This window comes from Nocardia sp. NPDC004711, from assembly GCF_053601595.1.
Genome location: NZ_JBSGCB010000019.1, coordinates 1 through 113,224 on the forward strand (window position 1 = coordinate 1; position 113,224 = coordinate 113,224).

Annotated in this window: 103 protein-coding genes, 1 pseudogene and 1 riboswitch; of the genes and pseudogenes, 59 read left to right on the plus strand and 45 right to left on the minus strand. The window is 69.2% G+C overall.

The window, feature by feature from the left end; all coding sequences use genetic code 11:
- Nucleotides 1-158: 158 nt before the first annotated feature.
- The 6 genes and pseudogenes from ACWEKS_RS20435 to ACWEKS_RS20460 form a co-directional block, all read right to left on the minus strand.
- A pseudogene (locus tag ACWEKS_RS20435) lies at nt 159-428 on the minus strand (NRDE family protein); the annotation flags it as partial.
- Nucleotides 429-594: 166 nt separating this feature from the next.
- Complete coding sequence (locus ACWEKS_RS20440) at nt 595-1,941, minus strand: S1 family peptidase (RefSeq protein WP_452341548.1); 1,347 nt, start codon at nt 1,939-1,941, stop codon at nt 595-597.
- A 150-nt stretch (nt 1,942-2,091) separates the two neighbouring features.
- On the minus strand, nt 2,092-3,444 hold the full coding sequence (locus ACWEKS_RS20445) for a S1 family peptidase (protein WP_452341549.1): 1,353 nt from the start codon (nt 3,442-3,444) through the stop codon (nt 2,092-2,094).
- 117 nt (nt 3,445-3,561) lie between these two features.
- Nucleotides 3,562-4,695, minus strand: coding sequence for a hypothetical protein (locus ACWEKS_RS20450; protein ID WP_452341550.1), 1,134 nt, complete (start codon nt 4,693-4,695; stop codon nt 3,562-3,564).
- Between the two features lie 46 nt (nt 4,696-4,741).
- Entirely contained in the window at nt 4,742-7,615 is a 2,874-nt protein-coding gene (locus tag ACWEKS_RS20455) for a LuxR C-terminal-related transcriptional regulator (protein ID WP_452341551.1), read from the minus strand.
- A gap of 22 nt (nt 7,616-7,637) precedes the next feature.
- Complete coding sequence (locus ACWEKS_RS20460; RefSeq protein ID WP_452341552.1) at nt 7,638-9,434, minus strand: Hsp70 family protein; 1,797 nt, start codon at nt 9,432-9,434, stop codon at nt 7,638-7,640.
- Nucleotides 9,435-9,747: 313 nt separating this feature from the next.
- Between ACWEKS_RS20460 and ACWEKS_RS20465 the strand changes: the two genes are divergently transcribed.
- The 3 genes from ACWEKS_RS20465 to ACWEKS_RS20475 all read left to right on the plus strand — a co-directional run bounded on the left by ACWEKS_RS20465 (nt 9,748) and on the right by ACWEKS_RS20475 (nt 15,779).
- Entirely contained in the window at nt 9,748-11,814 is a 2,067-nt protein-coding gene (locus ACWEKS_RS20465) for an IniB N-terminal domain-containing protein (protein ID WP_452341553.1), read from the plus strand.
- An 85-nt stretch (nt 11,815-11,899) separates the two neighbouring features.
- Nucleotides 11,900-13,750 carry a dynamin family protein gene (locus ACWEKS_RS20470; protein ID WP_452341680.1) on the plus strand — a complete coding sequence of 617 codons (1,851 nt, stop codon included), beginning with the start codon at nt 11,900-11,902 and terminating at the stop codon, nt 13,748-13,750.
- A 427-nt stretch (nt 13,751-14,177) separates the two neighbouring features.
- Entirely contained in the window at nt 14,178-15,779 is a 1,602-nt protein-coding gene (locus tag ACWEKS_RS20475) for a dynamin family protein (RefSeq protein WP_452341554.1), read from the plus strand.
- Between the two features lie 10 nt (nt 15,780-15,789).
- On the opposite strand, the gene ACWEKS_RS20480 is transcribed toward ACWEKS_RS20475, so the two are convergent.
- Together ACWEKS_RS20480 and ACWEKS_RS20485 are read right to left on the minus strand one after the other, a co-directional pair.
- Nucleotides 15,790-16,950 (minus strand): zinc-binding dehydrogenase, encoded by a 1,161-nt coding sequence (locus tag ACWEKS_RS20480; RefSeq protein WP_452341555.1) that lies wholly within the window; start codon nt 16,948-16,950, stop codon nt 15,790-15,792.
- Nucleotides 16,951-17,074: 124 nt separating this feature from the next.
- On the minus strand, nt 17,075-18,757 hold the full coding sequence (locus tag ACWEKS_RS20485; protein ID WP_452341556.1) for an MFS transporter: 1,683 nt from the start codon (nt 18,755-18,757) through the stop codon (nt 17,075-17,077).
- A gap of 113 nt (nt 18,758-18,870) precedes the next feature.
- On the opposite strand from ACWEKS_RS20485, the gene ACWEKS_RS20490 reads away from it, so the two are divergent.
- The 3 genes from ACWEKS_RS20490 (at nt 18,871) to ACWEKS_RS20500 (ending at nt 21,283) form a co-directional block, all read left to right on the plus strand.
- Complete coding sequence (locus ACWEKS_RS20490; protein WP_354843282.1) at nt 18,871-19,386, plus strand: MarR family winged helix-turn-helix transcriptional regulator; 516 nt, start codon at nt 18,871-18,873, stop codon at nt 19,384-19,386.
- 69 nt (nt 19,387-19,455) lie between these two features.
- Nucleotides 19,456-20,328 (plus strand): haloalkane dehalogenase, encoded by an 873-nt coding sequence (locus ACWEKS_RS20495; protein WP_452341557.1) that lies wholly within the window; start codon nt 19,456-19,458, stop codon nt 20,326-20,328.
- Between the two features lie 109 nt (nt 20,329-20,437).
- Nucleotides 20,438-21,283 (plus strand): RNA polymerase sigma factor, encoded by an 846-nt coding sequence (locus tag ACWEKS_RS20500; protein ID WP_452341558.1) that lies wholly within the window; start codon nt 20,438-20,440, stop codon nt 21,281-21,283.
- Here the strand turns inward: ACWEKS_RS20500 and ACWEKS_RS20505 are convergent.
- Nucleotides 21,272-21,754, minus strand: a complete 483-nt coding sequence (locus ACWEKS_RS20505) for a winged helix-turn-helix transcriptional regulator (protein WP_452341559.1) — start codon at nt 21,752-21,754, stop codon at nt 21,272-21,274. The genes ACWEKS_RS20500 and ACWEKS_RS20505 overlap by 12 nt on opposite strands.
- A gap of 124 nt (nt 21,755-21,878) precedes the next feature.
- On the opposite strand from ACWEKS_RS20505, the gene ACWEKS_RS20510 reads away from it, so the two are divergent.
- Nucleotides 21,879-22,364: an SRPBCC family protein gene (locus ACWEKS_RS20510; RefSeq protein WP_452341560.1), complete on the plus strand. Its 486-nt coding sequence runs from the start codon at nt 21,879-21,881 to the stop codon at nt 22,362-22,364.
- A 40-nt stretch (nt 22,365-22,404) separates the two neighbouring features.
- Here ACWEKS_RS20510 and ACWEKS_RS20515 read toward each other — a convergent pair whose 3' ends face one another.
- The gene (locus tag ACWEKS_RS20515) at nt 22,405-23,298 is read right to left on the minus strand and encodes an LLM class flavin-dependent oxidoreductase (RefSeq protein WP_379401224.1); all 894 of its coding nucleotides are present in this window, start codon (nt 23,296-23,298) and stop codon (nt 22,405-22,407) included.
- A gap of 163 nt (nt 23,299-23,461) precedes the next feature.
- Here ACWEKS_RS20515 and ACWEKS_RS20520 point away from each other — a divergent pair, with 163 nt between their 5' ends.
- The 7 genes from ACWEKS_RS20520 to ACWEKS_RS20550 all read left to right on the plus strand — a co-directional run bounded on the left by ACWEKS_RS20520 (nt 23,462) and on the right by ACWEKS_RS20550 (nt 31,390).
- Complete coding sequence (locus tag ACWEKS_RS20520) at nt 23,462-24,532, plus strand: DUF1707 SHOCT-like domain-containing protein (protein ID WP_452341561.1); 1,071 nt, start codon at nt 23,462-23,464, stop codon at nt 24,530-24,532.
- A gap of 9 nt (nt 24,533-24,541) precedes the next feature.
- Entirely contained in the window at nt 24,542-25,312 is a 771-nt protein-coding gene (locus ACWEKS_RS20525; RefSeq protein WP_452341562.1) for a DUF1707 SHOCT-like domain-containing protein, read from the plus strand.
- Between the two features lie 294 nt (nt 25,313-25,606).
- Entirely contained in the window at nt 25,607-27,445 is a 1,839-nt protein-coding gene (gene dnaK, locus ACWEKS_RS20530; protein WP_364619978.1) for a molecular chaperone DnaK, read from the plus strand.
- A 20-nt stretch (nt 27,446-27,465) separates the two neighbouring features.
- On the plus strand, nt 27,466-28,050 hold the full coding sequence (grpE, locus tag ACWEKS_RS20535; RefSeq protein ID WP_379401329.1) for a nucleotide exchange factor GrpE: 585 nt from the start codon (nt 27,466-27,468) through the stop codon (nt 28,048-28,050).
- Nucleotides 28,051-28,104: 54 nt separating this feature from the next.
- Nucleotides 28,105-29,283 (plus strand): molecular chaperone DnaJ, encoded by a 1,179-nt coding sequence (dnaJ, locus tag ACWEKS_RS20540; protein ID WP_364619972.1) that lies wholly within the window; start codon nt 28,105-28,107, stop codon nt 29,281-29,283.
- Nucleotides 29,283-29,678: a heat shock protein transcriptional repressor HspR gene (locus tag ACWEKS_RS20545; RefSeq protein WP_452341563.1), complete on the plus strand. Its 396-nt coding sequence runs from the start codon at nt 29,283-29,285 to the stop codon at nt 29,676-29,678. The genes dnaJ and ACWEKS_RS20545 overlap by 1 nt, the downstream gene beginning before the upstream one ends.
- A gap of 542 nt (nt 29,679-30,220) precedes the next feature.
- Nucleotides 30,221-31,390, plus strand: coding sequence for a globin domain-containing protein (locus ACWEKS_RS20550; RefSeq protein WP_452341564.1), 1,170 nt, complete (start codon nt 30,221-30,223; stop codon nt 31,388-31,390).
- A gap of 14 nt (nt 31,391-31,404) precedes the next feature.
- On the opposite strand, the gene ACWEKS_RS20555 is transcribed toward ACWEKS_RS20550, so the two are convergent.
- The 3 genes from ACWEKS_RS20555 to ACWEKS_RS20565 form a co-directional block, all read right to left on the minus strand.
- A complete protein-coding gene (locus ACWEKS_RS20555) occupies nt 31,405-32,190 on the minus strand; it encodes an FAD-binding oxidoreductase (RefSeq protein WP_452341565.1) in 786 nt (261 codons plus the stop codon).
- A 31-nt stretch (nt 32,191-32,221) separates the two neighbouring features.
- Nucleotides 32,222-33,382: an FAD-binding oxidoreductase gene (locus tag ACWEKS_RS20560; protein ID WP_354843320.1), complete on the minus strand. Its 1,161-nt coding sequence runs from the start codon at nt 33,380-33,382 to the stop codon at nt 32,222-32,224.
- 134 nt (nt 33,383-33,516) lie between these two features.
- Nucleotides 33,517-34,494 carry an NADP-dependent oxidoreductase gene (locus ACWEKS_RS20565; RefSeq protein WP_452341566.1) on the minus strand — a complete coding sequence of 326 codons (978 nt, stop codon included), beginning with the start codon at nt 34,492-34,494 and terminating at the stop codon, nt 33,517-33,519.
- A 190-nt stretch (nt 34,495-34,684) separates the two neighbouring features.
- On the opposite strand from ACWEKS_RS20565, the gene clpB reads away from it, so the two are divergent.
- The 7 genes from clpB to ACWEKS_RS20600 all read left to right on the plus strand — a co-directional run bounded on the left by clpB (nt 34,685) and on the right by ACWEKS_RS20600 (nt 43,001).
- Nucleotides 34,685-37,240 (plus strand): ATP-dependent chaperone ClpB, encoded by a 2,556-nt coding sequence (clpB, locus tag ACWEKS_RS20570; RefSeq protein ID WP_354843326.1) that lies wholly within the window; start codon nt 34,685-34,687, stop codon nt 37,238-37,240.
- A 161-nt stretch (nt 37,241-37,401) separates the two neighbouring features.
- Nucleotides 37,402-38,277: a DUF5666 domain-containing protein gene (locus ACWEKS_RS20575; protein ID WP_452341567.1), complete on the plus strand. Its 876-nt coding sequence runs from the start codon at nt 37,402-37,404 to the stop codon at nt 38,275-38,277.
- A 199-nt stretch (nt 38,278-38,476) separates the two neighbouring features.
- Nucleotides 38,477-39,604, plus strand: a complete 1,128-nt coding sequence (locus ACWEKS_RS20580; protein WP_452341568.1) for a hypothetical protein — start codon at nt 38,477-38,479, stop codon at nt 39,602-39,604.
- Between the two features lie 148 nt (nt 39,605-39,752).
- Entirely contained in the window at nt 39,753-40,580 is an 828-nt protein-coding gene (locus ACWEKS_RS20585; RefSeq protein ID WP_452341569.1) for an SDR family NAD(P)-dependent oxidoreductase, read from the plus strand.
- 8 nt (nt 40,581-40,588) lie between these two features.
- Nucleotides 40,589-41,134 carry an orotate phosphoribosyltransferase gene (gene pyrE / locus ACWEKS_RS20590; protein WP_354843337.1) on the plus strand — a complete coding sequence of 182 codons (546 nt, stop codon included), beginning with the start codon at nt 40,589-40,591 and terminating at the stop codon, nt 41,132-41,134.
- A 122-nt stretch (nt 41,135-41,256) separates the two neighbouring features.
- Entirely contained in the window at nt 41,257-42,315 is a 1,059-nt protein-coding gene (locus ACWEKS_RS20595) for a beta-ketoacyl-ACP synthase 3 (protein WP_379401235.1), read from the plus strand.
- Entirely contained in the window at nt 42,315-43,001 is a 687-nt protein-coding gene (locus ACWEKS_RS20600) for a lysoplasmalogenase (protein WP_452341570.1), read from the plus strand. Before ACWEKS_RS20595 ends, ACWEKS_RS20600 begins: the two co-directional genes overlap by 1 nt.
- A 263-nt stretch (nt 43,002-43,264) precedes the next feature.
- On the opposite strand, the gene ACWEKS_RS20605 is transcribed toward ACWEKS_RS20600, so the two are convergent.
- From ACWEKS_RS20605 to ACWEKS_RS20630, 6 genes are all read right to left on the minus strand, one after another.
- Entirely contained in the window at nt 43,265-44,377 is a 1,113-nt protein-coding gene (locus ACWEKS_RS20605; RefSeq protein WP_452341571.1) for a phosphotransferase enzyme family protein, read from the minus strand.
- A complete protein-coding gene (locus tag ACWEKS_RS20610; RefSeq protein ID WP_452341572.1) occupies nt 44,374-45,699 on the minus strand; it encodes a purine-cytosine permease family protein in 1,326 nt (441 codons plus the stop codon). The genes ACWEKS_RS20605 and ACWEKS_RS20610 overlap by 4 nt, the downstream gene beginning before the upstream one ends.
- A 54-nt stretch (nt 45,700-45,753) precedes the next feature.
- Entirely contained in the window at nt 45,754-46,164 is a 411-nt protein-coding gene (locus ACWEKS_RS20615) for a hypothetical protein (protein WP_452341573.1), read from the minus strand.
- 128 nt (nt 46,165-46,292) lie between these two features.
- The gene (locus ACWEKS_RS20620; protein WP_452341574.1) at nt 46,293-46,904 is read right to left on the minus strand and encodes a Uma2 family endonuclease; all 612 of its coding nucleotides are present in this window, start codon (nt 46,902-46,904) and stop codon (nt 46,293-46,295) included.
- A 40-nt stretch (nt 46,905-46,944) separates the two neighbouring features.
- Nucleotides 46,945-47,586: a response regulator transcription factor gene (locus ACWEKS_RS20625; protein WP_452341681.1), complete on the minus strand. Its 642-nt coding sequence runs from the start codon at nt 47,584-47,586 to the stop codon at nt 46,945-46,947.
- 53 nt (nt 47,587-47,639) lie between these two features.
- A complete protein-coding gene (locus ACWEKS_RS20630; protein WP_452341575.1) occupies nt 47,640-49,031 on the minus strand; it encodes a sensor histidine kinase in 1,392 nt (463 codons plus the stop codon).
- 91 nt (nt 49,032-49,122) lie between these two features.
- On the opposite strand from ACWEKS_RS20630, the gene ACWEKS_RS20635 reads away from it, so the two are divergent.
- From ACWEKS_RS20635 to ACWEKS_RS20645, 3 genes are all read left to right on the plus strand, one after another.
- Nucleotides 49,123-49,530, plus strand: coding sequence for a DUF4190 domain-containing protein (locus tag ACWEKS_RS20635; RefSeq protein WP_452341576.1), 408 nt, complete (start codon nt 49,123-49,125; stop codon nt 49,528-49,530).
- An 18-nt stretch (nt 49,531-49,548) separates the two neighbouring features.
- The gene (locus ACWEKS_RS20640) at nt 49,549-50,232 is read left to right on the plus strand and encodes a TrmH family RNA methyltransferase (protein ID WP_452341577.1); all 684 of its coding nucleotides are present in this window, start codon (nt 49,549-49,551) and stop codon (nt 50,230-50,232) included.
- A 63-nt stretch (nt 50,233-50,295) separates the two neighbouring features.
- A complete protein-coding gene (locus ACWEKS_RS20645; protein ID WP_452341578.1) occupies nt 50,296-51,438 on the plus strand; it encodes a glycoside hydrolase family 76 protein in 1,143 nt (380 codons plus the stop codon).
- Nucleotides 51,439-51,442: 4 nt separating this feature from the next.
- On the opposite strand, the gene ACWEKS_RS20650 is transcribed toward ACWEKS_RS20645, so the two are convergent.
- Nucleotides 51,443-52,087: a DedA family protein gene (locus tag ACWEKS_RS20650; protein ID WP_402773579.1), complete on the minus strand. Its 645-nt coding sequence runs from the start codon at nt 52,085-52,087 to the stop codon at nt 51,443-51,445.
- 125 nt (nt 52,088-52,212) lie between these two features.
- Entirely contained in the window at nt 52,213-52,866 is a 654-nt protein-coding gene (locus ACWEKS_RS20655; protein WP_452341682.1) for a DedA family protein, read from the minus strand.
- Nucleotides 52,867-53,093: 227 nt separating this feature from the next.
- On the opposite strand from ACWEKS_RS20655, the gene fbaA reads away from it, so the two are divergent.
- The 3 genes from fbaA to ACWEKS_RS20670 all read left to right on the plus strand — a co-directional run bounded on the left by fbaA (nt 53,094) and on the right by ACWEKS_RS20670 (nt 56,981).
- Entirely contained in the window at nt 53,094-54,131 is a 1,038-nt protein-coding gene (fbaA, locus tag ACWEKS_RS20660; protein ID WP_354843373.1) for a class II fructose-bisphosphate aldolase, read from the plus strand.
- 90 nt (nt 54,132-54,221) lie between these two features.
- A complete protein-coding gene (locus ACWEKS_RS20665; protein WP_452341579.1) occupies nt 54,222-55,340 on the plus strand; it encodes a BTAD domain-containing putative transcriptional regulator in 1,119 nt (372 codons plus the stop codon).
- Between the two features lie 174 nt (nt 55,341-55,514).
- Nucleotides 55,515-56,981, plus strand: coding sequence for a DUF4185 domain-containing protein (locus ACWEKS_RS20670; RefSeq protein ID WP_452341580.1), 1,467 nt, complete (start codon nt 55,515-55,517; stop codon nt 56,979-56,981).
- A gap of 204 nt (nt 56,982-57,185) precedes the next feature.
- Here ACWEKS_RS20670 and ACWEKS_RS20675 read toward each other — a convergent pair whose 3' ends face one another.
- Both ACWEKS_RS20675 and ACWEKS_RS20680 read right to left on the minus strand, forming a co-directional pair.
- Nucleotides 57,186-58,262 (minus strand): fused (3R)-hydroxyacyl-ACP dehydratase subunits HadA/HadB, encoded by a 1,077-nt coding sequence (locus ACWEKS_RS20675; protein WP_452341581.1) that lies wholly within the window; start codon nt 58,260-58,262, stop codon nt 57,186-57,188.
- 238 nt (nt 58,263-58,500) lie between these two features.
- On the minus strand, nt 58,501-60,720 hold the full coding sequence (locus ACWEKS_RS20680) for an Rv0361 family membrane protein (RefSeq protein WP_452341582.1): 2,220 nt from the start codon (nt 60,718-60,720) through the stop codon (nt 58,501-58,503).
- An 83-nt stretch (nt 60,721-60,803) separates the two neighbouring features.
- Between ACWEKS_RS20680 and ACWEKS_RS20685 the strand changes: the two genes are divergently transcribed.
- The gene (locus ACWEKS_RS20685) at nt 60,804-61,247 is read left to right on the plus strand and encodes a DUF3151 domain-containing protein (RefSeq protein WP_452341583.1); all 444 of its coding nucleotides are present in this window, start codon (nt 60,804-60,806) and stop codon (nt 61,245-61,247) included.
- 58 nt (nt 61,248-61,305) lie between these two features.
- Complete coding sequence (locus tag ACWEKS_RS20690; RefSeq protein ID WP_452341683.1) at nt 61,306-62,400, plus strand: FUSC family protein; 1,095 nt, start codon at nt 61,306-61,308, stop codon at nt 62,398-62,400.
- A gap of 261 nt (nt 62,401-62,661) precedes the next feature.
- Here the strand turns inward: ACWEKS_RS20690 and ACWEKS_RS20695 are convergent, their stop codons facing one another.
- Together ACWEKS_RS20695 and ACWEKS_RS20700 are read right to left on the minus strand one after the other, a co-directional pair.
- Entirely contained in the window at nt 62,662-63,444 is a 783-nt protein-coding gene (locus ACWEKS_RS20695; protein WP_379443250.1) for a site-2 protease family protein, read from the minus strand.
- 56 nt (nt 63,445-63,500) lie between these two features.
- Nucleotides 63,501-64,160, minus strand: a complete 660-nt coding sequence (locus ACWEKS_RS20700) for a hypothetical protein (RefSeq protein ID WP_379401254.1) — start codon at nt 64,158-64,160, stop codon at nt 63,501-63,503.
- 421 nt (nt 64,161-64,581) lie between these two features.
- Here ACWEKS_RS20700 and ACWEKS_RS20705 point away from each other — a divergent pair, with 421 nt between their 5' ends.
- Nucleotides 64,582-65,883 (plus strand): adenylosuccinate synthase, encoded by a 1,302-nt coding sequence (locus ACWEKS_RS20705; RefSeq protein ID WP_364619895.1) that lies wholly within the window; start codon nt 64,582-64,584, stop codon nt 65,881-65,883.
- A gap of 210 nt (nt 65,884-66,093) precedes the next feature.
- Here ACWEKS_RS20705 and yczR read toward each other — a convergent pair whose 3' ends face one another.
- Nucleotides 66,094-67,587, minus strand: coding sequence for a MocR-like transcription factor YczR (yczR, locus tag ACWEKS_RS20710; RefSeq protein WP_452341584.1), 1,494 nt, complete (start codon nt 67,585-67,587; stop codon nt 66,094-66,096).
- A 62-nt stretch (nt 67,588-67,649) separates the two neighbouring features.
- Here yczR and ACWEKS_RS20715 point away from each other — a divergent pair, with 62 nt between their 5' ends.
- Complete coding sequence (locus ACWEKS_RS20715) at nt 67,650-67,952, plus strand: hypothetical protein (RefSeq protein WP_452341585.1); 303 nt, start codon at nt 67,650-67,652, stop codon at nt 67,950-67,952.
- Nucleotides 67,953-68,004: 52 nt separating this feature from the next.
- Nucleotides 68,005-68,565 carry a methylated-DNA--[protein]-cysteine S-methyltransferase gene (locus tag ACWEKS_RS20720; protein WP_452341586.1) on the plus strand — a complete coding sequence of 187 codons (561 nt, stop codon included), beginning with the start codon at nt 68,005-68,007 and terminating at the stop codon, nt 68,563-68,565.
- A gap of 72 nt (nt 68,566-68,637) precedes the next feature.
- Here ACWEKS_RS20720 and ACWEKS_RS20725 read toward each other — a convergent pair whose 3' ends face one another.
- From ACWEKS_RS20725 to ACWEKS_RS20735, 3 genes are all read right to left on the minus strand, one after another.
- Nucleotides 68,638-69,666 carry a hypothetical protein gene (locus ACWEKS_RS20725; protein WP_452341587.1) on the minus strand — a complete coding sequence of 343 codons (1,029 nt, stop codon included), beginning with the start codon at nt 69,664-69,666 and terminating at the stop codon, nt 68,638-68,640.
- Nucleotides 69,667-69,980: 314 nt separating this feature from the next.
- Complete coding sequence (locus ACWEKS_RS20730; RefSeq protein ID WP_452341588.1) at nt 69,981-72,602, minus strand: LuxR C-terminal-related transcriptional regulator; 2,622 nt, start codon at nt 72,600-72,602, stop codon at nt 69,981-69,983.
- A 64-nt stretch (nt 72,603-72,666) separates the two neighbouring features.
- The gene (locus ACWEKS_RS20735) at nt 72,667-73,488 is read right to left on the minus strand and encodes an MmyB family transcriptional regulator (protein WP_452341589.1); all 822 of its coding nucleotides are present in this window, start codon (nt 73,486-73,488) and stop codon (nt 72,667-72,669) included.
- Nucleotides 73,489-73,591: 103 nt separating this feature from the next.
- On the opposite strand from ACWEKS_RS20735, the gene ACWEKS_RS20740 reads away from it, so the two are divergent.
- Nucleotides 73,592-74,128 carry a YceI family protein gene (locus ACWEKS_RS20740; RefSeq protein WP_452341590.1) on the plus strand — a complete coding sequence of 179 codons (537 nt, stop codon included), beginning with the start codon at nt 73,592-73,594 and terminating at the stop codon, nt 74,126-74,128.
- 81 nt (nt 74,129-74,209) lie between these two features.
- Here ACWEKS_RS20740 and ACWEKS_RS20745 read toward each other — a convergent pair whose 3' ends face one another.
- From ACWEKS_RS20745 to ACWEKS_RS20755, 3 genes are all read right to left on the minus strand, one after another.
- On the minus strand, nt 74,210-75,307 hold the full coding sequence (locus tag ACWEKS_RS20745) for a CaiB/BaiF CoA transferase family protein (protein ID WP_452341591.1): 1,098 nt from the start codon (nt 75,305-75,307) through the stop codon (nt 74,210-74,212).
- Between the two features lie 108 nt (nt 75,308-75,415).
- A complete protein-coding gene (locus ACWEKS_RS20750) occupies nt 75,416-76,288 on the minus strand; it encodes an amidohydrolase family protein (RefSeq protein ID WP_452341592.1) in 873 nt (290 codons plus the stop codon).
- 67 nt (nt 76,289-76,355) lie between these two features.
- Nucleotides 76,356-77,747, minus strand: coding sequence for an FAD-dependent oxidoreductase (locus ACWEKS_RS20755; RefSeq protein ID WP_452341593.1), 1,392 nt, complete (start codon nt 77,745-77,747; stop codon nt 76,356-76,358).
- 287 nt (nt 77,748-78,034) lie between these two features.
- Here ACWEKS_RS20755 and ACWEKS_RS20760 point away from each other — a divergent pair, with 287 nt between their 5' ends.
- The 5 genes from ACWEKS_RS20760 (at nt 78,035) to ACWEKS_RS20780 (ending at nt 81,587) form a co-directional block, all read left to right on the plus strand.
- On the plus strand, nt 78,035-78,481 hold the full coding sequence (locus tag ACWEKS_RS20760) for an Rv0361 family membrane protein (protein ID WP_452341594.1): 447 nt from the start codon (nt 78,035-78,037) through the stop codon (nt 78,479-78,481).
- A 62-nt stretch (nt 78,482-78,543) separates the two neighbouring features.
- A riboswitch (SAM riboswitch) is annotated at nt 78,544-78,659 on the plus strand.
- Nucleotides 78,660-78,673: 14 nt separating this feature from the next.
- Nucleotides 78,674-79,096, plus strand: coding sequence for a rhodanese-like domain-containing protein (locus ACWEKS_RS20765; protein ID WP_452341595.1), 423 nt, complete (start codon nt 78,674-78,676; stop codon nt 79,094-79,096).
- Nucleotides 79,097-79,130: 34 nt separating this feature from the next.
- Nucleotides 79,131-80,345: an O-succinylhomoserine sulfhydrylase gene (locus ACWEKS_RS20770; RefSeq protein WP_452341596.1), complete on the plus strand. Its 1,215-nt coding sequence runs from the start codon at nt 79,131-79,133 to the stop codon at nt 80,343-80,345.
- Nucleotides 80,346-80,490: 145 nt separating this feature from the next.
- Nucleotides 80,491-81,129 carry a type 1 glutamine amidotransferase family protein gene (locus ACWEKS_RS20775; protein ID WP_452341684.1) on the plus strand — a complete coding sequence of 213 codons (639 nt, stop codon included), beginning with the start codon at nt 80,491-80,493 and terminating at the stop codon, nt 81,127-81,129.
- Nucleotides 81,126-81,587 carry a MarR family winged helix-turn-helix transcriptional regulator gene (locus ACWEKS_RS20780; protein WP_452341597.1) on the plus strand — a complete coding sequence of 154 codons (462 nt, stop codon included), beginning with the start codon at nt 81,126-81,128 and terminating at the stop codon, nt 81,585-81,587. Before ACWEKS_RS20775 ends, ACWEKS_RS20780 begins: the two co-directional genes overlap by 4 nt.
- On the opposite strand, the gene ACWEKS_RS20785 is transcribed toward ACWEKS_RS20780, so the two are convergent.
- The gene (locus ACWEKS_RS20785; protein WP_379429045.1) at nt 81,588-82,346 is read right to left on the minus strand and encodes an HAD-IIA family hydrolase; all 759 of its coding nucleotides are present in this window, start codon (nt 82,344-82,346) and stop codon (nt 81,588-81,590) included.
- Between the two features lie 298 nt (nt 82,347-82,644).
- Between ACWEKS_RS20785 and fgd the strand changes: the two genes are divergently transcribed.
- The 3 genes from fgd (at nt 82,645) to ACWEKS_RS20800 (ending at nt 87,050) form a co-directional block, all read left to right on the plus strand.
- Nucleotides 82,645-83,652 (plus strand): glucose-6-phosphate dehydrogenase (coenzyme-F420), encoded by a 1,008-nt coding sequence (gene fgd, locus ACWEKS_RS20790; RefSeq protein WP_452341598.1) that lies wholly within the window; start codon nt 82,645-82,647, stop codon nt 83,650-83,652.
- A gap of 123 nt (nt 83,653-83,775) precedes the next feature.
- Complete coding sequence (pta, locus tag ACWEKS_RS20795; RefSeq protein WP_452341599.1) at nt 83,776-85,854, plus strand: phosphate acetyltransferase; 2,079 nt, start codon at nt 83,776-83,778, stop codon at nt 85,852-85,854.
- Nucleotides 85,854-87,050 (plus strand): acetate kinase, encoded by a 1,197-nt coding sequence (locus tag ACWEKS_RS20800; protein WP_452341600.1) that lies wholly within the window; start codon nt 85,854-85,856, stop codon nt 87,048-87,050. Before pta ends, ACWEKS_RS20800 begins: the two co-directional genes overlap by 1 nt.
- Nucleotides 87,051-87,259: 209 nt before the next feature.
- On the opposite strand, the gene ACWEKS_RS20805 is transcribed toward ACWEKS_RS20800, so the two are convergent.
- Genes ACWEKS_RS20805 through ACWEKS_RS20815 form a run of 3 tightly spaced genes read right to left on the minus strand, consistent with a single transcriptional unit; the run spans nt 87,260 to nt 91,997 of the window.
- Nucleotides 87,260-89,680: a tetratricopeptide repeat protein gene (locus tag ACWEKS_RS20805; RefSeq protein ID WP_452341601.1), complete on the minus strand. Its 2,421-nt coding sequence runs from the start codon at nt 89,678-89,680 to the stop codon at nt 87,260-87,262.
- Between the two features lie 2 nt (nt 89,681-89,682).
- Nucleotides 89,683-90,669, minus strand: coding sequence for a glutamate ABC transporter substrate-binding protein (locus ACWEKS_RS20810; protein WP_452341602.1), 987 nt, complete (start codon nt 90,667-90,669; stop codon nt 89,683-89,685).
- Entirely contained in the window at nt 90,666-91,997 is a 1,332-nt protein-coding gene (locus tag ACWEKS_RS20815; RefSeq protein ID WP_452341603.1) for a hypothetical protein, read from the minus strand. The genes ACWEKS_RS20810 and ACWEKS_RS20815 overlap by 4 nt, the downstream gene beginning before the upstream one ends.
- A 156-nt stretch (nt 91,998-92,153) precedes the next feature.
- Here ACWEKS_RS20815 and ACWEKS_RS20820 point away from each other — a divergent pair, with 156 nt between their 5' ends.
- Both ACWEKS_RS20820 and ACWEKS_RS20825 read left to right on the plus strand, forming a co-directional pair.
- On the plus strand, nt 92,154-92,828 hold the full coding sequence (locus tag ACWEKS_RS20820; protein WP_452341604.1) for an NUDIX domain-containing protein: 675 nt from the start codon (nt 92,154-92,156) through the stop codon (nt 92,826-92,828).
- Between the two features lie 3 nt (nt 92,829-92,831).
- Nucleotides 92,832-95,015, plus strand: a complete 2,184-nt coding sequence (locus ACWEKS_RS20825) for a molybdopterin-containing oxidoreductase family protein (RefSeq protein WP_452341605.1) — start codon at nt 92,832-92,834, stop codon at nt 95,013-95,015.
- Here ACWEKS_RS20825 and thiE read toward each other — a convergent pair whose 3' ends face one another.
- Nucleotides 95,016-95,717 (minus strand): thiamine phosphate synthase, encoded by a 702-nt coding sequence (thiE, locus tag ACWEKS_RS20830; RefSeq protein ID WP_452341606.1) that lies wholly within the window; start codon nt 95,715-95,717, stop codon nt 95,016-95,018.
- A gap of 153 nt (nt 95,718-95,870) precedes the next feature.
- Here thiE and thiO point away from each other — a divergent pair, with 153 nt between their 5' ends.
- From thiO to thiG, 3 genes are read left to right on the plus strand one after another with little or no spacing between them, the layout of a single operon-like run.
- Nucleotides 95,871-96,956 carry a glycine oxidase ThiO gene (gene thiO / locus ACWEKS_RS20835; protein WP_452341607.1) on the plus strand — a complete coding sequence of 362 codons (1,086 nt, stop codon included), beginning with the start codon at nt 95,871-95,873 and terminating at the stop codon, nt 96,954-96,956.
- Complete coding sequence (gene thiS, locus ACWEKS_RS20840; RefSeq protein WP_354843470.1) at nt 96,953-97,165, plus strand: sulfur carrier protein ThiS; 213 nt, start codon at nt 96,953-96,955, stop codon at nt 97,163-97,165. The genes thiO and thiS overlap by 4 nt, the downstream gene beginning before the upstream one ends.
- Nucleotides 97,158-97,922, plus strand: a complete 765-nt coding sequence (gene thiG, locus ACWEKS_RS20845) for a thiazole synthase (RefSeq protein WP_452341608.1) — start codon at nt 97,158-97,160, stop codon at nt 97,920-97,922. Before thiS ends, thiG begins: the two co-directional genes overlap by 8 nt.
- A gap of 165 nt (nt 97,923-98,087) precedes the next feature.
- Here the strand turns inward: thiG and ACWEKS_RS20850 are convergent, their stop codons facing one another.
- On the minus strand, nt 98,088-99,410 hold the full coding sequence (locus ACWEKS_RS20850) for a tyrosine-type recombinase/integrase (RefSeq protein ID WP_452341609.1): 1,323 nt from the start codon (nt 99,408-99,410) through the stop codon (nt 98,088-98,090).
- Nucleotides 99,400-99,987 carry a helix-turn-helix domain-containing protein gene (locus ACWEKS_RS20855; protein WP_452341610.1) on the minus strand — a complete coding sequence of 196 codons (588 nt, stop codon included), beginning with the start codon at nt 99,985-99,987 and terminating at the stop codon, nt 99,400-99,402. The genes ACWEKS_RS20850 and ACWEKS_RS20855 overlap by 11 nt, the downstream gene beginning before the upstream one ends.
- Before the next feature lie 55 nt (nt 99,988-100,042).
- Between ACWEKS_RS20855 and ACWEKS_RS20860 the strand changes: the two genes are divergently transcribed.
- A complete protein-coding gene (locus ACWEKS_RS20860) occupies nt 100,043-100,342 on the plus strand; it encodes a helix-turn-helix transcriptional regulator (RefSeq protein WP_452341611.1) in 300 nt (99 codons plus the stop codon).
- Between the two features lie 331 nt (nt 100,343-100,673).
- On the plus strand, nt 100,674-100,925 hold the full coding sequence (locus ACWEKS_RS20865) for a hypothetical protein (RefSeq protein WP_452341612.1): 252 nt from the start codon (nt 100,674-100,676) through the stop codon (nt 100,923-100,925).
- 80 nt (nt 100,926-101,005) lie between these two features.
- On the opposite strand, the gene ACWEKS_RS20870 is transcribed toward ACWEKS_RS20865, so the two are convergent.
- On the minus strand, nt 101,006-101,170 hold the full coding sequence (locus tag ACWEKS_RS20870) for a hypothetical protein (RefSeq protein ID WP_452341613.1): 165 nt from the start codon (nt 101,168-101,170) through the stop codon (nt 101,006-101,008).
- Between the two features lie 314 nt (nt 101,171-101,484).
- On the opposite strand from ACWEKS_RS20870, the gene ACWEKS_RS20875 reads away from it, so the two are divergent.
- The 5 genes from ACWEKS_RS20875 (at nt 101,485) to ACWEKS_RS20895 (ending at nt 104,582) form a co-directional block, all read left to right on the plus strand.
- Nucleotides 101,485-102,459, plus strand: a complete 975-nt coding sequence (locus ACWEKS_RS20875; RefSeq protein ID WP_452341614.1) for an AAA family ATPase — start codon at nt 101,485-101,487, stop codon at nt 102,457-102,459.
- Nucleotides 102,460-102,864: 405 nt separating this feature from the next.
- The gene (locus tag ACWEKS_RS20880; RefSeq protein WP_452341615.1) at nt 102,865-103,206 is read left to right on the plus strand and encodes a restriction endonuclease; all 342 of its coding nucleotides are present in this window, start codon (nt 102,865-102,867) and stop codon (nt 103,204-103,206) included.
- The gene (locus ACWEKS_RS20885) at nt 103,203-103,439 is read left to right on the plus strand and encodes a hypothetical protein (protein WP_452341616.1); all 237 of its coding nucleotides are present in this window, start codon (nt 103,203-103,205) and stop codon (nt 103,437-103,439) included. The genes ACWEKS_RS20880 and ACWEKS_RS20885 overlap by 4 nt, the downstream gene beginning before the upstream one ends.
- Nucleotides 103,436-104,023 carry a hypothetical protein gene (locus ACWEKS_RS20890; RefSeq protein WP_452341617.1) on the plus strand — a complete coding sequence of 196 codons (588 nt, stop codon included), beginning with the start codon at nt 103,436-103,438 and terminating at the stop codon, nt 104,021-104,023. The genes ACWEKS_RS20885 and ACWEKS_RS20890 overlap by 4 nt, the downstream gene beginning before the upstream one ends.
- Before the next feature lie 28 nt (nt 104,024-104,051).
- Nucleotides 104,052-104,582, plus strand: coding sequence for a hypothetical protein (locus ACWEKS_RS20895; RefSeq protein WP_452341618.1), 531 nt, complete (start codon nt 104,052-104,054; stop codon nt 104,580-104,582).
- Nucleotides 104,583-104,680: 98 nt separating this feature from the next.
- Here ACWEKS_RS20895 and ACWEKS_RS20900 read toward each other — a convergent pair whose 3' ends face one another.
- Complete coding sequence (locus ACWEKS_RS20900; protein ID WP_452341619.1) at nt 104,681-105,742, minus strand: hypothetical protein; 1,062 nt, start codon at nt 105,740-105,742, stop codon at nt 104,681-104,683.
- A 314-nt stretch (nt 105,743-106,056) separates the two neighbouring features.
- Here ACWEKS_RS20900 and ACWEKS_RS20905 point away from each other — a divergent pair, with 314 nt between their 5' ends.
- Entirely contained in the window at nt 106,057-106,677 is a 621-nt protein-coding gene (locus ACWEKS_RS20905) for a recombinase family protein (RefSeq protein ID WP_452341620.1), read from the plus strand.
- A 209-nt stretch (nt 106,678-106,886) separates the two neighbouring features.
- Nucleotides 106,887-107,105 carry a hypothetical protein gene (locus tag ACWEKS_RS20910; RefSeq protein WP_452341621.1) on the plus strand — a complete coding sequence of 73 codons (219 nt, stop codon included), beginning with the start codon at nt 106,887-106,889 and terminating at the stop codon, nt 107,103-107,105.
- Nucleotides 107,106-107,285: 180 nt separating this feature from the next.
- Here ACWEKS_RS20910 and ACWEKS_RS20915 read toward each other — a convergent pair whose 3' ends face one another.
- Together ACWEKS_RS20915 and ACWEKS_RS20920 are read right to left on the minus strand one after the other, a co-directional pair.
- The gene (locus ACWEKS_RS20915) at nt 107,286-107,519 is read right to left on the minus strand and encodes a DUF397 domain-containing protein (protein WP_452341622.1); all 234 of its coding nucleotides are present in this window, start codon (nt 107,517-107,519) and stop codon (nt 107,286-107,288) included.
- A gap of 43 nt (nt 107,520-107,562) precedes the next feature.
- Nucleotides 107,563-107,901, minus strand: coding sequence for a hypothetical protein (locus ACWEKS_RS20920; RefSeq protein ID WP_452341623.1), 339 nt, complete (start codon nt 107,899-107,901; stop codon nt 107,563-107,565).
- Nucleotides 107,902-108,094: 193 nt separating this feature from the next.
- On the opposite strand from ACWEKS_RS20920, the gene ACWEKS_RS20925 reads away from it, so the two are divergent.
- Nucleotides 108,095-109,276 (plus strand): helix-turn-helix domain-containing protein, encoded by a 1,182-nt coding sequence (locus tag ACWEKS_RS20925; protein ID WP_452341624.1) that lies wholly within the window; start codon nt 108,095-108,097, stop codon nt 109,274-109,276.
- 3 nt (nt 109,277-109,279) lie between these two features.
- On the opposite strand, the gene ACWEKS_RS20930 is transcribed toward ACWEKS_RS20925, so the two are convergent.
- Complete coding sequence (locus ACWEKS_RS20930) at nt 109,280-109,588, minus strand: putative quinol monooxygenase (RefSeq protein WP_452341625.1); 309 nt, start codon at nt 109,586-109,588, stop codon at nt 109,280-109,282.
- Between the two features lie 306 nt (nt 109,589-109,894).
- Between ACWEKS_RS20930 and ACWEKS_RS20935 the strand changes: the two genes are divergently transcribed.
- The 3 genes from ACWEKS_RS20935 to ACWEKS_RS20945 all read left to right on the plus strand — a co-directional run bounded on the left by ACWEKS_RS20935 (nt 109,895) and on the right by ACWEKS_RS20945 (nt 112,990).
- On the plus strand, nt 109,895-110,863 hold the full coding sequence (locus ACWEKS_RS20935; RefSeq protein WP_452341626.1) for an ABC transporter ATP-binding protein: 969 nt from the start codon (nt 109,895-109,897) through the stop codon (nt 110,861-110,863).
- Nucleotides 110,863-111,681, plus strand: coding sequence for an ABC transporter permease (locus ACWEKS_RS20940; protein ID WP_452341627.1), 819 nt, complete (start codon nt 110,863-110,865; stop codon nt 111,679-111,681). The genes ACWEKS_RS20935 and ACWEKS_RS20940 overlap by 1 nt, the downstream gene beginning before the upstream one ends.
- 304 nt (nt 111,682-111,985) lie before the next feature.
- Nucleotides 111,986-112,990, plus strand: a complete 1,005-nt coding sequence (locus ACWEKS_RS20945) for an adenylate/guanylate cyclase domain-containing protein (RefSeq protein ID WP_452341628.1) — start codon at nt 111,986-111,988, stop codon at nt 112,988-112,990.
- Between the two features lie 19 nt (nt 112,991-113,009).
- Here ACWEKS_RS20945 and ACWEKS_RS20950 read toward each other — a convergent pair whose 3' ends face one another.
- Entirely contained in the window at nt 113,010-113,168 is a 159-nt protein-coding gene (locus ACWEKS_RS20950) for a hypothetical protein (RefSeq protein ID WP_354843480.1), read from the minus strand.
- Nucleotides 113,169-113,224 lie beyond the last annotated feature (56 nt).

The window sequence follows — 113,224 nt, forward strand, 5'->3', positions numbered from 1 at the left end:
TACCGGTCGCCGGATCGAGGCTCTCCCGCACCGAGATGGCGAAGATGATCAGCAGCATGGCCCCGCCGAGCAGCGGGAACAGCAGCTTGAACAGGCGCGGCCGCGAGGCCGCGCACGAACTTCTCCGGCACCGGATCGCCGCGCAGGAAATCCATCAGCAGTGCGCCCCGGGAGCGGGCATCGGGGCGGAAGTCGCCGGGCCGGCGCACATTGGTGACCGTTGCGAAGCGGTGCCGATCGGACAGCAGACCCAGCCAGGTGCCCGGCACCGGGCCCGCCGCACCCAGATCCCGGCCCGCCAGCAGCCCGGGCACCTCGTCCCAGGGCCGTAGCGATTCCGTTGGGCGGGTGAAGAATTCGTCCCGATTGGCGGCCACGATCAACCGGTACTCCGGATGCGCCCGCCAGCCGACCAACACCAAACACATAACCCCAGCATGCCCGACCGGGGCTCGCCGCGACCATGCCCGATCGCTCCCCGCCCGCTGCCGCCCGCCGCCCCTGCGCTGCCACCCGGGGGGCACACCCCGGGTACCCCGGAATGTGAAAAGGCCGGTAGCGGTTGGGCTACCGGCCTTTTCGAGGGTGCTGTGATCAGAGGGTGCGCACGCGCAGGCCCGGGTTGTCGGAGAGCACGGTGCTCACCGGCTGCGCGAACAGCTGCGGGGTGTTGCCGGTGATGAGACCGATCAGGTTCGGGATCTCGCAGACCGGGTAGTCGGCGACCGAGGAGGCGCTGGAGATGCCCAGGGCCAGGGTGCCGGTCACCAGCGGGCCGCCCGAATCACCGGGCAGGGCGCAGATATTGGCGGAGAACGACTGGGTGAGCATGCGGTCGCCGACCTGGACGGTCTGGTCGACGGCGTTCACCACGCCGCAGCTGAAGCCGGTGCGTGCACCCGACTTGCAGACCGGGGCGCCGACCACCGGCACGGCCACGCCGGTGATGTTGACCGGGGCCGCGCCCGGGACGTTCACCAGCGGGTTGGAGAAGGCGTCCCGGTACTGGTCGCTGATCCCGATGATCGAGTAGTCCTGGTTGCCCAGCACCGACTTCTGGAACACGCCGACCTGCGGGCCCAGGCTCTCGCCGCCGACCATCTGGTAGACGCCCGGCGAGTTGGCACCGGGGGTGGCCGAGATGTTGGGGTTGCAGTGGCCGGCGGTGATGTTCACGACATTGCCGTTGCCGTCGGTGCCGTTGAAGCCGAGCGAGCAGCGCAGCGACATGCGACCGGCCACCGAGGCGTAGGCCTGGCCGGCGGCCATGGTCTGCGGGCCGGCACCGGCGATGTCGGAGGCCTTCGGGACGTCCTGGCCCTCGCCGCCGACCGGCGGGGCGGTCATGACGATGACACGGGCCGGGTCCACGAAGCCGGGCAGCGGCAGGTCGGGCTTGTCCACCCGCACCGCGATGCTGTTGTTCAGGGTGTCGATGGCCACGCCCCGGATGGCCTTGGACACGGACTCCGGCTGGTCCTTGAGCCACTGCTGGAAGGCGTTCTTCTCACCGCGCAGCGTGGTCTCGCTCTTGGCGACGTCCTTGGCGGTGAAGCCGGCGTCCGCCACGGCCTTGCGGGCCTGGTCCAGGGTGTCGCCGGGGGCCAGCGCCACGATGGCCTTGCCGGTCTCGTCCAGCCAGGCGCCACCGAAGACGCCCGGGAACTGCCGCTGGGCGGTGGTGGCGAAGGTGGCCACCTTCTGCGCGGTGTCGGCGCGCTGCAGGTAGTCCTGCGGGGAGATCTTCAGGTCGCGGGTGATGGCGGTGACCAGCTCGGCCGGCAGATCCTGCGTCGCGGGGGTCGCGGGCTCCGCGTGCGCACTCGCCGCCAGGGGTCCGGCGACGAGCACAGTGGTGGCCGCGATCGCCGCAGTACGGACAAGGGACCGTGGGCGGCGGCCCACGGCAGGCATGGAGAAGCGCATACGTGGCAGGAGCATGGCCCCGACTATATGGTGTCGGGCCGGTTATGCCTACTTATTGTGAGATGACGTTTCGGTATTCGGCGGGCAAACAGCGGGCGTGCCTCGAGCACGCGCAATGAGAGAGGCGTCCGATTTTCGCGGCCCGCCGGAACGGGCCGCGAATCATCACGCGTTGGAACGCGTCCGGACCTGAATTCCGCTGCCGACGCCGCCGTCGGAATTGGCGTCGATTTCGGTGAGGATCGCGCGCACCGGAATGCCCAGCGACGCGGTACCACCGTACTGCGCCAGCGCGGTATTGGCCTCGTTGCAGTTCGGTGCGTCGGCCGCATTCGAGCCGCTGGTGATGCCCAGCGCCAGCGTGCCGGTCACGATCGCGCCGCCGCTGTCACCACCGAGGGTGCAGGCGCTGGAGGCGAAGCCGCGCACCGTCTTGGACTGGCCCTCGGCGGTGAACAACTGGGTCTCGACCCGGTCGGCCACCACGAAACCACAAGTGAAGGTGGAGGATTGACCGGACTTGCAGACCGGCGCGCCGGTGATCGGGTCGGCCACCCCAGTGATGGTCAGGGTGGTGCCGTTGGCGCCGCGCACCGACGGCTGATCCATCCCGGCCCGCACCGCGTCGTCGTTCAGCTTGATGACCGAATAGTCGAGTGCGCTGCGGCCGCCCAGATTCGAGGAGACGAAGCTGCCGGCCTTCGGGCTCGACACCAGGTTTTTCACATTCGGAATGTAGACATCGGCGCTGGTGCCCTTGTCCACATTCGGATTGCAGTGTCCGGCACTGATGTTCAGGGCATTTCCGGCGGAATCCACACTGTTGAAGCCGAACGAGCACACATCGACGCTGCGCAGCGATGAATCACTGAGCGCGGTCGGCGCGGTGATGTAGGTGTCACCGCCCATGGGGCGCCGTTCGACCGGCCCGCCGGAATCCGGGGACAGCATCACCTTGATATTCGCGATCAGCGTGGGCAGATTCAGCAAATGCCCGGCCGGGGTGTTCGCCACGCTGAGTACCAGCTGGCTGTTGAGGAAGTCGATGGCGACCGAGTTGATGGCATTGGACAGATCGCGCGGCAGGCTGGTGATCCACATGTTCAGCTGATCGGCCGAACTCTCGAGGTTGTCGGCGCTGATCGGGGCCAGCCGGGTCTGGTAGCCGTCGGCGGCGGCGATCTTGGCGGCATCGAGCGAGGTGACGGCCATGACCGGCTTGCCGTCGGTGCCCAGCCACGCGCCCGCGAAGTCGTCGGGACGCTGACTGCGGAAAGTCGTTGCGTAGTCCCGCAATTGCTGGGCCTGGTTGGCCCGGTCCAGATATTCGGCGGGCGTCATCTTCAGATCGCGCTGGATGGCGGTGACCAGCTCGGCCGGAAGTTTGTCGGCGGCAAGCTGATCCGGGGACGCCGGGTCGGCGGTGGCGGTGCTGAGCAAGGGACCGATGAGGACGGTCGAGGCGAACGCGACGGTGGCTGCTCGAACCGTGGCGCGACGCGCCATGAACTTGCGCATGGAGTCCCTTCGTAAGTGCACCAGCAGACCGATGTCCCGGGCCCGGATCCGGTTACCTTCCGGAAGGTCGGTCAGCGCACCACTTTAGGGCATCAACCACCGAAGGTCTCTACGAAATCAACGCGGATTCTGTCCCCATGGATCCTGCAGCACCGGCGCTTGCGGCAGCTCGAAGGTCGGCACCGACGGATACTGGTAGATCGGCGGATACGGGCGTGTCGTCGTGGGCGGCGTGGTGTGCGGGGTGGGGTTCGGTGTGGTGGCCGGCGGGTCCGGCGTGGTCGTCGGCGGTGGCGGTGTGGTCGCGGGGTCCGAGGTGACCGGGACGTCCGCGGCATCGGCGGGCGGCGCGGCCGCGGTCGGATTGTCCGAACCGGTCGGCGGTAGCAGCGGCGGCGCCACCCCCGCGGTGGCCACCGGCTCCGAACGCACCTCGCCGCGCGGCGGGCCCGGGGTGGAGTCGTCGGTGCGCAACACGGCCGCCACCCCGACGCCACCGAGCAGCAAACCGATCAGGGCGGCCGCCGCGGCGATGATGTACGGGCCGCGGTTGGCGCGCGGTGCGTGGGTGACCGCGACCGCCGCGGTCGCCCGGGTGACGGCCGGCTCGGCGGTGGTGACGGCCGGGACCGCGGCCGAATACGCCTGGGCCAGTTCGGAGGACTTGAGTGCGGGTAGTACGTCGGTGACGTCGGCGGCGTTCACGGTGGCCGCGGTGGCATCGGGTGGCGTGAGGCCGGCCGGGGTGGACAGCACCGCCGCCAGCGCCGCGCGGGCCGCGTTGTAGGCCAGGGTCTTCCCGGTCTCCGCGTCCGCCTGGGGTAGATCCCGCTCGCTGACCAGCACCACCGACTTCAGGCCCAGATAGTCCAGCGCCTCGCGCAGGGATCGCACGTGGGCGTCGGGCCAGCCGGTCGGGTGGGCCAGATAGAACTCGGCGGGACCGTTGAGATGTTCGGCGGCCTGACTGATCAGACAGAAGACCGCCGTGGCCATCAGGTCCTCGGCCCGGTACGCCTCACCGTCGTCCACCGCGAGCCCGGCCGGATCCCCGACCGCGCCCACGAAGCCCCGGATGGAATGGCTGTAGCCCTCCGGTGCGTCGCCGCCGAGCACGGCGTCGCCGTCCTCGGACATGTGCAGCACGGACTCGCGCACGGTGTAGTGCACCGGGAGTGTGGCGTCATCGCCTGTCACCACGGCAACGACGGATTCGTCGTCCGCGATCCGCAGGCCCACCCCAGTGGCCATCCTCTTCTACCTCGCTCGATGCGTCCGGGTGCTCTCCGCGCCGAGGTCAGACGAGGAGTGAACCGTGACCCATGGCGCGAAGCATTGACAATAGCTCCGAACGCGAGCCGGCACCGATTCGACGTCTCATCCGAGCCACGTGATGTTCCACCGTTTTGGCCGAAATATAGAGCCGGGCCCCGATCTCCCGGTACGTCAACCCCAGCAGGACCAGTTCGGCCACCTCACGCTCGCGTTCGCTCAGCACGGTATCGGTGATCGGTTCCGGGCGCGGCTGCGGGGCCGCGGGCTCGGGCGCGCGCACCGGGGACTCCGGCGGCCGGGATTGCGCGCGCACCGTGCGCGCCAGCTTGAGCAGCGCGGTCGCGGTGGCGGAATCACCCGCCGCCAGCGCGGCCTCACTGGCCAGCCGGGCCGCGTCCCAGCGCAGGCCGAGCCCGGCCAGCCGGGCCACCGCGCCCTCCACCTGCTCGCGCACCACCTGACCGCGCAGCACCAGCACCCAGGTGCGGCCCGCGTCCGCCAGCACCGCGGCCTGCGGATCGCCCGCCGCCGCGGAGGTCTTGAGCCGATGGGCGTGCGGCAGTAGGGCTTCGGGGCTCTCCTGGGCGATGGCGGCCTGAATCGCGTACCAGTGGAAGGCATTCGACCAGGCGGGCGGTTCACCGAGCCGGCGCAGCAGTTCGTCGGCGCCGGTCACCAGGGCGGTCATCCGGGCCTCGTCACGCAGGCGGATGCCGGCCAGCCACAGCTCGCCGATGGGCAGCAGCGCCAGCAGATCCGCGCCGACCTCGTCGAACAGCGGGAAGGCCTGCTGCCAGGCCATGGCCAGCGCCGCGTGATCGCCGCTGCGCCGGGCCAGGCCGACGATCACGCCGTGCGCGAGCAGCCGATCGCGCGGATCCAGTTCCGTCAGCCGGACTTCCGACATCAGGGTGGCCGCCGAATGTTCGTCGCCGCCCAGCATGGCGACCCACGCGCCCAGCACCAGGCTCTGCGGATCGCGGCTGGGGCCGCGCTCCTGGGTGCCCTGCCGCAGGGCGTCCGCCGCCCGCCGCGGATCGCCCATGCTCAGGCACAGCAGCACCGCGATCGACACCGCCGAGCACGGCAGGAAGCGATCGCCGCCGTCATCGGTGGGGGCCGGACCGGAATGCGCGGCGTGGATGAGCGCGGACGCCGCTGTGACGGCCGCGCCGCGCCGCGCCCGCGCGGGGCTGGTGAAGCGCTGTACGGCAAGGGTTGTCGGCGCGATGGCCCGCATCTCGGCGGTGAAACCGGTCGGGGCCGAGCCGGCTCCGAAGGTATTCGCAGCACTCGCAGCGGGTCTCGCCCGTGCGGAGTCGTCGGGGTGCGGCCGGTCGCCGATGGGCCGGGCCGCGGGGCTCGCGGCCCGGGCCGGTACGCCGGTTCCGGCGGTCGGCGCGGCAAAAGTGCTGTGCGGCACCGGGAATGGGGAGCCGGTGTGACCGTTTCCGCGATCGGTGCGCCCCGCCGCGCTGAAATCGCCAGGGGCACTGGCCGATCCGATCGTGTCGAACAGGGCATTGGCGATCGAGGCCGCGCGCGCGGTGGCCTCGGTCGGCGGCCACTGGGCGGCATTGACCGACAGCGCCTGTGCGCCCTGGGCGTCACCGGACAGCGACAGCACCGTGGCGGCGACCGCCCAGTCCGGGCCGACCCGGGTCGGCCCGAGCCAGGTGTAGAGCTGGGCGGCCCGGCCGGCCAGGCCGCGCCGGGTCCACACACCGGCGCAGATGCGCACGGCAGCAGCCAGATCCGCGAGCGGGATCGCCGGATTGGCCAGCGTGGGTTCGGCCAGGCGCAGGGCGGTGTCGCCGTCCCCGGCCCGGGCGGCGGCGTCGGCCCAGCGCACGGCCAGGGCCTCCGGATCCGCGCCGGCGGCGGCCGCGGCCGCGTAGTGGCGGACCGCCTCGTCACCGGCGCGTTCGGCTGCGGCACAAAGGAATTCGGCCAGCCGCTCGTCACGGACGCCCGATTCGGCGAGCAGCAGTGCGGTGTGGTCGCGCAGCAGTCCGGCGTCCAGGCGCGCGTGCAGCAGGCGGCGGGCGACGGTCAGGAAGCGACGGTCGCCGACCAGGGTGCGCAGCGGCGGGACGGCCGGGGCCAGCAGTAGATCGGCGTCGGTGACCAGGGCGCTGCCCCGGGCCCGGTCCACCAGATCCTGGGCGGCCGGCGGGGCGACGTCGAGCACTTCGGTGAGCTCGCCGGTATCCAGGCCCGCGCCGATGGCGGCCACCACCAGGGTGTCCAGCAGGTCCGGATCGGCGTCGTCGAGACGCGCTCGCGCCCAGGCCGTCACCGCCTGGTCCGCCGCGGTCACGCCCGCGTCCAGGCGGGTGGCGCAGGCGGCGGTCAGCGCGGCCACCACACCGCCGTGGATGCCGCCGGTCTGGCGGTGGATGTGCTGGGCCAGCCCGCGCGGCACCATCATGCCCAGTTCGCGGGCGAACGGTGCGATCTCGGTGGCGCCCAGGGCACGCAGATCGACCACCCGGCCGCGGCGGGCCACCAGATCGGTCAGGCCCCGCAGCCGGGGGTCGTGCGGGCGCGGGCGCAGCGCGATCACCACCGGGTACTCCCCGGATTCGGCTGCGGCGCACAGCAGGTCGAATTCGGCCGGGTTCAGCGCGTGGGCGTCGTCGACGATGAGGGCGCTGCGGGCGCGGCTGTTGTCGTCGGCGCGGCCCGGGGCCGATGCGCGCAATGCGTGCGCCGGATTGTCGGTGTGCGGGACGCCCCGGGCGCGCAACCGCGCTCGGAGGGCGCCCAGCAGCGTGGACTTTCCGGTGCCGGAACGGCCCCGGACGAGGTAGAGCACCGAGGCGGAATCGTCGGAATCGAGGTCCCGGAAAATCTCACGGGCGCACGGGATGGAATCCAGTGCGACGGGGGTCATGCCTGTCACGAGGAACCAACTCTCAGCGGCCGGTGTGCGGAACGACCGGTGGAACGGCGTTGCCGAGCTGATCAACTGCATTGTTCAGTGCGCCCGTGGGGAGCGTCACGCTGGGGACCGTCGGCGGCTGGATCTGCGGCACCGTCGGCATCTGGACCGGTTGTTGCTGCTGTTGCGGCGGCTGGGGGCTCGCCGGATTCTGTTGCGGCGCCGGGGTATCGGCCTGCGCGGCGGGGGTGGTCGGGTCGGCGGCGGCCGGTGCGGGGGCCGCGGCGCCGCTGGTGGCCGGGCTGCCGGGTTTGGCCGCGCCCGGCTGCGACGCGGGCTTGGTCGCGGAAACCGGGTTCCCGGCCGCCGGAGCCGGGGCGCCGGAGGCGGTCGCCCCGCCGGTCGGCGCCGGGGAATCGAGCGCCACGGCGGAGGTCGAGGGGGACTGTGTGCCGGCGGGATTCGCGGGCGTGGACTGTCCGCCGGTGCCCATGGCCAGGGTGCCGGTGGCGATGGCGGCCACCGCGACCGCGGCCGCGCCGATCACCGCGAGGCGCTTCCAGTGCCGGAAGCCGCTGCCGGGTTCCTCGACCGGGAGGTCGGGCAGCAGCGGAATCCGTTGGGCCGCAGACAATTCCGCCATCAGCGCGGTATCGTCCGCCGCCGTTCGGCCGGAATCGCCACCGGGGCCCGGTGGTTCGAGGTCCGCGGGCCCGGCCGGGGAGCCGGCCCAGGGCCGCTGAGGGAGCCCGGCCGCGGGGCGGCCGGGGGTGAGGGCCGGGCCGCCGCCGGCCTCGGCGAGGCCCACGCCGCCGACCGCGATCGCCGGATGCGCCTCGGTGTCGGTGGTGTCGGCGAGCAGGTCGGCGGCCAGCAGAGCGGCGCCGTGCGCGCTGAGGTGGGCCGGGTCGGCGGCGGCCGCGACCGGGATGCCGAATTCGGTGGACAGCAGTTCGGTTACCAGCGGGATGCTCGCGCCGCCGCCGATGACCAGGAAGCCGTCCAGATCGGCCGCGGTGAGTCCGGCCCGGCGCAGGGCCTCACGGACCAGATCGGTCGAACCGAGGAGCGGACCCCGCAGCAGTTCCTCGATATCGTCGCGAACCAGTCGTACGTCCACTTCGGCCATGCCGGGCAAACGCACGAGCACCATGGTGGCGGTATTTGTGGACAGAGTTTCTTTCGCAATTTTGCAGCGAACGCGGAGTGCCGCTAATTCTTGTTCCACCAAAGGGTCGAAAGGATCGAAATCCTTTTCGCCGAGTGCATGGGCGAGCACGAAACGCATTGTCAGCAGATCGAATTCCGACCCGGCCGCCTCGGTGGTCCGTACCGGTTCGCCCAGCAGGCCCGACATGGCCCCCGTGCGCGCCACCGAAACCGTCAGGCCGGTGGCCCCCAGGTCGTACACCACCATCGCGCCGTCGTGGCTGGACTCGTGCACCTCCTGCAGCCAGCGCATGGCCGCCGCCGGCTCCGGGACCAGGGCCACCGCATCCAGGCCGGCCGCGTCCAGGGCGGTCCGCTGCACCTCCACGGTGTGCTGCGACCACCAGACCGGGTAGCAGGCGACCGAGGCCGCGGCCGGGCCCGTGCCGTCCACCGCGCGGCCGATGGCCGCCGCCACCAGGTCGGCGGCGCGGACCGCGGATCCGTCCCGGGTTCTGATGTCCACGGGATCCCCGACCCGGGCCAGAAAACCGTCCGGAACCTCCGGCTCGGCGGCCAGCACGCTGGGCCGCGTATGTACTGTGTGTTGTCCCCCCGAAGTCGTCACGGCAACCGTATTCGACGACCCGACGGTGATGCCGAGCGCCAGCCCCTGACTCATTCGAGTTCCCCTGTCATTACCCAACGCGCGACCGGTGGATCGCGTGCCGAAAGCTCTTCGGTCCGATTTGTACGAAAAATCTCGGGTCAGGCCGGGTGGCCCACCCCGCCTGTCGGTAGCTGTGGGGATCCCGTTACCGATTCCCCCGCAGGTTTGGGGAAATTCCCCTAATGTTCGCCTGCCCCCGTAGGTGACCGCTGTGGAACTTGGGGGAGTTCACCCCGTTACGCGTAACGAGATGCCTTCCTAATGTGAAAGGAAATTCGAGCAGCGCGGGTCAGCGGGGCCCGCCCATCCAGGGAGACGATTCGCCATGAGCCCCAACGCAATTCTCGAGTTCATCCTCAATCTGCTGCGTGACCACGAGGCCGCGGTCAGCTATTGCAACAATCCGGGCGGGGCGCTGGCCGCCGCCGGGCTGGAGAATGTGACCCCCGAGGACATCGCCGCCGTGGCCCCCATGGTGGCCGAGTCCGCACTGGTTGCGGGAGGTTCGCAGCTGTCCGACATCATTGCCGCGGGCGGGACGACCGGCCTGGGCGCCGACACCGGGCTCGGCGGCTCCGCCGGGCTGGGCGGCGACACCGGGCTCGGGGCCAACGGCGGCGTGGGCGGCTCGGCCGCGATCGGCGACTCCGCGGGTGTGAATTTGGGCACCACCGCTGCCACCGCCACCCAGGTGTGCCTGACCGGCGATACCGGCACCGGCCTCGAGCTGGGTCTGTCCGATGGCATCGGCGCGGTCGTGGGTGCGGCCGCCGACCTCGGCGCGGGCCTGTCCGCCGGACTCGGCGGCGCGCTCGGCGTGGCCGGTGATGTCGCCACCGGTGTGGAGACCGACCTCGGTGGCGTGCTCGGCGCGCAGGCCGCCGCCGACCTGACCTCCGCCCTCACCGGCGGACTCACCGCCGGGGCCGGCCTCCAGACCGGCCTCCAGGGCGCCCTCGACACCGTCACCCAGGCCGGCGCGGACCTCACCACCGGCCTGACCGGTGCCCTCTCCACCGCCGGCGGCCTCGAAACCGGTCTCGGCGCGAACCTTGCCGCCGCCGTCAACGCCGCCACCGATGTGGGCGCGGGCCTTCAGACCGGCCTGACCGGCGCCCTCGACTCCGCTGCCGGTGTCGGCGCTGGCCTCACCGGCGCGCTGAACACCGCCACTGGAGTGGGCGCGGGCGTGCAGACGGGTCTCGATGGCGCGGTGAACGCGGCGGGTGGCCTCGGAACCGGTCTCGGCGCCGGGCTTTCCACCGGAATCGACAGCGCACTCGATGCGGGCCTGGGCGTACAGACCGGCCTCAATGGTGCGGCGAATGCGGGCGCACAGCTCGGAAGTGGTTTGGAGACCGGGCTTTCCGGGGCAGCCGACACCATGGTCGGGGTCGGCAGCCAGCTCGGCGGCGACCTGAACAGTGGCCTCTCGGGCGGTCTGAACACCGGTGCCCAGGTGGGCGCGGGTCTCGACGCCGGAATCAATACTCTGCTGGGCGCGGGTACCCAGGCGGGCGCAGGACTGCAGACCGGCATCGGTGGCGCCGCGAACGTCGGCGCGGGCCTGGGCACACAGGCCGGAGCCGGCCTGGAGACCGGACTCTCCGGTACGGCCGACACTCTGGCGGGTGCCGGGACGCAGCTGGGTGCGGGGCTCGATGGCGGCCTGCACACGGGTGGGGATCTGGGTGCACAGCTCGGAAGTGGCTTGGAGACGGGCATTTCCGGCGTGGGTAATGCGGCGACCGGGATCGGCGCGGGCGTGCAGGGTGGCCTCGGGACCGGGATCGACACCGCGGTCGGCGTGGGCAACCAGCTGGGTGCGGGGCTCAACACCGCGGTCGGTGCCGGGGCTCAGGTCGGGACCGGTTTGGAGACCGGGCTGGGCGGGGCCGCGAATGCTGGTGTGGGGCTCGGGACCCAGGTCGGGAGTGGCCTTGATGCCGGGGTGCACTCGGCCCTCGGCGCGGGGCCCCAGGTGGGCGCGGGGCTGGAGACGGGGCTCGGCGGGGCCGCGAATGTGGGGACCGGTCTGGATGCGGGGACGCAGCTGGGCGGGGGCGTGGATACCGGTCTGACCGGGGTGGGGAATTCGGTCGCCGGGGTCGGCGGCGGGTTGGATGCCGGGGTGGGGACCCAGGCCGGTGGGGGCGTACAGGTGGGGAGCGGGCTCGATGCCGGGGTGCACGGGGGGACCGCGGTGGATGCCGGGTTGCACGGTGCCGGTACGAATCCCTGGGCGGGCGTGGATGTTTCGCAGGCGTTCGGCGGCGGGGTGCATGCTCCGGGTGCGGACGCGTCGCTGTTCGGGGATGGTGGGGCGCACACCGGGGTGGATCTCGGAACGCACCCGGGCGGAGACGTCGTCGGCGACATCCTGCACTCGTAGGTCGAAGGGGCGCTCGCCGCGGTGAGCGACGACCTGTTGGAACACAAACGGCTGGAATAGGTTCGGTGAGCAGGCGGTGACAGGCATGGTGGCGGCGAATCCGCTGTTGACGATGGTGTCGGAGACCATCGCGGTGGCGAAGGCCGCGGAACGCGGGGATCTGGTCGCGCGGCTGGAGACGGTCGGGGGCAAGGTGCGCGATCCGCGGCGGCGGATCCTGGTGGCCGGTCTGGGGAATCAGGGCAAGAGCCGGTTCGTCAACGCGCTGATCAACATGGATGTCTGCCCGGTCGCCGACGATGCGACCACGGCGGTCACCACGGTGCTGTCCTACGGTGAGCAACCGCGGGCGACCGTGGTCGCGGCGGGCGCCGACGGCGGCGAGAACACCCGGGAGCCGGTGCCGTTCGAGGCGGTCCCCGCCCTCACCGCGCGCAGTCCGCAGGGCCGGGCCGTGCTGCGGCTCGAGCTGGAGGCCCCGAGCCGGCTGCTGGCCGACGGCATCGTGGTGGTGGATACGCCGGGACTGGGCGTGCACGGAACCACCGGCGCGGCAGGCGTCCTCGCGCAGGCCCCGGCCGCGGACGCGGTGCTGGTGCTCACCGACGCCTCCACCGAGCTCACCGAGACCGAGGTGGATTTCCTGCGGCAGGTGCGGGAGCTGTGCCCGGCGGTGGCGGTGCTGGTCACCAAGATCGACCTGTATCCGCATTGGCGGCAGGTGTTCGACGCGAACCGGAAGCACCTGCACGCCAATGGGATCGAGATGCCCATGCTGCCCGTGTCGGCGGTGCTGCGCGCGCACGCCATGCGTCTGCAGGACGAGGGCCTGGGTCGAGAGTCCGGGTTCGGGCTGGTGTTCCAGTTCCTGCGTGAGCAGGTGGTGGCCCGGGATCAGGCGGCGCTGCAGCGTGCGGTCGCCCTCGACATCTCCTCTGCCGCAGAGCATCTGGCGCTGGCGCTGGGCAGTGAGCTGGTCGCGCTGCGTGATCCCGAGCGGGGTGCGGCGGCCATCCGGGAGCTGCACGCCGCCAAGGCCGAGGCGGAGAAACTGCATCGCCACACCGCCGCCTGGCAGCAGACGCTGGGTGACGGCATCACCGATCTGGCGGGGGATATCGACCACGATCTGCGCAACCGCCTGCGCGATATCGCCCGCACCGCCGAGGACTGGATCGACCAGCACGATCCCGGCCGGCACTGGGACAGCATGGACGAATGGCTCACGGCCACCGTGGGTTCCGCGGTCGGCGACAACCTGGTGTGGACCGGCACCCGCGCGGTGAAGCTGGCCGAGCGGGTCGCCACCCACTTCGACGATCTCGGCGCGGTGGATCTGCCCGAGGTGCGCGACACCCTCGACGACGACTCCCGCGCCGAGTCCTGCACCCTCGCCGATCTGGAACCCGATCTGGGCCTGGGCCACAAGCTGCTCGTGGGTGTGCGCGGCTCCTACGGCGGCGTGGTGATGGCGGGCATGGTCGGCACCATGGCCGGGCTGGCCCTGATCAACCCGCTCTCGCTGGGTGCGGGAGTCCTGCTGGGCGGCAAGGCCTTCAGCGACGACAAGAAGGCCCGCCTGGCCAAGCGTCGCGCCGACGCCAAGATGGCGGTGCGCCGCTACCTGGACGACATCGCCTTCCACACCGGCAAGGAGACCAAGGACCGCCTGCACCGCATCCACCGCCTGCTGCGCGATCACTTCACCGCCATCGCCGACCGCACTCTGCGCTCCATCGACGAATCCCTGCGCGCCGCCCAGGAGGCCGCCAACCTGGAGGCTGCCCGCCGCACCGAACGCGCCGCCGAACTCGAACGCCGCCTGCGCGTCGTGGCCGAACTCCGCCGCCACGCCAACACCCTCCTCGGCCCGGAACCCCAGGCCGCGCCGGCTTCCGCTGCCCAGCCGCACCTTCCGCCCGCCGCGCAGCCATAACTCCCGCCCACCGCGCACTAGTGCAGACGACTCGGCCCGCTGGCGGCCGGGTGCTGCTGCCGAGGCGGTTCCAGAGCTCGCGACCGGGCCTGTCCGCACCTGAGGCGGGTCAGCGGGGGCGACCGTTGGACGACCCCACCGCGCGAGGCAGGCGTCCGGGCGTGGTCGTGGCAGTGGCAGCCAGTTACGCAATGTGCCGGACCGGCGCCGGGCCGGGAAGAGGCGCGGCGCACCGGGAGGAAGGCGGGGCGTACGCGCTCAGGCCGGGCAAGATCGAGGGTTGGTGGCCGGGTTCGCGCTGCGGTGAGCTGCCTCTCGGAACTGGGAATCGGCTGTGAGAGCTGGGCGGTTCTGATAACGATTCGGCGTGGCCGGGCGAATGCCTTGCGATGCGTGGAGGTGCGGTGTGCTTCGGAATCGGGAGCCTATGAGGGACGACGCGAGCGGTGTCGGGTATGGGCTGGTGCCGGAGACGCGCGGGCTGGTGGCGGCGGCGCGGCGGGCGCTGGGCGAGCGGCCGCGGGTGCGCGGTCAGCTGGACGAGTGTGCGCGGCGGCTGGACGAGCCGCTGCGGGTGGCGTTGGCGGGCCAGCTCAAGGCCGGCAAGTCGACGCTGTTGAACGCCCTGGTCGGGCAGGACATCGCGCCGACCGACGCGACCGAGTGCACCCGGCTGGTCACCTGGTACCGCAATGGGACCGCGCCGCGGGTGACCGCGTTCAGCCTGGACGGGGCGCGCGCCGATGTGGTGGTGCGGCGCGGCCGTGGGGCCGAGGGGCTGCCGGGCGCGCACGGGCTCACCTTCGATCTGTCGGCGCTGCGCTGGAACGCCCCCGCGCCGCGTGAAGTGGACCACCTGGCGGTCGAGTGGCCGTCGGCCGAGCTGGCGCAGACCACCATCATCGATACGCCCGGCATTTCCTCACTGTCGCGGGAGGTGTCGGCGCGCACCTCGCGGCTGCTCACGCCGGGCGGCCCGGGCCCGGCGCTGCCGCCCGCCGATGCCGTGCTCTATCTACTGCGTCGTCTCGACGCCGCCGATGTGGACTTCCTGGAGCGCATCGGCGCCGGCCCGGGCGCGAGTTCCGGTGCGCCGCAGTCCTTCTCCGGCCCGCTGGGCGTGGTGGGCGTGGTGTCGCGGGCCGACGAGATCGGCGCCGGTCGCATCGACGCCCTGCATTCCGCCCGCGATGTGGCCGCCCGCTTCGCGACCGAGTTGGAGCGAACCGGCCTGTGTCAGTCCGTGATTCCGGTGGCGGGCCTGCTCGCGTTCGCCGCCGCCACGCTGCGCCAGCGGGAATACGATGCCTTCGAGGCGCTGGCCGCCATCCAGGTGGACGAGCTGACCGCGGCCCTGCTGTCGGCGGACCGGTTCGCCCATCCCGATCTGCCGCTGCCGGTCCCGGCCGAGTTGCGTGCCCACCTGGCGGCCCGCTTCGGTTTGTTCGGAATCCGCCTGGCTGTCACCCTGATCCGGCTCGGTGTCCGCGGCTCGCAGGCCCTGGCGGCCGAATTGTCCGACCGCAGTGGCCTCGACGAACTCCGCACCGTCCTGGACGTCCAATTCGCCCAGCGCGCCGACGAATTGAAGGCCCATTCGGCCCTCACCGCCCTGGCCCGGATTCTCACCGCCAACCCGGGTTCGGCGGCCGATGCCCTGCTGCCGCGGGTGCGCACCCTGCTCGCCGATGTGCACGGCTTCGCCGAACTCCGCCTGCTGGCGCACCTGCGCTCGGACGAATTGCCCCTGCCCCCAGCGGATCTGGCCGAACTGAACCGCCTCATCGGCGGCACCGGCGTGGCCCCTACGCTGCGACTGGGCCTGTCCGCCCACACCGATCTCGCCACCCAGCGTGAGGCGGCCCTGGCCGCGGTTCAGAAATGGCGTGCCCGGGCCCGTCACCCGCTGGCCGATCAGTTCACCGCGAATGCCTGCCTGACCGCGGCCCGCAGTGCGGAGGGCCTGCTGGACATCCTGCACGAGCCTCCGACCACGCCTTTCCCGGCGCTGCGGCGGCCCGGCCGCTAGGCGCCCGCCGTCAGGGTGCGGTGCGGTCGCTGCGCGGGTCGATCAGGATCTTGGCGTGGTGCTCGGGTGAGGCGAGGGTGGTGAAGGCCGCGTCGATGCCGTCGAGGCCGACGGTCCCGGTGATCAGCGGGCTGGGATCCACCTTCCCGTCGGCGATCATATGGAGGGTGTCGCGGAATTCGCCCGGGTCGTAGCCGAGGACGAATCGCAGCTCGATCTCCTTGTTGATGGCGGTGGCGGGATGGAAGGCGTCCTGCTGCATGCACACCCCCACGACCACCACGCGGGTCAATGGCGGTGCGGCGGTGAGGATCTGGTCGATGATGCCGGGCACGCCGACACATTCGAAGACGACGGGCCCGGTCGGACCGCGGTCGAGGGTGTGCGCGACGCGGAACAGGTACCACCACGGGAAGTTCGGGATCCGCCGCAGCCGTTCCATAGCGTCGAAGCCCAGATTGAGGATGTCGGAGGCGCCGGTGATCCGTGGCTTCTTCGGCGTTGCCTCCCACGGTGATTCGACGGTGGGGTCGACGACCACATCGGCCCCGCACCGGCCCGCGAGTTCGCGGCGGCGCGGCGAGAAGTCGCTGGCGATCACGGTGCGCACGCCGGCCGCCTTCAGCATGGAGATGACGGCCAGCCCGATGGGACCGCACCCGACGACGAAGGCGGTCTGTCCCTTGTTGATCCGGCTGCGGCGGACCGCATGCCAGCCCACCGCCATCGGTTCGGTGAGGGCGGCGTGGTCGGGGGACAGGCCGTTGGGGACCGGGAAGGTCATGGGTTCCTGCACCAGCACCTGCTCGGCGTAGCCGCCGGGCGCATTGGCGGACAGTCCGGTGAGTTCGGGCTGCCGGCCGGTGCGCAGGATGGGCAACGCCACCACCGGGGTGCCGGGCTTCCAACGGCGGCGGGTGCCGGGACCGTATGCGGCGATCTCGCCGGTGAATTCGTGTCCCATGACGATCCGCTGGTCGGAGCGCATGAAGTGGTCGTAGCCGGTGGCGGCGGCCAGGTCGGCGAGTTCGTCGCAGTGCAGGCGGGCGTGCAGGTCGGACCCGCAGATGCCGCAGCGGGTGACGGACAGCAGTACCTGACCCGGCCCGGGTACGGGGGTGGGCAGGTCCTCGACCTGGAATTCGCCCTTGCTGACCACGGTCGCGCGCATGTCTGACTCCTGTCGAATGCCGGTGACACTGTGGATTCTTCACCGGAACGGAGCGCGGGTCCGGTGAATCACCGAACCCGCGGCCGTTTTTGCCGGACTCCGTGTCCGGATCCCGCCGGTGGGGTCAGACTCCCACGAGTTCCTCCTCGGTCTCCACCTCGTGCTGCTCGAGCCGCGCGTCGCGCGGCAGCGCCAGGAATCCGAGGCACACCAGCGCCATCAGCCCGATGCCCCACACCAGCGTGTAGTCGAAGGTGTGCGCGAAGTTGACCGCATTGGCCTGTTCACCCGCACGCGCGAGGGTCTGGCCGACAGCCGGATTCGCGGCCGGAGACTGGCAGCTCGCCGGGATGACGGAGGGATCCACCTCGGCGGAGCGATCCCGCACACAGGCCCGGAAGTTCGCGAGGATCTGCTCCTGCGCGGGCCCGGGCACCCCGGCCGCCGCCAGCTCGGTGCGGGTCTGCGCGGCAACGGAATCCACACCGCGCGCCGAATCATGATCCAGCTGGGCGAAGAACAGAATGCCGACCAGTGCCACGCCCAGTGCCATCCCCAGCTGCTGTCCGGTGTTCAGCAGCCCGGATGCCGCCCCGGCCTCGCGGTCGGGAATCTGCCCGAGCAGCATGTCGATGGTCGGCGCGACCACGATGCCGAATCCGATGCCGGTCACGATGAGCGGCAACACCATCTGCCAGGAGGCGAAATCGGATTCGTAGTGGGTGGCCATCGCGCCGTACAGCGCGAACCCGCCCGCCGTGACCAGTCCGCCCGCGAGCAGCACCCACTTGCCGAACCGCGGCGCGAGCACGCTGACCGACACGCCCGCTCCGATGCCCGCGCCGACCGCGAAGAACACCGAGGTCAGGCCGGCCCGCATGGGCGACCAGCCCAGCCCGGCCTGCATGAACAGCGTCCAGATCAGGAAGAACCCGCCGAAGCCGATCCAGAACAGCAGCCAGCTCGCCAGGCCGACGGTGAACGGCCGCGACCGGAACAGGTCCAGGTCGATCAGCGGGGATCCGCCGTTGCGGCTGCGCCACCGTTCGTAGACCACGAAGGCGGCCAAGGCCACGGCCGCCGCGCCCATCATGACGAAAGTCCAGGCGGGCCAATCCAATCGACGGCCCTCGGTGAGCGGATACACCAGCAGCAGCACCGCGGAAATGGCGAGCACCATGCCGGCGATGTCCAGGCGCGGCGCGTGCGCGGACCGCGAATCCCGCATCACCAGGGCCGCGGCGGCCAGCGCGATCAGGCCGACCGGCACGTTCACCAGGAAGATGGGCCGCCAGCTCAGATCGAAGAGATTCCACTGCACCAGCAGCCCGCCCAGGGACAGCCCGACCGCGGACGCGGATCCGCCGACGCCGCTGTAGACGGCAATGGCCTTGGCGCGCTCGTCCTTCGGGAAGGTGACGCGAATGATGGCGAGGATCTGCGGCACCATGAGCCCGGCCATCGCGCCCTGGACGAACCGCGAGCCGATGAGCAGTGTCGGGGAGGAGGCCAGGCCGCAGGCCAGTGAGGCCGCGGTGAATCCGGCCATGCCGAGCAGGAACAGGCGTTTGCGGCCGTAGATGTCGCCGAGCCGCCCGCCGGTGATGAGTACGGCCGCGAAGGACAGCACATACGCGGCGATGATCCATTCGATCTGCGAGTAGGCCGCGCCCAGGTCCTTCTGAATGCTCGGCACGGCCACATTGACGATGGTGACGTCGAGCAGGTCCATGAATCCGGCGGCCAGCACGACGGCGAAGGCGATCCAGCGGCGTGGATCGAGGGTGGGGGAACTGTCGGTATCCATGGGGCGAGCTCTCCTCGCTATCGGGGATTGGATCGACTCTCCAAACTATGCACCTGAAGTGATTATCAATCAAGAGGGCAATCATGGTTCGGGCATTGCTGTAGGCTGTGCAGGTGACCGACGCCGATCCCCAGTACTCACCGCTGTTCGAGAGCGCCGCGTTCCTGCTGGGGCAGTTGGGATCGCATTCCGCGTACCGCTTCGACGCGCTGCTCGCGCCCCTGGGGATCAGGCCGCCGCAATACGGCACGCTGCGCCTGCTCGAGGCCAATGACGGCCGGACCCAGCAGCAGCTGTGCGATGCCCTGGGGATCCACCGGAATGTCATGGTCAGCCTGATCGACGACCTGGAGAAGCGCGGCCTGGTCGAGCGGCGCAAGCATCCGGTCGATCGCCGCGCCCACGCCGTGCACCTGCTGCCCGCCGGGCGCGAGACCATTGCCCGCGCGGCCGCGATCGCCGATGGACTCAATGCGGAACTGCTCGCCGCGCTCGACCCCGAGGACCGGCCGCGGCTGCTCGCGCTGCTGCAGCGGACGGCGATCGGCAACGGCCTGACCCCGGGTGTCCACCCCGGCCTGACCGTCGCGCCGGGCACCGTGCCCATGTATGGCCCAGATCACACCTAGGCGCTGTCACAGGCCGGGCCGGCGCGTGTCCAACCAGGTGTAGGCAACTCACCCGGAAGGACACCGACGATGGCCACCATCGACGTTCTGGACTCGTTCATCAACTACACCGACACCGGCAGCGGTGCGGTGCCCGTCGTGTTCCTGCACGGCAACCCCACCTCCTCCTACCTCTGGCGCAATGTGATCCCGCACGTGAGCGGCGAGACCCGCGCCCTGGCACCCGATCTCATCGGCATGGGCGCCTCCGGCAAGCCGGCCGGCGACTACCGCTTCGTCGATCACGCCCGCTACCTGGATGCCTGGTTCGACGCCCTGGGCCTGGACCAGGTCGTGATCGTGGGCCACGACTGGGGCGGCGCACTCGGAATGCACTGGGCCGCAAGGCATCCCGAGCGGGTGCGCGGTATCGCCGTGGTGGAGACCTTCCTGCGGCCGATGCGCTGGTCGGAGATGCCGCCGCAGGGCGCGGAACTGTTCCGCCGCTTCCGTTCTCCCGAGGGCGAGGAGATGGTGCTGGAACGCAATATGTTCATCGAATTCAACCTGCCGGCCGCCACCCGGAATCTGAGCCCCGAGGCCCTGGACGCCTACCGCGCGCCCTACCCGACCCCGGAGTCCCGCCGGCCGATGCTGGCGTGGCCGCGCGAATTCCCGCTGGAGGGAGAGCCGGTCGACGTGGTCGCCATCATCGAGAACTACGACCGGTGGATGGCCGCGAGCCCCGAGGTGCCGAAGCTGGTCATGCACGTCGAGGACGGTGTCGGCCTCGGCTCGCCGGAGGTGATGGAGTGGGCGGAGCGGACCTTCGCCGCCGCCGAGCTCGCGAATATCGGACCGGCGGGGCATCACTGCCCCGAGGACCAGCCCGATGCCATCGGGCAGGCGGTCGCGCAGTGGATCCACCGCCACGCCCTCACCGCCACTGCGGCCGTGGCCTGATCCGCCGGGTCGCACGGCCGGGCGGTTCGACCGGTTAGCCCGGTTTCGCCGTGGCAGGGCTCATCGCGGGGCGCACCATGGTGCGCCCCGCGATCCCTATGCTGGCGATATGGACACCGGATCGGACATCGACGAGCGCGCGCTCGTCGCACGGGCCGTCGAGGGCGATCGCGCCGCCGTCTCGGATGTCGTTCGGCTGCTGCAGGATCCGATCTACCGGCTGGCATTGCGCATGGTGTGGCGGCCCGCCGACGCCGAGGACGCCACCCAGGAGATCCTGCTGCGGGTGGTCGGCAATCTCGCGACCTGGCGCGGCGAGGCCCGGCTCACCACCTGGGCCTACCGCATCGGCGTCAACTACCTGCTGAATCTGAAGCGGCAGACGCCGCAGGAAGCGCAGCAGCTCAGCCTCGACCAGTTCGGCGAGGGACTGAAAGACGGCCTGGCCGAGGAGGATTACCGCGGGCCGGAGTCCGCGCTGCTCACCCACGAGGTGCGGCTCAACTGCAGCCAGGCCATGCTGCAGTGCCTGGGCCGCGACGAACGCGTGGCGTACGTACTCTCCGATGTCTTCGAGGTGAGCTCGGAGGAGGCCGCCTGGATCGTCGGCGCGACACCCGCCGCGTATCGGAAACGGGTGGAGCGGGCCAAGAAACGGCTCGGGAACTTCCTGCAATCCACCTGCGGGCTGGCGAATCCCCAGGCGTTCTGCCGGTGCTCGCGGCGGGTGGAGAAGGCCCTCGAGCTGGGCCGGGTGGATCCGCGCCGTCCTGCCTTCGCCGCGCACCCGATCACGCCGGGCGGGCGCAGTGTGGAGGAGGCGGAGCGGCAGATGGTGCGCCTGCACGATGCCGCCGCCGTGCTCGGCGCGCATCCGGATTACGCCGCGCCGCAGGCGAAGCTGGAGGCCATCGCCGGGCTGCTGCGTTCGGGGCGGTTCCCGCTACTGGAGTGACGCGGGCGTCCCGTACTTCATCTCGTACGCCCACGGCGCGAGTTCGGCCGTCACCGCTGCCAGGTCGGGGCTGGCGTCGCAGTCCGAACATTCCAGGTGCACATCGACTCTCCCGCCGCATCCGGTGTGCCGGTAGCTGACCGGCGGTCCGTCCGGCGCCGCCCAGCGGTCGCCCCAGTCGGTGAGCGCGAGGATGACCGGTTTCAGGTCGAGTCCCTTGGCGGTGAGCAGATATTCGGGGTGGCCGCTGCCGGTGCCGCTGCGCTGCTCGAAGATTCCGGCCTCGACGAATTCGGCGAGCCGCTTGGTGAGGATGTTCGGCGCGATGCCGAGCGAGCGCTGGAACTCGGTGAACCGGGTCATCCCGGCGAACATGGCATTGCGCACGATGAGCAGGCTCCAGCGCTCGCCGACGATCTCCAGCGTGCGCGCGGCCGAGCACACCTCCCCGTCGTACATGCGTCCCAACATGTATCCAGATTGGCTCATCTGCTTGTGTGATGCAAGTGACCCCACTATCGTTATGCAAGTAAGTTCTCGCGAGACAGTCCGCTCCGACCCGTCCTGTGTGTTCAGGAAAGAAATGGGACCTGCCATGACCGATCAGAACTTCACCACCAGCGTCACCGTCGACCGCACCCCCGCCGAGGTCTTCGCCGCCGTCCTGAACGCCCGCGGGTGGTGGGGGAAGGGCATTACGGGCGGCACCGAGCGCCAGGGCGACACTTTCGTCTTCGAGGTGCCCGGCGTCCACCGCAGCGATATCGAGCTGACCGAGGTGGTGCCGAACCGCCGCGTGGTCTGGCTGGTCAAGGACGCCTGGCTGTCCTTCGTCCAGGACAAGACCGAATGGGTGAATACCGAAATCCATTTCGACATCACCGAAACCGCCGGCGGCACCGAACTCCGCTTCACCCACATCGGGCTCGTTCCCGACTACGAGTGCTACGACGCCTGCTCCCCGGCGTGGACGTTCTACATCACCGAGAGCCTGCGCGACCTGATCACCACCGGCGTCGGTCAGCCCGGTGAACTGCCCGCCGAGGTGGAGGCGGTCGAGGCCGCGAAGGCGGCGCGGTAGCACCTCGAGGAGGTCCGCGAACGGCGCTCCGATCGCGGGTTCAGCCGTCGCCCAGGAGCTTTCGCGCGATGGGCACCACCTGTCGCGCGAAACGCTGCACCTGGTCGACGTCGAAGCCGGGCGGCCAGTAGATGAAGGTGTCGAACCCGGCGTCGCGGGCCAGGCGGACGATGATGTCCGCCCACTCCTCCGGGGAGCCGTGAATCGGGTCGGAGCCATGGGGATCCGGGTGTAGCGACCGGTCGCTCACCACGCCGGGCAGCGCCGCCAGCCGGGTGATGGTGCGCGGATCCCGCCCGAGCGAGCGCGCCACCGCGTCGATGCGGGCATTGGCTCCGGCCCACTGCTCCCAGGGCATCCAATTCGGCAGCGGCGCAACCCATCCGTCGGCCGCCGAGCCGATCAGGTCCAGCGCGTGCGGGCCCATGGCGCCCAGCCAGATCCCGATATTGTGCGCGGGCGCGGGCCCGCCCTCGATGCCCTGCACCGTGTATTCGGTGCCTACCACGGACACCAGCTGCCCGGGCCGCCATTCCGCCCGGATGATGGCAATGCTCTCGGCCAGGGCCATGAGCGCGGACCGGCCCTTGCGGGCGGGCCCGCCCATGGCCACCACGCCGCTCTCGAAAGCGCCCGCCCCCAAACCCAATTCGAAGCGCCCGCCGCTGAGCAGGTCGAAGGTGGCGGCCTGCTTGGCGATCATGGCGGGCGTGCGCAGCGGCAGATTCGCCACGCCCGGATACAGGCTGACCCGGCCGGTGGCCGCCAGGCAGGCCCCGATCACCGCGAAGGTGTCGCCGAACTGCGCGTTGTAGGGATGGTCCTGGATGGCCACCAGATCCAGCCCCTCGGCGTCGGCGGCCACGGCCATATCGATGACGTCCGGCAGCGCGGCCGCGACGGGCGGGATCGAAATACCGAACCGTGCCTGCATCGCGCCTCCTCACCAGCGGAAATCGACGCTCACGATCTTCGTGGGCGGTTGCGTGCAACACCGGCATTTCGGACGTCTGCGCGCATCCCGGGCGTGTCCCGCCCCTGCTCACCGCCCTGCCGGAAACCGCGCGGTACGGCCAGGTTCCGTTTACGATCCCCGCGTGAGCTCGAAATCGTCCGGACCGCCCGGGGATTCGCCCGCGGCCGGGCGGATGCGGGCGCGGGACCTCGACCGCGTCAACGCGCGGGCGCTGCTCGACGCCGCCTTCGAGGAGGGCGAGCTCGCGGTCGAGGAGTACCACCAGCGGTCCGAGCGGGCGCAGACCGCACAGACCCTCGGCGAACTGCAACGGCTCATCGGCGACCTGCAGCCGAGCACCAAGACCGCCGGCCTCACGCCCGCCGGCCGGCGGGTGCGACGGCCGTCCGCGGGCGGCTATCCGCCGCGCACCCGGGCCCGCGACAGCGACCGCCAGGCCACCTGCACCCTGCTCGACGCCGCCCGCGCGGACGGGCAGCTGAGCGTCGCCGACCATCGCACCCTCACCGAACTCGCCGGCGAGGCGCGGACATTGGGCGAACTGGCCCAGCTCACCGATGATCTGCAGCGGTCCGGCGACGCCCCGCCGGATCCCGCCCCGCCGAAGTCGCGGCGCGAGAACTGGTTCGCCGCCGGCGTCGCGGCCCTGAGTATCGCGGTCGCGGTGGGCACGTTCGTGGCCGTGGATCGCCCCGCCACCCTGGCGGCCGGACCGCCCGCGGTCGACCTGGGTGTGATCGGGCCGATGGTGCTGCCCCGGCCGAAACTTACCGAGGCCGAGGGCATCGGCTACTTCCGGGACGCCTATCGCGCCAAGTTCGGCGACACCATCGTCGACGAGGTCGACCTGTTCCCCGGCTACGCGGTGGTCACCCGCGGGACCCAGGCCAACCGCAAGGTGCGCTACACCTATCGCGGCGGCTTCGACCAGGGTGACCAGCCGCAGACCCGATCGCCGCAGACGCCGACCGCGGATCTGGCCGCGCTGAACGTGCCGGCCATCGCCGCGCTCGCGGCCCGGGCCCCGGCCCTCACCAAGGTGGATCAGGGCACGGTCAGCTACCTCGACATCGAAGGGTCCGGCAGCGGGCCGATCGTTCGTATCTATGTGGGCAACAAGGCCAATGAGAACGGCTACCTCGTGGCGACCCTCGACGGCCGGATCGTGCGGACCCTGGCGTTCGGGGGATAGGTCGAGATCATGGCTGATGCACGCTCCCAGGGACTGCGGGCCCGTGACACCGATCGCGTGGACGCCTGCACCCTGCTCGACACCGCCCGGGACGCCGGCGAGCTCACCGCGGCCGAACACACCCACCGGACCGCGAAGGCCATGGCGGCCAAGACCTTCGGCGACCTGGACGCGGTGCTGGAGGATCTGCAGATTCCCGCCAATCTGGTGAATTCGCCTGTGGTGCGGGCGAATCGGCGCGATCCGTCCACTCGCATGCGGGTCGCCGCCGCGATCCTGGTGGCCGCGGCCCTGCTCGGCGCGTTCGCGGGTTGCGTCTCGCGCACGGCCGCACCGACACCCGCGCTGCCGGACCCGACCACGGGCCCGGGCCTGGCCAGTTTCGTCGCGGCCTACCGGGACCACTTCGGCGACACCAAGGCCGATCAGGTTCTCCTCTATCCCACCTACGTGATCATCGAGCGGCGCCAGGATCCGTCGGCGCCACGTGACGCGCACATCCGTTACGACGGCAGCTTCCACTCCTATGACGACATCGCCCGGTCTCCGGGCATGGACATCTTCGACATGTCGGTCCTGGATCTGAAGAAGATCGCGGGCCTGCTCGCCGGGGCTCCGCAGTCGGCGGGCGTGCCCAACGGCCGGATCGGCCACGTCGAGATCGCCCGGAGCGCCGATGGCAGTCCGGTGGTGACCGTCTACGTCGACGACGGCTCCCAGCACGGCTACTTCAAGGTCACCGCCGCCGGCGAGCCGATCGCGATCTACCCGCCCAGCTGATCGGTCACGGTCCCGGCCCGTCGGTAGTTGCACCGACCGGTGTGGGCACGAGGGCGGCGAGTCGCGCCTGTCCGCGAAGAATTTTTTTTGTGCCGCGCGGAATAGATGACGTGCGGTCCCCGTTGGGACAGGTCAGCAAGGTTGAGCGAGTCGGACTCAAGTTCAAGTTGCGCACCGCCGCCGGCGGGTGCAGGATTGAGCCGACCACGCTCAGTGTTACTGGGAATGCAGTGCGCCGGAGTCGCTCGGAAGGGATTCCGGGGCGCTCAGGTACGTCAACTAGGAGGAACCACCATGGCTCGTGCGGTCGGTATCGACCTCGGGACCACGAACTCTGTCATCGCCGTTCTCGAAGGCGGCGAACCGGTCGTCGTGGCCAACTCGGAAGGATCGCGCACCACGCCGTCGATCGTCGCTTTCGCCAAGAACGGTGAGGTGCTCGTCGGTCAGCCCGCCAAGAACCAGGCCGTCACCAACGTCGACCGCACCATCCGGTCCGTCAAGCGCCACATGGGCGAGGACTGGTCTGTCGACATCGACGGCAAGAAGTACACCCCGCAGGAGATCTCCGCGCGCGTGCTGATGAAGCTGAAGCGCGACGCCGAGGCCTACCTGGGTGAAGAGATCACCGACGCCGTGATCACCGTCCCCGCCTACTTCGAGGACGCGCAGCGCCAGGCCACCAAGGAGGCCGGTCAGATCGCGGGCATGAACGTGCTCCGCATCGTCAACGAGCCCACCGCGGCCGCGCTGGCCTACGGCCTCGACAAGGGCGACAAGGAACAGACCATCCTGGTCTTCGACCTCGGTGGCGGCACCTTCGACGTCTCGCTGCTGGAGATCGGCGAGGGCGTCGTCGAGGTCCGCGCCACCTCCGGTGACAACCACCTCGGTGGCGACGACTGGGACGAGCGCATCGTCGGCTGGCTGGTCGACAAGTTCAAGGGCACCTCGGGCATCGACCTGACCAAGGACAAGATGGCCATGCAGCGTCTGCGCGAGGCTGCCGAGAAGGCCAAGATCGAGCTGTCGTCCTCGCAGTCGACCTCGATCAACCTGCCCTACATCACGGTCGACGCGGACAAGAACCCGCTGTTCCTCGACGAGCAGCTGACCCGCGCCGAGTTCCAGAAGATCACCTCGGATCTGCTGGACCGCACCCGCAAGCCGTTCCAGTCGGTCATCAAGGACGCCGGCATCTCGGTCGGCGACATCGATCACGTTGTGCTCGTTGGTGGTTCGACCCGGATGCCCGCCGTGTCCGACCTGGTCAAGGAACTGACCGGCGGCAAGGAGCCCAACAAGGGCGTGAACCCGGACGAGGTCGTCGCCGTCGGCGCCGCCCTGCAGGCCGGTGTGCTCAAGGGTGAGGTCAAGGACGTCCTGCTGCTCGATGTCACCCCGCTGTCGCTGGGCATCGAGACCAAGGGCGGCGTGATGACCAAGCTGATCGAGCGCAACACCACCATTCCGACCAAGCGGTCGGAGACCTTCACCACGGCCGACGACAACCAGCCGTCCGTGCAGATCCAGGTCTTCCAGGGTGAGCGCGAGATCGCTTCGCACAACAAGCTGCTCGGATCGTTCGAGCTGACCGGCATCCCGCCGGCCCCGCGCGGCGTGCCGCAGATCGAGGTCACCTTCGACATCGACGCCAACGGCATCGTTCACGTCACCGCCAAGGACAAGGGCACCGGCAAGGAGAACACGATCAAGATCCAGGACGGCTCCGGCCTGTCCAAGGAGGAGATCGACCGCATGGTGAAGGACGCTGAGGCGCACGCGGCCGAGGACAAGGCGCGTCGCGAGGAGGCGGAGACCCGCAACCAGGCCGAGTCGCTGGTGCACCAGACCGAGAAGTTCATCAAGGACAACGAGGACAAGGTCCCGGCGGACGTCAAGACCAAGGTCGAGGCGGCCATCGCGGAGGCGAACGAGGCGCTCAAGGGCACCGACATCTCGGTCATCAAGACCGCGGTGGAGAAGCTCGCCACCGAGTCGCAGGCGCTGGGCCAGGCCATCTACGAGGCCTCGGCCGCGGACCAGGCCGCCCAGGGCAACGGCGCGGGCGCGCCGCAGTCCGATGACACCGTCGTGGACGCCGAAGTCGTCGAGGAGCCTGAGAAGAAGTGACGAACCAGAACCCGGAAAACATGGTCGACTCGGCCACGGGTGAGGTCTTCGAGGCCGCGGCGGACACCGCCGCGGCCCTCGGGGCCGAGGGAACTCCCGAGGTCAGTGAGGATGCCCTCGCCGACGCGATCACGGCCGAATTGGCCGAGCGCACCGCCGATCTGCAGCGTCTGACCGCGGAGTACGCCAACTACCGCCGCCGCGTCGAGCGCGACCGCAAGGCCGCCATCGACACCGCCAAGGCCGCGGTCGTGGGCGAACTGCTCCCGGTGCTCGACGATCTGGATCGCGCCCGCGCGCACGGTGACCTCGACAACGGGCCGCTCAAGTCGGTCGCGGACAAGCTGGTCACCGCCCTGCAGAAGCAGGGCCTCGAGGAATTCGGTTCGGAGGGTGAGCCTTTCGACCCGACCCTGCACGAGGCCGTGCAGCACGAGGGCAGTGGCGCGGACCCGATCCTCGGGATGGTGATGCGCAAGGGCTACCGCTTCGGCGATCGCGTGCTGCGGCACGCGCTGGTCGGCGTCACCGACGGTGTAGCGGATCTGGCTGCGGCGCAGCCGGATACGACGAACGCTGGCACCGATGCCGCTGGCACTGATTAACAACGCACAGACGCCCCCGGCGTCACCGACAACACGGAAAGGAGGAGATGCCCGGTGAATCGAGAGTGGCTCGAGAAGGACTTCTACAAGGATCTGGGTGTTTCCTCCGGCGCCACCCAGGACGAGATCAAGAAGGCCTACCGCAAGCTGGCCCGTGACCTGCACCCGGACAAGAACCCCGGGGACAGCACGGCCGAGGAGCGGTTCAAGGCCGTCAGCGAGGCGAACGCCGTGCTGTCGGATCCGGAGAAGCGCAAGGAGTACGACGAGGCCCGGAAGCTGTTCGCCGGCGGCGGTTTCGGCCGCGGCGGGTTCTCGCCCGGGGGTGGCTACGGCCAGCCCGGCGGCGGGTTCTCCGGCGAGTTCAACCTCGGCGACATCTTCGGCGCGGGCGCCGGAGCCGGTGGCGCCGACGGCGGCCTGGGCGATCTGCTGGGCGGACTGTTCAATCGCGGTGGCACCCGGACCTCGTCGCGTCCGCGACGCGGTTCGGATGTGGAGACCGAGACCACCCTCGGCTTCCGCGAGGCCGCCCAGGGCGTGACCGTCCCGCTGCGCATGACCAGCCCGGCCGCCTGCACCACCTGCCACGGCAGTGGTGCCAAGCCGGGCACCAGCCCGCGAGTCTGCCCGCACTGCAATGGCACCGGTGTGGTCAGCCGGAACCAGGGCGCGTTCGGCTTCAGCGAGCCGTGCGAGGACTGCCGGGGCACCGGGTCGATCATCGACGACCCGTGTGTCGACTGCCGCGGCAGCGGCATCCAGAACCGGACCCGCACCATCACCGTGCGTATTCCCCCGGGCGTGCGCGACGGGCAGCGGATCCGGCTGGCCGGTCAGGGCGAGGCGGGCCTGCGCGGCGCGCCTCCGGGCGACCTGTACGTCACCGTGCACGTCAGCCAGGACAAGGTCTTCGGCCGCAATGGCGACGACCTGACCCTGGTGCTGCCGGTCTCGTACTCCGAACTGGTGCTGGGTACCACGGTTTCCGTGCCCACCCTGGACGGCCGTGTCGGCGTCAAGGTGCCGCCGGGCACCGCCGACGGCCGGACCCTGCGGGTGCGCGGGCGCGGTGTGCCCAAGCGTGACGGCGGCGCCGGTGACCTGCTGGTCACGGTGAAGGTCGCGGTACCGCAGAAGCTGGACGACAATGCCGCCGAGGCGCTGCGGCGCTACGCGGAGGCGGAGAAGACCAGCGGGTTCGATCCACGTGCGGGATGGGCAGGTGCGTAATGAGTTCCGATCCGAAGAAGACCGAGGCCCAGTACTTCCTGATCTCGGTGGCCGCGCAGCTGGCGGGCATGCACGCCCAGACGCTGCGCACCTATGACCGGCTGGGTCTGGTTTCGCCGCAACGCACCTCGGGCGGCGGGCGGCGCTACTCGGACCGGGATGTGGAGCTGCTCCGCGAGGTGCAGCGCCTGTCTCAGGACGAGGGCGTGAACCTGGCCGGCATCAAACGGATCATCGAACTCACCAACCAGGTGGAGGAGCTGCAGCAGCGGGTGAGCGAGTTGACCGCCGAGATGGAAAGGCTCCGGTCGGGGTACCGCCCCGACCTGACCCCGCCGCAGCGCAGCACCGCTCTCGTGGTGTGGCAGCCCCGAAACCGGCGTAAGCCGCAGTAGGGCAAGAGAAGTGGAAGGCGGCACCCCGGATCCCGGGGTGCCGCCTTCATTTTCGTCGTGGTCCGCGCCTGGCGGACGCGGGTCGGTTCGCCCGCTCGTGATTGTTGCGGGTAATGTGCTGAGTCGCCAATGGGAACTGTGGGATTGGCGAATTTCTTGGCGTCGGTGAATTACAAACGGACCGGTACGTTATAAATTGATGCCAATCGTGAGTTTTGTCCCTATGCTGCAAGGGAATTCAAGGACGGGCGCAGTTGCGGCAGGATCGCTGTTTTCTTGAGTCTTGCAAAACGGATCAGGCAGGTTGTCCGTCCGAAAGCCTGTGTCCCACGGCGTGTTCCGGTTGAACAGTCTGTTTTCGGCTCGGATACCCCGCGACATTCACGTTTTCGAGGAATAAAGGCCGTGTTATTGAAACGTCCCGTTCCGTTGCTGGCTAACCTCGCTTACACTGGCTTGGCAACGGCTGCTGTCGAGTGTCCCGGAGCACTTCACTCGCCGGTCACGCCTGCGTTCGATTGCGAAATGGGGTTGTGACACACATGGATTCGCGCACCGTCGCATTGATAAGAACAACGTTCAAGGCGGTTGCTGCGGAAGAAGGTGGCTCCGAGAAACTCGCGCGATCGTTCTACGCCATCCTCTTCACGGAGTACCCCCACGTTCGCGACCACTTCCCCGCAGCCCTGGATGCCCAGCGTGACCGGCTGGTGAAGGCCATCGCCTACGTGGTGGACCGGCTGGAGGAGCCGGACCGGTTGCTGCCCTTCCTGGCCCAGCTCGGGCGTGATCACCGCAAGTACGGGGTGGTGGCCGAACACTATGAGGCCGTGGGGAAATCGCTCAAGAGCGCGCTGGAGGCCTACGCCGGCACCGAGATCTGGACCGACGAGATCGGGCGCGCCTGGGACGAGGGCATCGGCGTCATCGCCGACACCATGATCAACGCGGCCGAGCGGGAGACCACCCCGCCGGTATGGACCGGCACCGTCATCGAGCATCGGGAAGTACTGCGCAACCTGGCCATCGTGCGCCTGCGGCTGGACCAGCCCATGCAGTACGCGGCCGGTCAGTACATGAGCGTGCAGATCCCGTCCCGCCCGCGCATGTGGCGCTACCTGTCCCCGTCCATCCCCGCCAACGCCGGCGGCGAACTGGAATTCCACATCCGCGGCGTCACCGGCGGCTGGGTCAGCCCGGCCATGGTCGGCCACAGCCGGGTCGGCGAACAGTGGCTGATCGGCTCGCCACTGGGCGGGCTCGGCGTGCCCCGCAACACCCGCCGCAAGCTGCTCATGATCGGCTGCGGCACCGGCATCGCCCCGCTGCGCGCACAGCTCATGGCCATGACCGCCCGGCGCTCCAACCCCAAGGTGGATGTGTTCGTCGGCGGCCACTACCCGTGCGATCTCTACGATCTCGAGGTGCTGAGCCAATTGGCCTGCGCCAACAAGTGGCTCAGCGTGCACCCGGTCACCGAATCCACCGAGAACCCGTGGTGGCACTTCGACGACTCCGACGGGACCCGCGAGTATCCGGGCCTGCAGCCGCGGGTGGTCGGTCAGATCGGCAAGATCGTGGCGAGCCACGGCTCCTGGGACGACCGGGACGTGCAGATCGTCGGCGCGCCGTCCATGGTGCAGACCACCAAGTTCCGACTCATGGCCGCGGGCACCCCCACCGAGAACATCCGCCACGACCCCTTGTTCTGAGCGTGGTGGAACCCTCAGAAGCCTTCGTAGCGAATGGCTTCCGCGGGCGCGCCGATGGCGACCAGTTGATCGATGGTGTTGCGAACCATGGCCGCGCCGCCGCAGACCAGGATCTGGTGGTGGTCCAGCGGGCCGAAGCGTTCCGGGATGTCGGCGATGGTGCCCGGCATCATCTCCTCCGGGCGGAAGCCGATGTCCACCCGGCACTGCTCGTACCAGGTGTCGACGAAATCCGGGTCGTACTCGTTCTGCACCACGGGAACGACCGTGAGCCACGGCAATTCGCCGGTCAGCAGGTAGAGCATGTCGGAGGCGTAGAGGTCGCGCGGGTAGCGACCGCCCACGAACAGGTGGGTGCGCGGCGGCTGCTCCCGGCGCGACAGATCCAGCAGCAGCGCCCGCATCGGCGCGAGCCCGACCCCGTCGGCGATCATGACCACCTCGGTGGCCTCCGGCTCCACCGCCAGCCAGCCCGCGGGTGCGCTGATCCGCCATTCGTCGCCCGGATGCGAGTCGGCGACGATGGAACCGCTGCACCAGCCGCCCGGCACCGTGCGCACGTGGAATTCCAGCTTGCCGTCCAGCGAGGGCGGCAGCGCGGGATACAGGCGGCGCACCATGTTCGGATGCTGCGGCGTGCGCACCTCCACCGACTGGCCCGCCGCGAACGGCACGAACTCGCCGATCAGCCGCACCACCGTGGTGTCCTCGCGCAGCCGGTGCGCACCCACCACCGTGGCGTTCCACTCCGTCTGCGCGCCGAGCGCGAGCTCTCCGGTCTCGTCCGGGCCGAGCGTCACCGATAACTCCTGATTGTCGAAAGGCCGTGCACTACACCGGATCCGAGCTTATCGCCGACGTCGGCGTGCCCACCGCGAGCAGGGCGCGCTTGGTGTCTGCGATCATGCGGGCCGAGCCGGCGATCTGGATCTGGCGGTCGGCCCAGGCGCCGAAGCTGGCCACCACCGCGCCCAGATTGCCGATCAGCCGCCGATGCATGCCGAACGGCGTCTCGGCCGGCGGATAGGGGTGCCACCACGGGTTGGTCTCGTTCTCGCAGACCGGGACCACCGTGAGCCACGGATTGGACTGCGAGAGCTGCCACATGTTCTCCACGTCGTAGAGATCACACGGGTAGCGCCCGCCCATGAACAGGTGCACGCGCGGATTGATGCCGCGCCGGCCCATCTCGATGAGTTGTGCCCGCAGCGGGGCGATGCCGGTACCGGACCCGATCATGAGCACGTCCTTGCGGCGGCTCAGATCCACGTGCAGGCCACCCAGCGGAGCGGCGATCATCCACCGGTCGCCGACCTGGGTCTCGTTCACGATGCCCGGGCTCACCCAGCCGGTGCGCACCTTCCGCACATGGAACTCGATCTCGCCGTACGGATTGGTGGGGATGGCCGGCGACAGGTAGCGCCACATCTTGGGCCGCTGCGGAATGGCCACCGGCACGTACTGCCCGGCCTGATAGGGGATCGGGGTGTCGGTCTGCAGACGGACGATGGCCAGATCGTCCACCACCCGCCGGTGCCCGACCACCGTCGCCTCCCAATACGGTTGCGACTTATCCGAATTGGCGCCGATGGCCATGGACGCCGAGATCAGGATGGTGATGTCGCGCCAGCCCGCCTCCAGCTGCCGGCTCCAGTTCGCGGTGCCGTTGTAGCTGCGGAAGGCGTGGAGCAGGGCGCGCCCGGCGATGTCGTAGTGCGCCGCCTCCACCCCGTACTTGCGATGGTCGCGCGCGAGCTGCTCCAGGAAGCGTTGCGCGCGATCCCAGTCCTCCAGGTTGTCGAGCACGAACGAGATGGCCGTGACCAACCGTTTCGGCTGCATGTCCATGGCGGAGGGGAACAGTTCCCGCAGGGCGGGAATTTCTGCGAAAAGATGACCGTAGAACGCGCTGATCAGCCGTTCCGGCCCGTTGGGGGCCTCGACGACTGTCCGAAAGTTTGCGCGGACCAGCGCTGCCGAACGCGCATCCACGACGTCGAGCTTTCCTTCCTGTGCTGCTACCCCGGAACGCCTGCTGCCAGGCGGCCCTCCGCGTCAAGTATCCCTTAAAACGCGGTGGTCGCACGGATATAGCCGGAGTCCGATCGATTGGCGTAACCCGGAGTTCAGATCACCAGGACGATCTTGCCGCGTGCGCCGGATGCGCCGATCACGCCGGGGGCCTCGGTCAGCGGCGGCATGGCGCTGATCGGGACCATCAGGTCGCCGTCGCCGACCATCCGCAGCAGCTCGCGCAATTCGGCTGCGCCGCCGTGGGATTCGAGGTTGCCGCCGTGCACGCCCCGGGCCTGCAGATCCGCCTCGTCGGCGGACCAGATGGTCGAATAGGCCGAACCGCCGGACTTGACCAGGCTCGCGTTGTCGGCGAAAACCGGCGGCGGGCTGACCAGATCGAACAGCACGTCGATGCCGCCGGGATCGGTGATCCGCACCGAATCCGCGACCGACAACTCCGAGCCCTCGGCGTGGGTGGGGGAGTCGGTGATGGTGATCCGGCCGTAGTTCACCACCTCGGTCGCGCCCAGCCGGATCATCCGATCGGTGTCGTCGGGGCGGGCGGTGGCGATGACGTGCGCGCCGGCGAGCGCCGCGAGCTGCACCAGATAGGAGCCGACGCCACCCGAGGCGCCCACGACCAGCACCTTCTGGTTGCGGGTGACCCCGGCGGCGTGCATGAGGTCCAGGGCGGTGATGCCCGCGGTCGGCAGGGCGGCGCCGCGAATGGCGGAGACCTCGTCCGGCAGCTTGGCGAGGGCGCCGTCGTGCGGCACCACGATGTACTCCGCGAAGGTGCCGTGCCCGACCGGCGGGTTCAGGAACTTCCCGACCACCCGCTCCCCGATCTCGAAGTCGTTCACCCCCGCGCCCACCGCGCTGATCGTGCCCGCGCCGTCGGTGCCCGGGATCAGCGGAAAGTCGTGCGGCAGTTGGCCGTCCAGGAAGCCGTCGATGATCCGCTGGTCGAACGGGTTGACCCCGGCGGCCTCGAGCTGGATCTGGACCTGGCCCGGTCCGGCCTCGGGGGTGGGCATGTCGGCGGGCTCGGGGCGGCCACCGAATTCACGGACGACGATCGCGCGCATGTGCTGCTCCATTCTTCGGAAACCGGGATGGATGAGCGGGTCTGATGCGTCAACGAATGGAGTCATCGTACGCGTAGCGTAGGAACCGGCTTCGGACTCTGGACCTGGCGTCGAAAACTGGTCAGACTTGAGCGGAACAGACTCAACTTCTGCCGCGTTGTAGAGAGCAACGACAAGTAGGAAGGTGACAGTGGACTCGTTCAATCCCACCACCAAGACCCAGGCGGCCCTGACCGCCGCGCAACAGGCGGCCGCCGTCGCCGGAAACCCGGAAATCCGTCCGGCGCACTTGCTGGTGGCGTTGCTGGATCAGATCGACGGCATCGCCGCACCGCTGCTCAAGGCCGTCGCAGTCGACCCGGCGACGGTGCGGCGCGAGGCCCAGGAGATCGTGGACCGGCTGCCCCGGGCCACCGGCGCCACCACCACCCCCAATCTCGGGCGCGAAGCCATCGCGGCGCTCAGCTCCGCGCAGCGGCTGGCCACCGAGCTGGGCGACGAATACGTCTCCACCGAGCACCTGGTCTACGGCCTGGCCGCCGGTGACTCCGACGTGCAGCAACTGCTGCTGAAGTACGGCGCGACCGCCGACGCCCTGCGCGAGGCCTTCACCGCCGTGCGCGGCAACGCCCGTGTCACCTCGCCGGATCCGGAGGGCTCGTACCAGGCGCTGGAGAAGTACTCCACCGACCTGACCGCCGCCGCCCGCGAGGGCAAGCTGGACCCGGTCATCGGCCGCGACACCGAAATCCGCCGTGTCGTACAGGTTTTGAGCCGCCGCACCAAGAACAACCCGGTGCTGATCGGCGAGCCCGGCGTCGGCAAGACCGCCATCGTGGAGGGCCTGGCCCAGCGCATCGTGGCGGGTGACGTCCCGGAATCGTTGCGCGGCAAGAAGCTCGTCTCGCTCGACCTGGGCGCGATGGTGGCCGGCGCCAAGTACCGCGGTGAGTTCGAGGAGCGGCTGAAGGCCGTGCTGGAGGAGATCAAATCCTCTGCCGGACAGATCATCACGTTCATCGACGAGCTGCACACCATCGTGGGCGCCGGCGCCACCGGCGAATCCGCCATGGACGCGGGCAACATGATCAAGCCCATGCTGGCCCGCGGCGAGCTGCGGCTGGTCGGCGCCACCACCCTCGACGAATACCGGCAGCACATCGAGAAGGACCCGGCCCTGGAACGCCGGTTCCAGCAGGTGCTGGTGGGCGAGCCGTCGGTGGAGGACACCGTCGGCATCCTGCGCGGGCTCAAGGAGCGCTACGAGAACCACCACCACGTGCGGATCACCGACTCCGCGCTGGTGGCCGCGGCGACCCTGTCCGACCGCTACATCACCTCCCGGTTCCTGCCGGACAAGGCCATCGACCTGGTCGACGAGTCGGCCTCGCGGCTGCGCATGGAAATCGATTCCCGCCCAGTGGAAATCGACGAGATCGAACGCGTCGTGCGGCGGCTCGAGATCGAAGAGGTGGCGCTGGCCAAGGAGACCGACGAAGCGTCCAAGCAGCGGCTGGAGAAGCTGCGTCAGGAGCTCGCCGACGACCGCGAGAAGCTCAACCAGCTGATGACCCGCTGGCAGAACGAGAAGCAGGCCATCGACGCGGTGAGCGTGCTCAAGGAGGAGCTGGAGTCGCTCAAGGGCGAATCCGAGCGGGCCGAGCGCGACGGCGACTACAACAAGGCCGCCGAACTCCGGTACGGGCGAATCCCCAAGCTGGAGAAGGAACTCGCCGAGGCCGAGTCCAAGGCGAAGACCGCCGCCGACGGCGACGTCATGCTCAAGGAGGAGGTCGGGCCGGACGATATCGCCGAGGTGGTGTCGTCGTGGACCGGTGTCCCCGTGGGCAAGATGATGGAGGGCGAGACCCAGAAGCTGCTGCGCATGGAGGACGAACTGGGCAACCGGGTCGTCGGGCAACCGGAAGCCGTGCAAGCGGTTTCGGATGCCGTGCGCCGCGCCCGGGCCGGGGTCGCCGACCCCAACCGGCCCACCGGCTCGTTCATGTTCGTCGGCCCGACCGGTGTCGGTAAGACCGAACTCGCGAAGGCGTTGGCGGACTTCCTGTTCGACGACGAGCGCGCCATGGTCCGCATCGACATGAGCGAGTACAGCGAGAAGCACTCGGTGGCCCGCCTGGTCGGTGCGCCCCCCGGCTACGTCGGCTACGACCAGGGCGGCCAGCTCACCGAGGCGGTGCGGCGACGCCCCTACACGGTGGTGCTGTTCGACGAGATCGAGAAGGCCCACCCGGACGTCTTCGACATCCTGCTGCAGGTGCTCGACGAGGGCCGGCTGACCGACAGCCAGGGCCGCACGGTCGACTTCCGCAACACCATCCTCATCCTGACCTCCAATCTGGGTGCGGGCGGTGACAAGGACGCGGTCATGAACGCGGTGCGCCGCGCCTTCAAGCCGGAGTTCCTGAACCGGCTCGACGACGTGGTCATGTTCCACGCGCTCGACGAGGAACAGCTGGAGCGGATCGTCGACATCCAGCTGAACCAGCTGCAGAAGCGCCTGTCCCAGCGCCGCCTGAAGCTGGACGTGTCCGACTCGGCCCGCTTCTGGCTGGCCGTGCGCGGTTACGACCCGGCCTACGGCGCACGCCCGCTGCGCCGCCTCATCCAGCAGGCCATCGGCGACTCGCTCGCCAAGGAACTGCTGGCCGGCGAGGTGCAGGACGGTGACACGGTGAAGGTCAACGTCACCCCCGACGGCGACACCCTCATCGTCGGCCGCTGACCCCCCGGACCCGGGCCCCCGCGCGAGCTTCGGCTCGGCGGGGGCCTTGCTCGTCCCGGGCGACCGAGCCTTGCCGGTTTCGAGGTGTAACGGTCCGCGGATTGGGAACCGTCCGGTCGAGTTCGCGGCTCGGGGCGGGTCGGCCGCCTACCCTGGAGGCCATGACTGATCCGAGCGATCCGTGGTCGCGGCGGCCGGAACCGGGCCCGGGGGAGGGGCCCGCCGAGCAGGCCGCAGCTGGCGGCTACCCCTCGGATAGCGCCGCGGGCTACGGGCCCACCGAGGCCATACCCGCCGGTCCGGTCGACTATTTCGGGCAGCCGGCCGGGCCCGACTCCACCCGCGTGCTGCCGCCGGCGGACGCCCAGTGGGGTGGATACGAGACCGGCGGCGGCTACGAGCCGACCGCCGTCTACCCGGGCCAGCCCGGGTATGCCCCCATGAGCAGCTATGGCGCGCCCGGATATCCGCCGGCCGCGGGCGGGCCCGGTTACCCGGGTGGTCCTGGAATGCCGGCCGGTGGATATCAGCCCGCGGGCTTCCCGCAGCATCCGGTCCCGCCGCCCCGCCGGACCACCATGTGGATCGCGCTGACCATCGCCGCGGTCATCGTGGTCGCCATTGTCGGCGTCGCGGCGGGAACCCTGCTGTCGAACAACGATTCGTCGAACAGCGCCGCACCCGGCAGCGTCAGGACCTCCGGGTACCCGGCGCCGAGCCTGCCCGGCAACTCCTCGGCCCTGCCCCTGCCCAGCGGCATTCCCACCATCCCGGGCCTGGGCGATCTGGACGAGCTGGGTGCGAACATGGGCACCATCTCGAACAACGACGGTTCCACCCTCACCATCACCACCCTGTCCGGTGGCACGGCGACCGTGAAGAGCGACAACAAGACACAGGTGATCTCCCTGGGCAGCACCAAGGTTTCGGACTTGCCGGTCGGCGAGGTGATCATGGTCCAGGGCGACAGGAACGCCGACGGATCCATCCAAGCGAAGCTGATCATCAGCACCTCGATGCCGAGTGCTACCCGATGACACATGGTGCAAGCGGAAAAACTGACCAGCCCAAAGGTTCGCGGCGCAAGCGCGGGCAGGCGGAGCGCTCGATTCTGGACTGACAGAGCAGGGGAGCGAAGCGGAGGAGCGGAGGAGCGGGAGAATCGAGACCTCCAGCGCCGCAAACCCGCCCCGGAGCGAAGCGGACGGGCAATTAAACACAGTAGGGTAGGCGGCGATGACGGCGATATGGTTCGGGCTGGCGGCGATCGCGCTCGTGGGTGCGATCGTGCTGCTCTATTTCGATCGGCTGCAGCGGCAGCGTACCGGGCACGTGCGACAGGTCTGGGCGAAATCCCAGGGCTACACCTATGTTTCGGTGGAGCCCGCGCTCGCCTCCACCTGGCGGCGCGGCGCCCTGGCCAAGCTCGGCTACCTGTCCGCGGTGGACGTGGTGTCGGGTAACCGCAAGGGTGAGAAGTTCGTGCTCTTCGATCTGGAGGACGCCGCCACCCTGGTCGCGGTGCGCCGGCAGATCGGCTCGGACATCGACATCGACCTGCGGCTGAAAACCGCGGCGCCGCCGAAGGATCACGATCTGGAGCTGCTCGGCGCCATCGGCGACCGGGTGGTCTTCGCCACCAACCCGGACGTTGCCCGGCACGCGGTGGATCAGCGCATGGTGGCGTTCATCGAGTCGCTGCCCGACACCGTGCAGCAGCTGTGGTCCGAGGGCAACTGGACCCTGGGCATGCTGCCGGTCGGGGCCGTGGCCAAGGACTGGGAGATGGCCATCGACGCGGTGCTGCGGCTGTCGGGCCTGCTGCATGTGCTGCCGCCGGTCATCAATGCCGAGCGCGGCCGCGACGAACTCCCCGAACCCGGTCGCTCGCACCCGGTTCCCGAGGACGACGACTACGACGGCCACGACGAATTCGGCGACTTCGGCGACGACGACCGCGATCGCCCGCGCGGCCAGGACCGCCCGGCCCGCCCGCGCGCCGAGGCAGCCGACGGCTACGAGTCCCCGCTGGTCAGCGATATCGCCGGCGCGAGCGAACCGGACGACGAGCCCGAAAACTGGCGTCCCGCACTGAAAGTCGTGCCGGACCCGCGCAACCGCCCGCGCCGCAACTGGCCGCCCGCCCCCGAGGGGGAGGAGCCGGATCGGTACGACGAGGACGACCGGCGCCGCCCCGCGGACGAAGACCATTGGGCGGAACCGGAATCCGAGGATTGGCGCGACGAATCCGACTCCGACCGCGAGCCCGAGGAGGGCTGGCGCAAGGACCAGGGTCGCAGCGCCCCGCCCGGCGGCCCGTTCCATCCGGGGTTCCGCCCCTACCAGGGACCCGCGCCGAGGTGACCCACCCCGGCCGTGTCCGCGCGCGGCACGCCGCAGCCACGTGGTGTCTGCGCGAATTCGCTGCGTGTGGGTCGGTCAGGGATCAGAATGGGGGCGCAGTTCCGGTCATCGCCGACCGCTCCCCAGTCGTGCGAGTGATGGGCCGCCGATGACCGAGAGTTCCCCTGATCGTCCGGCGGGCGCCCCGCGCCTGCCGGGTGCCCACCGCCCGGTGGCCCTGATCACGGGACCGACCTCCGGCATCGGCAAGGCGTACGCCACCCGGCTCGCCGCGCTCGGCTACGACCTGGTGCTGGTGGCGCGGGATGAGGATCGGCTGGCCGCGCTGGCACACGATGTGCGGGTGCGTTTCGGTGCGCGAGCCGAGACGCTGCCCGCGGACCTGGGCCGCTCCGCCGACCTCGGCCGGGTGGCCGAACGTCTGGCACAGGGCGTCGAATTCCTGGTCAACAATGCGGGATTCGGCATGTCGGGCGAGTTCTGGACGCTGGAGCCGGAGGCCCTGCAGCAGCAACTGGATGTGAACGTCACCGCTGTCGTACAGCTGACCCGGGCGGCCCTGCCGCCCATGCTGCACGCGGCCAAGGGCACCGTGGTCAATGTGGCCAGCACCGCGGGCCTGATACCCGGACGGGGTTCGACCTATTCGGCCTCCAAGGCGTACGTCGTATCCTTTTCTCAGGGGCTGGCCGGCGGGCTGGCCGGAACCGGAGTCCGGGTGCAGGCCTTGTGCCCGGGATTCGTCCGCACCGAATTCCATGAGCGGGCCGGAATCGACATGGCCTCGCTGCCGCGACCGTTGTGGTTGAGCGTGGACGAGGTGGTGGCGGGTTCGCTGCATGATCTGGAGAGAGACCGGGTGATCAGCGTGCCCGGAATGCAGTACAAAGCGATCGTCGCGATCGCCGGGTTCATCCCACGATCCCTGGTGACCCGCCTGAACCGGGGCCTGTTCAACGCACGCGGAAGGACATAGAGAAAGCAATGCAGGTAACGACCACCGACCGGGACAGACTCGCGGCTCTGGTGCGCGACCTCGCCGTGGTGCACGGCCGGGTGACCCTGTCCTCGGGCAAGGAAGCCGACTACTACGTGGACCTGCGCCGCGCCACCCTGCACCACGAGGCGGCCCCGCTCATCGGCAAGCTACTGCGCGAACTCGTGGCGGACTGGGACTTCGACGCGGTGGGCGGGCTCACCATGGGCGCGGACCCGGTGGCGGCCGCGGTCATGCACGCGCCCGGCCGGGCCATCGACGCCTTCGTGGTCCGCAAGGCCGCCAAGACGCACGGCATGCAGCGTCAGATCGAGGGCCCGGACATCGTGGGCAAGCGGGTGCTGGTGGTCGAGGACACCACCACGACCGGAAACTCCCCGCTCACCGCCGTGCGCGCACTGCGTGAGGCGGGCGCCATCGTGGTCGGTGTGGCCACCGTGGTGGACCGTGAGACCGGCGCCGACGACATCATCGCGGCCGAGGGTCTGGAGTACCGGTCGATCCTGGGTCTGAAGGACCTCGCCCTGGGATGAGGACTTAGGTCCTTACCGAAGGGTTAACAAGACTTTGCTCTGGGCTGAACCCTTGCTCTGGGTTAGCCTGGTGCTGGTCTTACGTCCGACAAAGGTGTTGTGAAGGGTCGTGTGAGTCACCAGTGGTGAGCATTGCAATCAACAAGGGTCATCAAAATGTTGCGATGCTCGGCATCGGCGCCTACCGGCCCCAGCGCCTGGTCAGCAACGCTGAAGTGTGCGAGGTTCTGGACTCCACCCCGGAGTGGATCTTCGAGCGCACCGGCATCCACAACCGGCGCTGGATCTCCGGTGACGAGACGCTGCGCACCATGGCGGTGGCGGCGGGCAACCGGGCGCTGAACAACACCGGCATCGACCGGTCCAAGATCGGCGCGCTGCTGTTCTGCACCTCCAGCTGGCTCAAGCTGACCCCGCACGGCGCGCCGAGCGTCGCCGCCGACCTCGGGATGAACGGCATCCCGGCCTTCGACCTGACCTCCGGCTGCGGCGGGTTCGGTTACGGCCTGGGTGTCGCCACCGACATGATCCGCTCCGGCTCGGCCGAATACATCCTGGTGATCGGCGCGGAGACGATGACCGTGGGCCTGGACCCGAAGGATCGCGGCACCGCCATGATCTTCGGCGACGGCGCGGGCGCGGTCGTGGTCGGGCCCAGCGAGGAGAACGGCATCTCGCCGACCGTGTGGGGCTCCGACGGCGAGAACGCCGAGGCCATCGCGCAGGACGTCGACTTCCTGGAGTTCATGAACAAGGCGCAGCGCCTGCAGGGCACCGACCCGGCCGTCGAGCCGGTGGGCCGGATGTCGCTGCACATGGAGGGCCCCAAGGTCTTCCGCTGGGCCGCGGTCACCCTGCCGCGCGCGCTGTCGAGTGCCATCGAGCAGTCCGGCGTGCACAAGGAGGACATCGAGGTGTTCATCCCGCACCAGGCCAATGCCCGCATCAACGAGCTCATGAAGAAAAACCTCGGGCTCGCCGACGACATCCCGATGGCCAATGACATCGAGAACACCGGCAACACCTCCGCGGCCTCGATTCCGCTGGCCATGGAGGAGATGCTGGTGACCGGCAAGGCCAAGGGCGGTCAGCTGGCCCTGCTGCTCGGCTTCGGCGCGGGCCTGTCCTACGCCGGTCAGGTCGCGGTGCTGCCGCCCGCGCCGGCCGAGCCCAGCTTCTGATGGCCCGCCCGTTCCGCGCCGCGTTCGTCGGCGCGGCGGCGGTGACGGTGTTCGGCGCCGTCACCGGCCGCGAGAAATTGCAGTGGGCCGCAAAGCCTTTGCTGATGCCGCTGCTGGCGGCCGATGTGGCGGTGAACGGCGCGGCCCTGCATCGCACCGATCGCACGGTGCTGCTCGGGTCGCTGGCCGCGGCCACGGTCGGCGACGTATTGCTCATCGACCCCGATGACGATCGCCGATTGATAGCCGGCGCTTCGTCCTTCGCGGTCATGCAGACCGGATATTCGTGGTTGTGGTTCCGGCGCGGCGGCCGGCCGCGCGCGCAGATCGCGGCTCCGCGCCTGGCGGCCTGGCTGGGCGCGGCGACGCTGATGCGGTTCAAGGCCCCGGCGATCGCGGTGCCGCTCACCGCCTACGGCGCGACCCTCGGCACGGCGGCCACGCTGGCGTCCGATCCGGAACTGGCCCCGGACGCGAAGAATATTGCGGGCGTGAACATTCCGAATGCGGACCCGCGCAGCCGATTGGGCGTGGGTGCGCTGTTGTTCACGCTGTCCGACGGATTGATCGTGCTGCGGCGCGTTTTCGCGCGCGGTGAGAAGTCGCGCCGGATCAGTGAGGGCGTCATTCTCGGCACGTATGCCGCCGCGCAATACCTGCTCGCGGATCCCCGCGCGCATCGGTAGCCATATCGGTAACCGAATAGGTCACCCTATCCGTCATCGGCAACCGTTACCGGTCATCGAATTCGATTGGAAAAGAACCCCATCCCGAGTTTCGGGATGGGGTTCCGGTGTTTTTATCCCCGAGGGATCAGGGCAGGACCTGCGGAATGGCATCCGGGTCGACCGCGCCGACGAGCAGGCCGATCAGCGCGCCCTGCAGCGCCGGGCCGAGGGCGCAATCCCGCTGCCGCCATTCGAGATCCGTGGAATTGTGCTCGGCACCACTATTCGGTGACGCGTGCCATTCCGGGGATTGCGGATAGCAGTTCGCGGCCCGCGCCGGATTCCGTCCACCATGCGGTATGGCCGAGAAAGTACTCTTCGTAGGCGATTTCGGCATTCTTCGTATTGCCGCCGGGGACGACGCCGAGGAAGTAGTCGATCTCGGACAGCTCGTACTCGCAATGCACGAGGGGGAGCAGCGCCGGGAGGGCGCGCCGCTCGGCGGCGTTCAGCGGCCGGACCGATTCGTAGCCCTGGAGCAGCACGCGTACCTGGTCGAATCGCACCTGCGCCGGTCCGCCGTCGCGGATCGAAATCCAGTCCACGGCACTGCGTTCGATGGCGGTGGCGAGATCGTGGACGGCGGTGGTGCGGTCGCACAGGCCGAAGTCGATGACGGAGGTGACGGCGCGGTCGCGCCAGAGCAGGTTCGTGCCGTGCCAATCATTGTGTGTCCACAGCGGTTCCAGGTCCGCGAGCAGCGGCCGGAGCCGTTCGTAGGCCGGGAGGTGGACGCGTTCCAGGTCGGCCCGCCAGTCGCGTTCGGCGAGGAATGCGCCGACGGCTGGGCGTTCGGCGGCCCGATTCGCCACGGCCGCAAGGGGATCGGTGGAGGCGAAGAGGGTGAAGCCTGCCAGTAGCGGCCGGGGCGGGCGGCGTGGCGCCTCGTATCCCGCGGCGGCCAGGTGCAGACGGGCCAGCAGGCGCCCGGCCGCGGCCGCCCCGTCGAGGGAGCGGTACGGCGTCCAGGAGAAGACGCCCTCGTACTCGTCGCGCCCGTCACCCGATTCCTGGACCTCGTAGGCGAAATCGCCCAGGTCGACCGTGTGCCGTACGCGCGGCACCGGAATTCCTTGCGAGCGTAGGTGATCCATGAAACGGTGCTCCTCGCCGAGCGCGGCGGCGTCGCGCAGCGCCCGGGGGAGGCGTTTGACGATGAGGTCGTGCCCGTCCGCCGGGCGTACCCGGGCGGTCGCCGACAGTGGTCTCGGGCTGCGCCACACGATCGCCGCGTCCGTGCCCAGCACCGCGTCCACCTCGGCGGAAGTCAGTGCGGGCCAATCGGGTTCGACCAGCGGGTCGAATCCCATGCCGTAGACGCGGCCGTCGGTCATCCCCGCCGGACCCGCACCAGGAGCGCGGTCACCGCCGCGGCCGCCAGGAACGAGTAGAGCGAGGCCGAGGACCACCAGCCCGGATGCACGCCGAGCATGTCCTGTGCCCGGGTCCAGAATGTCGCCCACCAGCTGATGGAGCCGGGATTGAACAGCTGGTACACCACGAAGCCGATGGCCCATGGCAGCAGCATGAGCGGCCGGGCGGGTGCGTCCTGCGCCAGATTCCAGTCGCGGCGGCCCTGGCCGAGGAAGTAGTCGACGATGAGCACCGCGCACAGCGGCACGAAGACCGAGCCGACCAGATAGAGGAAATTCGCGTAGCTGCTGAAGTCGCGCACCGGCAGCGCCAGCAGTGTCACCGCCACACCGACCAGCCCGGCCAGCAGTCGCCGATCCACCCGCGGCAGCAGGTTCTGGATGGACATGGCCGTCGAATACACATTGGCGAAGGACTGGTCCGACTCGCGCAGCACCAGTACCGCGAAGAAGACCCAGCCCGCGGTGACGCCCAGGAAGGAGTCGAAAACGTGGTCGGCATTGCCGCCCGCCTGCAGGATGGCGATGATGCCCAGCAGGTAGCACCACACCTGGGCGATCGAGTAGCCGACCACGGTGGCCCCGGCGGCGGTTTTCGCCGAGCGGGAGTGCCGGGTGTAGTCGGCGGCCAGCGGCACGAACGAGATGGATACGGCCAGGGTGGTGTCGACGGCGGGCCAGAACCCGCTCCAGCTGGTGCCGTGCTGCACCGGAATCGGTTGCCGCAGTAGCTGAATCGTGAAGTAGAGCATGGCGACGGCCACCGCCACCGAGACGTATTTGCGCAGCGCCCGCACCGCGGACAGCGGCCAGATGGCCATGGTGGTGGACAGCGTGCCCGCCGCGACGATCACCACCCAGTGCGGTACCCGGTCGTGGGTGAGCGCCGAGACGCCGAGCGCGATGACGGTCAGCTCGTACACGCCCCAGCCGATGCACTGCACGATATTGGCGACCGTCGGCAGGTACGACAGCCGCGTCCCGAACAGGCCGCGCAGCACCGCCATGGCCGGTGCGCCGGTGCGGGCCCCGACGGCGCCCGGTCCGGCCACCATGGCCGCGCCGACCACGGTGCCCAGGACGGTCGCCAGCAGCGCCCCGGCCAGCGGCAGCGGCGGGTTCCCGGTCGGGAAGAGCACGTACGCGGCACCGCTGAAGCCGATGAGACTGACGCCGAGATTGAGCCAGAACGCCGCCTGATCCGTGAACCCCAGCGTGCGCGGCGGCTGAGTGTCGAGCACCAGCGGCGCTTCCCTGCGGTCGGGTTTCTCGGCGATCGTCATGCCCAGGAGCCTACGGCCCGAATCGTGCGAATCCGGCACTGAGCTGGATATATATCAGAGGCAGAGGATGATCCGGTCCCGGTTCTGCGGGTCGACGCGGATCGAAATCGTGCCGCCCACAGCGATTCTCGGTTTCACCACCGGTTCGACATCGAAGACGATGCTGCCGTAGTAGGTCTCCGAGCCCGGCACCACGAGTTCGAGATCGAGTTCGGTGATCTCGGTGCAGTGGTCGGTGCGCTGCAAGGGGTGGACCGCTTCGATGTTCGCCCAGCCCTCGAGCCCGTGCCGGCGTAGTCTGCGGTCGGAGCGGCTGGGGCGCTGGGCGAACAGCATGCCCAGGCCCAGGAACGTTCCGAAGAGACCGACCAGTGTGACGATCTGGACCGGCACCGTACCCGGCGGGGTGAGCGGGACCAACCACCCCAGCCACAACCCGAGTGCGACGAGATATGCCGCCGTCACTCCGAGCACCGTACGAGCTATACGCGCGTGGTCCATGACACCCTCCAACCACGGCCTATCAGAATTCCAGGATAGTCCCGATGCTTGTTCCGTGTGGGTCGATCAGGCGAGGTCAGAGGGCTGGTGGGTCAAACGGGCACGCCGGATGTGCGGAGCGCGGTGAGAGTGTCCAGATCGAGCGGCAGGTCGAGGCCGTCGAGGCCCAGGGTGACCTGTCCCGAGTACTCACCGGTCGGTAGGTATCGACCGTCCCGCAGCCGATGGGTCAGCAGCCGCAGCGACTCCTCGGTCTCCAGCAGCCAGTAGTGCCCGATCCCCGCCGCCGCGTACTCGGCGAACTTCATGACCCGATCCACCCGGCGCGAACCCGGCGACACGATCTCGATGGCCGCCAGCACATCCCCCGGCCGCACCCGGGTGGCGTGCTCGGCCCCGGCCGTACCGCCCACGATCAGCACATCCGGCACCCGCACGGTCGGCGGCGTGCCGTCGTCGATGATCAATTCGATGCGCGCCATGGCGGCCACCCGCCGGGGCAGCGCCCGCTCCAGCTGAGCGGCCAGACGCCATACCGCGAGCTGATGCCGCGGCGGCTGCGGCGCCACCACCAGCACGCCGTCCACCAGTTCGCGGCAGTGCCGATTGTTCTCCGGCAGCAGCGACCACTCCTCGATGGTCAGGAGGTGATTCGGCCAGTATTCAACCGATTTCAGCAATTCCGCGGAACTCGATCGAGTCATGGGGCCAGTCTTCCACGCCCGGCAACCGTGCAGCGATGTTTCAACCCCGCAACCGCAGAACGGCGAGTACCCGCCGATGGTGCAGATCCGAGGGCGGCAATTCCAGCTTGGAGAAGATGTTGCCGATGTGCTTCTCCACCCCGCGTTCGGTCACCGACAGGGCCCGGGCGATGGCCGCGTTCGACAGTCCCTGGGCCATGGATTCCAGCACTTCACGCTCGCGCGGGGTGAGCCGGGCCAGCGAATCCTGTTGCCGGGCAGCGCCCATGAGCTGGCCGACCACCTCCGGATCCAGCGCGGTGCCGCCGGTGGCGACGCGGCGCAGCGCCTCGGTGAAATCGCCGACGTCGGCCACCCGGTCCTTGGGCAGGTAGCCGACGCCGCCCGCACCGGCGGCCAGTAACTCGGTGGCATAACGGGTTTCGATCCACTGCGAGAACACCAGCACCCCGGTGCCGGGATAACTGCGGCGCAGCGCGAGCGCGGCCAGCAGGCCCTCGTCGGTGAAGCTGGGCGGCATGCGGACGTCCACCACGGCGACATCCGGCAGCCGGTCGGCGACCGCGGCGTGCAGACCGGTCGCGTCGCCCACCGCGGCCACCACCTCGAACCCGCGCTCCGCCAGCAATGCGGTGAGGCCGTCGCGCAGAATGGCATTGTCCTCCGCGATGACCACCCGCAGCGGCTGGTTCGCGGTGTTCGCGTCCTCGTCGTCCGGAGTGTTCACAGCCTCGATCATTGCGGCCCGGCCAGCGGCAGCACCAGCGTGACCACGGTCGGGCCGCCGATGGGGCTGTCCACCGTGAGCGTGCCGTCCACCGCGCGCGCCCGCTGCGCCAGCCCCGAAAGCCCGCCCACCACAACGCCTTCGCCGGGCCCGCCCACTGGTTGCAGCGCACCGCCCTGGCCGTTGTCGCGCACGCTCACCGCCAGCGCATCCGTCCCCGCCGGCAGCACCGCCACCCAGATCCGGTTCGCGGCAGCGTGTTTCACCACATTGGTGAGCAGTTCCGCGACCGAGAAATAGGCGATGGCCTCGATGGCCGGGCTGGGCCGCAGCGGCAGCAGCACCCGCAGCTCCACCGGCAGCGCGCAGCGGGCGGCCAGGGTCTCCAGCGCCGGTTCCAGCCCGAGTTCGAGGGCGGGTGGATGGATGCCGCGCACCAGTTCCCGCAGTTCGGTCAGTGCCTCCTTGGATCCGGTGCGGGCCTGGGCGATCAGCTCGGCGGCGTCGCCGCCCGCCGCGATCCGCTCCTCGGCGCGGCCCAGCATCATGGCGATGCCGACCAGTCGCGCCTGGGTGCCGTCGTGCAGGTCGCGCTCCAGTCGGCGCAGGGTGGCGGTGAAGTCGTCGACCGCCGCGCGGCGGCTCTCGCGCAGGCCGGCCAGCTCGAGATCGCGGGCGGTCGGGGTCAACAGCCACAGCGCGAGCACGCGGTGCAGGAAGCAGACGCCGCGGATCAGCCACGGCAGCAGGAAGCAGCCGAGCACGCCGAGCGCCGCGAAACCCAGGACGCGCGGCCAGGTGTCGAGGTAGTAGTCGCCGAACTGGATCATCGACCGGTGCGATACGCCGCGTTCGTCCACATTGGCCGGATCCATGAGTGCCCACGGAATCGGCGACAGCGCAACGAAACCCGTCACCGCCACCGCCGTCAGCACGCCGTAGCCGATCACCACGCCCAGCAAGCCGTCGAGGATCAGGAACAGCAGGGCGCGGTAGGAGGTCCGATCGGTGAAGGCACTGCGCAGCCAGCCGATCGGCCCGGGCCGAAAGGTGAACGGGGGCGGCTCGGGCATGGCCGCGTCGAGCAGCACCGCGCCCAGCACCCGATGAATGCGGCCCCACACCCGCCCGCCGAGGATCATGGCCGCCAGCACCGGGATGCCCAGCACGAACACCGAGAGGTACAGGCTGCCGCCGATACCCAGGAACAGATAGAACGCGGCGGCACAGCCCAGCCCGAAAACGATGATCAGGTAGGCGAATTCCTTCCAGGTGCGCGCCCGGAACGGCGTGACCAGGAAGGTCCGCAGCACGGACGCGGGGTTGGGGCGGGGGCCCGGATCCGATTGCGGCGCGGGCGGATCGAGCACGATGCTGGGTAGGGCGGCCGTATCGCTCATGGATTCATGGTCGCGGGCGGCGCGGTGCGGTGGCGAGGGAGCAGCCCAGAAAATATTCGGTGTAGCCAGCACGACCACCTAGCATTCAGCCATGACCTACGACGCGCCCCCGCCGGGCTGGGATCCGCAGTCCCAGGGCTACCAGCAGCAGCCGGGCTACAACCAGCACTCCGGCTACCCACAGGGCTACCCTCCGCAGGCGCCCGGCTACTACCCGCCCGGCTACTACGGCGCGCCGGCGCCGGATCATCCGCAGGCGGTGGTCGTGTTGATCCTCGGCATCATGAGCCTGGTGTTCTGCCAGCTGCTCGGTCCGGTGGCCTGGATCATGGGCGGCAAGGCCCGCCGGGAGATCAGCGAGTCGAACGGCATGATCGGCGGCAGCGGCATGGTGACGGCCGGCTGGATCTGCGGCATCGTCGCCACCGCGCTGATGGCCCTGGTCATCCTGTTCATCGTGCTCGCGATCATCGTGGGCGCGGTCGGCTCCTCGCACTAGGCAACTACCATCGCCGGGGTGAGTTCCGCCCCGACCGCCCACGAACCGCCGACCCCCGGACCGACCGAATGGGGTGAGCATCCGCACGGCGTCGGACCGTGGCGCGAGGAGTTCGGCACCGAGCCGCCGGACGATCCGCGCCTGGACCCGGACCTGCTCGAGCACGGCGACCGGCGCAATGTGGTGGATGCCTACCGGTATTGGCGGCGCGAGGCCATCGTCGCCGATATCGACAGTCGCCGGCACCCGTTCCATGTGGCCATCGAGAACTTCGGGCACGACGCCAATATCGGCACGGTGGTGCGCACGGCCAATGCCTTCGCGGCGGCGGCCGTGCACATTGTCGGGCGCAAGCGGTGGAATCGCCGCGGGGCCATGGTCACCGACCGCTACCAGCACATTCACCATCACGCCGACATCGATGAGCTGCTGCGTTTCGCGGCCGGCGAGGGACTGACGGTGGTGGCGGTGGACAACGTCCCCGGCGCGGTGCCGCTGGAGACCGCGGCGCTGCCGCGCGCTTGCCTGCTGCTCTTCGGCCAGGAGGGCCCGGGCGTGAGCGAGGCCGCGAAAGCGGGCGCGCTGCTGACCGTTTCGATCGCGCAGTTCGGCTCGACCCGCAGCATCAATGCCGGTGTCGCCGCGGGTATCGCCATGCACGCCTGGATCCGCCAGCACGCCGACCTCACCACCGCCTGGTGAGCTGGACGACTCTCGGTAACAAATCAGCCACGAGCGCAGTGCCCGACTGGCACGATAAGTCCTATGACTTCGCGGACCGGACGCAATATCGAGCCGACCGCTGCCCTCTGGTCGGAGCGAGCCGACCTGGCGGAGTCCGCGATCCTCTCGCGTCACCTACGTAAGTTGTGGGGCTGTCCCGGCACCCAGCTCGGCGTGGTGGGCTGGCCCGCCACCAAGGGTGAGCGGGTTTTCGCCTTCTGGCACTACTGGTGGCAGGCCCACCTGATCGACTGCGCGGTCGACGCCGCCAATCGCGCGCCGACCCCCGCCCGGCAGCGCCGCCTCTGGTCCATCGCCCACGCCTCGCGCCTGCGCAATATCACCGGCTGGACCAACAACTACTACGACGACATGGCTTGGCTGACAATCGCTTTGGAGCGGGCCGAACGCACCCAGGGCGTGGCTGAGGTGCGCGGCGCGCTGCTCACTCTGGAGAAGACGCTGGCCAACGGGTTCGATCCGGAGTTCGGCGCGGTCCCCTGGCGCAAGGGCTCCGACTTCTACAACGCCCCGGCCAACGGCCCGGCAGGCATCGCCATGGCGCGGCTGGGCCGCTACCACCTGGCACAGGAACTGGCCGACTTCCTCGACGCCAACCTGCGCGACAAGGAGACCGGCCTCATCTTCGACGGCATCCACCTACCCTCCGGCGAGGTCGAGAAGCCGGTCTACAGCTACTGCCAGGGCGTGACGCTCGGCCTGGAAACCGAACTCGCGGTGCATACCGGCGAACCCCGGCACGCCGAGCGCGCGGTCCGGCTGGTGGACGCGGTCGAGGAGCATCTGACCGCGGACGGCGTGGTGGTCGGCGACGGCGGCGGGGACGGCGGCCTGTTCAACGGCATTCTCATCCGCTACCTGGCGCTGACCGCCCTCATGCTGCCCGGCGACGACCCCGCGCAGGTGACCGCGCGCCGCAAGGCCGCCGCGATGGTGCGCGCGTCCGCGCACGCGGCCTGGGAACACCGCCTGGACGTGGAGGGGGAGCCGCTGTTCGGCGCGGATTGGCGGCAGCCCGCGCGACTTCCGGGCATCGCGGGCGCGGGCGGCTTCGAGGGCGGTTCGGTGACCGCCTCGCGCAGCCCGGAACGCGATCTGTCGGTGCAGCTTTCGGGCTGGAAGCTGATGGAGGCCGCGCACACGGTGACGGCCGCCGGACTGTAATCGTTCAGGCGCGCGGCAGCCGGGGCAGCGGCACCGTCGCGGCCTCTGCCACGTCGAGGTCGAAATCCTCGGCGGGACGTGCCATTTCGACGCGGTACTGCCGCACGCCCAGGACCGTGCCGAGCACCAGCCCGACCACCAGGGTTCCGATGACCGCGGGCATGAGCCAGGACATGTTCTCCAGGAAGCTGCCCGCGTAGTAGCTGGCCAGCAGGATCACCGGCGCCCAGATGACCGCGCCGACGGACGACGCGATGGTGTATTTGCGGTGGTCCATCCCGGCCGCGCCCGCGACCAGCGGGCACAGCGTGCGCACCCACGGAATCCAGCGGGCCACCAGCACCGCCAGGAACCCGTGCTTGTGCAGCATGTCCGAAACCCGCTCGAGATTGCGGGTATTGATGTACTTCCCGTTCTTGCGCGCCACCAGATGGTGTCCGGCGCGCTGGCCGAAGACGTACCCCACCTGGTTGCCGGCGATGGCCGCGATCATGGTGCCGATCGACAGCGCCCAGACCTGCCCCTCGCCGACCTGCGAGGCCAGCACCACACCGGCGGTGATGAGCATGGAGTCACCGGGCAGGAACAGCCCGATGATGAGTGCGCACTCCAGGAAGACGAAGGTGAGAACCACGGTCCAGACGAGCACTGGTCCGGCTGTCTCGAGCGGGCCGAATCCGCCGGAGGCGGAAAGAAAAGCAGGGCCGCCGGAGGCGGAGAGAACGGCAGGGCCGCCCGATGCGAGGGTTAGCGGGGTGGTCGACACCGAAGGGCTCAGTGGGTCGGCTCGTTCGTCGAGGTGGCGTACTCGGCGTGTTCCGGGGCCTGGCCGCGGTGCAGCAGATTCTTCGCGACCGCGATGATGCCCGGGAGAATGGACACGAACACGATCAGCAGGAAGATCGCCTCGACGTTCTTACGAATGAATTCGACATTGCCCAGGAAGTAACCGAGCACGGTGACGCCGCCGCCCCACAGCACCGCGCCGATGATGTCGACGGTGGCGAACTTGCGGTAGTCCATCTTCGAGACACCGGCCAGCACCGGCATGAAGGTGCGCACGATGGGCACGAAGCGGGCCAGCACGATGGTCTTGGGTCCGTGCTTCTCGAAGAACGCGTGCGTCTCGGTGATGTAGTGCTGCTTGAAGAAGCGAGTGTCTTCCTTCTTGAACAGCGCCGGGCCGATGCTGCGGCCGATCCAGTAGCCGCTCTGGTCGCCGAGCCAGGCCACGAACGCGGTCGCGGGCACCAGCCACCAGATGTTCATGCCGGCCGGCGGGTGTGCCTGGGCCGCCAGCAGACCGCCGGTGAACAGCAGCGAGTCGCCGGGCAGGATCGGGAACAGCAGACCGGTCTCGATGAAGACGATGGCCAGGATCGCCGGGAGCACCGCGTGCTGCAGCCAAGTCTCCGTCAGGAGGTGCATTGGATCCAAGATCGCGGGGAGCGCGGCATTGGTCGTCACGGCATCGGATACGGCCAGCAAGGTCACGGCCACCACAGTACCGGTAGCCCGGACATCACACCGAACGTCGAAGCAACCTCACAAACTTGTGGGGTATGTGAGGCCATTGCCCCGGAGAAAAGGGGCTGTCCTATCGTGTGAGCTGACAGAATTTTGTAGTACGCACCACACACAACACGGAGGTCATTGTGCCCATCGCGACTCCGGAGATCTACGCCGAGATGATTGCTCGGGCCAAGCAGAACTCCTTCGCGTTCCCCGCCATCAACTGCACCTCGTCGGAGACCATCAACGCGGCCATCAAGGGCTTCGCGGACGCCGGCAGTGACGGCATCATCCAGTTCTCGACCGGCGGTGCGGAATTCGGTTCCGGTCTGGGCGTGAAGGACATGGTGACCGGTGCGGTCGCGCTGGCCGAGTTCGCGAACGTGGTTGCCGCGAAGTACGACGTGACCATCGCGCTGCACACCGACCACTGCCCGAAGGACAAGCTGGATACCTTCGTGCGCCCGCTGCTGGCCATCTCGGCCGAGCGCGTGAAGAACGGCCTGAACCCGCTGTTCCAGTCGCACATGTGGGACGGTTCCGCGATCCCGATCGACGAGAACCTGGAGATCGCCAAGGAACTGCTGAAGCAGGCGCACGCGGCGAACATCATCCTCGAGGTCGAGATCGGCGTCGTCGGCGGTGAAGAGGACGGCGTCGAGGCCGAGATCAACGAGAAGCTCTACACCTCGCCCGAGGACTTCGAGAAGACCATCGACGCGCTGGGCTCCGGGGAGAACGGCCAGTACCTGCTGGCCGCCACCTTCGGCAATGTGCACGGTGTGTACAAGCCGGGCAATGTGGTGCTCAAGCCCGAGGTGCTGGCCGAGGGCCAGCGGGTGGCCGCCGCCAAGCTGGGCCTGGGCGCGGACGCGCAGCCGTTCGACTTCGTCTTCCACGGCGGTTCGGGCTCGCTGAAGTCGGAGATCGAGGACTCGCTGCGCTTCGGCGTGGTGAAGATGAACGTCGACACCGACACCCAGTACGCCTTCACCCGCCCGGTCGCCGGCCACATGTTCGGCAACTACGACGGCGTCCTGAAGATCGACGGCGAGGTCGGCAACAAGAAGGTCTACGACCCGCGCAGCTACCTCAAGAAGGCCGAGACCTCGATGGCGGCCCGCGTCGTCGAGGCCTGCAACGACCTGAACTCTGCGGGACGTTCGATCAGCGCCAAGTAAGCTCAACGGTCGGGATTCCGCTGCAACGAGCGGAATCCCGGGCAATTTTCGAGCGGCGGGCGCGCCGCGGTCTCTATCGAGGCAGGTGGCATGACTGTCGATGTGCGGGTCCTGGGCCCCGTGCAGCTGTTGGTCGCCGGTCGGTCCGTGCCGGTCGGCGGCCCCAAGCCGCGTGCGCTGCTGGCGGCTCTGACCGTGAACCGGCGGCGCGCGGTGTCCTCACAGGCGCTGGCCGACATTGTCTGGAACGACGATCCACCGGACTCCTATCAAGCGAGTCTGCAGGTGTTCGTCTCGAATATTCGCAAGTCCCTGCGCACCGCCGGGATCGACCCGGTGGCGCTGCTGCGCACCGAATCCTCCGGCTACCGGCTGGAGATCGAGGACGACGAGTGCGATCTCGGGCGCTTCGAGACGCTGCGCCGCGAGGGTTCGGAGGCCGCCTCGATCGGCGACCCCACCGCCGCGTCCCGGCTCTTCGGCGAGGCGCTGGCGGAATGGAGCGGCCGCGCCCTGGACGATCTGTCCGGCCTCGGCTTCGCGGAGAGCTTCGCCACCGCCATGGACGAGGAGCGGCTGCTGGTCGCCTCCGCCCGCATCGACTCCGAAATCGCTTTGGGCCGAGCCTCTTCCGTGGTCGGCGAGCTGGTGTCGATGACCAGCGCGCATCCGCTGCGGGAGCCGCTGTGGGCGCAGCTCATCACCGCGCTCTATCTGTCCGGCCGTCAGGCCGACGCGCTCGACGCCTGCCGCCGGGTGCGCACCGTGCTGGCCGACGAGCTCGGCATCGATCCCGGTCCCGCGCTCATCGCGCTGGAGCAGAAGGTGCTGCGTCAGGAACCGTTGAGCACCGGGCAGATTCACGAGGTCGAGCGCATGGCCAAGGCCATGACCGAGACCGTCACCGAGATGCCGCGCGCCGTGCGTGCCGGGCAGCTGCGACTGTCCGACGGCCGGATGGTGCCGATCGGCCCGAACGGCATGAAGATCGGCCGCATGACGGACAACGATCTGGTGCTCGACGATCCGAAGGCCAGCCGATACCACGCGCAGATCACCCCGAGCCGGGCCGGGCTGCTCATCAAGGACCTGCACTCCGCCAACGGCATCTACATCAACGAGGAGTCCATCGAATCGGCCGCCGTGCTGGCCGACGGGGACGCCATCCGGATCGGCACCACCGTGCTCACCTTCCAGGCCTTGCGCTGAGCCGTCGCTGTATTACGCTGCTGCACTGTCCGTTTCGGTTCGCGGTGCGGCGGCGGTAGGCTCGCGGGTCTCGATTCGGTCGAGATCGGTCGAGTACCGGCGGTTCGCCCGGTTCCGGGGGTAGGGTCTCTGCCCGGATATATCCGAGAGCCCGTTTGTCGGAAGGTTGAGTGCATGGCCAAGCGGCTGGTGGCAGCTGCGGGGGCGGTGATCGTCGGGGCGGGCGTACTCGCCGGAATGGGCGGGCCGGTCGCGGTGGCGGATCCGGATCCGGGTGCGGCACCGGCCGTTCCGGGTATCGGGCCCTGCAGCACCGACGCCAAGCCCGGACACGAGTCGCTGGTCCCGAAGACCGTCGAGGTCCCCGTGCCCTATCCGGTGGTCACGGTCGACACCGGGCCGGTGCCGGAGAACACCAAGCGCGTGGCGATGGCGTTGCCGCCGGATCCGTGCGTGAACCCGTGCCCGGACCTCACCGACACTCCCGCTCCGCCACCGGGACTCGCCGAACAGCTCGGCCTCCCCAAGCTGATCGTGCGGCCGCAACCGTTCAATTTCGCTTTGCCCAACCCGAATCCGCCGGCGCTGCCGCCCGGTCCCGATCCGGCGCACCCGCCGGTCGAGGCCGCCGCCCAGGTGCCCGCCCGGCCGACGCCGCAGGTCTCCGACGTGCGCGAGGTATCCAAGCTGACCGGCGCCGACTCGGTGAACCGCACCGACAAGCGCTGGCAGGTCCAGGGCACCGACCTGGGCATCATGTGGCAGAGCGCGCCGGACGAGATCGCCATCGCCTTCGGCGACACCGTCGGCCGCGACTTCCACCCGCCGGGCGGCATGGGTGAGGACTGGCGCTCGAACCTGCTGGCCTTCAGCAAGAACCGGGACCTGGAGAACGGTGTGGTCTTCGACCGCATGGTCACCGACGACCGCTGCCACGCCGCCGAACTGCTGAGCAGCCGCAAGCTGGACAATATCGAGATCACCACCATCCCGACCTCGGGCTTCGCCATCGGGGACCGGCAGTACCTGAGCTACATGTCGATTCGCACCTGGAACAGCGTGCCCGGCACCTGGTACACCAACTACGGCGGCATCGCCTACTCCGACGACCACGGCGAGCACTGGACCAAGGATCCGTACGCCAAGTGGGAGAACATCTTCGGCCTCTCCAACTTCCAGGTGACGGCCATGGTGCCGCAGGGGGACTGGGTCTACATGTTCGGTATCCCCAACTCGCGGCTCGGCGGGGTGGGGCTGGCCCGGGTGCCGAAGGACCAGGTGCTCAACCCCACGGCCTACCAGTACTGGAACAGCGGCTCCTGGATACCCGAGACGAACGGATCGGTCACGGTCACACCGATTGTCGACGCGCCCGCCGGTGAGCTGTCGGTGCGCTACGACGAGAGCCGCAAGGTGTGGCAGATGAGCTACCTGGACACCGCCAAGGCGGCACTCGTTGTGCGGGAATCGGATACGCCGCAGGGCGCGTGGTCCGACAGCGCGGTCACGGTGAGCGCACTGCAATTCCCGGAGCTGTACGGCGGCTTCATCCATCCGTGGTCCACCGGCAACGACATGTACTTCACCCTGTCGACCTGGAGCGACTACAACGTCTACCTGATGCACGCCACGGTGAACTAGCACTCGAAGCGAGTGTGCCGCGTGGCAGGTGCGGCGCATCCGTTTCTTGTTCTTCGGTTGCCAACCGCAGCAACTGATTTCGTAATGGTCGGGGTAACTCCTGGGGTACGCCCGAATTAGATTCGGCACACGCCCGCCGGCACGCGTGCGCGGCGGGCGACGGCTCTTTGCCGGGCGCTGAAGTTCCGGGGAGGCGGGGAGCTCTCAGCTGTGCGCTGAAGTCTCGGGGAGGCGGGACAGCCGGATCTCGGCGATCGCGCGGCCGAAGAGCTTCTTGCCCTCGGAGGTCGCGCCCAGTACGACGGTGGCCGCGCCCCGGGCGGCGTCCACCGACTTCACCTTGCCGGTGAACTCGACGATGGTCGGGGCGGTCGGCTCGACCGGCACGAAGCCGGAGAAGCGGACGCTGAACTTGCCCAGTGCCGACGGATCGCCCAGCCAGTCCACCAGGTAGCCGGCGGTCAGGCCCATGGTGAGCATGCCGTGCGCCACCACGGTGGGCAGGCCGACCAGGGTGGCGGCGGTGTCGCTGAAGTGGATGGGGTTCGGGTCGCCGGAGACGCCCGCGTAGTTGACCAGGTCGCCGCGGGTGACCGGCACCTTGGCGGCGGGCAGCTCGGTGCCGGCGGTCAGGGTGCCGGCGGTGGGGATGGTGTGGACCGGCTGCGGCGGGGCGGGGGCGGCCAGCTCGGCGACCTCGTCGGGGGCCAGCAGAACCAGACCGGTCGGGTCGCCGTCGAATTCGCCGGGCTCGACCACATGGCCGTGCATGACCACGCCCGAGACCGTCTCGACCGTGGCCGGATCGATCTCGACGCCCTTGCGGGCCACGATGGTGGTGGTGGCGACCAGCACCGGCAGCGCGTCGGCATCGGTGAGGGTGACCTTGACGGTGACGAAGTCGTTGTCGCCGAAGCTGCGGATGTTCTCGACGACGACGTCCACCCCGAGGCGGTCCTCGGCCAGGATCGGGCGGTAGTACTCGAAGATCTGATCGGTCTGCAGGATCTGCGAGACGTCGTACTCGGTGAGCACCGATCCGATCAGCGAGCGGGTGGTGGCCGCACCGATCACCGACGCGAAGGTCGGGGAGGCGAGCAGGCCGCCGTAGCCGAGCGCCGCGGCGGCGGCCTCGGTGTGGTGACCGGGGTGATCGTTGCGCACCGAACGCGCGAACTCGCGGATCTTCTCGCGGCCGACGTCGTAGTGATCACGGACACGGAAGTGCCGTCCGACCAGCTCGGCCGCGGTGGCTTCAGTAGCCTCTGCCGTTTCCGGCATGGTGTTCAGCTCCCTGCAAATCGAAACCCGGTGGGCCCGCACCACTTCTGCCGGACACTGCCCGCACGAATCGGACAATGTCCTGGACGGTGTACAACCGCTGAAGTGCCGGAATGCCGAAATGGCTGGCCCAGACAATCCGGCACACTGTACCGACGTGCCGGACTGTTGACCAGGTCTTTGTGATGTTCATCGCGACCGGGGCCGCAAATGCGTCAGGAAATTTTCCGGGAGCCGATCAGTGCCCGTTCTGCGGGTCGCACACCTTCCACGAACCACCCTCGTTGCGCAGATCGAAGGTGCGTGCGGACGTCTTCGACGGGTCCGCCGCGGTGTACACGGTCGCCTGCGCCAGCGCGGCGTCGCCGGTGATCTGAATGGCGTCGACGCTCTTCACCTGGGGAATGCTCTTCTGGTCCTGCGAGGTCTTGTACACGCTCGCGAACTGGTCGGCCGAGATCTTCTGGTAGAAGTCGTGCTGCGCACCGCAGGTCACGGCCCGCAACGCGTCCAGATTCCCGGACTTCAGCGCGTCGGTGTACGTGGTGATCGTCTTCTGCACCAAGGCTTCCGGCGAGTTGTTGCTCTGGTGCTTCACCACACCGAACACCACGCCGGCAATGGCGATCACCGCGATCACGGCCGCCGCCACGATGATCCACAGCTTCTTCGACACACCGCCCACGGCCGGCGTGGTCCCGGCGGCTGCCTCGGCGGCGGCCGGAACCCGCTGCGGCTGCGCCAGAATGCGCGGTCCATCCCCTTGAACATCCTGCGGCCCAGCCGGTCCCGGGCCACCCGGCACCGGACCCCGCTGCATACCCTGCGGTGCATTCGGTCCCTGGGGTGCATTCGGTCCCTGGGGGGCGTGGGGTCCCTGCGGTGCATTGGAGCCCGGCGCGCCCGGTCCCTGCGGGCCGCGCGGACCCTGCGGCGGCGCACCCGCCCCGACCCGCTGCGGCGGGGCGATACGCGGACCGCCGATGGGCTGGCCCGGCATGGTCGGCTGCATATCCGCCGGTGACGGCGCGGTCGCGGGCCGGCGCGGCCCCATCGGCGGCCGCGGCGGCGACGGCCGGGTCTCCTCGACCGGCGCGTCCGGCGCCGGCGCGTTCCCCTTCGGACCCACATTCCGCGGCCCCGCGTTCACCCGCGGCGTCTGCGGCGGCTTGCTGACCGCCCGCCCCTGCGGCCCCGACACCCGGATCTTCTCGGTCGCCTGGTCCCCGGACACGATCGGCAATGCCGTGGTGGCGTCCTCCGCTGGGCTCGGAACCTTCTTGATCACAACGGTTTTCGCGTCCCCGCCGGTGGCGTCGCCGGAATCGCCGGCCGGCTTCGCCGCGGAATCGCCCGCCCCGCCGGCCTGCTCGGCCGCCGCGTCACCGTCCTTCGCCTTACCGGCATCCTTCGCCTTACCGCCGTTCGCGGCGGCCTTGCCATCCTCCGGCTGCGAATCCGCCTGCGGCATCCCCTCGGTGGGAACATCCTGCGGCGCGGGCTTCCCCTGCGCCGCATCGCTCGCGGCTCCACCCGGCTTCCCGGCAGCCGCGGGCGCGGAACCGGCCTTCGCGGCCCCGCCGCTCGCCGCCTGCCCGGGTTGCTGAATCCGAATCAACTGGGTGGTCGCATCCGCCGCAGCGGCCTCGCCCGCGGCAGGCTTCTCCCCGCTCGGCCGCTGAATCGGAATGAACTGCGTAGGGGCATCGTCCGTCGCCGCCTGCCGGCCCGGGCCGGACTGCTCCGCGCCGGGTCCGGATTGTCCAGCGCCAGTGGACTTCTCGGCGGCCGCGTTCGATGGCGTCGATGCGTTCGCGTCCGGGCGGTGTGTCTGTCCCGCTGCGGGTCCGGCGGCCTTCGGGGTGCCCGGTCGCGGTGCGGCGCCCGCGGCGGGAGCCTGCTGGGCGGGGGCGGATTGCCGGGCGGCGGCGGGTTGGGTGCCGGGCGGGTTCTGCTTGCCGGCCGCGCCGGGGGCTGCGGGCCGGGCGCTCGAGGTGTTCTGGGGTACGAATTCGCCCGAGCCCTGGCGCGCGGCGGCCGGGGGTTGGCCGCCCGGGGTGCGCTGTGGTGCGGGGGGCTGGATGCGCCCGGCGGACTTGGGGGTTTCGTAGTGAATGGTGGCGAAACCGGCCGAGCCGGACTTCGCGGGCGGGTTGGCCGGCTTGCCTTGGCCGGGGGCCGGGTTCGAGCCGGCCGCCGCGGGTTCGGCTGTGCCGGTGCGGATCTCCTCGGTGCGGGAGTCGGCGGTGGGAATCACTTCCGTGGCGGCGGTCGGGGGAGCGTCGTCGGCGACGGCATCGCTCGGTGCGCCGGGGCCCTTCGCGGGGTTGCTCGGGGCGGGGCCGCTGGGCCGGGACGTGGACTGGTCGGTCGGAGTCTTGGGGGCGGCGGTGTCCTCGGCGCCGGATGCCGAGTTGGCAGGACCCTGCGGCTGCTGGTCGTCTTTCGGGTCGGACACGCGCTACACCCCTTGCTTCGGCGGAACTGTGATTCGACGGTCAGCCTACTGAGCATTCCGGACGGCGGTGCAGAATGATCGGCATGACCTCCTTCGGCGATCTACTCGGACCGCAGCCGGTCCTCCTCCCGGAAAACATCGACGCGGAGGACGCGCTGCTCCAGAAACAGGACCCGGTGCAGGTTGCCGCGGCGCATCCGACCGCCTCCATCGCCTGGGCCTACCTGGCCGAGGCCGCGCTGGAGCGGGGCGCAGCCGCTGACGGCGAGATCAACCACGACATCATCTCCGCCTACGCCTTCGCGCGCACCGGCTACCACCGCGGCCTGGACCTGTTGCGCCGCAACGGCTGGAAGGGCTTCGGCCCGGTGCCGTGGAGCCACGAGCCCAATCGGGGCTTCCTGCGCAGCGTCGGCGCGCTGGCGCAGGCCGCCCGCGCCATCGGCGAGACCGACGAGTACGCGCGCTGCCTGGACCTGCTCGAGGACTGCGACCCGCGCGCGGCCGCCGAGCTCGGCCTCGACTGAATTGAGCAGCGGCCTGGGCGAAACCTTCGACGCTGCCCGGGAGAGCAGCGTCACCCGCATGCGCAGCGCCGCGGGGCGCGTCCGGTCCTCGCTGCTGCCGATCGTGCAGTGCGCGATCGGCGCGGGCGTGGCCTGGTTCATCGCCCACAATGTGATCGGGCACGAGCGCCCGTTCTTCGCGCCCATGGCCGCCATGATCTCCATCGGCCTGTCGTTCGGTGCGCGGCTGCGCCGGTCGGTCGAGCTGATCGTCGGCGTGGCCGTCGGCATCGGTATCGGCGACCTGTTCGTCTCCCGGGTGGGCACCGGCGGCTGGCAGATCGTGCTGCTGGTGGTGATCGCCATGGGCGCCGCCGTCTTCCTCGACGGCGGCCCGGTCATCACCATGCAGGCGGCCAGTTCCGCGGTACTGGTGGCCACGCTCTATCCGCCCGGTCAGGGTGGTGCGTCGCTGCGCATGATCGACGCGCTGGTGGGTGGTCTGGTCGGCATCGTGGTGGTGGCGGCGATCCCGCTGCATCCGGTGCGCCGTGCCCGGGAGCAGGCCGCCGGGATTCTCGAGGTGATGGGCAAGGCCCTCACCGAGTGCGCGGACGGCCTGCTCGAGCAGGATGCCGGCAAGATCAAGACGGCGCTCGAGACCGTGCGCGGCACCCAGGGTGCGATCGATGCCATGCGCAACACCCTCGAGGGCAGCCGGGAGATCATTCGAATCTCTCCGCTGTACTGGAACTCTCGCTCCCGTCTGCAGCGCCTGCGGCAGGCCGCCGACCCGCTCGACAACGCGGTCCGCAATACCCGCGTGCTGCTGCGCCGCGCGCTCACCTCGGTGCGCGACGACGAGGTACTGAATCCGGGCCTCGTCGCGGAGGTCGAGAAGCTCGGTCAGGCCGTGGATGTGGTGCGCCGCATGATGCTGGCCGATCCGGACGAGAAGCCCGATCCCGCCGAGGCGACCCGTGTGCTGCGTTCGGTCGGCAAGGGTGCGACCAAGGATCTGGTGACCGGGGCGGGCCTGTCCGCCCACGTGGTCTTCGCCCAATTGCGTTCCATCGTCGTGGATCTCATGCAGGTGTGCGGGATACGAAGGCTCTCCGCCATGGCGCTGCTGCCGCCGACCGTCCCGCATCCCTATGTCACGCCGATCGACTGATCCACGTCCGCCCGGATCACGGGTAGGTCCGAGACCGGAAATGCGGGTATGTCCGATTCGCCTGCGGGGGCCTGCTCTTGATCTTCGGGTAGTCCGCTACTCGCGTCGAACCGCTTGCGTCCCTCTACCGTTCGTATCAGGCCGGATTTACGAGGGGTAGTCCGGTTCCGGACTCGCAGCGACGGGTGGCAACGGTTTCTCCGGACCGATGTCGTTGCGATGGGCCGCCCGATACCGGGTCGTCCGGGCGGCCCACCCGGGTCAGAGCCAGAAGCGCGTCAGTGCGCTGCCCGCCGACCACCAGCTGCCCGGCAGCCCGGACAGTTCGAACAGCGCGTTGATCGCGTCGAAGAAGAGCCGGTTGAGTTCGGGCGTGAACAGCAGCGCGAACAGGATCAGGATGCCGAACGGCTTGATCTGATCCAGCGACCGTCGCGTCTGATAGCTCAGCGACGGCTCCAGAATCCCGTACCCGTCGGTGCCGGGAATCGGGATGAGGTTCAGCACGGTCGCCGTAATCTGCAGGAACGCAAGGTAACTGAGCCCGAACCAGAATGCCGCGTGCGAATGGGTGCTGCCGTAGAACCGCACGATCACCAGCAGCACGATCGCGCACAGCGCGTTCACCGCGGGCCCGGCGCCGCTCAGGATCCGCTGTACCCGCGGGCTGAAGTTGTGCGAGTGCACGTACACCGCACCACCGGGCAGCGCGAACCCGCCGAGCGCGATGAACACCACCGGCAGCGCGATCGACAGCAGCGGATGGCTGTACTTGAGCGGATTGAGGGTCAGATACCCGCGCATCTCCACCTCGCGGTCCCCGGCCCGCCACGCCACATATGCGTGCGCGAATTCGTGCAGGCAGATGGACACGATCCAGCCCGCCACCACCAGGATGAAAACGCCGAATTGGGCCTGGCGCGAACCGTAGTCGGCGTCCCAGGCGAGCGCTCCGCCCGCCACCGTGATCACCACGACCAGTAGGAACACCGGACTGGGCCGGACCGCTCCGGATGCTCGGCCCACCGCGCGCGGGTAATTCACCTGTTACTCCCAACTGGTCGGCTCTGCTGTACGCCGCTACCCATTCTGGGGGTGAATCAGCGAACCAGCAGCCAAGGTTCGTGGTGCCGATAGAACGTGGAGCGCTTCACCACCCGATCGGTGGTGATCCCGTCGCGGGTGACAATGGCGCCGCTGGTGCCCAGCTGCATGGCGCGTCCCTCGACCCAGCGCTTCTTGCGCAGGCCGCGCTGCACGGTGGCGTGCAGGCCGGGCATCTCCAGCATGGGCGAAACATGCAGTGCCGCGACCTTTCCCGTGAACAGCCGGGTGTCGTCGACGTAGGCCTCGCCCTCGAGCTTCGCGCCCGCCTCGCCGACCAGGGTGGCGCGGCCGATCAGCACCTTGCCGGTGTCGTCGCGAATCAGCGGGGTCGCGATGGCCTTGCCCTCCAGCGCGCGCTTGGCGGCGGCGGAGCCGGTACCGGTCTCGTAGGCGCGGGAGCCATAGGTGCGATCGATGGGCACATAACCGATTTCGACGCCGAGGCGTTCGGTGCGCATCAGATGGGTGAGGACCGCGGCCAATCCGGCATCCTCACCGAGCACGATGAGCCGGGGCAGGCTGTCGGCGGCCATGACCGGCAGCAACTCGTCCAGAGCGCCGGTATCGGGAATGGCGGAGGTCTGGGTGAGGGACAGGGATGCCAGCGCGATGGGAACGGGCGCGCCGTCGCAGCGGAGAACATGGGTACTCAACTGCCGAACACCCTCCTCTGGCTTGCCAACACCTATCCGCCTCGCTGCATATCCGATGGACCCCCGCCGGTCCTCTCCCCGTGCCACCATAGCCCTGTCTCATTTGCCACGCTGTCCTCGCTGCGCATCCGTTACGGTGCCGGATTTGCCCTCCGCTTCGCTCCGGGCGGGTTCGCGGCCAAAGCGCAGGTCTATGAGCCGGAAGCTCGATTCTTCCCGCCTCCGCTTCGCTCCCGTATCCGCTCCGGGCACGGGGAGGCGGAGCGCAGTCCAGAATCGAGCCGGGCCGCGAACTGCGGGGATGCCGCCTCGCGGGAGTCATGGGGCATTCCCGTAAAGTGTGCCTACGGCCACCGCCTTCTGACGGCGGGTAGCTGCAGCACCAGAGGGGCTGCGCGTCGAACCCGTAGGAGACACTCACATGCCGGCAATCGTGCTGATCGGCGCCCAGTGGGGCGACGAGGGCAAGGGCAAGGCAACCGATCTGCTCGGTGATCGGGTCCAGTGGGTAGTTCGATACCAGGGCGGCAACAACGCGGGTCACACCGTGGTGCTGCCCAATGGTGAGAGCTTCGCGCTGCATCTGATCCCGTCCGGCATCCTCACCCCCGATGTGACCAACGTCATCGGCAATGGCGTGGTGGTGGATCCGGGTGTGCTGCTGGCCGAACTCGCCGGTCTGGAAGAGCGCGGTGTGGACACCTCCCGCCTGCTGCTCTCGGCCGACGCGCACCTGATCATGCCGTACCACGTGGCCATCGATAAGGTCACCGAACGCTTCCTGGGCAACAAGAAGATCGGCACCACCGGCCGCGGCATCGGTCCCTGCTACCAGGACAAGGTCGCCCGCGTCGGCGTCCGCGTGGCCGACGTGCTGGACGAGAAGATCCTCACCCAGAAGGTCGAGGCCGCACTGGAATTCAAGAACCAGGTGCTGGTGAAGATCTACAACCGCCGCGCACTGGACCCGCAGCAGGTGGTGGACGAGGTGCTGGAGAAGGCCGAGGGCTTCAAGCACCGCATCGCCGACAGCCGGCTGCTGCTCAACCAGGCGCTGGAGCGCGATGAGATTGTGCTGCTGGAGGGTTCGCAGGGCACCCTGCTGGACGTCGACCACGGCACCTACCCGTACGTCACCTCCTCCAACCCGACCGCGGGTGGCGCGGCGGTGGGCGCGGGCGTCGGCCCGAACAAGATCACCACGGTGCTCGGCATCCTGAAGGCGTACACCACCCGCGTCGGCTCCGGCCCGTTCCCGACCGAACTCTTCGACGAGTCCGGCACCTACCTGGCCAAGACCGGCGGCGAGGTCGGCGTCACCACCGGCCGCGCCCGCCGCACCGGCTGGTTCGACGCCGTGATCGCCCGCTACGCCACCCGCGTCAACGGCATCACCGACTACTTCCTCACCAAGCTGGACGTGCTCTCCAGCCTGGACACCGTCCCGATCTGCGTCGCCTACGAGATCGACGGCGAGCGGGTCGAGCAGATGCCCACCACCCAGACCGAATTCCACCACGCCAAGCCGATTTACGAGGAAATGCCCGGCTGGTGGGAGGACATCTCGGGTGCCCGCACCTTCGAGGAGCTTCCCGCCAACGCCCGGGCCTACGTCGAGCGCCTGGAAGAACTGTCGGGCGCGCGGGTTTCGTGCATCGGCGTCGGCCCCGGCCGCGACCAGACCATCGTCCGCCACGACGTTGCCGCCTCCCCGCGACTTTAGCGGGCGGCTGAGTGCCGTTGCCGGTTCTGCATCCGTGCCTGCGGATAGGTGCCGAACCAATTTGGTCGTACCCGGTGAGTTACCCGCATCATGCGAAATCAGTTGTCGCTGAGCGAAAAACACGCGCCCGCCGCTTTCGCGGCGGGCGCGAGCCGTTTCAGGGCATAGTGCGGGTCTCAGGGCTGTGTTGCACTGCCTTGCTGGGGGACGTCAGTAGGTGATGAGCGGGGCCAGGGGGTCGGCGGCGTGCGGGTTGAGGGCGGCGGCGGCCGCCGCGATGGACTTCACGGCGACTCGCAGCTCGGATTCCTCATGGGTGAAGGGGAGGCGGATGAAGCGTTCGAAGGCGCCCTGGACGCCGAAACGTGGTCCGGCGGCGAGTAGGACGCCGTGGTTGGGGGCGGTGGCGGCCAGGGCCGTGGAGACCGGGGCGGGGAGTTGGGCCCACACGGACATGCCGCCGACGCCCTCGGTGACACGCCAGTCGGGGAGTTCCTCGGCGAGGGTCTCGAGCAGGACCGCGCGGCGGGAGCGGAGCTGGTCGCGGCGGGTGGTGAGGATTTCGTCGGCATTGCGGAGCAGGTGGACGGTGGCCAGCTGGTCCATGACGGGGGTGCCGAGGTCGACGGTGGAGCGGGTGCCCAGGAGTTTGGTGATCAGGGCCTGGTTGGCGCGGACCCAGCCGACGCGCAGGCCGCCCCAGAAGGACTTGGAGGCCGAACCGATGGTGACGATCTCCGAATTGCGGGCGAAAGTGGCGGCGGGGGGCGGGGATTCGAGGTCGGTGAGGTTCAGATCCACCATGGATTCGTCGACGATCACCGTCATACGGGTCTCCCGGGCGATGGTGGCCAGCTCCGCCCGGCCCTCGGCGTCGAGCAGGTGACCGGTCGGATTGTTGAAGTCCGGAATCAGGTAGGCGACGCTGGCCGCGGTCTGCCGTGCGGCACTGCGGATTCCGTCCAGATCCCAGCCGTCCGGGCGCATGGGCACCGGCACCGGGCGCGCACCCACATCGCGAATCGCCTCGATGGCGTTCGGATAGGTGGGGTGCTCGATGAGCACGCGTTCGGCCGGTGTGGTGAGCACATTGAGCAGCAGCCGCAGACCGTGCTGCGCGCCCAGGGTGATGAGGATCTGGTCCGGCTCGGTGGGCAGCCCGCGCTCGGTGTAGCGGCGGGCCAGCGCCTCGCGCAGCATGAGCACACCCACCGGGTCCATGCCGTGCGTGCCGAGATAGGTCGGAAGCCCTTGCAGGGCAAAGGAGTACGCCTCGGTCATCTGCGGCGGGGCGGCCATGGCGGCGTAGGTCATGTCGATGGTCGGCAGTTCCGGCTGCGCCATCATGGCCAGGATGCTGCGCGCGGGCTTCGCGCCGTCGTGCACCACGGTCGGCGGCAGCGCCACGGTGCTGCGCGAGCCCTGGCGGCTGATCAGGTAACCGTGCTCGCGCAGCAGGGAATACGCGGAGGTGACGGTGGTGCGGCTGACCGCGAGGGCGGTGGCCAGATCGCGCTCGCTGGGCAGCGCGACGCCGAGCGGCGCGCGGCCGTCGTGAATGAGCAGGCGGATGCTCTCCGCCAGTGCCACGTAGGCGGGCCGCGCCGAACGCTTGCCATTGTCGGCGGGGGCGCCCGGTTCGTCGTTCCGCCACCGGCCCAGGTCGCGCGTCAAGCTGGCCGCGCCGATCACTCGTGTCGCCATACAGGCCAGTATCGGGGTACTGGATATTTTCTTCAAGTCCGGAGCGGAGCCACTATGGGCTCATGGTCGCTCTGCTGGTCTCCATTCTGATCGTCGCCGCTTTCGCCGGTCTCGCGTACCGGTATGCGCCCAAGCCCGGTGAGCGCTGGGGCGAGCTGCTGGAGCGGTATCGCCCGCATGCTCCCATGTCGGACTGGTCGGTCGCCGAATATGAAGCGTCCCGGCAGTATTCGGACCTCGCGGCCATCGCCTCACTCCGCCCGGATGCCTGTCCGCCGGCTCCCGCGCGGCGATTCCGTCGCAGCGCTCCAGTCGTGGCTGCCCTGTCCACCATCCCGTGCCGGGAAGAATCAGTCCAGTTCTAGCAAACTGGACTTGAATCGGATTCTTGTCGGTGGCACCGTGCAGACTGGCCTCATGTCCGCCCCGGCCCGACCCCTGGCGTCGGCGGCGCTCTTCGATACCGCGATCGGCGTGTGCGCCATCGCCTGGAGCGCCACCGGCGTCCTGCGCTTCGCCCTTCCCGACCGCGACCCCGCGGCCACCCGCAACCACATCCTGCGCCGCCACCGCCTGGCCGACATCCACGAGGCCGAGCCCACCGCCGAGCTGGCCACGGTCATCGACCGCATCCGCGCCCACCTCACCGGCGACCTGGACGACCTCCGCTGGATCCCCCTGGACACCACCGCTTTCAACGACTTCGACCGCGCCGTCTACGAGATGACCCGCGCCATCGACCCGGGGCACACCCTCAACTACGGCGCGGTCGCGAACCGCATCGGCGCACCCGGCGGCGCCCAGGCCGTCGGACAATCCCTGGGCCGCAACCCGATCCCCCTGATCATCCCCTGCCACCGGGTACTGGCCGCCGATCACGCCCTGCACGGCTTCTCCGCCCCCGGCGGCCTCACCACCAAACAGCGCCTCCTGGAAATCGAGCGCACGCCGGGCTTCGGCGAACCCACCCTCTTCTGACCACTGCCAGATGGAAGGCACCCGCACCGAAAGCCTGGCGCGGATGCCCCCCGTATCGCCGGAAGGCGCGCGTCAGAGCGCGCTGCCCAGGAAGCCACCCAGCGCCGCGCCTCCCGCTCCGACCCCAGCTCCCCCGGCGAGTGCGGCCGGGATGCCCGCGGCCGCGGCTCCGGCGGCAGCGCCGATGCCCGCGCCGATCAGCGCCCCACCGGCCGTGCCGCCCGGGACGTCGATGGGCGCTGTCCACGGCGCCACGACGACACCGGCCGAACCGAGCCCGAATCCGACCGCAGCGCCGACGCCCGCGCCGATCGTGCCGCCTACTGCCGCACCGAGCAGCGCCGCCGGAACGCCCGCACCGACGGCGCCGATGCCCCCGCCGATCGCCGCGCCGCCGAGAGTGCCCGCGGCGATCTTGTCGGAGCGGCTCGGGTTGACGCCGATGGAGTTGAGGCCGGTGGCCAGGCCCGCTTCGGTGTCGGCGGCTGCGCCGTTCACGGTGTCGAGGATGGTGTCGGGCAGCTGGTCCGGGGCGGGGGTGGTGAAGTCGCCGATGCGGACGGTGCGCGGGGGCGGGGCGATCGGGAGGACCGGGTCCACCACCGCCGGGGCGTGCAGGGTTCGGAAGTCGACCGCCGGCGCCGCTTCGTGATTCGGGATCGGGCGGAAGTTCGCGGGGATCGGGTAGTCGGCCTGCGACGGCGACTGTGGTTGCGGCAGTGGGCGAATCGGCACGGTGACGCCGGGCTGCGCGAGGCTCGGACGCGGGCCGGGGCGATCCTGGTCATGGGCCGGGAGGGCCACGCCCGGCTGGGCGGCGCCGGGGCGCGGGGCGGACTGGACGGAGCTCGAGGTGCCGGCGGTGCCCGCGGCGTCCCGGGCCGCCGCACCGGGCTGCGGATTCGCTTCCGGGGCGCCGGTATCGGCCGGGGCGCGGGTGCCACTCGGCTGCACGGCGGCCAGGGTCGAGCTGCCCTGCGCCGGCTGGGCCGAGTGGTCACTCGTATTCGCGCAGGCCACTGTCAACGCCAGCGGAACGACGCCCACGACGATCGCCCGCCGAGCCGCGGTGCCCTTCACTTCACGATCCCGACGGAGCATGCCGAAACACCTGCCTTCCGAACATATTTCGTTGCACCGGCCCCGAGACCGGCCATGACTACCGGTTATTCGCGGGGACCTCCGGCTCGGCTTGCCCGTGCACCGGCCCGTTCCGTATCGACGCAGATCAGCGCCTCGGATTGGGGGTGCGAAGTTGCACGCCGCCGGAGGAAATCGAGTGGGGGAGCGGCTAGTAGGCCGCACCGGTGCGGGCGGTGGCCGCGCAGGCGAGGGCCAGGGCCGGCCGCAGTAGGACGCCGACGGTAGTGTGGAGGGCGTGGCGGAGCACGCCGGAATTCATTTCTCGATCCGGATCAGTTCAGTCTTGCCGATTTGCCCGAGGCCGTCCCTCCGCGCATCAATTCGGCCAGCGCCTCCCGATCGGTCACATCGAGTTTGATGCACGCCCGGTACAGGTGCCCCTCCACCGTCCGCACCGAGACGGTCAGCCGGTCCGCGATCTGCCGGTTGGACAGGCCCGCCGCCACCAGATTCGCGATCTCCCGTTCGCGCGCGGTCAGCGGCAGCGGTTGCGCGGACTGCCGCAGCGCCGGGGTCGACGCGCCGCCGCAGGCGGCCGCCAGCCGATTGGCGGTTGCCGCGGATTCCAGCAGTCGGCGGCGGTCACCCGCCCGCTCGTGCGCGGAGGCGGCCTGGGCGGCCGCGTCCGCTGCGGAGAGCAGCGCCCCGATTGCCTCGAATTCCGCTGCGGCGGTGTCCAATCCGGGTCCGTCGTGGGCCGCGACCGCCGCCGCGTGCCGCGCCTGCACCTGCACCAGCCGCCCGTCGATGCGGGCCGCGAGATCCGCCAACCGCCCGGCGACCGACTGATCGCCGAAACGGGCGGCGGCATGCAGCGCCATCGCCTCGATGGCGTGCTGGTGGGTGCGTGCGGCCAGATCCGCCGCCCCCAGCGCGAGCCGTACGGCCGGCGTCGCGGTCCCCTCGGCGGCCGCCTGCATGGCCCGCACGAGTTCGAGCAGCGGTTCATAGACGGCACTGTGACGCCCGCCTCGCAAGGTCGCCGCCGCAATGGCTTCCGCCGCTTCGGCGGGCCGTCCGAGCGCCGAGTACGCCTCCGCCAGCCGCAGTTGGGCGGGGAACATCCAGGACGCCGCGCCCTCGGTGGTGAGCGCCGCGAGCGCCTGCTCGAGATTGTCGATGCCCTGCGGGAACTGGCCCTGCGCCACGTCCACGGTGCCCTGCAGGATCTTGGCCATGCCCCAGGCCAGATATTGCCCGGGGGAGGAGAACGGGTAGGGCGTATTGGCGCATCGGCGCGCGGCTTCCAGCTCGCCGGTGAAGGTGAGGGCCAGCACTTCCGCGTGCGCGGAAATGAATCGGTTCAACCCGTCGATGTGGGACTCCACGGCGTGCGAGCGGGCCGCATACTGCCGGGCCGCTTCACCGCGTCCCATGAGCGCGAGGGCTAATCCGCCACCGAAGGCAGCCCAGAACACCGCCCACGGTGGCGCGTCCGGAGCGGAGATGACCGGCTCGGCGAGGGCGAACGCGTCGTCGATCCGGTTCTCGTTGACCGCGCACGCTGAGGCCAGACCATCCAGTGCCGCAACAATTTTCGGATGTGTGATCCGGTTGCGCACCGATTCCAGCACGGTATCGGCGCGATCCGCGTCGCCCATGGACCAGAGCAGGTTCGACACCCGGGTGCTGCCCCAGCGCGCCAGCTGCACCTCGTTCATCTCGTCCGGATCGAATCCGGCCAGGGTGCGCTCGGCCTCTATGCGATGCCCTTGCCACAACAGCGCGCGGGCCAGCAGGTCGGCGGCCTCCACTCCGCCCTGGCGTTCCACCGCCGCGCGGGCGAACCGTTCGCCCAAGGGCAGATTCGCCAGCGCGATGGCATCCGCGGCCGCCGCCTGGAACAGCTCGAGGTCCGCGGATTTATCGCTGTCCAAGGCCAATTCGGCCAATCGGATGCGCTCGGACGCGGAGTTGATCGGCCGGTCCCGGAGCGAGGAGTACAGCCGCCCGCGCAGCCGCCGCGCCGACGCGATACCCAGCCGCCGCCGGATCACCTCACCGAACAGCGGATGGTTGTAGCGCACCAGCAGCTGATGGCTGTTCTCGACAATCCTGATGAGACCACGTGATTCGGCGGATTCCACCGCTTCCTCGCCCGCGAGTTCGGAGAGCACGTCCAGGTCGATGGGCTCGCAGAAGGTGAGCAGTTCCAGCACCCGCAGCACCGACTCGGGCAGCTGCTCGACCCGATCCTCCAGCAGCGCAGCCAATTCCGAGGTCACGGCCGCGCGCCCGCGCAGTTGCCAGACCCCGCTGACCTGCCGCAGCGTCCCGGCCTCCAGCGCGCCCTCGACCAGGTGCCGCAGGAAAAGCGCGTTTCCGCCGGATGATTCCCACATCAGGTTGGCGGTGAAGCCCTCCAGCTGCCCGCCCAGCATGGATTCCACCAGTTCCACGCTCTGCCGCTGGGTGAACGGCTTCAGGTCGATGCGCAGCAGATGCCCGTCCTTCCACAGCGAGGTCACCGCGTCGGGCACCTGCACCCCGCTGCGTACGGTGCACACGATGTGGGCGGCCTTGTCGAGGGCCAGCTGCAGCAGCAGGGTGGCCGAGAGCTGGTCGAGCAGATGGGCGTCGTCGACGCCGATGATGGTGTGCCCGTCGGCGAGCAGCGCCTCGCGCGCGGCCGCCATGAAGGTCACCGGATCGTGGGCGGTGTACACCCCCACCATGTGCGCGAAGACCCCGAGCGGAATGCTGCGGGCGGATTCGGTGCCCGCGACCCAGCGGATATTGCCGCCGACGGCGGCGGTGGCCTGCCGTGCCAGCGTGGTCTTGCCGACCCCCGCGTCACCGGTGAGCACCGCCCCGACGAACTCGTCGCCGGTGAGTGCCGACCTGATCGACTCGAGTTCTTTCACCCGCTCGACCATCGGCCAATTCCGAGCCATGGCTCAACTGTAGATGGCCCGACCCGCCCCGGCAGCGGGAACGAAACCCCCGGAACCTGCGGTTTTATTCGTTGACCAGCCGTAATCCGGGCGTGCGGGCCTGGCGGCGGTCGACCAGCCAGACCATGACGGTCTGGTCGGCGGCCGGATCCAGGGTCTCGACCTCCACCTCGACCGCACCCCGGGCCGGGTGCTGAATCTTCAGCACGAGGGATCGGAAGTCGGTGAGCCGGTGCTCGCGCCAGCGTCGCTCGAACTCCGGGTAGCTGTTCAGGGCGGTGACGACGGCCTCGACCGAGGGGTCGTCGGGGAACCGGGTGGCGGCGGCGCGCAGGGACGAGGCGGCCATATCGGCGGCGTCGGACCAGTTCAGGAAGGTCTGCTGGGCGGCCGGATGGGCGAAGACGTAGATGGCGAAGTTGCCGTGCGCCTCCGCGTCGAACATGCCGAGGGGTTCGGCGAAGGCGCGGAAGGAGGGGTTTCCGGCGAGCAGGTTCAGCCAGCGCCCGAGCACCAGCGCGGGCGTCGGCTGCAGGGCGTCGATAACCGCCTGAATGGTCTCGGAGACCTGTTCCCGGGCCTGCCCGGAGGCGGGGCAGGAAGCCTTCTGTTCCAGCCCGAGGGCCAGCTTGCCGAAGTGGTGTTTCTCGATCTCGTTGAGCCGCAACGCCTCCGCGAGGGCGGCCAGCACGGCGGTGGAGGGGTTGGTGTCGCGTCCCTGCTCGAGGCGGGCCAGGTAGTCTGCGCTGACACCGGCGAGCGCGGCCACCTCCTCGCGGCGCAGGCCGGGTGTGCGCCGTCGCCGGCCGGCGGGCAGTCCGACGTCCTCGGGCTGCAGTTGTGCGCGGCGGGCGATCAGGAACTCGGCGAATTCGGAACGGGACACCCTTTCCATACTGCCTGGTCCTGGTTCCGTTATCCGCGCCCTGGCAGTCCCCGGATAACCACGGTGTGGATAAGCGGACCGGAGTCCACTTAGACTGGTTGACATGACGACTTCCGAGCAGACCACCCTCGCCCCCGGCTCCTGGACCCTGGACGCCGCTCACTCCTCGGTCAACTTCACCGTGAAGCACCTGGGCATCTCCAAGGTCCGCGGCCGCTTCAACCGCTTCGAGACCGGCTTCGTGGTCAACGAGGCCGGCGAGGCCGCCATCGAGGCCACCATCTACTTCGATTCCTTCGACACCGGCAACGAGATGCGCGACGGCCACGTCCGCAGCGCCGACATCCTCGATGTCGCCAACCGCCCGCACCTGACCTTCCGCGTCCCCGAGCCCGTCGCTCTGAGCGCGGAGTTCGAGGTCACCGGTGAGGCCACCATCGGCGGCATCACCAAGCCCGTCACCCTCGAGGTCGAGTGGGGCGGCGTGCAGGTCTTCCCGCAGGACAACAAGGAGCACGCCGGCTTCACCGCCGCCGGCACCATCAAGCGCAGCGAGTTCGACGTCGCCCCGGGCATGCCCAACGCCATGCTGAGCGACAAGATCGCCATCGAGCTCGACATCCAGCTCGTCGCCCCGTAAGTCCGGGAGCTACCCGCCGCATCGGAAAAGTCAACGCCCCCGGTGGAATTCCACAGGGGGCGTTCGGCCGTGCGCGGAAGGTCAGTCCGCCCAGACCGTTTCGATCGGGGTGCCCTCGTTCGGCGGCGGGGTCGGGATGCCCGCCGGCGTGCGCGAGAAGCGCGGGGCCGGGGCGTGCTGCACGACGCCGTCGATATCGATCAGGCCGGTGCGGGCCTGGATGTGCGGATTCTGTTCGGCCTCGGTGAAAGTCAGGACCGGGGTGGTGCAGGCGTCGGTGTGTTCGAAGATCGCCCACCACTCGTCGCGGGTCTTGGTCTTGAACTTCTCGGTGAACAGCTTGCGCAGCTGGTCCTGGCCGTTGGGGTCGAGCTGGTTGGGCAGGCCCTCGGGCGAGATCTCCAGGCCCTGCAGCAGTTCCGCGTAGAACTGGGGCTCGATGCAGCCCACGGCCATGTACTTGCCGTCGGAGGTCTCGTAGGTGTCGTAGAAGGCCATGCCGGTGTCGAGCAGGTTGGTGCCGCGTTCGTCGGACCACAGGCCGACGCCCTTCATGCCCCAGATCATGTGTGAGAGCGCGAGTGCGCCATCGATCATGGCGGCGTCGATGACCTGGCCCTTGCCGGAGTTCTGGCGTTCCACCAGCGCGGCCAGAATGCCGAAGACCAGGAACATGGAACCGCCGCCGAAGTCGCCGACCATGTTCAGCGGCGGCACGGGGCGTTCGCCCTTGCGGCCGATGGCGTTCAGCACACCGGTGAGCGAGATGTAGTTGATGTCGTGTCCGGCGCGGTCGGCCATCGGGCCGTACTGGCCCCAGCCGGTCATGCGGCCGTAGACCAGGCGCGGATTGCGTTCCAGCGCCGCGTCGGGGCCCAGTCCCATGCGCTCGGTGACGCCGGGCCGGAAGCCCTCGAGCAGCACGTCGGCCTTCTCGATGAGCCCGAGCACCTGCTCGATGTCGGCGGGATCCTTCAGGTTCGCCTCGACGATGGTGCGGCCGCGCCACTGCGGACGCTCCATGAAGCCGGGCAGCATGCCGGGCCGCTGCACCCGCACCACGTCGGCGCCGAGGTCGGCGAGCAGCAGTGCCGCGTGCGGACCGGGGCCGATGCCGGCCAGTTCAACAACCCGGATGCCCGCGAGCGGGCCCTGCTTGGCGGTGGATGGAGTGCTCACGCCCTACCTCGGTTCGTCGTCGAATCCTGCGCACCGGCTCACACACCGGTGTTGACGGTATGACAATAACGCGAAGTCTCCGCGGCCCTCACAGGGTGGCCCGTTGCGTCAGCGATCGATGATCGGCAGCGGCAGGGTGGGCGGGGGCGGGGGTCCGGGAAGCTCCGAGCGCGGCAGCCGCAGGGTGGGCGCTTCGCCCGCGGCCCGGCGCATGGTCGGGTTCGGGTCCTCGAACAGGCGTTCCTTGGCGGGCAGCCCGTAGAACGCGCGGGCATTGTCCTCGAGCACCCGGTGCAGATCGGTGCCCACGGCGTCGGCGAGCAGCGAGATGTCGGCGTCGCGGAACGGCCGTCCGGCCCGGGTGCCGGGCAGGTCGGTGCCGAACATCAGGGCCTCGGGGTTGACGGTGTGGATCTTGCGCAGCGCCGAGCCCACATTCATCGCCACCCGCCCGAAGCCGGAGGCCTTCACCTTGGCCCCGCGGTCGACCAGGTTGAGCAGGTAGGGCAGGCAGTCGTCGGACATGCCCAGATGGTCGATCGACAGCTTGGGCAGCTTGGTGATGACCGGTTCCAGCGAGCCCAGCATGGACCCGTCGATGTAGAGCTCCACATGCCAGCCGGCCAGTTCGTAGGCCCGCAGCGCCAGCATGGTGAGCCCGACGATGTCGCCGCCCGCGCGCTTGAGATTGAACCGGATGGCCCGCACTCCGGCCCGGTTCAGCTCGAGGATCTCGTCGTCGGTGGCGTCCACGTGCAGATTGGTGACACCGACCCAGCCCTCGCCGAGTTCGGCGAGGGCGGCCAGCAGATAGCTCTGATCGGTGCCCTGGAACGACCCGCTGACCAGGGCGCCACCGTCGATATCGAAGCGGGACATGCGCTTGCGATAAGCGGCGATGGTGTACGGGTCGGGCAGGTAGCCCTCGTTCTCGACCAGCGGGAACCGCGGATCGAAGATGTGGAGATGGGCATCGAACACGTGATCAGCATGCCTCAGAACGGTGACATGTGTGGACAACCTTGTCCGGCAGCCGGATTGGCGCTGGTCAGGAAACCTTGCCGGGTTCGGAGGCGGCGAGCATCTCGTCGCGCTCGACGACCTTGACCCGCTCGCGGCCCTGCGGCTCGCCCAGGGCGCGCTCGTGCGCGTCGAGGCGGTACCAGCCGGCCCAGGTGGTGAACGGGATGCCCCTGTGCTCGAGGAATTCGGTGACCGCCTCCAGCTCCGGCCGCGCGGCCGGGGTGAAGTTCGCGGCGTCGTCGAGCAGGCAGGCGATGGTCTCGTTGGCGTCACCCTTGGTGTGGCCGATGAGGCCGACCGGGCCGCGCTTGATCCAGCCGGTCACGTAGGTAGCGGGCATGTAGCGAGCCGCGCCGTCGGCGTCCTCGTCGACGAGCACGCGCCCGGCCTCGTTGGGCACGGTGCCGGCCTGGTCGTCGAAGGGCAGCAGCGGGATGTTCTGCGACAGGTAGCCGACCGCGCGGTACACGGCCTGGATGTCCCAGTCCTTGAATTCGCCGGTGCCCTTGCAGTTTCCGGTGCCGTCGAGCTGGGTGCGCTCGGTGCGCAGGCCCACGACCTTGCCGTCGGCGCCGAGGATCTCCGACGGGTTCTCGAAGAAGTGCAGGAACAGCTTGTGCGGGCGGTCGCCGACATCGCGGATGGCCCACTGCTCCAACGTATTGCAGATCATGTCGACCTGCTTGGAGTGGCGGCGCGCGGCCTCGGAACCCTCGTCGTAGTCGATGTCCTCGGGGTCGACGATGACCTCGATGGTCGGGGAGTGGTCGAGTTCGCGCAGTTCGAGCGGGGTGAACTTGGCCTGGGCGGGCCCGCGGCGGCCGAAGACGTGGACCTCGAGGGCCTTGTTGTCCTGCAGGCCCTCGTAGACGTTCGGCGGGATCTCGGTGGGCAGCAGTTCGTCGCCGGTCTTGGCGAGCACGCGGGCCACGTCGAGGGCGACGTTGCCGACGCCGAGGACGGCGACCTTCTCCGCGTCCAGCGGCCAGGTGCGCGGCACGTCCGGGTGGCCGTCGTACCAGGACACGAAGTCGGCGGCGCCGTAGGAGCCGTCGAGGTCGATGCCCGGCACCTCGAGGGCGCGGTCGGCGTTGGCGCCGGTGGAGAAGATGACGGCGTCGTAGAACTGACGCAGGTCCTCGAGGGTGATGTCGACGCCGTAGTCGATATTGCCCAGCAGGCGGACCTGCGGCTTGTCGAGGACCTTGTGCAGGGCGGTGATGATGCCCTTGATGCGCGGGTGGTCGGGCGCGACGCCGTAGCGGATGAGGCCGAAGGGCGCGGGCATGCGCTCGTAGAGGTCGATGCTCACCTCGGCATCGGACTTCATCAAGGCATCGGCGGCGTAAATACCGGCCGGGCCTGCGCCCACGATCGCAATGCGTAGCGGGCGGGTCGCTGCACTCTGTTCGGTCATTCTTCCGCGCACCCTTTGGGTCGAAACTAACTTGTCGTCAAAACTCAGCCGTCGTTCTTAGCTTAGGCTAAGTTGACGCCCTGGCTTCGGTGACCGCCGTTGGCCCCCGACGCTGCAGCGTTGCTGCGTAGTCTTGCTATTCCCGCGCCTGGGGCGGAAATTCTGCTGATTCTATCGATGGCGCACGAGGCCCTTCACGCGCAGGGCCGTGAACTGTGGGAATGCCGAGGCCCGAACCGTGGGAACGCCGTGCCGGGCGCACGGCGGCGACCAGGCATGATCTACCCATGAGCGACGCCGAGGAGACAGCCGGGGAGACAGCGGTTCCGATCGATCAGAACGAGGCCCGCAGCATGTGGCCGTTCCTGGTCGCGGCGAGCGTCATCGCGGTCGTGATCCTGGGCATCGTGATCGCGACGCTGGTCTCGCCGGTTGAGAAGAATGTCACAGATTCCGATCGGCTCGCGGTGGCCGCGGGCAACTTCATCAAGTCCCGTAGCGAGACCGGCAAGTACGATCCGACCCTGTCCTGCAAGGGATTCGACGAGAATGCCTCGCCGCTCAAGGGCGCGGCCGCGACCGGGGCGACCGTCACGTTCGACAAGCTGGCCGACCCGGCCGTCGACGGCGAGAAGGCCACGGCGCAGGTCACTTTCACGGTCTCCGGCGCCCAGACCACCTCGACCTGGCACTTCACCCGGGAGAATTCCCGCTGGTTGGTCTGCAATTCCTGACAACGGCCGAAGTCGCGGCCGGGGTTTGACAGTGGGGCCGTTTTTTCGGCACTCTCAACCCAGGTCATGAGTACCAGCGTCAAGCCCCGGCTGGCTGGTCGGCAACCCTCCTCCGCGGCGGGGTGCTCCGGGTGACGACCTGGCCTCGCATCGGACAGCGGTGCGGCAAGTGCGGATTCACAGGAGGTACAAGTGAGCTACGCGGGTGACATCACGCCGAAGCAGGCGTGGGAACTGTTGCGGGACAACCCCGATGCGGTGCTGGTGGATGTGCGCACCGAAGCCGAGTGGCGGTTCGTCGGGGTGCCCGACACCAGCGGCATCGGCCGGCCGACCGCGCTGATCGAGTGGGTGGACGTCTCCGGCACGCCCAATGCCCGTTTCACCGATCAGCTGAAGCAGGCGCTCGGCGATCGCGGCCAGGACTCGGTCGCGCCGGTCATCTTCATCTGCCGCTCCGGACAGCGCTCCATCGGCGCGGCCACCGCCGCCACCACCCTCGGCATCGCCCCGGCCTTCAATGTGGTCGACGGCTTCGAGGGTGCGCTCGACGGTCAGGGGCATCGCGGCGGCACCGGCTGGCGGGCCGACGGCCTGCCCTGGCGTCAGTCATGAGTTTCGTGTCCGGCCGGATCGCAGGGAGGCAATCATGATCACCGGTGGTTCCTTCGACAAACCGCTCCCCGAGGGCGTCGGCCCCGCTACGCAGGCCGTGCGCGGCGGCACCCGGCGCTCGGGCTTCGACGAGACCTCCGAGGCGCTGTTCCTCAATTCGGGTTTCGTCTACGAGAGCGCCGAGGCGGCCGAGGCGTCCTTCACCGGCGATATCGAGCACTTCGTCTACTCCCGCTACGGCAACCCGACGGTCGCCATGTTCGAGGAGCGGCTGCGCCTGATCGACGGCGCGGAGGCCTGTTTCGCGACGGCCTCCGGCATGTCGGCGGTGTTCACCGCGCTGGGCGCGCTGCTCGCCGCGGGTGACCGCCTGGTGGCGGCACGCAGCCTGTTCGGCTCCTGCTTCGTGGTGGCCAACGAGATCCTGCCGCGCTGGGGCGTGGAGACCGTCTTCGTCGACGGCGAGGATCTGGACCAGTGGGAGCAGGCGCTGTCGGTGCCGACCCAGGCCGTCTTCTTCGAGACCCCCTCCAACCCCATGCAGACCCTCACCGATGTGCGCGCGGTCTCCGATCTCGCGCACGCGGCGGGCGCGAAGGTGGTGCTGGACAACGTCTTCGCCACCCCGCTGCTACAGCGCGGCTTCGACCTGGGCGCGGACATCACCGTGTACTCGGGCACCAAGCACATCGACGGGCAGGGCCGCGTCCTCGGCGGCGCGATCCTCGGACCGCAGGACTACATCGACGGCCCGGTGAAGAACCTGATGCGCCACACCGGTCCGGCGCTGAGCCCCTTCAATGCGTGGACGCTGCTCAAGGGTCTGGAGACCATGCCGCTGCGCCTGCGCCAGTCGGTGGACTCCGCGCTGAAGATCGCCGGGTTCCTGGAGACCCATCCCGCGGTGGCGTGGGTGAAGTACCCGTTCCTGTCCTCGCACCCGCAGTACGAGCTGGCCAAGCGTCAGATGTCCGGCGGCGGCACGGTGATCACCTTCGAGCTGAAGGCGTCGGAGAACGAGGCCAAGAAGCGCGCTTTCGAGGTGCTCAACCGCCTGCGCATCGTCGACATCTCCAACAACCTCGGCGATGCGAAGACGCTGATCACGCATCCGGCCACCACCACCCACCGGGCGATGGGCCCGGAAGGTCGTGCGGCCGTGGGGATCACCGATGGCGTGCTCCGCATCTCGATCGGACTCGAGGATGTGGAGGACCTGCTCAATGACCTGGACCAGGCGCTGAGCTGATCCGACGAGTATTCGAAAAGGGCCGGAACCCACTGGGTTCCGGCCCTTTTCGTGCTCAGGGGCCGACGGGGATTCGGAAGCAGCCCTTAGAGCCGTCGAGCCTTGTTTGACAGCATGCTGTCAAACATGACAGCATGCTGTCATGATGAAAACAGTCCACATGGCCGTGTACGACACCTTCTCGGACTGGGAGGTCGGGCATGCGACCGCACACATCAATCGCGAACTCTGGCACCGCGAGCCGGGAACCTGGCAGGTGAAGACGGTCGCCCTCGGCGCCGCGCCGATCACCTCGATGGGCGGCATGCGGGTCCTGCCCGATCTGGTCCTCGATGAGCTGAAGCCCGCCGACAGCGCCATGCTGATCCTGCCGGGACTCGAAACCGAGCAGCATCCCGAGACGCCGGCGGCCTTCGCGCGCAAGGCCCGGGAGTTTCTGGCGGCCGGGGTGCCGGTGGCGGCGATCTGCGGCGCGACGTTCGGGCTGGCGCAGGAGGGCCTGCTGGACGATCGGCGGCACACCAGCAATGACGCGGGATATCTTGCCTACAGCGGATATTCGGGTGGCGAGCACTATGTGCAGGCGACCGCGGTCACCGACGGTGACCTGATCACCGCGACCGGCACCCGACCGGTCGATTTCGCCCGCGAGATCTTCGCGCGCCTGGGTATCTACGAGCCGCACGTGCTGGAGTCCTGGTACCGGCTGTACGGAGACAATGATCCCGCGGGCTTCTACGCGTTGTTCGAGTACGAGCAGCAGCGCGCGGCGGCCGCGCAATGACCCGCACCGCGCAGCAGCTGTTCGGGGCGGCGGCCGTCACCTCGTTCAAGCTGAACGGCCAATTCCTCTCGATCGCAGAGGAATTGGCCAAGCCGTCCGGGATCACGGTCGCGTGGTGGCAGGTGCTCGGCGCGATTCTGCACGAACCGCTCCCGGTGGCCGGTATCGCCCGCGAAATGGGTATCACCCGCCAGAGCGTGCAGCGCATCGCGGATGTGCTGGCGGACAAGGGATTCGTGGAATACCGCCCCAATCCGGCGCATCGGCGCGCGAAGCTGGTGGCCATCACCGAGGCGGGTCACGACGCGGTGCGGCGGATCGACCCACAGCACGCGGCCATGGCGAAACGGCTTGTGGCGCAGCTGGGTATCGAGCAGCTCGCCCACATCGTGGACGCGCTGACGACCCTGTCGGGCGCCCTCGACGCGCTCGAGGGCGACGCGACGGGCATGGCCTGACTACAGCGCGAACGGGTCCTTGGTCTTGCCGACCAGGGCGGCCACCGACGGCAGGATGGTGGTCGGGCGGTACGGGAACTGCTCGACCAGGGCCGGGGTGGAGATGCCGGTGGTGACCAGGATGGTCCGCATGCCCGCCTCCAGGCCCGAGATGACGTCGGTGTCCATCCGGTCGCCGATCATGACGGTGGACTGGGAGTGGGCACCGATGCGGCGCAACGCCGATCGCATCATCAGTGGGTTGGGTTTACCGACGTAGTAGGGCTTGCGGCCGGTGGCCTCGGTGATGAGGGCGGCGACGGAGCCGGTGGCCGGAAGGATGCCTTCGCGGGACGGGCCGGTGGCGTCCGGGTTGGTGGCGATGAAGCGCGCGCCCGCGGAGATCAGCCGGATGGCGGTGGTGATGGCTTCGAAAGAGTAGGTGCGGGTTTCACCGAGCACCACGTAGTCCGGGTCGGAATCGGTGAGAACGTAACCGATTTCGTGCAGCGCGGTCGTGAGGCCGGATTCGCCGACCACGTAGGCGGTGCCGCCTGGGCGCTGGTCGTTGAGGAAGGTCGCGGTGGCGAGGGCGGAGGTCCAGATGGACTCGACCGGAATATCGAGGCCGGTGTGCCTGAGCCGGGCCTGCAGGTCGCGCGCGGTGTAGATCGAATTGTTGGTGAGCACCAGGAACGGAATGTCGTTGTCGCGCAGTTCGGCGAGGAACTGATCGGCCCCGGGCACCATGTGATTCTCGTGCACGAGGACGCCGTCCATGTCGGTCAGATAGGAGAGGATCGGTTCAGCGCTCGAGTTGGTCACGCGCACATTCTCCGCTATCCCGGAACCGAACGCTCATATATTCCTGCTCTTGCCGACCGCCCGACCGGTTTTATCCCCGGAATACCGTCCGCCCACCCGGGGTTCGATCCCTTGGGTGTGACCCCTGCCGCACCGCGTTTCACCGCTGACCTATCGTGCGAAGTAGGACCGTTCGCGATGCCCGGTGTCGCGGCGGTCGTGCGGGAGGTTGGCCCGCACAGCTCGAGCGCAGCAAGGCGACAGGAGTGCCCAGGTGAAAGACCTCAAGCTCGGTTACAAGGCGTCCGCGGAACAGTTCGGCCCGCGCGAACTGGTGGAGCTCGCGGTGGAAGCGGAGGCGCACGGCCTCGACAGCGCCACCGTCTCCGACCATTTCCAGCCGTGGCGGCACAATGGCGGGCACGCCCCGTTCTCGCTGGCCTTCCTGGCCGCGGTGGGCGAGCGCACCAAGCGCATTCAGCTCGGCACCTCGGTGCTGACCCCGACTTTCCGCTACAACCCCGCGGTCATCGCGCAGGCGTTCGCCACCATGGGCTGCCTGTACCCGGATCGCATCATGCTCGGCGTCGGCTCGGGTGAGGCGCTGAACGAGATCGCCACCGGATTCCAGGGCGAATGGCCTGAGTTCAAGGAGCGTTTCGCGCGCCTGCGCGAGTCCGTGGATCTCATGCGCGCCCTGTGGACGGGCGAGCGGATCGACTTCGACGGCCAGTACTACAAGACCGTCGGCGCCTCGATCTACGACGTGCCCAAGGGCGGCATCCCGGTCTACATCGCCGCGGGCGGCCCGCTGGTGGCCCGCTATGCCGGCCGCGCCGGTGACGGTTTCATCTGCACCTCCGGCAAGGGCATGGATCTCTACACCGAGAAGCTGATGCCCGCCGTCGCGGAGGGCGCCGCCAAGGCCGGCCGCTCCGTCGACGACATCGACCGCATGATCGAGATCAAGATCTCCTACGACACCGATCCCGTTCTGGCACTGGAGAACACCCGCTTCTGGGCCCCGCTCTCGCTGACCGCGGAGCAGAAGCACTCCATCACCGATCCCATCGAGATGGAGGCGGCCGCCGACGCGCTGCCGATCGAGCAGATCGCCAAGCGCTGGATCGTGGCCAGCGATCCGGACCAGGCGGTCGAGCAGATCAAGCCGTACCTGGACGCGGGCCTGAACCACCTGGTCTTCCACGCGCCCGGTCATGATCAGCGCCGGTTCCTGGATCTGTTCCAGCGCGATCTGGCGCCCCGCCTGCGCGCCCTCTGAGTCGGTTCACGCGGTGACCTACGGGGACGGGCGACCCTCGCGGGCGTCCGTCCCCGAATATTCGCGGCCGGGTAACCGGGTACGCGCGGAAATCAGCCCATAACGGTCGGTAGGCTTTCGCCCATGGCTGCCACACCGGTTTCCAGTGTGTACATCGCGTCCCCCGAGGGCGACACCGGCAAGTCGACGGTGGCGCTCGGTGTCCTGCAGGCCCTCGCGGCCACCACGCCGCGAGTGGGCGTGTTCCGGCCGATCACCAGGTCCGCGACCGGGCGCGACTACATTCTCGAGCTGCTGCTCGAGCACTCCACCTCCGACGTCGACTACGACCAGGCCATCGGCGTCACCTACGAACAGGTGCACGAGGATCCCGACGCGGCGATCAGCGAGATCGTCATGCGGTACCACGCGGTCGCCAAGCAGTGCGACGCCGTGCTCGTCATCGGCTCGGACTACACCGATGTCGCCAGCCCCAGCGAACTGCGCTACAACGCCCGCATCGCGGTGAACCTCGGCGCGCCCGTACTGCTGGTGGTGCGCGGAATGGGCCGCACCCCCGAGGAATTGGGCCAGCTGGTGGAGCTGTGCCGCGCCGAGCTGGCGGCCGAGCACGCCAAGCTGGTGGCGGTGATCGCCAACCGGTGCGAGCCCGGGCAGCTGGAAGCCGACGCCGCCGCCCTGAAGCAGGTCTGCACCGTGCCGTCCTGGGCGCTGCCCGAGGTACCGCTGCTGCAGGCGCCCACCATGGAGGAGCTGCGCGAGGCGATCGGCGGCGAACTCTACAGCGGCGACCCGGAACTCATGCAGCGCGAGGCGCTCGAGGTGATCGTCGGCGGCATGACCGCCGAGCACATTCTGGAACGCCTCGCCGACGGCGTCGCCGTCATCACCCCCGGTGACCGCTCCGACGTGCTGCTCGCGCTGGTGAACGCCCATGAGGCGGAGGGCTTTCCGTCGCTGGCCGGCATCATCATGAACGGCGGCATGCTGCCCGAGCCGTCCATCGCGCGACTGATGGCGGGCCTCAAACCCAAGCTGCCCATCGTCGCCACCGACCTCGGCACCTTCGAGACCGCCAAGGCCACCGCGCTCACCCGCGGCCGCGTCTCGCTGTCCAGTATCCGCAAGGTGGACACCGCGCTGGCCCTCATGGAGCAGCGGGTCGATCCGCGGGAACTGCTGCGGCAGATCGAGATTCCCATCCCGAACATCGTCACCCCGCAGATGTTCGAGTACCAGCTCATCGACCGCGCCCGCAACGACCGCAAGCGCATCGTGCTGCCCGAGGGCGACGACGACCGCATTCTGCGCGCGGCCGGCCGGGTGCTGCAGCGCAAGATCGCCGACCTGACCATCCTCGGCGACGAGGCTGCGGTGCGCGGCCGTGCCGCCGAGCTCGGCGTGGACATCGAGGCCGCCGAGGTGCTCGATCCCAAGACCTGCCCGCTGCGCGACGAATTCGCCGAGGAGTACGCCCGCCTGCGTGCCCACAAGGGCATGACGGTGGACCGCGCCCGCGAATTCATGAGTGACATCTCGTATTTCGGCACCATGATGGTGCACATGGGGGTCGCCGACGGCATGGTGTCGGGCGCGGCGCACACCACCGCGCACACCATCCGCCCGTCCTTCGAGATCATCAAGACCGAGCCGGGCGTGTCCACCGTGTCCAGCGTCTTCCTCATGTGTCTGGCCGACCGGGTGCTGGTGTACGGCGACTGCGCCGTGGTGCCGGACCCGACCTCCGACCAGCTGGCCGATATCGCCATCTCCTCCGCCCGCACCGCCGTCCAGTTCGGCATCGATCCGCGCGTGGCCATGCTCTCCTATTCCACGGGCGAGTCGGGGTCCGGCGCGGACGTCGACAAGGTGCGCGCCGGCACCAAGCTGGTGCACGAGCGGGCGCCGGAACTGCTGGTGGAGGGGCCGATTCAATACGATGCCGCGATCGAGCCCACGGTGGCCAAGACCAAGCTGCCGAATTCCGAAGTGGCGGGCCAGGCGACGGTCTTCATCTTCCCGGACCTCAATACCGGCAACAACACCTACAAGGCGGTGCAGCGCAGCGCCGGGGCCGTCGCCATCGGCCCGGTGCTGCAGGGTCTGCGCAAGCCGGTCAATGATCTGTCGCGGGGCGCGCTGGTCGCGGACATCGTGAACACCGTCGCGATCACCGCGATTCAGGCTCAGCAGGAGGCGTGATGAAGGTTCTGGTGATCAATTCCGGATCCTCGTCCATCAAATATCAGCTGCTCGATCCGGCGACCGCCGATGTGTGCGCGCAGGGCGTGGTGCAGCGCATCGGCGAGGCGGTCGAGCCGGATGGGGTGACCGTCGAACACACCTCGGGCGAGAAGACCTTCGAATATCAGGGGCCCATCGCCGATCACGCGCAGGGCCTGCGGGTGGTGTTCGATCTGTTCAGCGCGAGCGGCCAGGATCTGGCGCACGCGGATCTGGCCGCGGTCGGGCATCGGGTGGTGCACGGCGGTGAGGTCTTCTACCAGCCGACGCTCATCACCGACGCGGTGGTGCAGGCCATCGCCGACCTGTCCTCCCTTGCGCCGCTGCACAATCCGCCCAATGTCATCGGCATCGAGTCGGCGCGCGCGCTGCTGCCGGAGGTGCCGCAGGTCGCGGTGTTCGACACCGCCTTCTTCCACAATCTGCCCGCCGCGGCGAAGACCTACGCCATCGACGCGGAAATCGCGGCGGCGCACGGTGTTCGCAAGTACGGTTTCCACGGCACCTCGCACGATTACGTGTCCGGCCAGGCCGCGGCCTTCCTGGGAAAGGACAGAACCGAGCTCAACCAGATCGTGCTGCACCTCGGCAACGGCGCGTCGGCCTCGGCCATTCGGGCCGGGCAGGCGGTGGACACCTCCATGGGCCTGACCCCGCTGGAGGGCCTGGTCATGGGAACCCGGTCCGGGGATCTGGATCCGGGGATCATCTTCCACCTCATCCGCACGGCGGACATGGATGTGAACGATGTGGACGCCCTGCTCAACCGGAACTCCGGGATCAAGGGCATCTCCGGTGTCAATGACTTCCGGGAGCTCGGCCGCCTCATCGAAACCGGCCATCCGACCGCGAAATTGGCGTTCGACGTCTACATCCACCGGCTGCGGCGCTACATCGGCGCCTACCTGATCGAGCTGGGGAAGGTGGACGCCATCACCTTCACCGCCGGTGTCGGCGAGAACGACGCCAAGGTGCGCGCCGAGTCGCTGGCGGGACTGGAGCGGTACGGGATTCGCATCGACGCCGACCGGAACACCGCGAAAGACCGTACGGCCCGGCGCATCTCGACCGACGACTCGGACGTGTCGGTGCTGGTGGTCCCGACCAACGAGGAACTCGCCATCGCCCGCGCCGCCGCCGATCTGGTCGGCTGAACGCCACGGCACCCGCACAGCGATTCGGACTTCACGAAAACATCATGATCGGCCTGGCATGGTGGTCACCGGATCCGGTTCGCCCGGTCCACCGGAACCCGTGTCGCACCACGCACAACCGTGGTAGGGGCCGAAATTCCCTCGCCGGCCCCGTGGTTCGCAGACTGCCTCTGTGACCGCCGCGGGCGACACGGGACTCTTCCGGTTTTTCAGAACCAGGATTTGGCGCGCACCGCGTTGGCCAGATCCACCAGCGCGTACCGGTGGGTGCGTTCGGGCGCGGAGCGGGCCAGGCCGCGCAGGCCGGTCTCGATGCCGCGCCGGAGATCCCGCTCGGTGAACGGTGACCCGAACAGCTTGGAGCCGACCGATTTCGGCAGCTTCCCGGCCTGCACCCAGCCCAGCGCGACCCCCAGGGTGAGAATCCGCAGCTGGGCCGCGCGTCCCTCGCCGGGCGGCAGATCCTGCACCCGCGCCGCCGCCACCCGCAGCGTCGACTCGTCCAGCTCCGCGGCGGGCGCGCAGGTCAGCAGCATGAGAATGGCCGTCATCCGGGCCTCCGCGTAATGCCGTGAGGCGGGCGGCACCTGATCCAGCGCGTGCACGGCGGCGGTGATGTTCCCGGCCGCGGCCAGCTGGCGGGCCAGGCCGAAGGCCGCGCTCACCACGCCCCGATCGGTGCGCCACACGGTGGCGTAGTAGTTCTCGGCGTAGGACCGCCATTCCTCGGGATCGGGCGAATCCCAGTGCTGGAGAATGAGTTCCGCGGTAGCGGCCAGCGCCAGCTTGGGCGCGATCTCGCCGGGCAGCGCCTCCAGCACGGCGTCGAAGCGGGCGAAAGCGCGCTCGTACTCCAGTTCCAGCAGCTCGGTCAGGCCCAGGTACCAGTCGATGCGCCAGTCCGGGGCCGGCGGCAGCGGTTCGTCGGTGAGCCGGGCCAGCAGCATGCGGGCGGCCGCGGGCTCGTCGAGGTCCAGGTGGGCGCGGGCCTCGGCCAGCGTCACCTCCAGTTCGAAGGTCTCGGGCGCACCGCCGGGTTCGGCCGACGCGCGCTGGCGGGCGTGCCGCAGTTCGTCGAGAGAGTGCCGGGGTTCGGGATGCGCGGCCCCGGCCAGCAGCGGCGCGGACGGGTCGCCCGGATCGATGATGGGCACCGGCAGCGCCGCCACCACATCGCGGGGTTGCAGCAGGGTGTCGCGGGGGACGCCGTCGATGATGCCGTCGGTCTGCGCGATGAGCTCGCCGGTGCCGAAGCTGGTGCGCGGCGGGCTGAACAGGGTGGACAGCTGCGGATGCTCGGTGCCGGTCTCGACGGCCAGGATCTCCCGCAGCACCCCGGTGAGCTGCGCGGCCAGCAGCCGCGCGGAGGGGAAGCGGCGCTCCGGGTCCGGGTGGGTGGCGCGCAACAGCAGCCGGTAGAGGAACGGGTGCCGGGCCAGCACCGGCTGCTCCTTCGGATCCGGGATGCCGTCGACGTAGGCGCCGCGCTCCATCGGCAGGTGCAGGGTGAGCACGGCCAGCGTACGGCCCACGGTGTAGATGTCGGAGGCCACCGTCGGCCCGGTGTGCGCGATCTCGGGCGCCTGGAATCCCCTGGTGCCGTACAGGTTTCCGTATGCCTCGAACTGGGTGACCGCGCCCAGGTCGATGAGTTCCACCCGGTCGGTGGTGATCATGATGTTGTCGGGCTTGAGGTCGTTGTAGGCCAGCCCCACCGAATGCAGATAGTCCAGGGCCGGAAGGATTTCCAGCAGGTAGGCGATGGCCTCGGCGACCGGCATGCGGTCGGGCGCATGGTGATCGAGCAGATCGCGCAGCGAATGCCCGCCCACGTACTCCATGACGATGTAGCCGATCGGCGTCCCGTCCGGCCCCGGGTGCTCCACGAAGTTGTGGATCTTCACGATGCTCGGGTGCGCGACCTCGGCCAGGAACTGCCGCTCCGCCAGCGCGACCGCCTGCGCCTCGGCGTCACCGGCGTGCAACAGGCCCTTGAGCACCACCCAGCGGTCGCTCACATTGCGATCGATGGCCAGGTAGATCCAGCCCAGACCGCCGTGCGCGATACAGCCCTGGATCTCGTACTGGCCCGTCACCCGGTCGCCGGGATACAGCGAGGGCCGGAAATCGTAAGGCGCGCCGCAGGTCCGGCAGCTGCCCGCGGTGGTGGACACCCGGGTCGGGGTGGCCCGCCCGACCGGTTTGCCGCACCGCCAGCAGAACCGCCGCCCCTCGGCCACCACCGGATCGTCGAGCACGGCGGCTTCCGGATCCACCGGCTCCACCGCCGGGATCGGCACCAGTCCGGCCCCGAGCCGCCGCACCGCGGGGCGCGGGCGGGTCATGCGGGCGGTGCGCTGGGAGGGCCGGGTCGGGGTGCGCGGCTCGCCCTCGGCGCTCGAAACACCCGGCGCCACCGGGATTTCCGGTTCCACGGCGGTCGGCTCCGTGCCGGGGAATTCCGCGCGCGGCGTCGGCTCGGTGCGCTCGGCGGGCCGGGTGCCCGCGCCGTCGTCGTCGGCCGGTGCGTGCCGCGTGGTCAGCTCGGTCCGGGCGGGCCAGTACGGCCCCACGGTCAACTCGGTGCGCGCGACCGCCTGCGTCCCCTCGGGCTGCTCGGGTGTGGTCATCGTCAGTCCTGATACCTCGGGGGCGGCGGAATGGCGGCGTCGCCGAGCTCGGTCACCAGCCAGCGGCGATAGAGCCGGTTCCAGGTCCCGTCCGCGCGAATGCGTTCCAGGGTGCCGTTGACGAAGCGGACCAGATCGTCCGCGCCCTTGGAGATGCCGATCCCGTACTGCTCGGTGCTCAGGTTGGGTCCCACCACCTCGGTGGCCGGATCCTGCTCGGCCAGCCCGGCCAGCACGGTGTCGTCGGTGCTCACCGCGTCCACCTGCCGCTGCTGCAGCACCACCAGGCAGTCGGCCCAGGTGGGCACGGTGAGGATGGACGCGGCGGGCTGCGAGCGCCGGATCAGGTCCAGGGAGGTGGTGCCGTTGACCAGGCACAGCCGTTTGCCCGCCAGATCTGTCAGTCCGTTGATGCCGGAGTTGCGCACGGCCAGCACGCGCTGATGCGCCTGCAGATACGAGGTGGAGAAGGTAACCGTCTGCCGCCGTTCACAATTGATGGTCATGGTCTTCACCACCACGTCCACGGTGTGCTCCTGCAGCGCCCGCTCACGGTCGGCGGAGCCGAGGATCCGGAACTCCAGCGCCCCCGGATCGCCCAGCAGGTCCCGGGCCACCTCGCGGGCGATCTCCACATCGAATCCGGCGAGCGTGCCGCTGGCCGGGTCCCGGAAGCTGAACAGATTGCTGCCCGGGTCCAGGCCCACCAGCAGCCGCCCCCGCGCCCGGATGGCGTCGATGTCCGGCCCGCTCCTGGTGCCATTGGGCCGCAGGCTCGCGGTCGGGTCACCGCAGTCGGTCACCTCCGGCGGCGGCGCGCTCTGGGTCTGTGCCGCAACGGCTCCCGACGGCAGTGGCGGCTCGACATAGCTGGGCACCCGGGTCGAGGGCGCGGGCGGCGGGGGACTGGTGTCCCCGCAGGCGGCCGTGCAGGCCACGGCCGCGGCCAGGGCCGCGAGAGTCAGGGAGCGGACGGGTCTTCGGGTCATCGGTACTCCCGCAGTCGGGGCCAGAGACCGGCCGCGATCAGCACGGCGGCGGCGGTGCTCAGCACCAGCGCCCCGGGTCCGAGCAGGTCCAGCGTGCGGGCGGCGTGCGAGGTGTCGGTGCGCAGCATGTCCCGGGTGTCGGCGATGCCGTCGCCGAGCGCGCGGTCCAGCGCGTCGGTCTGAGCGGCGGCCTCGTTGGCGCCCGGCCCGGTGGCGACCGCGGCCGCGCCGATGAAGTCGCCCTTGGACAATGCGTCGTTCATGCGCTGGTGCGCGGCCCGCCAGCGGTCCAGGGCGGCCGCCGCGGTCTGCACGTCGCTCGCGCCGGGCGCGTCGGTTCGATAGCCGGACAGGATGTTTCGCAGTTTGTCGATGGCCTGGTCGTAGGCCTTGTCGTAGTCCGCGCTGGTGTCGCGGCGCACCAGCTTGAGGGTTTCCGCGGTGCGAGCCTGCTGGGCCAGGATGCGGCTCTGGGTGAGCGCCGTGGTGGGGGTGCTGCCCTGGTCGCGGGCGTGGGTGGTGTCCACCGCGGAGATGATGCCCGCGATCACCGTCCAGGCCAGCAGCACCACCATGGTCCCGGTGGCCAGCAGCAGCCCGAGATTGAGCACCCGGTGCCAGCGCCGGTACAGGAACAGCTGTGCCGCGATCAGCGCCGCCACCACCAGCAGCGGCAGCAGGATGGCGGGCCAGGGCGGGCGCACGTGGGTGTGCTGGGTGGCGGTGATGGCGGTGGACCGGTGCTCCTGCAGTTCCTGCGCCATCGGCAGCAGCGTTCCCTGCATGAGGTTGGACGCCTCGCTCAGATAGGCCGCGCCCACCGGCTCCCCGGCGCGGTTGTCGACCCGCGCGGTCTCGATGACGCCGGTGTACACCGGCAGCCCGGTGGCGATGCCGCTGCGCAGCTGCGTATCCGTGTCCCCGTCACTGCGATTGGACTGGATCACCAGTTCGGCCGCGGCCTCGCCGATCGCCTGGTTGTACCGGTCACGCACCGGCTTCGGTTCCAGCCCACCGGAAATGAAGGCGGCACCGGCCGAGGCGTCGGCCACCGACAGCGAGGTGTAGAGCCGCTGCGCCGAATAGGCATCGGGCTCCGACTGATCCAGCAGGACGTCCAGGGCGTGTTGCCGGTTGGTCACCGCGGTGTCGGTCACGATGCCGGCCGCCACGCACAGGCTCAGCAGGACCAGCCCGATGGCGATCAGTTTGGCCGGGGAGGACCGGGCGAAACTGCGCAGTTCGGTGGTCGCGAAGCGTTCGCGCCAGGCCGCCGCGGCAGTGCGCGGGGACAGCTCCGCGAGCCGCAATTCCTCGGTGCGAGCCATCCTCACCTCCTACTGACCGATATCGAACGACCGACTTGTTGCTGCCGGATGAGCTTATTGTGGACGTACCGCCGCTGTGACGCGGGAATCCCCGCGGTCTGCTCCGCTGAGCGGGGGCTGTGCACGGCAGTGCGGTCGGACGATGGGATTGCGAAGATGCGTGGTGATGGGGACGGGTGGGCGGAGAGTCCGGATGGCACCCGCCAGTGGGGTCGTTTCGGCGCTGCCGGACTGTTGCTGCGCGCCCCGCTGGCCGGCGGCGGATCTGCAGTCCTGCTGCATCATCGGGCCGCCTGGACCCATCAGGGCGGCACCTGGGCGCTGCCCGGCGGAGCCCGCGACTCCCACGAGACCAGCGTGCACGCGGCCGTCCGCGAGGCCGAGGAGGAGGCGGGCATCGCGCCCGGCTCGATCCGGGTGCGCGGATCCCGCGTGACCGCGACCGCGCCCAGTGGCTGGACCTACACCACCGTCATCGCCGATGCCGCCGATCAGCTGCGCACCCGCGGCAACCAGGAGAGTCAGAACCTGATCTGGGTGCCCGAGGACGAGGTCGAGGACCGGCCGCTGCACCCCGGCTTCGCCGCGGCCTGGCCCGCCCTGCGCGCCACGCCCACCCTGATCAGTCTCGAGGGAATCGCCGATACCGGCGTGGTGGCGGCCGCGTTGCCGCGCACCCTGGATCTGGCCGGTCAGGGATTCCTCTGGCTGCATTCGAATGGCGGCGGGATCGGCCGCACCGCCCGCATCGGCGCGCCCGAATCGGTCACGGAACAGACCGATTTGGCCGGAAATGTGTTGTTCCTCACTCTGGATCAGGTGTTGTCTTGAGGCGTGACAACGCGCGAGGTCCCCACCTACTGCCGGATCTGTGAGCCCCTCTGCGGGCTGATCGCCACCGTCGAGGACGGGAAGCTGGTGCGCCTGCGCGCCGACAAGGACCATCCGCTCTCCCGCGGCAACGCCTGCCCCAAGGGCATCGCCTTCACCGAGATCCAGAACGATCCCGACCGGGTGCTGTATCCCTTGCGGCGCACGGCCGCCGGCGCGTTCGAACGGGTCTCCTGGGACACGGCGCTGGACGAGATCGGCGCACGCCTGCGCGGGCTCATCCGCGAGCACGGAATCGAAAGTCTCGGCTGGTATTTCGGTAATCCGTCCTCCTTCTCCTATTCACACACCCTGTGGATGGTGGGCTTCCAGCTGGCCGCCGGGTTGAAGCATGTGTATTCGGCCGGTTCCCAGGACATCAACAACCGCTTCGTGGCCAGCGAGCTGCTCTACGGCTCCCTCACCACCGTGCCGGTGCCCGATCTGGACCGCACCGATTTCCTGCTCATGCTGGGCGCGAATCCCCTTGTCTCACACGGCAGTGTGCTGAGCGCGCCGCGTATCCGCGAGAAGCTGACCGCCATCACGAAGCGGGGCGGGCGGGTGGTGGTGGTCGACCCGCGAAACACCGAGACCGCCAAGCTGTTCGAGCACGTCGGCGTGCGACCGGACGGTGACGCCTGGCTGCTGGCCGCCCTGTTGCAGGTGATCTTCGACGAGGGTCTGGAAGACGCCGGGGCACTGCGCCGCCAGGCCGGCGGCGCAGGTGAATTACGGTCAGCCGTAGCGCGTTTCACGCCCGAATACACCGCCGAGGTCACCGGCCTCGAACCCGATCGGGTGCGCGCCCTGGCCCGCGATCTGGCCCGTGCCGAATCCGCCGCGGTCTATGGCCGCACCGGCACCTGCCTGGGCAGGCACGCGACCCTGGTGGCCTTCCTCATCGACGTCCTGTCCCTGGTGACCGGAAACCTCGACCGGCCGGGCGGTTCGGTCTTCGGCAAGGAACTGGTGGCGGTCTCCGAGCTGAGCGCCCGCCTCGGTTTCGCCGGTTACGGCAAGAACCATTCCCGCATCGGCGGATTCCCGGACGTGCTGGGCACCTTCCCGGCCGCCATCATGGCCAAGGAGATCACCACGCCCGGCCCGGGGCAGCTGCGTGCCCTGTTCACCTCGGCGGGCAATCCGGTTTCCTCGGTGCCCAACGGCCGCGAACTGGCCGCCGCGCTCACCGAACTGGACCTGTTCGTTTCCATGGACATATATGTCAACGACACCAACCGGATGGCCGACTACATCCTCCCGGCGACCACCTTCCTGGAGCGCGACGACATTCCGTTGCCGTTCACCGCGTTCTCCCCGACGCCGTACACCCAGTACACCGAGCGGGTCGTCGAACCGTACGGGGAGGCTCGCGAGGAATGGCGGATCATCGACGCCATCGCGACCCGGATCGGCGTGCAGCCCTTCGCCGTCGGCCCGGCCCGCCCGGCCGGTCGCCTGCTGAGCGTCCTGCGCCGCCGCGTCCCGGGCCTCGGCTCCGCCCGCCCCACCCCGACCCTGCTGGCCGACCTGGCCCTGCGCACCGGCCCCTACGGCGACCGATTCGGCCTGCGCCGCAATGGCCTCAGCCTGCGCATGCTGCGCCGTCACCCGCACGGGGTGGTGCTCGCCGACAGCATCGCCACCGGGGTGCTGCGGAACGTGGTGCGGCACCAGGGGGGCCGCGTGCGGCTGGACCCGGACGAGATCATCGGCGAACTGCGCACCCTCAGCGCGCGGCCGGCCGATCCGGCCTATCCGCTGCGCGTCATCGGCCTGCGCGAACTGAAATCCCACAACTCGTGGATGCACAATGCGGAGCCGCTCATGCGCGGCGACCGCGAGCACGCCGCCCGCATCAATCCCAAAGACGCGGCGATGGCGGGCATTTCCGACGGCGACCGCTGCCGGGTCACCTCCGCGCACGGCGCCATCGAGGTGACCGCCCGGCTCACCGAGGACATGACCGAGGGCACCGTGGCCATTCCGCACGGCTGGGGGCACGACGGCGGCTGGCAGCGCGCCAATGCCGCCGGGGGCGCGAACGTGAACGACCTGATGTCCACCGATCTCGCCGATGTGGAACGCCTCGCGGGCATGTCCAACCTGAACGGCGTCCCGATCCGACTCGACCCGGTCGGCTAGCTAGCGGTCGTTCTCCAGGATCCGCTGCTTGATGGCGCGGGCGGCGGCCGCCGGATCGTCGGCCTCGGTAATGGCCCGCACCACCACGATTCGCGTCGCGCCCGCGTCCAGCACCTCGGGCAGGCTGCGGGCGTCGATGCCGCCGATGGCGAACCACGGCCGGTGCGTGTGCGAATCGGCGGTGGACCGGACCAGGTCGATGCCCGCCGGGGTGCGGCCCGGCTTGGTCGGGGTGGCGTACACCGGCCCGGTGCAGAAGTAGTCGATGTGCTCGTCCACCGCGGCCAGTCCGGCCTGCGCGCGATTGTGCGTGGAGCGGCCCAGCACCACCTCGCCGCCCAGGATCTGCCGCGCGTACCAGGGCGGCAGGTCGCCCTGGCCCAGGTGCAGCACATCCACCCCGGCCGCGAGCGCGATATCGGCGCGGTCGTTGCACGCGACCAGGGCGCCGTGGCGACGGGCGGCGGCCTTCAGCTCGGCCAGCGCACCCAGTTCGGCCTTGGCCTCGAGCGGCCCGAACTGCTTCTCCCCGGGCGAGCCCTTGTCCCGCAGCTGGATGATGTCGACGCCGCCGGCCAGGGCCGCCTCGGCGAACTCCGCCAGGTCACCCCGGTCCCGGCGGGCGTCGGTGCACAGGTACAGCCGCGCGGTGGCGAGGCGTTCCCGTGGGGTGGCGGGCCGGTTCGGGTGGGAGGGTTGCACAGCCTCGACGGTAGTCGCGCTACGGTGTTCGAGTCGAAACGACCCGAGGGAGCGCACCCGGCGTGCAGCCGCGCGACGCTCCCGCCGAGTCCACTGTTTCGCCCGATATATATGCAGGTCCCGCGGATGCCGGGATGAGTTAGGTGGATTCACATGCGGACTCTGGCCGTCGTCGGCGGCGGTGTGATCGGACTTTCGGTAGCCTGGCGTGCCGCCGGAGCGGGCTGGACCGTCACCCTCTTCGACCCGGCCGTGGGCTCCGGATCCTCCTGGGTGGCGGGCGGCATGCTCGCCCCGCTCTCGGAGGGCTGGCCCGGTGAGGACGCCGCTCTCGCCTTCGGCGCCGCCTCCCTGATCCGCTGGCCCGGTTTCGCCGCCGAGCTGCGGGCCGTCACCGGCACCGATGTCTTCGTCGCCGATCAGACCCTGACCGTCGCCCTGGACGGCGCCGATGCCGCCGACCTGCGCACCATCGCCGACTGGGTGAATGCCCGCGGCCATGAACTGCGCCTGCTGGACCGCGCCGGGGTGCGCGCCGCCGAACCCGGCCTGGGCCGCGGCGTGCGCGCCGGACTGCTCGCCGTCGCCGAACCCGCCGTGGACAATCGCGCCCTGGTGACCGCGCTCCGAACCGCCTGTGCCGCGGCCGGAGTCGAGTTCCGTGCGGAGCCGGTGGAGTCGCCGGCGGGCCTGCCGCACGATCGCATCGTGCTCGCCACCGGCGCCGCGGCCGCCGACCTGTGGCCCGGTCTGCCGGTCCGCCCGGTGAAGGGCGAGATCCTGCGCCTGCGCCGCCGCCCCAGCGCCCCGCCCGTGCCCGCCCGCGTGGTCCGGGCCCGGGTGCACGGCCGGCCCATATATCTTGTGCCGCGGCGTGACGGAATCGTGCTGGGTGCAACACAATACGAAGTCGGGTTCGACAACGCCGTCACCGTCGCCGGTGTCCGCGACCTGGTCACCGATGCCGAGGCCGTGCTGCCGGGTATCGGCGAGTACGAATTCGCCGAGGCCATCGCGGGTTCGCGCCCGGGCTCGCCCGACAATCTGCCGCTGATCGGTTACCTGGACGAGCGGGTGATCGTGGCCGCGGGACACGGCCGCAACGGCATTCTCGACACCCCGGTCACCGCCGACGCCGTCCTGGCGCTGCTCGCCGACACCGAGCTGCCCGAGGCGCGCGCCGCGGACCCGCGCCGGTTCACCACCGCCGCACCGTTTCACCCAGGAGGAGTCCGATGACCGCAATTCCGGTCGGCGTCACCGTCAATGGCGAGGATCATGTTTTCCCCGACGAGCTCACCATCCGGCAGCTGCTGGAACGGCTGAACCTGCCGTGCCAGGGCGTGGCGCTGGCCATCGACGGCGCGGTGTTCCCCAAGTCCCGCTGGGACGAGCCGGTCGGCCGCGGCTGGGAGATCGAGGTACTGACGGCGGTGCAGGGTGGCTAGCGCGATCGAACCGCTGGTCATCGCGGGCCGCGAGTTCGGCTCCCGGCTCATCATGGGCACCGGCGGCGCGGAGAATCTGGCCGTGCTGGAGGAGGCCCTGGTCGCCTCGGGCACCGAGCTGACCACGGTCGCCATGCGCCGGGTGGACGCCGCGGGCGGCACCGGCGTGCTGGACCTGCTCAAGCGGCTGGAGATCGCCCCGCTGCCCAATACCGCCGGCTGCCGCACGGCCGCCGAGGCCGTGCTCACCGCTCAGCTGGCCCGCGAGGCTCTCGAAACCGATTGGGTGAAGCTGGAAGTCATCGCCGACGAGCGCACCCTGCTGCCCGACGCCATCGAATTGGTTGCCGCCGCAGAGCAATTGGTGGACGACGGCTTCACCGTGCTGCCCTACACCACCGACGACCCGGTGCTGGCCAAGCGCCTCGAGGACACCGGCTGTGCTGCGGTCATGCCCCTGGGCTCGCCGATCGGCACCGGTCTGGGTATCGGCAATCCGCACAATATCGAGATGATCGTGGCCGCCGCGGGCGTGCCGGTCATCCTCGACGCGGGCATCGGCACCGCCAGTGATGCCGCGCTGGCAATGGAACTCGGCTGCTCGGCGGTCCTGCTGGCCACCGCGGTCACCCGCGCCCGGCAGCCCGCGCTGATGGCCGCCGCCATGGCCCGCGCGGTCGAGGGCGGATGGCTGGCGCGGCAGGCGGGTCGAATCCCCAAGCGCTTCTGGGCCCAAGCCTCCTCGCCCGGATTCTGAAGCGCCGCACTCTGGTTCGCGGCGCGTTTGGTTCTTGACCGAGTGGAGCGGGGGAGCGAAGCGGAGGGAAGAACGAGACCTCCAGCGACGCGAACCCGCCCGGAGCGAAGCGGAGGGCAAATCGGACACAGTCATCCTCAGGGATGGTTCGCTCCGGGCCTCTCTCTAGGCGCTGAGCTGCGCCTTTGCTCGCTGGTAAGCGCCGGGTATGTCACAAGATGTCACAACCGGCGCGAATACCCGTTCCCACGCCGCCGAGGCGGCCTCGCGGAACTGGTCGTCAGCGTCGATGTACACCCCGGTCACGGGCGAGGCGATCGACCCTTGGGCCTCGTGGCCGAGCCACGATCCGACATGGTGCGGACCGATGCCCGGCTGAAGAGCGAGGTGCGTTCCGCACGTCTTCCGCGCCTTGTGCAGCGTCAGATAGTCGATCGGCAACGAGTTGATCAGGTCGGCCCATTGCTGCCACGGGTAGGCGTTCGTCACGGGTCCGCCGCTGCCCTCGTGCACCACGACGTGAGTCGGCGGCTCGCCGTCGACGCCCCACCGCCGCCCCGAGGCGAGGTGCCGCTCGCGCTGCCAGCGCAACACCAGCTTCAGCGCCGCGACCGCCGAGGGCGGGAAGGGAAGCTCACGCTCGGAGGCTTCGGACTTCACTGTGTCGGTGCGCGTCTGCTCGACGCCCTCGCCCCTCTCCGCGGGCTTGCGACGATCGCGCTTGCGCTGCTCGAGCACCCACGCCCGGCCTGTGCTCATGTCGATCCGATCCCACTCCAGCCCCGCGATCTCGCCCCGGCGCAGGCCCAGGAACCCGAGCAAGCAAATAGCAAACAGGTTGAGGCCATCGGCCGAGGCCGCGGTGAGGATGATCGAGACCTCCTCGAGGGTGAATGCCTCGCGCTTCGGGCCATGTACGGCGCCCGTCGCGCGCTTCTTGAAGCGCGGGACCAGCGCGGCGTGATTGGCATCGAGAAATCCCTCATCGCGCAGACCCTGTAGCACCGACTCCAGACGGGCGAGCATCTTGTTCACCAGCGCAACCGACCACGGCCGGCGCTTTCTACCGGATGGGCCGGGATGCGGGCACGTGCCGGTGTGGAGCTGGTGGGCGAGCTTGGCAATCTGGACCTTGTGCAGGCGCCGGACGGGCAACCGGCCGTAGGCATCCTTCACTGGCTGGAGCAGGTCCAGGTAGATCACCACCGTGTCCCGGTCGGCCGACTGCACCTGAGCCCATTCGTCGATTGCCTCGGCGACGGTGAACCTCGCCGAGCGGCCGGACAGGCTGCCCCTGGCCGACTTCAGCGAGTGTCCGGCGTCGTACTCGACCGCCTCGGACTCGCTATAGAACGTGATCACGTCGAACGTCGGCTTGCCGGTTACCGGGTCGACGCCCGCGCGGCCTCGAAATACCCACCGCTCCGGAGATCGTGGTCCGGCGGGCTTGTAGGTGATGCTCGACGGCAGGGCCTTCTTACGCGCCATCGCTCACCGCCAGTCCGGCCCTGCGGAGCTGTTCCGTCAGCTGATCCAGCTCGTCGTGTGCAGCGCGGAGTGCTTGCTCTGCCCTGTCTTTCGCCGGTTGGGATTGACGCGGAGCGAACTCGGCTTTGATTTGGGCGAGGTTTGCGTCTCTGACCACTGTACGAAGTGCGGCGTACTGCCGAGACAGCTGAACCTTCTCATTGGTGCTCTGCTGCGTCCGTTCGTCCAAATGGACCTCCCATGCCGGGATCTCTCCCGAAAACCATTGCACGGCTTCAATACTCGTCGTGGTGACGCCTGGCCATACCTCGACGGGGCCATCCATCAATGCCGGATAAAGCAGCTCGACAGGCGATACGCCCAGGGCCAGGGCGAGTGAGATCAACTCCGGGACCGTGATGGTCTTCTTGCGTCCTAGCTCCAGGTCGCTGACTTGTGCCTTGGTCAGTGGGTACCGGAATTGTGCTGTCCGCTCGGCCAGCTTTACCGCGGACAGCTTCGGCGTCCTCCCCTCACGCAGCGCTTTGACTGCTTGACCTACTCGGCCAGCGATATCGGCATCCCAATTTGTCGTCATGGCAACGACAATAGCGGAATACTTGCGTATTCCATACGAAGCGCGTAAAACTCGTATGGACAACATCAAACAGTCCGGTACGTCGTATCGGCAACGAAAGCTGGTGAAGATGGCGGACAGCTTGAACGCCCTGCCGGAAGCCCTGAAGCGGATCCCCGTCAGCAGGTCGAAGTTCTACGAGTTGATGCGATCCGGCGAAATCGGGTCGGTCAAGGTCGGAGCGCGGCGGTTCATCGCCGATAGCCAGATTGATGCGTTCATTCAACGCCTGGCGAGGGAATCGGAGGACCTGGCCGTGCGGGGGGAGGCCCTGGTCGCCTCGGGCGCCGAGCTGACCACGTCGGACGCTGCCTAATGCCGACCATCTTCTACACAAACGACCCGGGAGCGGGTGGTGCCGCTCACCGGGTCAACGAAACCGCGCCCCAACCCGCTAGAAGGAACGAATTTCTGTGACCAGAGTAGCCCACCCCGACCTGCCTAGCTGCTGTGATTGCGGCAGCACGCACGGCCCCCGGGTTCCGACCGGCGACCGGGACGACCGCGGCGCGCAGACTTTCCGATGCGGCCCGGGCCATGGATGCGCCACCTACCCCGAACCGGCCGACTACAGCAAAGCCCCGTTCGCTCATCGCATCCCCACGATGATCACGTGGGCGCGTCTCCGGAATCTCCGGCCCAGCACGGTGATCGACACCGTCGCCCAGAATGGCGAACTCCCCGCCGACCAGCAGTGGTCGGCCCTGTTCGCGCTGCCCCGGCGGGGCGCGCGGCTCACCGGCGAGGTGAGTGTGACCTATGCGGACGACCCGGACTGGCCAGGCGAGCCGATCAAGTTCGAGGCGGCCGGGGAAGAGTTGCACCTCAGTCTCGCCGAGGCGGAGAAATTGGTCGCCGACCTGGTTGATCTCCTTGTTCGCCATGGGGGTCGGCGATGAGCACGGGGGGCGTTCGGCAGTTGCGCCACCGCCGCGTTGCCGCCCGCCGCCTGCCCGGTGGTGACCCGTGGACAGCGGACCTACACGCCGGGGAGCTGACGCTCACGCCCCGGCAGCTCGAAGCGTGGTCGCAGGCCGCGAATCACATTGCGGCAGATGGCCTTGTGCCGCTCATCCCGATCGCGGTGTTGCGTGCTCTGCACCGCCGGGGCGGTGAGGATCGCGAACTCGCTGAGCGCATCCATCGATCAGGAGGCGTCGCCGCTTGAAGATCACCAGCCCGGGCGAGGCCTCCGCCCTCATGGCGACGTATCGGAACACCGGAACCGAAGGCGCAGCGGAAGTCGCCGCGCCTTCGGTCCCGGTGCGACCGCCGGCGCACTGCCCGAGGCACGAGTACTACGACCGGGTGTGCCTTGGCTGTCGTGAGTATTACCGGGAACAACTCGAGCTGGAACGCCAGGAGCGCGAGGCAGGAAGTGTGGCCCCTGAAGTCCTGCGGGCAGTCCCGGTAACGCAACCGGAGGAGGTCGAGGTACCGCGCTCTCTCCTCACTGGAATGCGCAATGGCACATGGCTCGACGCCCAGGAGTTCGCGCCTTTGGAGTGGACGGTCGAGGGCATCCTCCCCGAAGGCTTCGGCCTCCTCGTTGCACCCCCGAAGGCGGGAAAGTCCTGGTGGGTCGCAGGTGTCGGACTCGCTTGCGCGGCAGGCGGATACGCGCTGGGCAAGATCCCGGTCAAACAGCGTCCCGTGCTGTACCTCGCGCTCGAGGACGGGCACCGCCGACTCCAGTCCCGATTCCGCACCTTGATGGAGGGCGCACCCATTCCCGGGTTGATGAACGTGATCATCGAGGCGCGGCCGAACGTGGTGCCCGGCATGATCGGCGAATTCCTGGAGCTGCACGGCAACCGGAAGCCGCTTGTCATCCTGGACACGCTCGGCAAGGTGAAGCCGCCGAAGCGGGCGGGTGAGGACTCGTACGGCAGTGATTATGCGATCGGCTCGCAGCTGAAGGCGGTGGTCGATTCGGTGCCCGGTTCGTCGCTGCTGGCGGTGCATCACACCCGTAAGGCCGAATCGGTCGACTTCGTGGATGCGGTGTCCGGAACGCAGGGCATCGCCGGATCCGCGGACTTCGTGCTGGTGCTCACCCGCAAGCGCAAGGACGACCAGGCGGTACTCGCGGTCACCGGTCGAGACGTGCCCGAGAACGAGTACGCGCTGACCGTCGAGGGCGGCAAGTGGGTACTTGACGGCATGGACTTGGTCGACGCCGCCGCGACCGTCGACCGCCGCAAGGACGCTGGCAACCTCGGCGACCGCAGCATGGACATCTACGCCTACGTCATGGCGAACGGGCCGACCACTCCGCGCGATATCGCCGAACGATTCGGTATGGACAACAAGTTGGCTGGCAATGCCCTTGCCCGCCTGTACGAGTCGGGCCGCATCTCCAAGCCCAAGCGCGGAATCTACGACCGTGCCACCACTGGTGAAAGTGGTGAAAGCGGTGAAACGGATGAGTAGCCGCTGGTCAGCGATCCGGAGAGATTTCACCACTCCGTTTCACCACTCGTCGAAGTGCCGCAGTCGTCCCGCCTGCGCTTTCACCGCTTTCACCGGTTTCACCACCTTCTCGGTTGAGCATCTCTACCCTTCCGCTCTCCCTGCTCCTCCTGCGCTCCCTGTGAGGTCGGAGGGGGTGCGGCAGGGAGCACTCGAGAGCAGGGTGCGCAGGGAGCAGGGAGCAGTGAGCGCCCGGTATCCCTGTTCTCCGCTCCCTGCGCTCCCTGTGAGGTCAGGAGGGGTGCAGCAGGGAGCACGCGAGTGCAGGGAGCAGAGAGCAGAGATATGGGTAGGGCGCGCACGCTGCTCCCCGATTCGGCCTATCGACACCGATAGTCCGGGGCCAGGGCAGGGGGCGTCGGCCGCATGACGAATTACCGCCAAGGTCGTGGTCTTGAGTATGAGGTCCGCGATCACCTCCAGGCCCAGGGTTACGACGTGCTGCGGTCCGCGGGCAGCAAGGGTGCTGCCGATCTCGTCGGCTTCAAGGTCGGCGAGATCGTTTTCGTGCAGTGCAAGCGCAGTGGCACTTGCCCGCCCGCCGAACGCGTCGCCCTGCTGCGCCTGGCCGGACTGGTCGCCGGCGTCCCGCTCATCGCTTCACGCCCGCCCCGCCAACGCATCCACTACCGGCGGCTCACCGGCGCCGGACCGAAGGACTGGCTGCCCTGGACAGCCGACGAAACAGCATCAGGAGAACCCGCGTGACCACCAACGACCACGATCAGCTCACCGCCGACCGGGCCACCGCGAACCTGGCCACAGCCCTCCGCTGGCTCGGGGACGCCCTGGCCGTCCTCGACGACCAGCTCCCCCGGCTGGAAGCCACCGCCCACGCTCTGCGCGCAGCCCGCCGCCAGTGCACCGATCCCGCCGTGGCGCTGGACCACTACGCCCGCCGCCTCGAGGCCGTCGCCGCCGAACTGCGAGGCGAACCGTGAGCAAACCACCGCCACCATCCACAACCCCGATCGACTGGTCGGTGGACAAAACAAACGCGATAGCCGAGCGGCTCGAAGAGCTGGTGGTCGAGCAGGGGCTTGGTCGCAACGAACTTGCCCGGATGTTCGGGGTGAGCGCGTCCACCGTTTCACTCGCCGCGAAGCGTGCAGGCGTCAGCTTCGCCACACGGCCGCCCGCCGAGGCCGTCGCCGCTCTGCGTCGGCGGGTCACCACTCGCCGGTACGCGCTCGCCGAGCAGCTCGCCGTTACCGCGGTGCGGGTTCTCGAGGCGATCGACCCGGGCGACGCGGCAGCCGCCCGGCAGTTGGCTATTGCCGGGGCGGTGCTGGTCGACAAGGCGATCTTGCTCGACGCCCAGGTGCAGGCCGACATCGAGCGGGCCGAAGCCGAGCACGACCGCGCCGAGGCCGCCGAGGAACAGCGGGTGCACGCCGAGCTGATGCGGAACGCGCGGCAGCTGGTCGAGCAGTCGGGCGGCGTAGACGCGGCGCGGGAAAAACTTCGCCTCGAGGCGCTGGCCGAGGGAATCGACCTCGATGCACTCGATGACGACGAACTGTGAAAAACGAAGGAACAGAAGGAGTTTCACCATGACCGAACAGCAACCCGTCGCCCTCGACGGCGCAACCGCACTCGAGGCACTTCGGCGGGCAGCCGCCGCCGCTGGAGCCGATCCGGCTGCCCTGCTGGACTCGCAGTCGTTCCGCGATCAGATCGCTAACGTCGACATGACCGCGGCCGGCGCTTTCGACCAACTCGCCGAGGCGGCGCGGGCGACAGTGGAGCAATTCCCGGTGATCGCCGCGGCAGCACAGCAGCAGTGGCCGAACGCGGCCGATGGGCCGACCGTCGAACAGATGCTCGCCAACAACAGTCCCGAGCAGAAGGCAGCGGCACGCGCCGCCCGTCAGGAACGCGTGCAGCAGTACTACGACTCGATCAACGCCGCCAATGCCGGACACCCGCTCCACAAGGCCGCTTTCGGCAGGCTCGAGGCCGAGGTGGGGCGTGCCGTGGCGCGCGCGGAAGCGGAGAAGGCCCAGCGGGAAGAGCGCGACGCGGTGATCCGCCGCGGCTTCGCGGTCGGCTCCGCGTGGCCGGAAGCTGGCGATCAGGACTAGCCAGGCGGCATCTCGGCAGCGCCTCCGGACGGTAGTCGGCTACGGCTACCGGCCGGGGGCGCTGGTCTTCCGGCCGCCCGTTAGGCCCTCCTGATCGCTCAGCGGTGCCAAGCTCGGATGTTGTTGTCTGTAACCCGTGCGGCACGCAGCCGTTGAGCGTCCTGCGGGTTGAATGCCGCCGTGTCCAGATCAGGCAATTGCGGGGCCTGCCCGTAGCCGGGAAAACGCTCGGCGATGGGTCCAGGCTCAATTGAGCGCCACTGGCTTCCGTGCTGGATGACTTCATGCGGCACGGCTTTCCGCAGCTTCCAGCACACCTTCATGCGCTCGGTCAGCTCGGTGACGATCGATGTCAGCGAGCCGAGCAGGCCGTCCAAGACGTCCTGGCTGTTCTTCATCAGGAAGGCACTCGTCAGGTCGCGCTTCATACCGGTCGGCGGATATACCAGCGTCTGTAGTTCGCTCCACTTCGGCTGCCTGTAGAACGGTCTCATCAACGAGCCATCGGCGGCGAGAACTCGAAGGTGTGTGCTGGGCGCTCGATGGGTCAGCGCGTTACGGGTCTCTCGCATCCACACCAGCCAGTCCGCCGGCCCGAATCTCCCCGGATCGAGCACTGGGTCGAGTAGATCCTGTTGCCACTGGCGGCCGAGACTGCCCAGCGGAGCCAAGCCTCGCTTCGTCGAGCCGTTCGACAAGTCAGCGGCCAGGTCTTCGATCTGCTTCCAGTCCGTTTTCACCACGTCTTTGACCTCGAAACCGCCGACGATCACCAGCGCCGCAGCGGCTCGGTCGAGTACACGGCCCATATGGAAGAAGCAGTGCTCGGCGGTGAGATCGATGCGAAGAACCCGCGTCTGGTCGTGCGACAACGCAATGTATGACTCAATTCGCTCTTGCGGGGTGATTCCCGAGGCGCCGCGCACCGCATCACGGGAGGCAGCATCGTCGGCCGAAACGGCCTCTCTGTGCTCGGCCGCGGTGAAGGCCGCCGCCGTCAGCGCCGCCCCGGTTCCCGCCAACGATTGGATCAAGTAGTCGGCGATGAGCGCGAGCGTCTTCCAGTCACTGAATCCGGCCCACCAACGAAAGCCGCCCCCGCCGCCGCTGACGTCCAGCTCGCCGACGAGCTGGTGGCAGAACTTGGTGAGCAGGTCCACAGCTGCTGCGACCTGCTCTGTAGGCCCGGCGTTTGGCATGAAGAGAGACGTTACTGTCAGTTCCCAAGGCCATGCACTGCTTTTTTCGGTGGCTACTGAAAGCGCCGAAGCGCTGACCATCCGAGAAGTCAGTGAAGCTGACTTCAGGCATGACGCGCGGCGTAGGGGTGTCGTTTTGGGGTGTACCCCAGCACCACACTCGGCGCGCAGCCATAACGCGTCAGGTTGAAGTCCATCCTCGAATTTCTTGACACATGTCTGCCAGGGTTCTAGATTTCAACCTGACACATTGAAGTTCAGGGAAGGAAACGGACATGCGCGTCGGTTACATCCGGGTTTCGAGCAGCGATCAGAACACCGTCCGTCAGCTCGACGGGGTCGAGGTCGAGCGCACGTTCACCGACAAGGCGTCGGGCAAGGACACCGCGCGCCCGATGCTGGACGAGCTGATCGGGTTCGTGCGCGACGGTGACACCGTGCTCGTCCACTCGATGGACCGCCTCGCCCGCAACCTCGACGACCTGCGCCGCATCGTGCGCGAACTCACGGGCCGCGGCGTGCGGGTGGAGTTCATCAAGGAGAGCCTGACCTTCACTGGGGAGGACTCCCCGATGTCCACGTTGCTGCTGAGTGTGATGGGGGCCTTCGCCGAGTTCGAACGGTCCTTGATCCTGGAACGCCAGCGCGAGGGCATCGCGGCAGCCAAGAAGCGCGGCGCCTACACCGGCCGCAAAGCCGCCTTGACCGACGAGCAGGCCGACCAGCTGTGTGCGCGCGCCGCGGCGGGCGAGTCGAAGGCGTCCCTTGCCCGGGAGTTCGGCGTCTCCCGCGAGACCGTGTACAGCTACCTTCAGAAGCGGCGGGCGGATGCGACCGGGGAAGGGGCGCTCACCGCGAAGCTCTCCACAGTCTCGACCGTCCCGGCCGAGGGGTGATCCAGCCCGGGGCGTCGTCGCGTATCGCCTGCCGCGCACGGTGATGCTCCGGGGTACTCGAGTTCCGGTACCCCGGAATTTTTGCCGGGGTACGGCGTCGTCCCGACCGAACGCACTATCCGCACCGCCGCCTACGTCGTCGGCGACGGACACGCCGTCTGACCTGCAACGGGCAGCGCGCTTCGATGTCTGCCTCCAAACTCACTGTGGTGAGCAATGATTGGAAAGCAGTAAGCGTCCTCGTGCCCTCGCACCTCACAGGCGCTGACCTCAGGCAGCACATCCACGCCGAGGTGGAGAAGCAGGCCACCGCAGCGGGCGAGTGGGCCGGCCAAATCCACATAGGAAAAGGCGTGCACCACAGCGACGGAATCCAGAAGTGGGGTGCGTCGTACCTGCCGGGAACGCCCGGCGTATTCACCGAATAGGCATAGTGCCTAGTTGCGGGGTGGCCCGTAGGGCGACAATGCGAAGGTGCCCACCTGTCCGCCTCTCTCGGACAGGTGGGCACCCGTATCACATTGACCGGTCACGCCGCGGCCACGCCGCCCACACGATCACGGTCACCGGCAGGCCCACGACCACGGCCCAGCCGATCACGTCCCAGTTCACGCCGACCGGCTGAACTCCCCGGCGCGCACGCCGTCGCAGAACGCCTCCCACTCGCCGGGCGTGTAGAGGATCGCGCCACCGTCCGGGGCGCTGGAGTGGCGGACCGCGACCCGGCCGTCGTCGAGTTCGCCGACCTCGACGCAGTTGCCGGACGGGTTGGACGCGGTGGCCTTGCGGAACGGCACACGCAGCGCCAGCGCTGCCGCGTTGGGGGCAAAGGTATCGGTCATTTCGGGTTCTCCCTGTTCGGGCGGTGCGGACACCGCCATCGGTTCACCGGTCCCTGTTGGGTCGGTGGTCTGGGACGGTCACTGTGCCCATGGCCGGGTTCCATCGCGCGAACGACAACCGCGGCAACACGGTCTCCACATCGGCCACCGACAACAGCGCGTTCAACATCAGCGGGTCGAGATGGTCTGGGCTGGGCACGATCAGCGCATCCGCATCGGCGGAGCGCACGACGTCGACGAGCGGGATTAGGGAGACCTCGGATGCCATCTCGACCACGTATCCGAGATGCCGTGCGAGACGGCGCATTTGAGCCCGGTCCCATTCCGGCGCGGTGCTCACTTCGGTGTCGAGCCATCCCAGCGCGGTCGGTTTTGCTCGCATCGGTAGTCCCCTGCTCGGTTGGTAACGCACCCGCCACCGGGGACCGGGCTACGGGGGTCAACCCGGTGGCGGGGCGCATGTCTACCGTTGCCGAGCCGCAAGCCCTGAGGTGACAAAGGTTTTGTCACCCCCGGAACCCATCCGGGGCGACAATGGGCGCATGAGCGAGGACCGCCGCAGTGTGGGCGCGCGTGTGGCCGAGCGCCGCAAGCTCCAGGGATTGAGTCAGCCGCAGCTCGCGGCCGCCGCGAACATGTCGACGAGCCTGGTTAGACAGGTCGAGCGGGGCAAGGTCCCGGCGTCGAATTCGTTCCTGGCGGCGGTGGCGAAGGCGCTGCGCTGCACGACTCAGGATCTGACGGGGCAGCCGTATCCGCCCGCCGATGGCAAGGACACGCAGGCGTACAACGCGATTCGCGCGATCCGCTGCGAGCTCGCCGCCTACGACTTGGATCCGGCCGAGATGGTTACCATGGTGCGCCCGCTTCCCGAGCTGGAGCAGGAGGTCGAGGCGGTGTGCCGGGGCCGGCGCAATGCGGCGTTCCATCGGCTCGGCGAGCAGCTGCCGATCCTGTTGCCCGAGTTGCGTGCCGCGGTGCACCGCAGCACCGGCGACGAACGGGCGGCGGCGTTCGTGATGCTGTGCGAGCTGTACTACTCATCGCACAGCATCGCTCACAAGCTGGGGTTTGCGGATCTGGCGACCATGGCTGTCGAGCGGATGGCTTGGGCGGCAGCCGAATCGGGCGATCCGGTGTGGATCGCGGCCGGACAGTTCCAGCGTGCTGCGATCTTGACCAGCGGCGGGGACTGGAATGCAGCGTTACGGTATCTGGAGACGTGCCGGGGCGATATCGAGTCTCGGCTGAGCGCGGGGCATCGAACCGACCTGATCGCTTGGGGTGGTTTGCATTTGCAGTCCGGACTGGCCGCTGCCCGGTCGGGTCGACGGGACCTCGCGGACGCGCATCTGGCCGAGGCACGGGAGACGGCCGGCCGGATCGGTGGCGACCGCCGGGACCTGGTGCTCAGCTTCGGCACAACGAACGTCGGTATCTGGTCGGTCGCGCTGGCGGTCGAGGGTCTCGACGCGGTTGGGGCGTTGGATCGCGCGGCCGGGCTGGTGATTCCGGCCGGTACGCCGAAGGAACGTGTCGGCATGTTCTGGATCGATGTATCGAGGGCGTATCTGCTGCACGGCAACAGGTCCGGTGCGTTCGACGCGCTGCTGACGGCTCGCACGATCGCACCGGCGCAGACCCGCTATCACCCGATGGTGCACGAAACGGTTCGGGCCCTGGCGCGCGCCGAGGCCCGCCGCACCGACACCGTGAGCGGGTTTGCCTCCTGGTGCGGCATCACCCACGCCTTGTAAGGCTCAGGCGGGCAGGCCCTTCGCGGCGGCGGGGGTGAGGAATTCGACGCGGTAGGAGTCGACGAACTTCTCCCGCTCGGACAGGAACCGGAGCGTGTGCGGCTGCTGCTCGTGCGCGTCGAACGCATCACGTGACGCGTACACCTCATAGAAGACCCGAGCGAGCGGCTCGCCCTCGACAGCGTGCGTGGCGTACACCAGGGTTCCGGCCTCGCGCTCGCGGATCTGCTCGACGGTCTCGGCAACCAAAGTGTCGAAGCCGTCGACCGCGGCGGCGTCGGCGAAGTTGAAGCGGACGACGAGAGCGAACATGGCTGAGCCCCTTCGGTGTTGGGTCCCGGCGGCGGCCCGCCGGGGGTAGGGCCACCGTATCCGAGGCAAGGCGGGCGTACGCGAATTCCCGTACGCCTCGCTCAGCGCTGAGCGTGTAACAGAATGTCACAATCCCTGTCGTACAAGGCCGTCTGTGAGTGTCCACGAACGCGCGTAGTCCCAGGTAGCGGACGCTCCTGTACGGGCTTGCACCCACGTGGACATGGGGTAATCATCCTCAGGGATGAGCGACGCGCGACCAATTAGCGATAGTGCGCGCTCCGTACATGGGGAAGACTGGTCGCCATGATCGAACTGAGAGGCCTGACCAAGCACTACGGCCAGACCGTCGCGGTGTCGGACCTGTCGTTCACGGTCCGTCCGGGACAGGTGACCGGCTTCCTCGGCCCGAACGGGGCGGGCAAGTCGACCACCATGCGGATGATCCTGGGGTTGGACACGCCGACCTCCGGCACCGCCCTCATCGACGGTAAGCCGTACCACGACCTGAAGCGTCCGCTCGACACGGTCGGCGCGCTGCTGGACGCGAAGTGGGTGCATCCCAATCGTTCCGCGCGCTCGCACCTGCGGTGGATGGCCGCCTCCAATGACATTCCGCAGTCGCGGGTGGAGGAGGTGCTGCGCCTGGTCGGCCTGTCCGAGGTCGCCAACAAGAGCGCCGGTGGTTTCTCCCTCGGCATGTCGCAGCGGCTCGGCCTGGCCGGCGCCCTGCTCGGCGACCCGCAGGTGCTGCTGTTCGACGAACCGGTGAACGGCCTGGATCCCGAGGGCATTCTGTGGATCCGCCGTTTCATGCAGCGGCTGGCGGGCGAGGGCCGCACCGTGCTGGTGTCGAGCCATCTGCTCTCCGAAATGGCGCAGACCGCCGAGCATCTCGTCGTGATCGGCCGGGGCCGGCTCATTGCCGACACCACCACTAAGGATTTCATCGAGAAGGCCTCGGAACAGTCTGTGCGCGTGCGCAGTCCGCAGCTGGATCAACTGCGCAGCCTGCTCACCTCCAACGGCATGACGGTCCGCGAGGATGGTGCCCGGCCGGCCGGTAAAGAACCTACGGAGGCGGACGGCGCGGCCCTGGTGGTCGCGGGCGTCACCAGCGACGCGGTCGGAAAACTGGCCGGCGCCAATGACATCACGCTCTACGAGCTCTCGCCGCAGCGCGCCTCGCTGGAGGAGGCGTTCATGCGCATGACCGGTGGCGCGGTGCAGTACCACGGCGAAGGCTTCGATCAGGTTATGGGAGGTGCGCTCTGATGGGAGTGCTCGCGGCGGAACGAATCAAGCTCACCTCGACCAAGTCCCCGGTCTGGTGCACCGCGCTGCTGGTGGTGTTCGCGCTGGGTATCGCGGCGCTGTTCAGCCTGGCCCTGAACGCGTCCTGGCGGGTCTTCGAGGATCAGCTGGCCCAGGGCAAGATGACCCCGGCCGATGCGCCGTACGCGGAGAACTCGGTGGCGGGCCTCGGTATCACCGGCCTGGCCCAGGGCATTCCGGGTTTCGGCTACCTGATGGTCATGATCCTGGCGGCGCTCGCGGTCACCAGTGAATACCGCTTCGGCACCATCAAGACCACCTTCCTCGCGGTTCCCGGTCGAACCACCGTGCTGCTCACCAAGGCCGGTGTCATCGGGGTTGCTATGGCGTTGCTGAGTGCGGCGCTGACCTTTCTCGGCTTCTTCATCTTCAAGGTCATGGTGAACCACGACGCGGGCAGCCACCTGAGCCTGAGCAGTGGCGATCTGCGGGTCTTCTACGCCGTGCCGCTGTTCATCCTGCTGGTGGTCTTCCTGGCGGTCGGTGTGGGCACGCTGATCCGGCAGTCGGCGGGCGCGCTGTCGCTGCTGATCGTGTGGCCGGTCATCCTCGAGCCCATGGTCGGCGCGTTCGGCAAGATCGGCCGGGAGATCCAGGTGCTGCTGCCGTTCCAGAACGCGGGCCTGTTCCTGGGCACCGTGGATGCCAAGTCGTCGTACTGGCACTGGGGTCCGTGGGGCGGCCTGGTCTACTTCGCGGTCTTTGCTGGATTGATCTTCGCAGCCGCGTTGTTCGTGGTAAATAAGCGCGACGCGTAGAGCGCGCACAGACCCTGCCCTAGGGGCCGCCGGCCACTGCCCGGCACGGCGGCGAGCATCGGCCCGATACGGATTCTCCGTATCGGGCCGGTGTCGTAACGGACCAAAAGTGTGTGCCAGCTAACTTTTCCTGTCGGCATGGATCGGTTGGCCGTCGTACTAGACGGTCGGTAGCATCGAAACAGCAACCAAAACACTCAAACCTTCGGCGGGTCCAATGATGTGGCCGCTCGCACCGATCGGGAGGTGTCAGGTGGCAATCATTGATCCATTCCACGACGGAACGCTGAGATACGCTCTGGGCGTGAGCGAACGACCCTCCGACGGCGGTGAACGCGCCTCCGACGCGAACCGTACGGACGGACTGGGAACCGATCGCAACCGGTCCCGCGACGCGCCCCCCAGCCGGGCACGGCAACCCCGCATCGACCCGGATGTGGTCATCCCCCTGATTCCCGCGGAACTGTCCGAGGACCCCGACGAGACCGACGAGTCGCAGGCCGGGCGTCGGCGCGGCCGTTTCCCCGGGCAGCTCTCGGCCATGGTCAATGCCGCCAATCAGCGCGGCGACATCATCGACGCCATCCGTAAGGCGCGCGAGAACCTGCCCGGCGATCCGGCCTTCGGTGATCCGCTCTCGGTCTCCGGGCCCGGCGGCGCGCGTGCCGTGGCCCGCGCGGCGGACAAGCTGGTCGGTGATTCCCCCAGTGCCGCACGCGAATTGGGGCTGGGTGCGCTGCAGGTCTGGCAGGCCGTGCTGGAGCGGATCGGCAAGGGCCGCGGCCCGCAGGAGATCACCATCATGTTCACCGATCTGGTGGCCTTCTCCAGTTGGTCCCTGGCCGCGGGGGACGAGGTGACCCTGGACCTGCTGCGGCGGGTGGCCAAGGCCATCGAGCCGCCCATCGTGGATCGCGGCGGCCAGGTGGTCAAGCGCATGGGCGACGGCGTGATGGCCGTGTTCCCGTCCGCGGACCGGGCCGTACGGGCGGCGGTGGCGGCCAAGGAGAACCTGTCGGCGGTATCGGTGGACGGCTATCGCCCGCAGATGCGCCTGGGGCTGCACACCGGCAGTCCGCGCGAGATCGGCGGCGACTGGCTCGGCATCGATGTGAACATCGCGGCCCGCGTCATGGAGGCGGGCGGCAATGGCAACACCATGCTCTCGGGCGTGACCCTGGACTCGCTGCGCCCGGAGACCCTCGAGGAGCTCGGCCTGGGCGTAAAGCCCTATCGCCGTAGCTTTTTCGCGGCTCCCCTGAGCGGCGTCCCGGAAGATCTCCGCATCTTCCGCCTCGAAGCCGAGTGACGGTCCGCCGGCCCGAGAGTCAGTTCGTCATCCAGAGCACCGCGCCCACGGCCGCGAGCACGCCGCAGACGGCGAGCCCGATGGCCAGTGGGCGGGAGGTCTTGAACAGCGAGTACGCCCCGCCGAGCAGGAATCCGGCGAGGGCGAGCAGGACGATCACGGTGACGTCTGAGGACACCTGTTCAGTGTGCCTGAAGGTTGCCGACGTACCGGAGACCGGTCCCGACCTGGGAT

What these genes read in the sequence shown, in the direction of transcription:
- ACWEKS_RS20440 (WP_452341548.1), bottom strand. Translation starts at nt 1,941, where the DNA reads ATGCTCCTGCCACGTATGCGCTTCTCCATGCCTGCCGTGGGCCGCCGC.
- ACWEKS_RS20445 (WP_452341549.1), bottom strand. Translation starts at nt 3,444, where the DNA reads ATGCGCAAGTTCATGGCGCGTCGCGCCACGGTTCGAGCAGCCACCGTC.
- ACWEKS_RS20450 (WP_452341550.1), bottom strand. Translation starts at nt 4,695, where the DNA reads ATGGCCACTGGGGTGGGCCTGCGGATCGCGGACGACGAATCCGTCGTT.
- ACWEKS_RS20455 (WP_452341551.1), bottom strand. Translation starts at nt 7,615, where the DNA reads ATGACCCCCGTCGCACTGGATTCCATCCCGTGCGCCCGTGAGATTTTC.
- ACWEKS_RS20460 (WP_452341552.1), bottom strand. Translation starts at nt 9,434, where the DNA reads ATGAGTCAGGGGCTGGCGCTCGGCATCACCGTCGGGTCGTCGAATACG.
- ACWEKS_RS20465 (WP_452341553.1), top strand. Translation starts at nt 9,748, where the DNA reads ATGAGCCCCAACGCAATTCTCGAGTTCATCCTCAATCTGCTGCGTGAC.
- ACWEKS_RS20470 (WP_452341680.1), top strand. Translation starts at nt 11,900, where the DNA reads ATGGTGGCGGCGAATCCGCTGTTGACGATGGTGTCGGAGACCATCGCG.
- ACWEKS_RS20475 (WP_452341554.1), top strand. Translation starts at nt 14,178, where the DNA reads ATGAGGGACGACGCGAGCGGTGTCGGGTATGGGCTGGTGCCGGAGACG.
- ACWEKS_RS20480 (WP_452341555.1), bottom strand. Translation starts at nt 16,950, where the DNA reads ATGCGCGCGACCGTGGTCAGCAAGGGCGAATTCCAGGTCGAGGACCTG.
- ACWEKS_RS20485 (WP_452341556.1), bottom strand. Translation starts at nt 18,757, where the DNA reads ATGGATACCGACAGTTCCCCCACCCTCGATCCACGCCGCTGGATCGCC.
- ACWEKS_RS20495 (WP_452341557.1), top strand. Translation starts at nt 19,456, where the DNA reads ATGGCCACCATCGACGTTCTGGACTCGTTCATCAACTACACCGACACC.
- ACWEKS_RS20500 (WP_452341558.1), top strand. Translation starts at nt 20,438, where the DNA reads ATGGACACCGGATCGGACATCGACGAGCGCGCGCTCGTCGCACGGGCC.
- ACWEKS_RS20505 (WP_452341559.1), bottom strand. Translation starts at nt 21,754, where the DNA reads ATGTTGGGACGCATGTACGACGGGGAGGTGTGCTCGGCCGCGCGCACG.
- ACWEKS_RS20510 (WP_452341560.1), top strand. Translation starts at nt 21,879, where the DNA reads ATGACCGATCAGAACTTCACCACCAGCGTCACCGTCGACCGCACCCCC.
- ACWEKS_RS20515 (WP_379401224.1), bottom strand. Translation starts at nt 23,298, where the DNA reads ATGCAGGCACGGTTCGGTATTTCGATCCCGCCCGTCGCGGCCGCGCTG.
- ACWEKS_RS20525 (WP_452341562.1), top strand. Translation starts at nt 24,542, where the DNA reads ATGGCTGATGCACGCTCCCAGGGACTGCGGGCCCGTGACACCGATCGC.
- dnaK (WP_364619978.1), top strand. Translation starts at nt 25,607, where the DNA reads ATGGCTCGTGCGGTCGGTATCGACCTCGGGACCACGAACTCTGTCATC.
- grpE (WP_379401329.1), top strand. Translation starts at nt 27,466, where the DNA reads ATGGTCGACTCGGCCACGGGTGAGGTCTTCGAGGCCGCGGCGGACACC.
- ACWEKS_RS20545 (WP_452341563.1), top strand. Translation starts at nt 29,283, where the DNA reads ATGAGTTCCGATCCGAAGAAGACCGAGGCCCAGTACTTCCTGATCTCG.
- ACWEKS_RS20550 (WP_452341564.1), top strand. Translation starts at nt 30,221, where the DNA reads ATGGATTCGCGCACCGTCGCATTGATAAGAACAACGTTCAAGGCGGTT.
- ACWEKS_RS20565 (WP_452341566.1), bottom strand. Translation starts at nt 34,494, where the DNA reads ATGCGCGCGATCGTCGTCCGTGAATTCGGTGGCCGCCCCGAGCCCGCC.
- ACWEKS_RS20575 (WP_452341567.1), top strand. Translation starts at nt 37,402, where the DNA reads ATGACTGATCCGAGCGATCCGTGGTCGCGGCGGCCGGAACCGGGCCCG.
- ACWEKS_RS20580 (WP_452341568.1), top strand. Translation starts at nt 38,477, where the DNA reads ATGACGGCGATATGGTTCGGGCTGGCGGCGATCGCGCTCGTGGGTGCG.
- ACWEKS_RS20585 (WP_452341569.1), top strand. Translation starts at nt 39,753, where the DNA reads ATGACCGAGAGTTCCCCTGATCGTCCGGCGGGCGCCCCGCGCCTGCCG.
- pyrE (WP_354843337.1), top strand. Translation starts at nt 40,589, where the DNA reads ATGCAGGTAACGACCACCGACCGGGACAGACTCGCGGCTCTGGTGCGC.
- ACWEKS_RS20600 (WP_452341570.1), top strand. Translation starts at nt 42,315, where the DNA reads ATGGCCCGCCCGTTCCGCGCCGCGTTCGTCGGCGCGGCGGCGGTGACG.
- ACWEKS_RS20605 (WP_452341571.1), bottom strand. Translation starts at nt 44,377, where the DNA reads ATGACCGACGGCCGCGTCTACGGCATGGGATTCGACCCGCTGGTCGAA.
- ACWEKS_RS20610 (WP_452341572.1), bottom strand. Translation starts at nt 45,699, where the DNA reads ATGACGATCGCCGAGAAACCCGACCGCAGGGAAGCGCCGCTGGTGCTC.
- ACWEKS_RS20620 (WP_452341574.1), bottom strand. Translation starts at nt 46,904, where the DNA reads ATGACTCGATCGAGTTCCGCGGAATTGCTGAAATCGGTTGAATACTGG.
- ACWEKS_RS20630 (WP_452341575.1), bottom strand. Translation starts at nt 49,031, where the DNA reads ATGAGCGATACGGCCGCCCTACCCAGCATCGTGCTCGATCCGCCCGCG.
- ACWEKS_RS20635 (WP_452341576.1), top strand. Translation starts at nt 49,123, where the DNA reads ATGACCTACGACGCGCCCCCGCCGGGCTGGGATCCGCAGTCCCAGGGC.
- ACWEKS_RS20645 (WP_452341578.1), top strand. Translation starts at nt 50,296, where the DNA reads ATGACTTCGCGGACCGGACGCAATATCGAGCCGACCGCTGCCCTCTGG.
- ACWEKS_RS20655 (WP_452341682.1), bottom strand. Translation starts at nt 52,866, where the DNA reads ATGCACCTCCTGACGGAGACTTGGCTGCAGCACGCGGTGCTCCCGGCG.
- ACWEKS_RS20665 (WP_452341579.1), top strand. Translation starts at nt 54,222, where the DNA reads ATGACTGTCGATGTGCGGGTCCTGGGCCCCGTGCAGCTGTTGGTCGCC.
- ACWEKS_RS20670 (WP_452341580.1), top strand. Translation starts at nt 55,515, where the DNA reads ATGGCCAAGCGGCTGGTGGCAGCTGCGGGGGCGGTGATCGTCGGGGCG.
- ACWEKS_RS20675 (WP_452341581.1), bottom strand. Translation starts at nt 58,262, where the DNA reads ATGCCGGAAACGGCAGAGGCTACTGAAGCCACCGCGGCCGAGCTGGTC.
- ACWEKS_RS20685 (WP_452341583.1), top strand. Translation starts at nt 60,804, where the DNA reads ATGACCTCCTTCGGCGATCTACTCGGACCGCAGCCGGTCCTCCTCCCG.
- ACWEKS_RS20690 (WP_452341683.1), top strand. Translation starts at nt 61,306, where the DNA reads ATGCGCAGCGCCGCGGGGCGCGTCCGGTCCTCGCTGCTGCCGATCGTG.
- ACWEKS_RS20705 (WP_364619895.1), top strand. Translation starts at nt 64,582, where the DNA reads ATGCCGGCAATCGTGCTGATCGGCGCCCAGTGGGGCGACGAGGGCAAG.
- yczR (WP_452341584.1), bottom strand. Translation starts at nt 67,587, where the DNA reads ATGGCGACACGAGTGATCGGCGCGGCCAGCTTGACGCGCGACCTGGGC.
- ACWEKS_RS20715 (WP_452341585.1), top strand. Translation starts at nt 67,650, where the DNA reads ATGGTCGCTCTGCTGGTCTCCATTCTGATCGTCGCCGCTTTCGCCGGT.
- ACWEKS_RS20720 (WP_452341586.1), top strand. Translation starts at nt 68,005, where the DNA reads ATGTCCGCCCCGGCCCGACCCCTGGCGTCGGCGGCGCTCTTCGATACC.
- ACWEKS_RS20725 (WP_452341587.1), bottom strand. Translation starts at nt 69,666, where the DNA reads ATGCTCCGTCGGGATCGTGAAGTGAAGGGCACCGCGGCTCGGCGGGCG.
- ACWEKS_RS20730 (WP_452341588.1), bottom strand. Translation starts at nt 72,602, where the DNA reads ATGGCTCGGAATTGGCCGATGGTCGAGCGGGTGAAAGAACTCGAGTCG.
- ACWEKS_RS20740 (WP_452341590.1), top strand. Translation starts at nt 73,592, where the DNA reads ATGACGACTTCCGAGCAGACCACCCTCGCCCCCGGCTCCTGGACCCTG.
- ACWEKS_RS20755 (WP_452341593.1), bottom strand. Translation starts at nt 77,747, where the DNA reads ATGACCGAACAGAGTGCAGCGACCCGCCCGCTACGCATTGCGATCGTG.
- ACWEKS_RS20760 (WP_452341594.1), top strand. Translation starts at nt 78,035, where the DNA reads ATGAGCGACGCCGAGGAGACAGCCGGGGAGACAGCGGTTCCGATCGAT.
- ACWEKS_RS20770 (WP_452341596.1), top strand. Translation starts at nt 79,131, where the DNA reads ATGATCACCGGTGGTTCCTTCGACAAACCGCTCCCCGAGGGCGTCGGC.
- ACWEKS_RS20775 (WP_452341684.1), top strand. Translation starts at nt 80,491, where the DNA reads ATGAAAACAGTCCACATGGCCGTGTACGACACCTTCTCGGACTGGGAG.
- ACWEKS_RS20780 (WP_452341597.1), top strand. Translation starts at nt 81,126, where the DNA reads ATGACCCGCACCGCGCAGCAGCTGTTCGGGGCGGCGGCCGTCACCTCG.
- ACWEKS_RS20785 (WP_379429045.1), bottom strand. Translation starts at nt 82,346, where the DNA reads ATGGACGGCGTCCTCGTGCACGAGAATCACATGGTGCCCGGGGCCGAT.
- pta (WP_452341599.1), top strand. Translation starts at nt 83,776, where the DNA reads ATGGCTGCCACACCGGTTTCCAGTGTGTACATCGCGTCCCCCGAGGGC.
- ACWEKS_RS20800 (WP_452341600.1), top strand. Translation starts at nt 85,854, where the DNA reads ATGAAGGTTCTGGTGATCAATTCCGGATCCTCGTCCATCAAATATCAG.
- ACWEKS_RS20805 (WP_452341601.1), bottom strand. Translation starts at nt 89,680, where the DNA reads ATGACCACACCCGAGCAGCCCGAGGGGACGCAGGCGGTCGCGCGCACC.
- ACWEKS_RS20810 (WP_452341602.1), bottom strand. Translation starts at nt 90,669, where the DNA reads ATGACCCGAAGACCCGTCCGCTCCCTGACTCTCGCGGCCCTGGCCGCG.
- ACWEKS_RS20815 (WP_452341603.1), bottom strand. Translation starts at nt 91,997, where the DNA reads ATGGCTCGCACCGAGGAATTGCGGCTCGCGGAGCTGTCCCCGCGCACT.
- ACWEKS_RS20820 (WP_452341604.1), top strand. Translation starts at nt 92,154, where the DNA reads ATGCGTGGTGATGGGGACGGGTGGGCGGAGAGTCCGGATGGCACCCGC.
- thiO (WP_452341607.1), top strand. Translation starts at nt 95,871, where the DNA reads ATGCGGACTCTGGCCGTCGTCGGCGGCGGTGTGATCGGACTTTCGGTA.
- thiS (WP_354843470.1), top strand. Translation starts at nt 96,953, where the DNA reads ATGACCGCAATTCCGGTCGGCGTCACCGTCAATGGCGAGGATCATGTT.
- ACWEKS_RS20850 (WP_452341609.1), bottom strand. Translation starts at nt 99,410, where the DNA reads ATGGCGCGTAAGAAGGCCCTGCCGTCGAGCATCACCTACAAGCCCGCC.
- ACWEKS_RS20855 (WP_452341610.1), bottom strand. Translation starts at nt 99,987, where the DNA reads ATGACGACAAATTGGGATGCCGATATCGCTGGCCGAGTAGGTCAAGCA.
- ACWEKS_RS20860 (WP_452341611.1), top strand. Translation starts at nt 100,043, where the DNA reads ATGGACAACATCAAACAGTCCGGTACGTCGTATCGGCAACGAAAGCTG.
- ACWEKS_RS20870 (WP_452341613.1), bottom strand. Translation starts at nt 101,170, where the DNA reads ATGGATGCGCTCAGCGAGTTCGCGATCCTCACCGCCCCGGCGGTGCAG.
- ACWEKS_RS20875 (WP_452341614.1), top strand. Translation starts at nt 101,485, where the DNA reads ATGCGCAATGGCACATGGCTCGACGCCCAGGAGTTCGCGCCTTTGGAG.
- ACWEKS_RS20880 (WP_452341615.1), top strand. Translation starts at nt 102,865, where the DNA reads ATGACGAATTACCGCCAAGGTCGTGGTCTTGAGTATGAGGTCCGCGAT.
- ACWEKS_RS20895 (WP_452341618.1), top strand. Translation starts at nt 104,052, where the DNA reads ATGACCGAACAGCAACCCGTCGCCCTCGACGGCGCAACCGCACTCGAG.
- ACWEKS_RS20905 (WP_452341620.1), top strand. Translation starts at nt 106,057, where the DNA reads ATGCGCGTCGGTTACATCCGGGTTTCGAGCAGCGATCAGAACACCGTC.
- ACWEKS_RS20915 (WP_452341622.1), bottom strand. Translation starts at nt 107,519, where the DNA reads ATGACCGATACCTTTGCCCCCAACGCGGCAGCGCTGGCGCTGCGTGTG.
- ACWEKS_RS20920 (WP_452341623.1), bottom strand. Translation starts at nt 107,901, where the DNA reads ATGCGAGCAAAACCGACCGCGCTGGGATGGCTCGACACCGAAGTGAGC.
- ACWEKS_RS20930 (WP_452341625.1), bottom strand. Translation starts at nt 109,588, where the DNA reads ATGTTCGCTCTCGTCGTCCGCTTCAACTTCGCCGACGCCGCCGCGGTC.
- ACWEKS_RS20935 (WP_452341626.1), top strand. Translation starts at nt 109,895, where the DNA reads ATGATCGAACTGAGAGGCCTGACCAAGCACTACGGCCAGACCGTCGCG.
- ACWEKS_RS20940 (WP_452341627.1), top strand. Translation starts at nt 110,863, where the DNA reads ATGGGAGTGCTCGCGGCGGAACGAATCAAGCTCACCTCGACCAAGTCC.